Here is an 85,902-nt window from a genome sequence, read left to right on the forward strand (position 1 = left end):
GCGCCATCTCGCCTTCGGGGAAGCGCCGATCGGCATAGAGTTCGGCGGCGGTGAGGTCGGGTTCTTCCCACACCGCGAGCACCGGCAGGTCGGACGATTCGATGCCGATCTTGGTGCGCAGGCGATAGAGGGTCAGGCGCTTCTTCAGATCGGCGGCGGCACTGGCGGCGACGTCGATGCGCAGCCCGTCGGCCTGTTTGCCGATGAGGAATTCGAACAGGATCCTGCCCTGCGGCGTCAGCAGGGCGCAGGGGCGCATCTCGCCGTCGGCCAGACTGTCGAGGTCGGCGGTGACGAGGTTCTGCAGAAAATGATGGGCGGCCTCCCCGGTGACGGCAAGGAGGCTGCGCTCCGGCAGGCGGGCATAGGGCATGGACGGCTCGCTTGTGTGATCCTGCCTGTTTACGTAAGCCGGGCACTCCAGAGGGACAAGCACGGAACGACGCCATGGGAACGAGTGCCAGCAACGCCGCGACCTTCGACACGGTTCTCAAGGGCGGCATCGTCGTCAACCAGGACGGCGCCGGTGCGCGCGACGTCGGTATCGTCGACGGCCGCATCGCCGCGATCGGCACGCTGGACGCCGCATCGGCCGGCGAGGTGATCGACTGCACCGGGCTGCACATCCTGCCCGGCGTCATCGACAGCCAGGTGCATTTCCGCGAGCCGGGCGCCACCCACAAGGAAGACCTGGAGACCGGATCGCGCGCGGCGGTGCTGGGCGGCGTCACCTGCGTCTTCGAGATGCCGAACACCAATCCGCTGACCACCAGCGAGGAGGCGCTCGCCGACAAGGTGGCGCGCGGCCGTCACCGGATGCATTGCGACTTCGCCTTCTGGGTCGGCGGCACCCGCGAGAACGCCGCCGACGTCGCCGAACTGGAACGGCTGCCGGGCGCGGCCGGCATCAAGGTGTTCATGGGCTCTTCGACCGGCTCGCTGCTGGTCGAGGACGATGACGGCGTGCGCGAGATCCTGCGCCGCACCCGCCGCCGCGCCGCCTTCCATTCCGAGGACGAGTTCCGGCTGCGCGACCGCGCCGATCTGCGGGTCGAGGGCGATCCGGCCTCGCATCCGGTCTGGCGCGACGAGGTGGCGGCGATGCAATGCACCGAGCGCTTGGTCGGCATTGCCGAGGAGGTGGGTGCGCGCATCCACGTCCTGCACATCTCGACGGCCGAGGAGATCGTCTATCTCGCCTTGCACAAGCGCAACGTCACCTGCGAGGCGACGCCGCATCACCTGACCATGAGCGCCGAGGATTACGGCCGGCTCGGCACCAAGCTGCAGATGAACCCGCCGGTGCGCGAGGCGCGGCACCGCGACGGCATCTGGCACGGCATCGCGGCCGGCGTCGTTGACGTCCTCGGCTCCGACCATGCGCCGCACACGCTGGAAGAAAAGGCTGCAATCTATCCGAAGTCGCCTTCGGGCATGACCGGCGTGCAGACCCTCGTGCCGATCATGCTCGACCATGTCGCCAATGGCCGCCTGTCGCTTGCCCGTTTCGTCGACCTGACCTCGGCCGGCCCGCAGCGGATCTTCGGCCTGTCGCGCAAGGGACGCATCGCGCTCGGCTACGACGCCGACTTCACCATCGTCGATCTGAAGCGCGACGCCACCATCACCGACGACTGGATCGGCTCGCGCTCGCAATGGACGCCCTATGACGGCAAGGCGGTCACCGGCTGGCCGGTGGGCACGCTGGTGCGCGGCCGGCGGGCCATGTGGGAGGGCGAGCTCGTCGCGCCGTCGACCGGCGAGCCGGTGGAGTTCGTCGAGACCCTGGCGCCGCTCGGCCGCCAGGGCTGAGGCGGTCGGCGACCACCGGTCGTTCGATGGCTTGGCATCTGCCGGCGACTTCCTAAGTCCGCACGGTGCAGACGCCACGGATCAAGGAGACGGCCATGCAGGACGAGGCGAACGGCCCCGCCCCACAATTCGACGAGGAGACGCTGGCGCTGGCCGCCATGGTCTTCCAGGCGGCGCGCGGCGGCGACGCCGTCGCCATGGCCGATTTTCTCGACAAGGGCCTGCCGCCCAATCTGCGCAACGAGAAGGGCGACAGTCTGCTGATGCTGGCGAGCTATCACGGCCATGTCGAGCTGACCGAACTGCTGCTGAAACGCGGCGCCGATCCGTCGCTGGTCAACGACCGGGGCCAGACGCCGCTGGCCGGCGCCGCCTTCAAGGGCGAGGCGGGAATCGCGCGGCTGCTTCTCGACCATGGCGCCGCCATCAACGGCAGCGGGCCGGACGGGCGCACGCCGCTGATGATGGCGGCGATGTTCAACCGCACCGAGATGGTCGACTATTTCCTGGAGCGCGGCGCCGACCTGAACGCCCGCGCCGCGGACGGTGTCGACGCGCTGGGCGCGGCCCGGGCGATGGGGGCGCAGGAGACGGCGGCGCAGCTCGAACGGCTGATGGCGGCGAAGGCCGGTTGACCAGCCAGGAACGCTAAAGGCTCAGTCGCCGGCGACGAAGAATTCCAGCCGGCCCTCCGGCGAGATGCCGACCCGGTAGAAATTGTAGGCGCCGAATTCGCGCATGTTCTTGTAGTCGCCGGCGGTCACCAGTTCGAACAGCTCGACAAGCTGCGGCTTGGTCAGCGAATCCATCGGCTGCTGGGTGAAATAGGGCCAGACATAGATCTCGTTGTCGGTGTCCGGCTCCATCCGGGCATAGCCCGACTGCAGCACTTCCAGGAGGATGGCGAGGATCTCGATGCCTTCGCCGTCGCCGGAGGCTGATTTCAGGAAGGCGATCGGGTCCTCGCCGCCCTGGCCGAAGGACAGGACCGTGCCGTGGTCGCCGCGTTCGATATAGGGCGCGAGCTTCTCGATCTCGCCGCTTCTGGCGACGGCCATCAGCCGGGCCCGCAGGTCGCGGACCGGGCGCGGCAGCCCGGCATCGCCATAGGCAACGTCCGAGGCGAGGGCCGCGCTCGGCGACCGGTCGGCCTGGTAATTGGTGGTTGCCCCGTCCGGTCGTGCACGCGCCCCGTCCTGGCGGGGGGTGTCGGGACCGGGACGATCCGTCGCATCGGCCGGCGCCTCGCCGGCGGGCCTCGGTTCACGCCGGCGCTCGGGCCCTTCGGCGGGCGCCGGCCGGCTGTCGCCCGGTTCGACCTCGTCCTCCGGCGACAGCGGCATTTCGCCGGCATCGGTACCTTCGCCCGGTCCCTGCGGCCGGCCGGTCTCCGTCTCGCTGACCGGCGCATCCGTCAGCGGCGGCAGCGGCACCGCGATGATGCCTTCACGCGAGCCGGAGCGGCCCTCGACGGGATCGATCTGCGACAACGCCAGCGCGTCGCCCGCGACGAATGTCGCCAGCGCGAAGAGAGCAGTGCTGAGGGCAAGGGTCAGGCGCGTCGGCACGACGGACCTCCGCTGCGTTGGACGATGGGGTGCGGTGGAATATCCGGACCGCGGGGAGGGCAGAGACTACTGGATGATCCGGTCGGGACGGAATTCACCATATTCGATGCGCTGGCGCAGCGTCTCGACCATTTCGAGGACATCGTCCTCGCCATGGCGGCGCACCAGCTCGGTGAGGGCGGTCGCGATAGCGGTCTCGGCGAGGATCTCGGCCTCGATGCCGTCGGAAATGCCGTCGGCCCAGGCTTCGTTGTGATACTCGAATGCGACTTGCTTCTTTTCGGCCTGGATCATTTCGTCCAGTTCGGCGCTCTGCAAATCGATCATTCCGATTCCCTCAATTCCAGCCATGCGGCTTCACGTCCCGTTAAGGTCCTAGCACGATCCGGGCGCGAACAGTCTCGCCGTTTTTCCGAACCGTTAATCATCGGTTAATTCCCGTATCTGGCACTGATTTCGCGTGCCAGAGTGACCCCTTCGCCCTGATAGCGGTTCACCGCGACCCGTGCGGCGGGGGTGCATTCGCGATAGGTCGATTCGAACGCCCGGTAGCCGCTGTTGAAGCTGCCGATCAGATAGCGGCGGTCGGCGTCACCCGGCGCCTGCTCGGCCAGCAGCTCTTCCATCTTCTGGCGCCAGATCGCCGCGTCGGTGTCGCCGCACAGGGTCCGCAGGAAGTGGATGGAGCCGAGGATCGACGCCAGCCGTCCGAGCGGCTTCAGGAATGTTGCCTCGCCCCGCGGCGCTGCAGCTTCCGGCGCGGTCTCCGCCGGGGCGCTCTCCTGGGCCAGCGCCCGGTGATCGCCCGCCACGGAACCGGCGAAAGAGACCGCCAGTGCGGCCGTCGCGGCTATCATCATTCGACGCATGGCCGATGTTTCGTCCTTCGTTAAGACAATTGCAACGATCGGTCCGATGCCCGGCCGCTTATCTCCCGCGCCTGCGCCTTTCGGGCAACAGGAATCGCGCGCCGTTCGTTGCCCCGGTGTGTCAGTTTTCCGCGCAGGTGGCGAGGACCTTCCGTGCGACATCGTAAAGACCGGGCGTCGTGCAGCCCGCCGCGTCGGCGGCCTCGATGTCGGGCAGGGCCAGCCAGTGCAGGGCCGCCGCATCGTCGGCCGCCGCCAGTTCGCTGTCGGCCGTCAGCCGTCCGCCGAAGACCGCGATCACCGCGTGAAAATCCGGGTCGATCGCCTCGTGCAGCGTGACGAAGGCGAGATTGTCCGCCACCGCACCGGTTTCCTCGGCCAGTTCGCGTCGCGCGGCGGCCGCGACCACTTCGCCGAAGCGCAGCTTGCCGCCGGGCAGGCTGAGCTTGCCGGCAAAGGGCGACCGGCCGCGTTCGACGAGGAGCAGGCGGTCCCCGCCGACGAGGCCGCAGGAGACGCCGAGAAGCGGACGGGGGCTGGTCTCTGGCATGGGCAAGGTTCCTCTTCGGTCCACCTGCCGGATCGGCGGCGACCCGCTTGACAGGACGCCGGCGCTGCGGCTCAACAGCCGGCATGTGCGGACGTTTCACTCTCACGGCACCCCCGGACGACGTCGCCGCGCTGCTGGCGCTGGCGGAGCTCGATCCGTTTCCGCCACGCTACAACATCGCGCCGACCCAGCCGATCCTGATCGCCATCGGCGGCCAGCCCGAGCGGCCCGGCGCGAATCTGCCGAACCGCACCGCGCTGATCGTGCGATGGGGCCTGATCCCCTCCTGGGTCAAGGATGTGACGGCGTTTCCGCTGCTGATCAACGCCCGGGCCGAGACCGCCGCCGAGAAGAACGCCTTTCGCGGCGCCATGCGCTACCGGCGCTGCCTCGTGCCGGCGACGGGCTTCTACGAATGGCGTCGGCAGGGCAAGGCGAAGTCCGAGCCGTATTTCCTGCGTCCCGCGGATGGCCGGCCCTTCGCCTTTGCCGGGCTGATGGAGACCTATCTGGCGCCGGACGGCAGCGAGATCGACACCGCCGCCATCCTGACGACGGCCGCCAATCGGGGTATCGCGCCGATCCACGACCGGATGCCGGTCGTGGTGGCGCCGCAGGATCACGACCGCTGGCTGGACTGCCGGAGCCACGATCCTGCTTCGGTCGGCGACATACTCACCGCCGCGAACGACGATTTCTTCGAGCCGGTGCGGGTGTCGGACAAGGTCAACAAGGTTGCCAATACCGGCCCCGATATCCAGTTGCCGGTGGAGGCCGCGTCCGAACCGGACGACGGCTGGGCCGACGGCCTGATCCAGCCCTCGCTCTTCTGACATTTCCAACAGGACGATAGCCCCGTGAACACCGATCTTCTGAAGCGTCTGTGCGAAACCCCCGGCGTGCCCGGCCGCGAACACCGCGTGCGCGACCTGATCACCAAAGAGGCGGAGGGTCTGTTCGACGAGATCCGCGTCGATACGCTCGGCTCGCTGATCTGCACCCGCAAGGGCAAGGGCGACAAGCCGCAGAAGGTCATGCTGCTCTGCCACATGGACGAGATCGGCTTCCTCGTCAGCCACATCACCGACAAGGGCTTCATCCACGTCGACCCGGTCGGCGGCTTCGATCCGCGCAATCTGTTCTCGCGCCGCGTGCTCGTCTGCACCGACGACGGCGACTTCAAGGGCGTGATGAATGCCGAGGGCAAGCCGATCCACATCCAGTCGGCAGAAGAGCGCAAGAAGATGCCGGAGCCGAACGAGTTCTTCGTCGACATCGGCCATGGCGCGGCGACGAAGGACATGGTGCAGGTCGGCGACTTCGTGGTGATGAACGAGCCTTTCGAGGAGATGGGCGAGAAGATCGTCTCCAAGGCGCTGGACAACCGCATCGCCTGCTGGCTCGGCCTGGAAGCCGTGCGCAAGCTGGTCGAGGCGGGCGAGACCCATGATTGCGAACTGACGGTCGCCTTCACCGCCCAGGAAGAAGTCGGCCTGCGCGGCGCCAAGACGGCCGCCTTCGGCGTGCAGCCGGACATCGGCATCGGCGTCGACACGACGCTCGCCTGCGACACGCCGGGCGTGCCGGAGAAGGACCGCACCACGGTGCAGGGCAAGGGCTTCGGCCTGCATCTGAAGGATGGCTCCTTCATCGCCGACATCGACCTCGTGCGCGAGATCGAGGCGCTGGCCCGCTCCAAGGACATCGCCTTCCAGCGCACCATCCTGGCCCGGGGCGGGCAGGACGGCGCCGCCGTTCAGCAGGCGGCCTCGGGGGCGCGGGCGGTCGGCATCGCCGTCGGCACGCGCTACATCCACACGGTGGCCGAGATGATCGACAAGCGCGATCTGCTCGCGGCGCGCGAAATCCTGACCGCGTTCATCGCCGCCCATTGAGGCGGCTGTCCTGCTCTCGATCGGCGACGGATAGCTGAATGGAACTGCTTGCGGCCGGGGCGCGGGGCTTTGCACTGGGTCTTGGCCTGATCGTTGCGATCGGGGCGCAGAACGCCTTCGTGCTCGAGCGCGGGCTGGCGCGCAACCACGTGCTGGCGGTGGTGCTGGTCTGCACGCTGGCGGATGCGGCGCTGATCGCAGCCGGCGTTGCCGGGCTCGGCACGCTGATCACCGGTGCGCCGGAGATCGTGCGGCTGGTGACGCTGGGCGGCGCGGCCTTCCTCGCCGTCTATTCTGTGCTGGCGCTGCGGCGGGCGTTCCATCCGGACGCGATGGCAGTCCGTGGCGCACGGCTGATGAGCCGGCGAGCGGCGATCGGCGTGGTGCTCGGGCTGACCTTCCTCAACCCGCATGTCTATCTGGATACGGTGATGCTGCTCGGCAGCCTGTCGGCCCGCTATGGCGAGGCGAGCGAGCGCACGGCCTATGCCGGCGGGGCGATGATCGCCTCGGCGGTGTGGTTCGTGGCGCTGGGCTACGGTGCGCGGCTGCTTGCGCCCGTCTTCGTCAGACCCGCCGCATGGCGGATCCTGGACGTTTCGATCGCCGCCGTGATGGCACTCCTGTCCATCACGCTGCTGATGAGCGCGGACCTCTGAGGTCCGCGTCCGTCGCCTTAGTGGGCGGCGGCCAGGTCGGCGCCGGCGTAGCTGTCCCGGCGCGTCTCGACGGGCTTCTGCTTGCAGCAGGACTGGCTCGCCGCGGCAATCGCGCGGTTGCCGATTTCGCGGTAATTGCGCTCCAGGTGGATGTCGCGCTCGCGCTCGCTCTTGGAACGAAATTCGATACTGTTGCTGCTGCTCATTGCCATGTCTCGTCGGCTGGATGGGACCGCAACCAATGACCCCGATTGCGCCAGATTAGCGGCGAACTCTGAACCGAAACAAAAACCTCGGGGCGTCGCTTGCGTTTGGGTCTCACAGTGGCAATCGCGACACAATGGAAGGGTTCCAGGCGACCGGAAGATTTCCGGTTTGCTACGCCTGGCGAACGAAATTGCGCCGAGTGATTTCGATCGAGCCGCATGTCGGGCTGTCATGAACCGTGGGGTTCATCGGCGCGGCCCTACGCCGCGATTTGTCAGCCGGGCCGAATGGCGTTAGCGAGAGCCTCCGCAACCATGCAGACGACCGGGGACGAGTGATGGACGACGGCTTTCGGGGGCTGACGCTCTGGAACACCATGAAGCGCGCCAAGGAGGAGTTCCGGCCGCTCGACTGGCAGGATCCGGGGAAGGCCGAGGCCGGCCGGCATGTCCGCATGTATGTCTGCGGGCCGACTGTCTACGACTACGCCCATATCGGCAACGCCCGTCCGGTGATCGTCTTCGACGTGCTCTACCGGCTGCTGCGCCATCTCTATGGCGCCGACCACGTCACCTATGTGCGCAACATCACGGACGTCGACGACAAGATCAACCGGCGGGCGGCGCGGGACTATCCGGACCTGCCGCTGAACGCGGCGATCGCGAAGGTCACGCAGGCGACGGCCGACCAGTTCCACGCCGACGTCGCGGCGCTCGGCTGTCTGCCGCCCGATCACGAGCCGCGGGCGACCGATTTCGTCACCGGGCGCAGCGACGGCCACGACATGGTGTCGATGATCGCCACGCTGATCGAGAAGGGCCATGCCTACGAGGCGGGCGGCGAAGTGTTGTTCGACGTCACCTCGATGGCCGATTACGGCCAGCTGTCGAACCGCAAGCTGGACGAGCAGCGGGCCGGCGCGCGCATTGCGGTCGAAGGCCACAAGCGCAATCCGGGCGACTTCGTCCTGTGGAAGCTGTCGTCAGAGGGCGAGCCGGGCTGGGAAGCGCCCTGGGGCCGCGAGGCATGGGAGGCCTCGGGCCGCACCGGCATGCCGAAGGGCCGTCCCGGCTGGCATATCGAATGCTCGGCGATGAGCGAGGCCTATCTCGGCCAGACCTTCGACATCCATGGCGGCGGGCTCGACCTGATCTTTCCGCATCACGAGAACGAGATCGCCCAGTCCCGCTGCGCCCATGGCACCGCGGCGATGGCGCAGGTCTGGATGCACAATGGCTACCTCCAGCTGGAGGGCCGCAAGATGTCGAAGTCGGACGGCAATTTCGTCACCATCCACGACCTCCTGCACACGGACAGGTTCGGCCGGCGGTCCTGGGCCGGCGCCGTGCTGCGGCTGGCCATGCTGATGACCCAGTATCGCGAGCCGATCGATTTTTCGGTGAAGCGTCTGGAGGAGGCCGAGGAGGCGCTGGCCGGTTGGGCGCGGGCCGTGGCCGACGTGGCGCCCTCCGCGCCGAGCGAACGCTTTCTCGCCGCCCTGTCCGACGATCTGGCGAGTGCCGCCGCCATCGCCGAACTGCACGCGCTGCGCAAGGGCGACCCGGCCGCGCTGCGCGCAAGCCTCGACCTGATCGGGATCGACGTGGCCGGCTATCTCGCCGCGACGTCGGACCTGGCCGCGCCGGTTCCGGCGGACGCCATCGCCGCCCGGATCGCCGAGCGCCTCGATCTCCTGCGGGGGAAGAACTTCGCCGAGGCCGACCGCATCCGCGACGAGCTGCTCGCCGAGGGCATCCAGCTCAAGGACGGCAAGGACCCCGACACCGGCGAGCGCATCACCACGTGGGAGATGAAGCGCTAGCAGCGGCGACGGGGGGCGGGGACGGCGGGGTGTTCCGTCACTCGCGCGGTTGCTCATGCGCTGCCGGGCAGTCACGCCCGCCATCCATCCGCTGCACTCATCCCACCCACGGCGTCATCCTCCGGTCGGAGCCCGAGGATGACGCGGCGGGGAGGCTGGCGCCCTTTTTGGTGACAGCGGGCGTTGCACCGCCAGCGGGGTTGGCGAGCTGGCGGTGGCGGTTGGGCGTCGCGGAGCCGCTGGGCATGACGTGACGGCAGCGGGTGCCGCAGTCGGCTCGGCACTTGTTGCTTCCCCATCCCTCGTCGAGAATTCATCGGCGCGTCCCGATGCCAAGCGGTGTAGTCTGCCCTACAAGGCAGGGAATGAGTGAACCAACGCGCAAGCCCTATCCCGCCATCGATCCCTATGAAACCGGACGCCTTGCCGTCGGCGACGGGCACGAATTGTATTACGAGTTGTGCGGCAATCCGCGCGGCATCCCGGTGGTGTTCCTGCATGGCGGGCCCGGCAGCGGGGCGTCGCCCCAGCACCGGCGGCTGTTCGATCCGGAACGCTACCGCATCCTGCTGTTCGATCAGCGTGGCTGCGGACGCTCGACCCCGCTCGGCGAGCTGGAGGGCAACACCACCTGGCATCTGGTCGCCGATCTGGAGCGGCTGCGCAAACTGATCGGCGTCGAGCGCTGGCTGATGTTCGGCGGCTCCTGGGGCGCAACGCTGGCGCTCACCTATGCCGAGACCTATCCGGAGCGCGTTTCGGGGCTGATCCTGCGCGGCATCTTCTCGGGCCGGCGGGCCGAGCTCGACTGGTTCTACGACGGCGGCGCCAACCGGCTGTTCCCCGACCGCTGGGAAAATCTCCTGGGGCCGATCCCGGCGGCTGAGCAGGACGACATCATCGCCGCCTATCGCAAGCGCCTGACAGACCCGGACCGGGCGGTGCGGGCCGAGGCGGCGCGGGCGTGGACAGGCTGGGAATCGGCGACGGTCATGCTGCGGACCGCGCCGGGCGGCGAGCCGGCGTCCGGCGGCCCCGTCTCGGACGCGACGATCGCCTTCGCCCGGCTGGAGAACCATTATTTCTACCATGATCTGTGGCTAGAGGAGGGGCAGCTGATCCGCGATGCGGGCCGGCTCGCCGACATTCCGGGGGTCATCGTGCAGGGGCGCTACGACGTCGTGACGCCGGCGATCACCTCCTGGCAGCTGGCCCAGGCCTGGGTGCGGGCGGACTATCGCATGGTCGAGGGTGCCGGCCACGCCTTCGCCGAGCCGGGCATCCTGAACGAACTCCTGAAAGCGACGGAGCGCTTCGCAAAGGAATTGTGACCCTGGCGGCGGGGACGGTGTGCCTCAGCCGACCGAAAAGGTCATGAGCTGGCGCAGGCATGCGCCGTCCGCCTTCTTGCGGCGGCGCTTCGGCTTGGTGCTCTCCTCCAGGCGCAGCGCTTCGGGCACGCTGCGGTCCTCGGCCGTCGGCGCCCATTGCCGGCCGACGAGTTCCTGCATGAAATTGCGAGGCTGGGGCTTCGCCTGACGCGGCATGTCCATCGTCTGAGCCTCCCTGTCGAGGGGATCATGCGGGGGCGCGTTCGCAAACGGCGAAGCACGCGGCGGGTCTTGGACGGTGGTGTCCGTCCGGGCAACGCAAAGGGTGCGTTGCGGGGCGACCGCCGGCCCGGTCGGATGGGCCGGCGATCGCCGGTGTCGTCAGAAGCAATTCTTGCAGGTGTTGTAGGACGAGCCGAGACAGCTGATGCAGCCGGAACTCAGCGGGTTCGGAATGCACTGCGGGGCGCAGCGGGCGAGCTTGACGCCACACCTCAGCAGGCATCGCCAGCTGAAGGACTGGCCGACGCCGCCCGAATCCGTGACGAGGGTCGCTCCGCGCATGACCGGAGCCGCTTGCATGGGGGATCTCATGATGACTTCGGTCGTGTCCCCATAGGTGGTGTAGCTCGGCGATAGCGTCGCCAATCTCGTCCGCGCCTTTCATCGCGCTGTAGGACGAGATTGGCGGCGCGGTGGTCACCAGCGGTTTCCGGTTAGGCTTGGGTTGCGAGACCTAACTGCAACCGGAGATCCCCTGATGACCAATGACATGATGGGCCTGCGCAGCCTTCTGGAGAAGACCCCTGATGCCGATCTGCTGCGCGAGATGATCGGCTTTGCCGCCGAGCGGCTGATGGAACTGGAGGTCGGTGCCGCGACTGGCGCCGGCTATGGCGAGAAGAGTGCCGAGCGCCTCGCCCAGCGCAATGGCTACCGCGACAGGGACTGGCAGACGAGAGCCGGCACAGTCGAGTTGCGCATCCCAAAGCTGCGCAGGGGCAGCTACTTTCCCGGCTTTCTGGAGCCGCGGCGCATGGCCGAGAAGGCCCTGACGGCCGTCATTCAAGAGGCCTATGTCCAGGGCATCTCGACGCGCTCGGTCGACGACCTGGTCAAGGCGATGGGCATGACCGGCATCTCCAAGAGCCAGGTGTCGAGGCTGTGTGAAGAGATCGACGGCAAGGTAAAAGCCTTTCTGGAGCGGCCGATCGAAGGCGACTGGCCCTATCTCTGGATCGACGCCACCTACCTCAAGGTCCGCCGCGGCGGCCGCATCGTCTCGGTTGCCGTGATCATCGCCGTCGGCGTCAACGCCGATGGCCGGCGTGAGGTTCTCGGCATGGAGATCGGCACCTCGGAAGCCGAGCCGATCTGGACCGAGTTCCTGAGAAAGCTGACCCGACGCGGCCTTCGCGGCGTGAAGCTCGTCGTGTCCGACGCTCACGAGGGCATCAAAGCCGCGGTCACCAAGGTGCTAACGGCGACATGGCAGCGCTGCCGCGTGCACTTCATGCGCAACGTCCTGGCCCATGCTGGCAAGAGCGGCCGTCGTGTCGTCTCCGCCTTCATCGCCACCGCCTTTGCCCAAGAGACGCCAGAGGCCGCCAGCCAGCAATGGCGCTCCGTCGCCGACCAGATCCGGCCAAAGGTGCCGAAGCTCGCTGCCATCCTCGACGAGGCCGAGCCCGACGTGCTGGCCTACATGACCTTCCCTAGGGATCATCGGGCCAAATTGCACAGCACGAATCCGATCGAGCGGCTGAACGGCGAGATCAAGCGGCGCACCGACGTCGTCGGCATCTTTCCCAACGATGAGGCCATCCAGCGCCTCGTCGGCGCGCTGCTGCTCGAGCAAAATGATGAGTGGGCGGTTCAGCGGGCCAGGTACATGACACTGGAATCCGTCGCTCCCCTGAGCGATGATCCGTTCGTTAGCCTGCCAGCCGTGGCACGCTGATCAATCCGGCTTGGCCGGAACCGCACGGCCATCGCCGTCAGCTACACCACATGGTGGGACACTATCATGACTTCTCCTTTCGTTGCCGCAATCGGGGAATGCACAGGTCTCGTGACCTTGCTGGTTCGATCGTCTTGAGGCTGGTTGCGGGCTCCAGCCTGGACCGCTCGTGACTCCTTGCCGAGGAAACGCATCTGAAACACGCGTTGCAGATGTCTCTCGAGCGCATATCGGGATGCGTTCCGGGCCCGGCCTGAGCGACGGAGCCAACCGCCCCGGCGCCTGCTTTCAGAGGCAGTTCTTGCAGCGATCATACGCCGCGCCCATGCACAGTGCGCATGTGGCCGGGCCAGCCACGCAGGCTGGGGCGCAGGCGGCGACCGTGGCGCCGCAGACGACCCAGTCGAGGACATTGCAACCCGACTGGCGAACACCCTCGCTTCGCATGAAGAGAGGCTGGCCGCGCATGACGGGAGACGCTTGCATGGGCAATCTCATGGTGTCGTCCTCCCGATCATCGCTTCAGGGGCAGATGGGCAGTTCCAGAACGCATTTGCCCAGAACACGGACGCAGCAGGCCGACTGGCTGGCTGCCGCGGTTCCCGCAGAGCGGCCGCCGGGTGTGCGGTCGACCGGTGCAGCTTGTGTCGGGGATCTCATCATCATCTTCTCCTTCGAAAGTGCCTCGATGCGCTGCGCATCGGGCTGTGCGCTGTCACACCCGGCGGGCTGACAGATTCGATATGGCGAACTCACCGGGGCTCAGGCCCCGGATTCACGTCAACGCGCTGAGCGGGACGCTCCAGTTGCGGCCGGCGCCGACGGTGACGGGCAGCACCTCGCTGACATCCACCGTGAAGCGGTAGACGCGGGCAGCGCGCCGCTCGTTCTCGGCGTCGAACATCGTCATCTGCACATCCCAGCAATCGGAATCCGGGCGGCAGATCGGACTGCGTGCGACGGTGATGCTGTAGAGCTCGAGCCCGCGGTGCATGCCGTCGGCAAAGACGCTGGCGCCCTGATAGGCATTGGTGGCGGCAAAGTTGATCGCGCGGTCCTCGGGGCTGATGCCCAGATTGCGCAGCTCGTCATAGGTGCGCACGAGGAAGTTGAAGATGGAGTCGTCGCTGACGCTCTCGTCGCCGATCGCCGCCTTGGCAGCGTTGACCAGCTCTATCGGCTTCCATTTGCTCATGCCGCGCGGGTCGGGATAGATCACCGGCAGGATCTGGCCGTTCATCAGCCGCGTCGAACCGTGGACGAAGCCCGGGATCGCCACGCGCTGCAGGTCGCCGGTGTTGTCGAGGCTGGTCTGCATGGCGTCGAGCAGGTCGGCATAGACCTCCTGGGCGAAGGGGCCGGCCGGCGTGATGGCGTAGATCGGTATCTGTTCCTGCATCAGGATGAAGGTGATGCCGGTGGCGAAGGACAGATCGCTCTTCAGCATGTCGATCAGCGCCGCCGGCGTGTTGGCGGCAACGGGGTCGCCCATGCGCTGGACGATGGCGTCGTATCGCGGCTCGTTGCCGAAATCGAACCAGACCGAACCGATGGCGTAGACCTTCTGCGGCTCCTTCGCCGCGCCGCCGCAACCGCAGCCCTGCTGCGTCACGCTCGACTGCCGGACCTCGGCGGCCTGCGCCAGCGCGCCGCGCCGCCGCCGGACCGGACGGGCCGACTGCATGGCGCCCGCCACGTCCACATCATCGTCGCCGTCGTCGTCCCCGCCATCGTCGCCCGAAGCGAGCATGTCCTCGTCGAACTCGTCCTCGTCGGCCATCGCGCCGGCGGCCAGTTCCTGCTGCGCCGCCTGCTTCTTGCCGCCGCAGCCACAGCCGCAGTCGGACTGAAGGACGGCGCCGGCGATGCCGGATCGTCCGGGCGGGGACACGGTCGCCGCGGACGGGCTGACGGATAGGGTTTCCCTGATCATTGGCTCTCTCCCAGCTTGGTCGTTCCCGGATTGCGGGAGGAAAACCGCCCCCTCCAGCTCCGGCTCCAGTGTCTGACGAAGGCGTTCGATCGCTCCCCGAACGTCGAGCCGTCCGGCGAGAACCCGCGCACACTCGCCATCGGCCTGCGGATCGCAGGGGCGGGCGGTCTCGATGAGGATCCGGCGAATGTCGAGCGGGCCGAAAGGCCTGCCGGCGCGCAGGGCGGCCGACAGCAGCCGTGCGGCGACCCCGGTGACCACCGCGGTGGCGAAGCTCGAGCCGCTGCGCTGGACGCGTTCGCCGCGCAGGCTCGAGACGGTCAGGCCGTCGCCGGGCGCCAGGATGCCGTTGGCGCCGTAGCTCGCGCCATAATTGGAGCTCTGCAACGGCCGGCCCGCCGCATCCATCGCGCCGACCGCCAGAACGCTGGCAACGGCGGCCGGGACATGCAGGCAGGCACAGCCGTCATTGCCGGTGGCGGCCACGACGAGGATGCCCTTGCGCTCGCACAGATCCAGCGCGTCCTCCAGATGGCGCGAGGCTTCGGGCGTCGAGGACAATTGGCCGGCGCTGATGTTGACGATCGCCACACCGCGCTCGACCGCCATGTAGATCCCGCGGGCGATGTCGGTCTGGGTGGCGCGCGGCGCCATGTAGGCGGGGCGCGGATCGGGGAAGAACACCGGCAGGATGAGGCCGCTGCAGCCGCGGGCCAGGCCGCCCTCGCGGTCGAACAGCACGCTGCAGATTTCGGTGCCGTGGGCGTCCGGGCCGTGGGCCTCGGCAATACGCATCGTGGGCTCCAGATCGAGCCGCGCGTCGGCGAGGGCGGGGATGGCAAGGTCGGGGGTGCCGTCCACCACGCCGATGCGCAAGGTCGGGTCGCAGGCGCCCAGCGTGTCGAGGAGGGTCGATATGTCGGACATGCCGTTCCACCTCCCTTGCGCTGCAATCATTACGTGACGTAACATTGTATATACAACCTAAGAGGGCAACTCTGTTTTCCTCTATTGGTTGTAATTCGGGGGCGGGCCACATTTGGCGTCTGCCTGTTGGAGACGTGCGGGCGCGGGTCTATTCTTGCGGCAGCGCGTTCGGGCGCCGGACGGGGCATTGGGGGCAGGGCGGATGGGTCATTCGGGCGGATGTCAGTGCGGCGCGGTGCGGTTTCGCATCACCGGGACACTGGGGCAGGCGTCGATCTGCCATTGCCGCATGTGCCAGAAGGCGTTCGGCAATTTCTACGCGCCGCTGGTGTCGGTGCCGGAGGGCGGCTGCGTATGGACGAAGCGCGAGCCGGCGCGGTTCCGTTCGTCGAACCACGTGGTCCGCGGCTTCTGCGAGACCTGCGGGACGCCGCTGACCTACGAGGCGCCGGACGGAATGGCGCTGGCCATCGGCGCCTTCGACGACCCGGCTGCCATCGCGCCGACGATCCAGTTCGGGGTCGAGGCGCGTTTGCCCTATACGGCCCGGCTCAGCGATCTGCCCGTGCGATCGACCGACGCCGATATCGCCGCCAATCCGTTTCTGGCAGAGATCGTGTCGCACCAGCATCCCGATCGCCCGGATGCCGAGGAACAGGAACGACCATGAACGACCCGACCGGCCTCAAGGGCCTCTATTCGGAGATCGCGCCCTACGCCCATGGCATGCTGGATGTCGGCGATGGACACCGGGTCTACTGGGAGCGCTGCGGCACGCCGGGCGGCCGGCCGGCGGTGTTCCTGCATGGCGGGCCGGGAGGCGGCTGCTCGCCGGCCCATCGCCGCCTGTTCGACCCGGCGATCTACGACGTTCTGCTCTTCGACCAGCGCGGCTGCGGCCGCTCGACGCCCCATGCCGAGCTCGAGGCCAACACCACCTGGCATCTCGTCGCCGACATCGAGCGGCTGCGCGCCATGGTCGGGGCCGAGGCCTGGCTGGTCTTCGGCGGCTCCTGGGGCTCGACCCTGGCGCTCGCCTATGCCGAGACCCATCCGGCGCGGGTCGACGCGCTGGTGCTGCGCGGCATCTACACGCTGACGAAGGCGGAGCTGTCCTGGTACTACCAGTTCGGCGTCTCGGAGATGTTCCCGGACAAGTGGGAGCGCTTCCTCGCGCCGATCTCGCCTGCCGAGCGGGGCGACATGATGATGGCCTATCGCCGCCGCCTCGTCAGCGACGATCCGGCCGAGCAGCTTGCGGCGGCACAGGCCTGGAGCCTGTGGGAGGGCGAGACCATCACGCTGATGCCCTCGGCGGAACTGACGGCCGACTTCTCCGATCCGCATTTCGCCATCGCCTTTGCGCGGATCGAGAATCACTTCTTCGTTCACGCCGGCTGGCTGGAGGAGGGGCAGCTGCTGCGCGATGCGCATCGTCTGAAGGGCATTCCGGGCGAGATCATCCACGGGCGCTACGACATGCCGTGTCCGGCCCGCATCGCCTGGGAACTCCACAAGGGCTGGCCGGACGCGGATCTGCATCTGGTCGAGGGCGCCGGGCACGCCTTCAACGAGCCGGGCATTCTCGACCGGCTGATCCGGGCAACGGACCGCTTCGGCCGGCAGGGCTGACCCCGCCGGGCCCATGTCGATCAGCATTCGCGATCGGTCCGATCACCAGAAAGCGGGTGTCGAGACGAGGGCGGCTCTGATACAGGAAGCCGTCACTCACCCTTAGTATCGAGCACATCCATGCAAGCCGCCGGCAGCGCGAACAAGGGCTTTTTCTATGCCTTTGGCGCTTACGCGATCTGGGGTCTGGTCCTCCCGATCTACATGAAGCTCCTGAGCCACGTCTCGCCCCTGGAGATCGTGGCGCATCGGGTGATCTGGGCGATCCCCTTCGCGGTGCTCGTCCTGTGGTGGCAGGGGCTGCTGGGCGGCGTCTGGCGGTATTTCACCCAGTGGCGGACCTTGGCGCTGGCGGCGGTGACGGCCTCGCTGATCTCGTTCAACTGGGGCACGTATGTCTACGCCATCGCCTCCGGCCATGCGCTGGACGCGGCGCTCGGCTATTACATCAATCCGCTGGTCAACGTGCTGCTGGGCGCGGTGATCCTGGGAGAGCGGCCGAACCGCCTGCAGGCGGCCGCCATTGCTTTGGCCGGCATCGCCGTGGTGATCCTGACGATCAAGGCGGGCGGGCTGCCGTGGATCTCGCTGGTCCTGGCCTTCTCCTTCGGCACCTACGGGCTGCTCCGCAAGATGGTGCCGGTCGGCTCCACCGAGGGCTTCTTCCTGGAGGTGGCGCTGCTGGCCGTTCCGAGCGTGCTGCTCCTGGCCTTCCTGCCCGGCGACAACCACGTGATGACGGGCGGCTACGTGGCCGGCATGCTGATCTTCGCCGGGCCGCTGACGGCGATCCCGCTGATGCTGTTCGCCGCCGGCGCGCGGCTCCTGCATTACTCGACCATCGGCATCCTGCAATACATGGTGCCGACGCTGCTGTTCCTGACCGCCGTCTTCGTCTTCGGCGAGCCGTTTACGAACTGGCAGCTGGTCGCCTTCTGCCTGATCTGGAGCGCGGTGGTGCTCTACACCGTGGCGCTGTTCCGCAACGGGCGGGCGCGGCGGCGGGCCGCCGCACTCACCCCGCAGACGGCGTGAGCCGGACGGCTCAGCCGCCGTCCGACCAGCGCACTTTGTAGAGGTCGAGCCGGCGGTCGCGCAGATTGCGCACCGAGCCCTCGTAGCGGGCCCAGTTGAGCGTCGCGAGGTTGAGATCGGCGACGGTGACCATCTCGACATTCTCCGACGCCTCGGCGGCGATGCCGTCGCGGGCGAAGGGGAAGTCGCAGGGGGTGAAGATCGCCGACTGGGCGTATTCGATGTCGAGATTGTCGACATTCGACAGATTGCCGGTCATGCCGGACGTCACGACATAGCACTGATTCTCGATCGCCCGCGCCTGGCAGCAATAGCGCACGCGCAGATAGCCGTGGCGGGTGTCGGTGTTGAACGGCACGAACAGGATGCGGGCGCCCTGGTCGGTGAGCCGGCGCGCCACTTCCGGAAACTCGGAATCGTAGCAGATCATGATGCCGATCGGGCCGCAGTCGGTCTCGATCGTGTCGGTGGGATCGCCGCCCTTGATCTGCCAGTACTGGCGCTCGTTGGGTGTCGGGTGGGTCTTCTCGCGCTCGTGCACCGAGCCGTCGCGCAGGAACACATAGCCGACATTCTGGATGTCGCCGTCGTCCGTCTTGGTGGCGTGGCTGCCGCCGATGATGTTGATGTTGCGGCGGATCGACATCTCGCTCAGCCGCTCGACGAAGTCCGGCGTGTGCTCGGTCAGCCGCTGGATGGCCGCGTCGGGCTTCAGCTCCTCCGGCTCGCAGGACAGCAGCATCAGCGTGAAGAGCTCGGGGAAGACGACGAAGTCGCCGCCGTATTCCGACGCGACCTCGACGAAATATTCGACCGCGTCGTAGAAATCCTGGGGCTGGGCGATCTTGCGCGCCTTCATCTGCACGGTGACGATGCGCACCATGTCGGGATTGCCGCGATTGACCGGCTGCTCCTCGCGGGCCGGATCGTAATAGGGATTGCGCCACAGCATCAGGACGCCGTAGCCGCCGGACGCCTTGTCGCCGGGATAATAGTTCTTCAGGAGGCCCTGCGGCTCGAAGCCGGCATTCAGGTGGAACGAGACGATCGGGTCCTTGACGTCGTTGGCCTTCACCGCCTCCAGATAGGCCTCGGGCGAGCCGAACTTCTTGGCATGGCGCTGATAGCCCGGCATGCGGCCGCCGAAGGCGATGCCCTTGAGGTCGAGATCCTGGCACAGGCGCCGGCGGGCGTCGTAGAGCCGCTTGCCGATGCGCAGGCGCCGGCGGTCGGGATCGACGCAGACCTCGGTGCCGTAGAGCCATTCGCCCTTGCGGTCGTGCATGGCGGCATAGCCGCCGCCGGTGACCTCGCCCCAGCTGTGCTGGCCGAGCGCCTTTTCCTCGGCCAGGATCATGGTCGCGGCATAACCGACGATCTCGCCCTCGTAGACCACGACGAACTGGCCCTCGGGAAAGGCCGAGAGCTGGCCGAGGATCATGCCGCGCGTGTAGGGCGCGTCGTCCTTGAAGACCTTGGAGGAGAGGGCGATGATGTCGGTGACGTCGCTCTTCTCGGCGGTACGCACCTCGATCTTCGGGGTCGAGCGCTTCTCGGCCATGCGGCGTGTCCTTGTCGTTCTCGGGTCGTGTGACGGGGAGGAATGGGGTGCGGCCGGGCGCCGCCTTGCGTTCGATGTAGGACGCAGGCGCCGCGACGCAAGCAAAGGCGCCCGCCGCCGGCGGTCCGGGGGCGGGCGCATGGTCCTGTGAACGGGCTGATAAGCCGTAAGTCCGTGGGGCCGCGGCGGCCGGCGTCAGAGCTTCTCGACGATCTCCGCCCGGCCGCGGCGATGCGTGTCGTCGCCGGCCAGAGCCGCCACCAGTTCCGGAACGATGGCATCGACGTCGTCGATCACCATCGGCCGCACCTGATGGGCCGTATGGAGGAAGCCTTCGGCGCTCATATGGTCCATCAGCCGGGACAGCGGGTCCCAGAAGCCGCCGACATTGGCGACGATGACCGGCTTGGCATGGCGGCCGAGCTGGCTCCAGGTGAGGATCTCGATCAGCTCCTCCAGCGTGCCGATGCCGCCGGGCAGGGCCACGAAGGCGTCCGAGCGCTCGAACATCTGGTGTTTGCGGGCGTGCATGTCCTCGGTGACGATCAGCTCGTCGAGCCGGGTCAGCTCGCTCTCGGTCGCCTCCATGTCGATGAGGAAGCGCGGGATGATGCCGGTCACGGCGCCGCCCTTGGCGATCACGCCTTCGGCGACCGCACCCATGATGCCGCGCGTGCCGCCGCCATAGACAAGGCGCATGCCGGCGGCGCCGATCGCCTCGCCAAGGCGTCGGCCGCTCTCGAGATATCGGGGATCGCGGCCGGCGGAGGAGCCGCAATAGACGCAGACGGATCGAATCGTGTTCATGGGATCGAAAGTCCGACGCAGGCGCGAAGAGGTCAAGCGGCAAGCGGGGTCTCGGGCGACACCGCGCGATCCGTCGCCACGATCCCGGATCGCGGCTGCGCTGGGGAATGCCCCTGAACAGTCTGTCGCGGCGGTGGCGTCTTTTTGCAGTGCAGAAAATCCGTAGTGTACCGCCAGCCCCAGAGGCTTTCTGTCCCAGAGGAGTTTCCATGCGTTTCTTGCTGACCACCGTTGCCGCACTGTGCCTTGCCGGATCCGTTCATGCGCAGAGCATCGACGTGCCCGCCGGAACCTATGTCGCGGATCCGCTGCACACCAATGTTCTTTGGAAGGTGAAGCATTTCGGCCTGTCGACCTATATCGGCCGGTTCTCGACGATTTCGGCCACGCTGGAGCTGAATTCCGAGGATCCGGCCCAGTCGAGCCTGACCGCGACGATCGACCCGGCCTCGGTGGATACGAACTATCCGGCCGACGACAAGGATTTCGACGCCGAGATCGCCAGCGACATGTTCCTGAACGCGGCGAAGTTCCCCGAGATCACCTTCGTGTCCAAGTCGATCGAGCTGACCGGCGAGAACACCGGCACGGTGACCGGCGACCTGACGCTGAACGGCCAGACCCGTGAAGAGACGCTGGACGTCACCTTCAACACCGCCCTCAACCCGCATCCGATGTCGCAGAAGCCGGTCGTCGGCTTTTCCGGTGCGATGACCGTCGACCGGACCGAATACGGCATCGAGGCGCTGGCCGGGCCGGTCGCTGCCGAGGTGCTGCTGGAGATCGAGGCGGAATTCGTTCCCCAGTCCTGATCGCCTGAAGGCGGGGCGCTTTCGCGTCCCGCCACCCGCGGCCGCACGATCCCCTACGTCAGACGCCGCCCGCGAGCCGGGCGGTCGTGCGGTCGTTCGCCGGTCCTCCCGTCATTCCCCATTTCCCGCCACGGAGCGTCAGATGAGCGTGTCCCCGACAGCCGGCTGGTCTGCGGCCTATACGCGCTACACCAGCGGTGCGATCCTGCTGCATTGGACGATCGCCCTGGCGATCCTGTTCCAGCTCGCCGTCGGCCTTGCCATGGTGCATCTCGACGCCATGCCGGACGCGCTGCGCTTCGCGCTCTTCCAGTGGCACAAGACCATCGGCATCCTGGTGCTCTGCCTGACGCTGGCGCGGATCGCCTGGCGACTGGTGAACCCGCCGCCGGCGCTGGCGCCGACCACCTCGCGCGCCGAACGGGCGGCGTCCGGCCTGGTCCATCTGGCCTTCTACGCCCTGATGCTGTTCGTGCCTCTGTCGGGCTGGCTGCTGGTCTCGGCGGCTGCGGCCGGCATCCCGACCTATCTCTTCCTCATCGACAGCCTCGAATGGCCGCATCTGCCGGTGGCCGCGCTTCTCCCCAGCATGGACGCCGCCGCGCTCGAGGATGTTCTCGGCTTTGCGCACAAATGGCTGGCGCTGTCGTTTCTCGGGCTTCTGGTCCTGCATGTGGCCGGGGCGCTGAAGCATTCGCTGGTCGACGCGGTCCCATCCTTCTCGCGCATGCTGCCGCATCACGGCATGGCGCGACCGCAGACCCGGCTGATCGCAATCCCGATCGCGCTGGCCGTCGTGCTGTCGGCGCTCGGCGGCGGGCTTGTGGCCGGCCAGTCCGACGCTCTCGTCGCGGCAGAGGCGACGCGCGCCGACCGCGCGATGGTAGCGCCCGACGCCGGCCCAGCCGGCGGCGACTGGATCGTCGATCCGGCGCAAAGCCAGCTCGGCTTCGAGACGCAGTTTTCGGGCAAGACGCTGACCGGCACCATCGGCACGTGGCAGGCGGATGTGCGCTTTTCCCCGGAGGCGCTGGATCTGGCCGAGGCCAGCATCGCCATCGATGCGGCGTCAATCGCCGTCGACAACAGTTTCGTTGCGCCGCAGGTGCAGGGCGCGGACGGTTTTGCCAGCGCGACGCACCCGACCGTGACGCTGCAACTCGGCGACTTCCGCGCGGTGGAAGCTGGCTATGAAGCGGGCGGCACGCTGACGATCAAGGAAAAGAGCCTGCCGGTGACGGTCCACTTCCGCTTCGAGCGAAACAATAACGGCACGGCGCATGTGACCGGGAGCGCGACGGTCGACCGGACGGCCTTCGATCTCGGCGTCGCCAACGATCCGACCGGGCAGTATCTGGACAAGGCCGTGACGATCCGCTTCGAGTTGGTCGCCGTTCCGGCCGGAGCGGCGGCCGCCGGCAGCTAGGCGTGTGGCGCCCTTTGCGGCCTTAGAGAACGCCCGGAAAGCGGGCGTCGATCGCCCGGATCGCCGCGTCGCGCCAGACGGCATCGCGCTCGGATCGCGGCGTGTCGATGTCGTAAATGCCCCGGACCCGTGCCGGCCGCTCGGTCAGGAAGATGATGCGGTCGGAGAGTTCCACCGCCTCGCGCAGATTGTGGGTGACCATCAGCGCCGTCGTCGGGCGGGCCGACCACACCTCCACGAGCAGGGCGCGCAGCCGGTTGGCCGTCGCCTCGTCGAGCGAGACGAAGGGCTCGTCGAGCAGCAGCAGCGCCGGCTCGGTGGCGAAGGCGCGGGCCAGCGCCGCCCGGCGGGCAAGTCCCAGCGAGAGTTCGCCGGGATAGCGGCCGCGCATGGCGGCAAGGCCCAACGTCTCGAACAGGGCGTCGAGATCGGCCCCCGCCAGCGCTTCGGGCAGCGCAAGGCGGACGTTCTGTTCGACCGTGCGCCAGGGCAGCAGACGCGGTTCCTGGAACACGGCGGCGATGCGACCGTCGGCGGTGGGCAGGCGCACATGACCCGTATAATCGCGGTCGAGCCCGAGGATGACCCGCAGCGTCGTCGTCTTGCCGCAGCCGGAGGGGCCGATCAGCGTCGTGAAGCTGCCCGGCGGTGCGGTGAAGGCGACCGCGTCGATCGCGGCCAGCCGGACGCCGTCGATCGTCGTGAACACCTTGTCGCGGATGGCGACGTCAAGCGGGCCGGGCGCGCCAGCGGGTGGCATGGGCTTCGAGGGGTTGGACAAGCAGGAACTCGATCAGGAGCATGATGGCGACGAAGGCCAGGGTGTAGGCGAGGATCGCCGCGACATCGAAGAGCTGGAAATAGAGGTGGATCTGGAAGCCGACGCCATTGGAACGGCCGAGAAGCTCGACGACCAGGGCGATCTTCCAGATCAGCGCGATCCCGGAGCGGGAGGCCGCGGCGAAATAGGGCTGGAGCTGCGGCAGCACCACGTCGCGCAGGGTCCGCCAGCGTCCGAAGCGGTAGACCGAGGCCATCTCCGAAAGGCCGCGATCCAGCGAGCGGGCGCCCTCGCGCATGGTGACGACGACATTGGGGATCTTGTTGATCGCGATCGCCCCGACCGCCGCGGCCTCGTTCAGCCCGAACCAGATATAGGCGAGGGCGATTACCACCAGCGCCGGGATGTTGAGGAACAGGATCAGCCACGGATCGAAGAAGCGATCGGCGCGGGCGTCCATGCCGAGGCCGACGCCGATGGCCGAGCCGATGATCATGGCGATGGCGAAGGCCGCGGCGACGCGCATCAGCGTCATGGCGAGATGGTAGAAGAGCTCGCCGGTGACGGCATCGCGCCAGAAGGCGTCGAAGACCGCGGGCGGCGTCGGCAGGACGCGGCTGTCGGCGATGACCGCTGCGATCCACCAGGCGGCCAGAAGCCCGAGGAGCGACAGCGTCGTCACCAGCGCCGGGGCGATGCCGGCCGAGGGCTTGCCGCGACCGCCGGTGGTTGCGTCAGGAGCCATTCCCGTCGCCGGTCCAGTAGGTGCCCTCCACGAGCGTGTCCGATGGCCCGACCAGCTTCGATCCGCCGATCTCGGCCAGGACCTCGTAGAGCCTGGCGGTGTCGACGGCCTCGTCGGCGCCGCTGCGGCCCGGGATGCCCTCGCGGTAGCGATCGCGCAGGATCCGGAAGGTCGCGTCGTCCTCGGCCTTCATCAGCGGCTTGAGCGCGTCCCAGGCGTCGTCGGAGGTCGCCAGCAATTGCTTGGTTGCCTTGTCGGCGGCAACGAAGCCCTCGACGGCCCTCTGATGGTCCTTCGCAAAGGCCTCGCTGAACACCCAGCCGATCGACGCGACCGGACCGGCGGTGCCCATGGCGATCGCCGCGTCGGTGCCGGAGATCAGCGTGCGGAAGCCCTGCGCCTCCAGCCGGGCGGCGTAGTGCCAGTAATTGAGGACGGCATCGAGCTCGCCGGTGCGGGCCTTTTCGGCCAGGAGCGGCGGCGCGCCATAGGCGATGTCGTTCTCGGCCGCGAGATCGGTGCCGTGGTCCTTTTTCGCGAGCGCCTGAATCAGCAGCCAGTTCTTGTCCAGCGGTCCGCCGGCGACGCCGATGGTCTTGCCGGTCAGGTCGCCCAGATCGGTGATGACGCTGTCGCCGGGCATCATCAGCGAACCGACCGAGGTGGAGTAGGGCACGAAGGTGAAGTCGGCGCCGGTCGCCCGTTGGCGCGACACCCACAGCCAGTCGGAGACGATCATGTCGACCGAGCCGGCCTGCAGCGCCACGGTCGAGGCGTCCTCGCCGGCGAAGGCCACGATCTCGACATCGACGCCGTTGGCGGCGTCGAGCCCGGCGCGCTTCATGGCATCGAGTTCCCAGTTGACGGTGCCGTATTTCAGAACGCCGATCCGAACCGGTGCATGCGCCGCGTCGTTCTCGGCTGCCGCGAAACCGGTCCACAGCGCCAGAGCCAGTGCGGCGCAGAGCGTCGCCCGAATCCATCGCATGAACGATCCTCCCATGATCCTTCGCGTGCCCCGCTTCATCTAGCGCGTCCGGATGCGGCCCGTCACGCCCTATCGCATAACGGGAATTTCTCCCGTCAGGAGCGGGCGTCGATCGCCTCGGCGATCTCGTCGGCCATCTTCAGGAGACGAATGATCACCGGCACCGCCAGCGCGATCATGCTGCGGTCCTGGCCACGGGCGCGCTGGGCCTCGCGGACCTCCTCGACGATCGCCGCGACGGCGGGGATGAAGCGGATGGCGAGCGAAATGGCGAGCCCGACCTTGGCCACATCGACGCCCAGCCTCGCCAGTGGCGACAGCGCCCATTCGATGACCGCCACGAGGTCGGCGGTGCGGGTGGTCAGGGTGACGAGCGAGGCGGCGAGGATCAGCGTCGCGAAGCGCAGGACCAGCAAAAGGGCGGCGTCGAGGCCGACCAGCCAGAGCTGGACCGCGAAGAGAATGCCGAGGATCCACAGGGCCGGGCGGATCTGGGCAAAGGCAACGCGGGCCGGAATGCGCGCCAGGCCGTGGGCGGCCATCGTGACGACGAGAGCAACGGCCGCAAGCCGGGGATCGGCGATGGCGAAGAGCAGCGTGCCGAGGCCGAGCAGCGCCGCGAGCTTGTCGCCGGCGCGGGCGCGATGGACCGGACTGGTCCCGGGCCGGTAAAGCCCGGCGATCATCCTGCGATGGCCCGGTAGGCGGCCACCGCCTCGGCCGGCGCCGCGTCGGCGACGAGGCAGCCGGCCTCGAAGACGAGGACCCGGTCGAAGCCGGCGATCAGGTCGAGATCGTGGGTGACGAAGACGACATGCTGATCCAGCGCCGCGACCGCGTCCATGACACGGCGGGTGTTGCGCAGGTCGAGCAGCGTCGTCGGCTCGTCCATGACCAGCCAGCGCGGCGCCGTCGCCATGACGCCGGCCAGCGCCAGCATCTGGCGTTCGCCGCCGGACAGTTCATGGGCGAGGCGGTCGTCCATGCCGGTCAGGCCGAAGCGGTCGAGCGTCGCGGCGACCCGCGCGGCGATCGCCGGCTTGTCCAGCCCGCGCCCCTTCAGGCCGAAGCCGATATCCTCGGCAACGGTCGGATAGACGATCTGGTTGTCCGGGTTCTGGAAGACGAAGCCGACCAGCCGGCGCACCTCCTTGCCGCTCGACTTCGTGTCGAAGCCGTCGACGGTGACGCTGCCTTCGCTGGGCACGACCAGCCCGTTGAGCAGGCGGGCGAAGGTGCTCTTGCCGGAACCATTGGCGCCGACGATGGCGATCCGGCGTTCGGTGAGGGTCAGGTCCAGATCCGACAGGACGCGGCGGCCGCCGCGTTCGGCGGCGACGCCGGTCAGGGCGATCACGAGGCGGCCATCCGCATGTTGCCGGTCAGGCCGAGCGGGCGGAGGCCCGGGGCGCGATCAGCGGATAGGCGCGGCGCACGGCGATGATCACCGCAGCGGCGACGCCGGCCTTGACCAGGTCGCCCGGAATGAAGGCGACAGCCGAGCCGACGAAGGCTTCGACAAGGCCCATGCCCGACATCGCCGCATACCAGGGAATGCCGACCAGATAGATGATGCCGATGCCCCCGATGACCGCGATGACGAAGGCGAGCGGGAAGGACAGGCGGTTCCAGAACCGCTCGGTCAGCCAGCCGATGACGAAGGTTGCGGCGAGCCAGCCATAGATGAAGCCCGACCACGGTCCGACGAAGGGCGCAAGCCCGCCGCGGCCGCCGGACAGCAGCGGCAGGCCAACCGCGACAAGGGCGAGGAAGAGCAGCATCGACAGGGTGCCGCGCCGGGCGCCGAGAATGCCGCCCATCAGCATCGGGCCCATGGACTGGGCGGTGATCGGAATGCCGAGCGCCGGGATCATCAGGGGCGGAAACACGCCCAGCACCGCCATCAGGGCGGCGAACAGGGCGATATAGACGATGTCCTTGGTGGCCATGGCGAATCTCTTGCGGGATGTTGTGAGTGGCAGCCGGGTGTGGCGCCGTTTCGGCTGACGACAGACCGGATCGCGGGGCAAAGGTCAACGGGTGAGGCGCATCGCATTGCCTGGCTGCACGGCGGACGGGCGCTCAGGCGGCGCCGATGTCGGTCCGCGCGAAGTCGTTGCCCTTGTAGAGCAGCGGCACGTCGAAATGGCGGGCGCAGGCATAGGCGAAGCAATCGCCGAAATTCAGCGCCGCCGGATGCCGGCCCTTGCCGTAGCGGGCATAGGCGTCGATGGCAATCGCGGCGGTTCCCGGCTCGATTGCGACGATCCGGACCGACTGATCGCCGAGGAATTCGTCGACCATCCGCCGGGCAATCTGTGGATCGACGCCGCGGATACGCGACAACGCGACCGATGCTTCCCAGATGGCCAAAGCGGACGTCAGGCGGCGGTTGTGCCGATCCATGCGCGCACTCAGTTGCACGGCATCGGCTTCGCCCGCCAGAATCGCGCAGATTGCCGAGGCATCGATGAACATCAGTCTTCGTAGAGACTGTCGATCCATTCCTGGGTGACGGGCAGCCCGTGACCTCCAGATGGATATTTCTCGCGCAATGCGGCGGCCTGATCGAGGATCCGCCGTGCTCCGGGCGTCACATGCTCCGTATCCGAACCGGGACCCGGTTCCGGCTTGTGGCGTTCAAGTGCGGCGGCGAGGGCGCGCCGGACGGCTTCGGTCTTCGTCGTCTGGGTCAGCGCGGCGAGCTTTTCGGCGAGTTCGCCGACTTCCGGGTCTTTCACGTAGAGCGCCATGGTCGTGCTCCGATCCGCGAGGATATCCTGTAATCTAATATCGGGATATCCGCGTGTCCAGCGGCGCGCCGAACGCCTCAGCTCAGGGTCCGCTTTACCGCGTCGGCCCAGCCGGCGAGCTTGCGGCCGCGGGTGACGGCATCCATGCGCGGCTCGAAGCGGCGTTCGAGGTTCCAGCGTTCGGCAAAGCCGGCCATGTCGGGCCACACGCCGGCCTTTTGTCCGGCGACCCACGCGGCGCCGAGGGCCGTGGTCTCCAGGACGACCGGACGGTCGACGGGGGCGTCGAGAATGTCGGCGAGGCGCTGCATGGTCCAGTCGGAGGCGACCATACCGCCGTCGACGCGCAGGATGGTGTCGGAGGCGCCGGTCCAGTCCTTCTTCATCGCCGACAGCAGGTCCGCGGTCTGGAAGCAGACGGATTCGAGGGCGGCGCGGGCGAGTTCGTTGGGGCCGGTCTTGCGGGTCAGGCCGTAGATCGCGCCGCGCGCCTCCGCGTCCCACCAGGGCGCGCCGAGGCCGGTGAAGGCCGGCACCATGTAGACCTCCTGGGCGTCGTCGGCGGCCCCGGCCATCGGGCCGGTGCGGTCGGCCCGCTCGACGAGGCCGAGGCCGTCGCGCAGCCATTGCACAGCGGCGCCGGCCACGAAGATCGAGCCCTCGAGGCCGAAGGTCGTGCGGCCGGCCAGCCGATAGGCGATCGTCGTCAGGAGCCGGTTGGAGGAGGGCACCCTGGTGTCGCCGGTATTGAGGACCGCGAAGCAGCCGGTGCCGTAGGTCGATTTCAGCATGCCCGGCTGAAAGCAGGCCTGACCGAGGGTCGCGGCATGCTGGTCGCCGGCCATGCCGCAAATCGGGATCGCGGCGCCGAAGAGGCCGGGATCGGTGGTGCCGAAGGCGGCGTCGCAATCCTTGACCTCGGGCAGCAGCGAGCGCGGCACCCTGAGGAGCCGCAGGAGGTCGTCGTCCCAATCATGCGCCTCGATGTCGAAGAGCATGGTGCGGCAGGCATTGGTGGCGTCGCTGGCATGGACCCGGCCGCCGGTCAGGCGCCACAGGAGAAAGCTGTCGACGGTGCCGAAGGCGAGCTTGCCGGCCTCGGCCCGGGTTCTGGCGCCGTCCACATTGTCGAGCAGCCAGGCGATCTTGGTGCCGGCGAAATAGGGGTCGATCAAAAGCCCGGTCTTGCGGGTGATCTCCGGCTCGTGGCCGTCGGCGACCAGCTTGCGGCAGAATTCGGCCGTGCGGCGGTCCTGCCAGACGATGGCGTTGTGGATCGGCTTGCCGGTGTCGCGATCCCAGATCAGCGTGGTCTCGCGCTGGTTAGTGATGCCGATGGTGGCAATGTCGGAGGCCGACAGCGAGGCGTCGGCGAGCGCCGTGCGGATGGTGGCGAGCGTCGAGGACCAGATATCCTCGGGATCGTGCTCGACCCAGCCCGAATGAGGGAAATGCTGCGGGAATTCCTGCTGGCCGAGGCCGCGGATATGGAAGCCATCGTCGAAGACGATCGCACGGGTCGACGTCGTGCCCTGGTCGATGGCGAGAACGTATCCGGACATGCCGTCCCCTTCTGGATGCTGGTGTTCACGATGGCAGAAGGCCGGGGCTGACCCCGGCCTTCGTTTCTCAGATGTCAGACGGTTACTTGGACGCGTTGGCGTCGGCCCAGCTCTTCACCAGCTCGTCGTAATTGACGGTGATCGGCTGTTCCTTCTCGTCTTCCTTCTTGGGCTGAGGCGCCAGCGTGCCGTTAGCCTTGGCCTGCTCCACCCAGTACTCCATGTCCTGCTCTTCGTTGAGCTTGGGACCGATGTCGCCCTGGATGCCGGCGCGCTCGATGCGCTCCATCACCTTTTCCTGCTCGGCGCAGAGGGAGTCCATCGCTTCCTGGGCCGACTTGGCGCCCGAGGACGCGTCGCCGATCGCCTGCCACCAGAGCTGTGCCAGCTTCGGGTAGTCCGGCACGTTGGTGCCGGTCGGCGACCACTGCTTGCGGGCCGGCGAGCGGTAGAACTCGACGAGACCGCCGAGTTCGGGAGCCCGCTCGGTGAAGCTCTCGTCGCGGATGGTGGATTCGCGCACGAAGGTCAGTCCCTCATGGGCCTTCTTCACGTCAACGGTCTTGGAGCCGACGAACTGGGCGTAGAGCCAGGCGGCCTGGGCGCGGTCGACCGGGGTCGACTTCATCAGGGTCCACGAGCCCACGTCCTGGTAGCCGAGCTTCATGCCGTCGACCCAGTAGACGCCGTGCGGCGAGGGGGCCATGCGCCATTTCGGCGTACCGTCCTCGTTGACCACCGGCAGGCCTTCCTTGACCGCATCGGCGGTGAAGGCGGTATACCAGAAGATCTGCTGGGCAATGGCACCCTGGGCCGGGACCGGACCGGACTCGGAGAAGGTCATGCCTTGGGCCTCCGGCGGGGCGTAGGCCTTCAGCCAGTCGAGATACTTCTCGATGGCGTAGACCGAGGCCGGGCCGTTGGTGTCGCCGCCGCGCGCGACGCAGGAGCCGGTCGGCTGGCTCTGCTCATTGACGCGGATGCCCCATTCGTCGACCGGCACGCCGTTCGGGATGCCCTTGTCGCCATTGCCGGCCATGGACAGCCAGGCGTCGGTGAAGCGCCAGCCGAGCGACGGGTCCTTCTTGCCGTAGTCCATGTGGCCATAGACCTTCTTCCCGTCGATCTCGCGACCGGTGAAGAATTCGGCGATGTCCTCATAGGCCGACCAGTTGACCGGCACGCCGAGCTCGTAGCCGTACTTCTCCTGGAAGTCGGCCTTGTTCTTCTCGTCGTTGAACCAATCGTAGCGGAACCAGTAGAGGTTGGCGAACTGCTGGTCGGGAAGCTGGTAGAGCTTGCCGTCCGGCGCGGTGGTGAAGGACGTGCCGATATAGTCGTCGAGGTCGAGGCCCGGATTGGTGACCTCCTTGCCTTCGCCTTCCATCCAGTCGGTCAGGTTGCGCACCTGCTGGTAGCGCCAATGGGTGCCGATCAGGTCGGAATCGTTGATGTAGGCGTCGTAGATGTTCTCGCCCGACTGCATCTGCGTCTGCAGCTTCTCGACGACGTCGCCCTCGCCGATCAGGTCGTGGCTGACCTTGATGCCGGTGATGGCGGTGAAGGCCGGGGCCAGCACCTTGGACTCGTATTCATGGGTGGTGATGGTCTCAGAGACGACCTTGATCTCCATGCCCTGATACGGCTCGGCGGCGTCGACGAACCACTGCAGCTCCTTCTCCTGCTCCTCCCGGGACAGGGTCGAGAGATCGCCGATCTCGGCGTCGAGGAACTTCTTGGCCGCCTCCATGTCGGCCATGGCCGGACCTGCGGCCAGGGCGATCGCCATCGTGGCGGCCGTTCCCATCAGATATCGTTTCATCATGTCGAATGTCCTCCCAGTGTGTGCCGGTGCGAGCGATGGGCATGTCCGCGTCGACCGGCGACGACGCGGTGTGGCCCGGTTCCGGCCCGTCAGACGAGCCGGAAAACCAGAACGAAGAAGACGGCGCACAGGCCGAGGGCGTACCAGAGCGGCAGGTCGACGCCCCACAGCCAGCCGAGGCAGATGAAGGCCGAGCCGAGCAGCGAGACGAACAGCCGGTCGCCGCGGGTGGTCTCGAAGCGCAGGATGCCGACGCGGGGATTGCCACCGGGCGACACCTTCTCCCAGACGCCCATCAGGGCGATGATGGCGAAGATCGCGATGAAGAAGGTGGCGGTCGGCCAGGTCCAGGCCATCCAGCTGAGGTCGATCATCGGCGGGCCTCCGTCTTGGCTGTCGGTGCGGTGATGCGCATCACACCCTCCCCAGGGCGAAGCCCTTGGCGATGTAGTTGCGCACGAACCAGATCACGATCGCGCCGGGAATGATGGTCAGGGCGCCGGCCGCGGCGAGCACGCCCCAGTCGAGGCCGGAGGCGGAGACCGTACGCGTCATGATCGCCGAGATCGGCTTGGCGTCGGTCACCGTCAGGGTGCGGGCGATCAGCAGCTCGACCCAGGAGAACATGAAGCAGAAGAAGGCGGCGACCCCGATGCCGCTGGCGATCAGCGGGGTGAAGATCTTGAAGAAGAAGCGCGGGAAGGAATAGCCGTCGATATAGGCGGTCTCGTCGATCTCCTTCGGCACGCCCGACATGAAGCCTTCCAGGATCCACACCGCCAGGGGCACGTTGAACAGGCAGTGGGCGAGCGCCACGGCGATATGCGTGTCGATCAGGCCGAAGGCCGAATAGAGCTGGAAGAAGGGCAGGGCGAACACCGCCGGCGGCGCCATGCGGTTGGTCAGCAGCCAGAAGAACAGGTGCTTGTCGCCCAGGAAGCGGAAGCGCGAGAAGGCGTAGGCCGCCGGCAGCGCCACCGAGACCGAGATCACCATGTTCAGAACGACATAGATGATCGAGTTGATGTAGCCGTTGTACCAGGACGGGTCGGTCAGGATGACCGTGTAATTGCGCAGGGTCGGGTTTTCCGGGAGCAGAGTCAGCCCGCTCAGGATCTCCTGATTGGTCTTGAAGCTCATATTGACGAGCCAGTAGATCGGCAGCAGCAGGAAGACGATGTAGAGGATCGGGATCAGCGCCTTCCAGCGGAAGCCGCCGGATGCCTTGCGGCTGCGCCGGGCGATGGCCTCGCCGGACCGGCCGGTGGGCGGCATGGCGCCGGCGCCCGGTGCCTCGACGACGTCGCGGTTTGCCGTGGTGTCAGTCATTGTCGCCTCCCTTCATCGGGCGCTCGGTGCCGACATTGGTCATGATGGTGTAGAAGACCCAGGACAGCGCCAGGATGATCAGGAAGTAGATCAGGCTCATCGCCGCCGCCTCGCCGAGGTTGAACTGGCCCAGCGCCAGCTTCACCAGGTCGATGGACAGGAAGGTCGTGGCGTTGCCCGGTCCGCCGCCGGTGACGACGAAGGGCTCGGTGTAGATCATGAATGAATCCATGAACCGCAGCAGCACGGCGATCAGCAGCACGCGGCCCATCTTGGGCAGCTGGATGAAGCGGAACACCGCCCAGCGCGAGGCGCCGTCGATCTTGGCGGCCTGGTAATAGGCGTCAGGGATCGAGACGAGGCCGGCGTAGCACAGCAGGACGACGAGGCTCGTCCAGTGCCAGACATCCATGATGATGACCGTGACCCAGGCGTCGAACGGGTCCTGCACGTAATTGTAGTCGAGGCCGAGCGAGGCGAGCGTGTAGCCGAACAGGCCGATGTCGGTCCGCGCGAAGACCTGCCAGATGGTGCCGACGACGTTCCACGGGATCAGCAGCGGCAGCGCCATCAGGACGAGGCAGACCGGCACCCAGATGCCCTTGCGGGGCATGGCCAGCGCCACGAGGATGCCGAGCGGCACCTCGATGGCCAGGATGATGGCCGAGAAGGCGAGGTTGCGGATCAGGGCGTCGTGGAAGCGCGCCGAGGTCAGCACCTCCTCGAACCAGTCGGTGCCGTACCAGAAGAACTGGTTGTTCCCGAATGTGTCCTGCACCGCGTAATTGACCACGGTCATCAGCGGGATCACGGCGGAGAAGGCGACCAGCACCAGCACCGGCATGACCATGAACCAGGCTTTGTTGTTCCAGGTCTTGTCCATGTGCGTTCTCCTAGACCCGTCCGACCAGCCGGGAATCGGCATAGAGATTGAGCGCGTCGGGCGCGAAGCGCATGGCCGCGTCGGTGGGGATCGCGACGCCTTCGCGCACGATGGCGCTGAGCGGATGCTCCCCGAGCCGGGCCCGCACGATGCGCTCCGATCCCACGTCCTCGACCTTGTCGATGGTCACCGGCACGGCGTCGCCGTCGCCGCGGTCGACGATGGTGACGAATTCCGGCCGGATGCCGAGTTCGGTCTTCGCCCCCACGGCGTAAGCCGCGCGACCGCCGGGCAGGGCGATGCGCATGTCGGAGACCATCGCGTCGCTGCCGTCGATCCGGCAGGGCAGGACGTTCATGCCCGGCGAGCCGATGAAATAGCCGACGAAGGTGTGCTGGGGCCGCTCGAACAGTTCCTCGGGCGTGCCGATCTGGACGACCTCGCCCTCGTACATGACGACGACCTTGTCGGCGAAGGTGAGCGCCTCGGTCTGGTCGTGGGTGACGTAGACCATGGTCATCGCGAATTCGCGGTGGAGCTGCTTCAGTTCCGAACGCAGCTGCCACTTCATGTGCGGGTCGATGACGGTCAGCGGCTCGTCGAAGAGGATGGCGTTGACGTCGGAGCGCACCAGGCCGCGGCCGAGCGAGATCTTCTGCTTCTCGTCGGCGGTCAGGCCGCGCGCCTTGCGGTCGGCCTTGGCCTCGAGCCCGATGCGACCGATCATGTCCTCGACGCGGGTCCTGATCGCGGCGGCCGGCACCTTCCGGTTCTTCAGCGGGAAGGCGAGGTTCTCGCGTACGGTCATGGTGTCGTAGATGACCGGGAACTGGAACACCTGGGCGATGTTGCGCGCCTCGGGCGTCAGCATGGTCACGTCGTCGTCGCCGAACAGGACGCTGCCCTCGGACGGGGTCAGCAGGCCGGAGATGATGTTGAGCAGGGTGGTCTTGCCGCAGCCCGACGGGCCGAGCAGCGCATAGGCGCCGCCGTCGTCGAAGGTGTGGTGCACCTCGCGCAGGGCGTAGATGTCGGCCGCGGCGAGGGCCGGCGAATAGGCGTGGCGGATATGGTCGAGGCGGATGCGGGCCATGGCGTTCTCCTCAGGCCGCGTGTCGGGCGGGCGCCGCGACGGCGTTGCCCGCTTCGTCGAAGACGAGAAGGCTGGCGGGATCGAAGGACAGGCGGATGGTCTCGCCGGTCTCGTGGCGGCGCACGCCGTGGACGAGGGCGATGATCCGGTCCTCGCCGACCTCGGCGTGGATGTAGGTCTCCGAGCCGGTGACCTCGGTCAGGCTGATCATTGCGGGAAAGACGGTCCCCGTGGTGTCGCCGGTCTCGACGGTGAGGTGATGGGGCCGGATGCCGCCGAGATAACGACCGTCGGGCAGGCCGGCCTGGCTCGGCGCGGCCTCGAAGACGACGCCGTTGGACGAGGTGAAGCGGCCGCCGGCCTTGGTGAAGGCCATGACGTTGAGCGGCGGATCGGAGAAGGTGCGCGCGGTCAGGAGATCATGGGGCTGGCGATAGACGTCCGGCGTCTCGCCGAACTGGGTAACGCGGCCCTTCGACAGGGTGGCGGTGCGCCCGCCCAGAAGCAGGGCCTCGTGGGGCTCGGTGGTGGCGTAGACGAAGATCGCGCCGGTCTCGGCAAAGATCTTCGGCAGTTCCTCGCGCAGTTCCTCGCGGAGCTTGTAGTCGAGATTGGCCAGCGGTTCGTCGAGCAGCACCAGTTCGGCATTCTTGACGAGGGCGCGGGCGAGCGCCGTGCGCTGCTGCTGGCCGCCGGACAGGTTGAGCGGCGTGCGGTCGAGGAAGGGCGTCAGCTTCATCAGCGCCGCGGCCTTCTGGACGGCGGCCTCGATCTCTGCCGCCGACTTGCCGGCGATGCGCATCGGCGAGGCGATGTTCTCGTAGACCGTCAGGGTCGGGTAGTTGATGAACTGCTGGTAGACCATCGCCACGTTGCGCTTGCGCACGGGCACGCCGGTCACGTCCTTGCCGTCCATGACGACGCGGCCCGACGTCGGCGCGTCGAGGCCGGCCATCAGCCGCATCAGGCTGGTCTTGCCGGCCAGCGTCGGCCCGAGCAGCACGTTGAGCGAGCCGCGGTCGAGGGTCAGCGAGACGTCTATGATGTGCTTTTCGCCGCCGACGCTGCGGCTGACGTTCTGCAATTCGAGCAATGTGTCCTCCCAGACGCGCCGGTTCTATTCGGCGGCCGTCCTCCGTTCATTCTGTCGCTGCGTCACATATTGCGCCAGTGCATCCGTCTCGTCGGCCCTGAAGCGCAGGCCGAGCTTGGTGCGGCGCCACAGGATATCCTCTGCCGTGCGGGCCCATTCCTCCGCGATCAGCCAGTCGATCTCGGCCTGGTAGAGACCGTGCCCGAAATCCCGGCCGAGTGCACCGGTCCTGGCGAATGTCGCCGCGTCGGTGCCGTAGGAGCGGACGAGCCGGTGGATCGTCGCCGCGTCGAGCTCGGGCGCCGCCTGGCGCAGCGCCGTCTCCAGCGCGCCGACCCCGTCGACGGCGAAGTCGCCGCCCGGCAGCGGCTCGTCGCCGGTCCAGCTCCTGCCCTTGGCGCCGAGATGATGGGCGATCTTGCCGAGTACTTCTTCCGACAGGACGCGGTAGGTGGTGATCTTGCCGCCGAAGCAGTTGAGGACCGGCGCTTCGCCATTGTCGCCCTCGACCTTCAGGACGTAGTCGCGGGTGGCTTCCTGCGCCTTGGAGGCGCCGTCGTCGAAGAGCGGGCGCACGCCGGAATAGGTCCAGACGATGTCCTCGGCGACGACCGGTTTGGCGAAATACTCGCTGGCGGCCGACAGGAGATAGTCGATCTCGCTTTGGCTGATCGTCACCTGCGACGGGTCGCCCTCGTAATCCTGGTCGGTGGTGCCGACCAGGGTGAAGTCGTCCTCGTAGGGGATGGTGAAGATGATCCGCCCGTCGGCGTTCTGGAAGATGTAGGCGCGGTCGTGGTCGTAGAGCTTGCGCGTGACGATGTGCGAGCCCTGGACGAGGCGGATGTGGTTGGCGCCGTTGCGGCCCATGGCGTTCTGGATGATGGCGTCGACCCACGGGCCGCCGACATTGACCAGGAAACGCGCGGTGACGGAGCGGACCGCGCCGGTCTCCTGATCGTGGAGGGCGATGACCCAGCCGTCCTTGTCGCGCCGCGCCTCGGTCACCTTGGTGCGGACCATGATGTCGGCGCCGCGCGCCGCCGCATCGCGGGCGTTGAGGACCACGAGGCGGGCGTCGTCGACGCGGGCGTCGGAATATTCGAAGCCCTTCTGGAAATCGTCCTTCAGCGGCGCGCCCAGCGGCCCGTCGAGATCGACGGTGGTCGTCGCCTTCAGCTTCCGCCGGCCGCCGATATGGTCGTAGAGGAACAGGCCGAGGCGCAGGAGCCAGGCCGGGCGCAGGCCGTCGTGATGGGGCAGGACGAAGCGCAGCGGCCGGATGATGTGCGGCGCGATGCTCCACAGCACCTCGCGCTCCATCAGGGCGTGGCGCACGAGACTGAATTCGTAATGTTCGAGATAGCGCAGGCCGCCATGCACCAGCTTGGTCGACCAGGAGGACGTGCCGGAGGCGAGATCGTTCATCTCGGCGAGCCCGACCCGGTAGCCGCGGCCGACGGCGTCGCGGGCGATGCCGCAGCCGTTGATTCCACCACCGATGATGAAAACGTCGTAATCCAGAAGAGCCTCCCCAGGCTTCGCACCGCAACATTCGAGGTTGCGATTGCGAATATCAGGAGGCTATTACGAAACCAAACCGAACGTCAAACGAAAACTACGCGGCGGCGTCGGCCTTGGCCGGATCGCGCCGGCCGGCCTCGATCAGACGGACCTCGCGCTCCTGGCAGATCTGGCGGATTCCGTCGGGCGCGACGTCGGTGACGAAGGTGTGGACCTGGTCGAGATGGCCGATCCGCACCGGGGCGCTGCGCTCGAACTTGGACGAATCTGCCGCCAGGATGACGTGGCGCGCATTGGAGATGATCGCCTGGGCGACGCGCACCTCGCGGTAGTCGAAATCCAGGAGCGAGCCGTCGGGATCGATGGCCGACACGCCGATGACGGCGAAATCGACCCGGAACTGGCGGATGAAATCCACCGCCGCCTCGCCGACGATGCCGCCGTCGGAGCGACGCACGACGCCGCCGGCGATCACCACCTCGATCTCCGGATAGGGCCGCATGACGGTGGCGACGTTGATGTTGTTGGTGATGACCATCAGCCCGGCATGGCGCAGCAGGGCGCGGGCGACGGCCTCGGTCGTGGTGCCGATATTGACGAAGAGCGAGGCGCGGTCCGGCACGAGATCGGCAACCGCCCGGCCGATCGCGCCCTTCTCGTCCGCCGCGATGGTGCGGCGGGCGTCATAGCCGACATTCTCGACCCCGGAGGACAGCACCGCGCCGCCATGGACGCGGGCGAGAAGCCGCTGATCGCAAAGGTCGTTCAGGTCCTTGCGGATGGTCTGGACCGACACGTCGTAGCGTGCCGCCAGTTCCTCCACCGAGACGCGGCCGCTGCGCTTGGCACTTTCGAGTATCTGCGTCTGCCGGTCCGACAGCATGGTTCACTCCTCCCGTGACGGAGCGATCATGGGCAAAACGAAACCGAAGCGCAAGAAACGAAAGCGAAGCTGATCATCGGCGTCGCTGGCGGTCGCGGCACCGACCGGCGACGTGCCGAGCGGCCCGCGTCCCGAGGCCGTCAGATGGCGGAGCGGTCGGCCTCGGCGAGATAGATCTCGCGCAGGCGCCTGGCGATCGGGCCGGGCGTACCGGTGCCGACGGGCTGGCCGTCGATCTCGACCACCGGCATGACGAATGTGGAGGCGGAAGTGACGAAGGCCTCGCTGGCGTTCTTCGCCTCTTCGAGGGTGAAGCTGCGCTCCTCGACCTTGACGCCGTCGTCGGCCGCCAGCTTCAGCACCGCGGCGCGGGTGATGCCGTGCAGGATCGAATGCGACAGATCGCGGGTGATCAGCGTGCCGTCGGCGGTCACGATATGGGCGTTGTTGGACGAGCCTTCGGTGACGATGCCGTCCTCGACCAGCCAGGCGTCGTCGGCGCCCCTCGACTTGGCCTCCATCTTGGCCATGGACGGGTAGAGCAGCTGCACCGTCTTGATGTCGCGGCGGGCCCAGCGCAGGTCGGGCACCGAGGCAATGCGGATGCCGGTGCGCGCCGCCGGCTTGTCGCGCAGAACCATGGCCTGTGTGAACAGGACGAGGGACGGCGCGGTGTCCTTCGGCGGGAACATGAAGTCGCGATCGGCGGCGCCGCGGGTCACCTGCATGTAGATCAGGCCCTCGTTGAGGCCGTTGCGGGTGACCAACCCACGGTGGATCGTCAGCAATTCCTCCTCGCTGGCCGGCGAGGGCATGTCGAGTTCGCCGAGCGAGCGCGCCAGCCGCTTCATGTGCGGGCCGAAATCGATCAGCTTGCCAGACAGGACAGTGGTGACCTCGTAGACGCCGTCGGCGAACAGGAAGCCGCGGTCGAAGACCGAGATCGTCGCCTCTTCCTCGGGGACGTAGGCGCCATTGACGTAAACGGTACGGGACATGCCGGACTCCTGTGACAGATCGCTGCCGTGCATACGACGTGGCGCGGCCGGGTGGAAGCCAAGCGGGAAAGATCGCGCGCCGGCGACATTTCCGGCTTTCGCCGCGGAACGCGCGGGGCTACGGCAATAGATCACATCCCAAGAGGCGAGGCGCCGCATCTGAGCGGCCTCGTCCCGCAACGCATGGAGGAATGCTTGGATATCGGAACGACGACACCGGCGATCGTGACAGGCGCAGGCTCGGGTCTCGGGCGCGGCACGGCCCGCGCACTGGCCGCCAAGGGGGCCAAGGTCGCGGTGCTGGACCTCAACGAGGAGGCCGGGCAGGCGGTCGCGGACGAGATCGACGGCGTCTTCGTGCGCTGTGACGTGTCCGATTCCGAATCGGTCCGGCAGGCACTGGGGCTGGCCGTCGAGGCGATCGGCACGCCGCGCATTCTGGTCAATTGCGCGGGCATCGTGGCGGGCCGCAAGACGATCTCGCGGGGCGCGGCGCATGATCCGGCGCTGTTCCAGAAGGTGATCGCGGTCAATCTGATCGGCTCCTTCAACATGGCGTCGCAGGTGGCGCAGCTGATGTCCGAGGGCGACCCGCTCAACGCCGACGGCGAGCGCGGCCTGATCGTCTCGACCTCGTCGGTCGCCGCCTTCGACGGCCAGATCGGCCAGCTCGCCTATTCGGCCTCCAAGGCGGCGATTGCCGGCATGACGCTGCCGATGGCCCGCGACCTGGCGCAGACCGGTATCCGGGTGATGACCATCGCGCCGGGCATCTTCGAGACGCCGATGCTGGCCGGCATGCCGGAAGAGGTGCAGGCCTCGCTGGCGGCCGCGGTGCCATTCCCGTCGCGCCTGGGAACCGCCGACGAATACGCCAAGCTAGTCGTCCACATCGCCGAGAACGCGATGCTCAACGGCGAGACGATCCGCCTCGACGGCGCCATCCGGATGGCCCCGAAATAGGACCGCGACCGCGGCGGCCGGGTTGCCAAGGACGGCAGCCCGGACCGTCGCCCCATATCGCAGAGCCGAGAGCGGGCAGGGCCCGCAAGAGGAGGACAGATGGGCGAAGACAAGGTCGTACTCACCAGCCGGGAGGGCCGCGTCGCGATCCTCACCCTGAACCGGCCGAAGGCGCTGAATGCGCTGAATTCCGAGGTCATGCGCGAGATCGTCCGGCTGACCGCCGAGCTCGACCGCGACCCCGGTGTCGGCGCGATCCTGATCACCGGTTCGGAAAAGGCCTTCGCCGCCGGCGCCGACATCAAGGAGATGGAAGACCGCACGGTCATGGAGATGATGCTCGCCGACTGGTTCTCCGACTGGGAGATGCTGGAGCGGGTGCGCACGCCGATGGTCGCGGCGGTGTCCGGCTTCGCGCTGGGCGGCGGCTGCGAACTGGCGATGATGTGCGACCTGATCATCGCGTCCGACACGGCAAAGTTCGGTCAGCCGGAGATCAAGCTCGGGGTCATTCCGGGCATGGGCGGCTCGCAGCGCCTGACCCGCGCGGTCGGCAAGTACAAGGCGATGGACATGATCCTCACCGGCCGGATGGTCGAGGCCGAGGAGGCCGAGCGGATGGGCCTCGTGTCGCGGCTGGTGCCGGCGGCCTCGCTGATGGACGAGGCAATGGCCGCCGCCCGCACCATTGCGGAGTTCTCCAAGCCGGCGACGATCACCGCCAAGGAAGCCACCAACCGGTCGTTCGAGGTGGGCCTGCGCGAGGGGCTGCTGCATGAGCGCCGCACCTTCCACGCGCTGTTTTCCGGCTCCGACCAGAAAGAGGGCATGTCCGCCTTCCGCGAGAAGCGCGCCGCCGTGTTCAAGCACGGGCAGGACTGACGGCGGAATGCCGGCTGGCCATGCCCAGGCGCATGGCCGGCAGGTGCAGGGACGGCAGGGCGCTATCGGCAGGCCAAGCCCCGCGCCGCCGCAACGAAAAAGGCCCCGGCGCAATGCACCGGGGCCTTCGTCATGCCGGGATGCGGCGTGTGCCGCGTCCCTGATGCTTACTGGGCGGCGCCGTCGACGTAGTCGTACTTGCCGTCCTTCCACTCGTAGACGACGTAGCCGGGCAGCGTAACGTCGCCCTTGTCGTCGAAGGACAGGTCGCCGATGACCGTGGTGTAGTCGCCGTCATTGAGGGCGGCCACGACCGGGTCGAAGTCGGTCGAGCCGGCCTTGTTGACCGCATCGGCCCAGGCCTGAATCGCCGCGTAGGTGTAGAGCACGTAGCCCTCGGCGGTCTTGCCGGCCTTTTCGAGCTCGGCGACGACCGGTGCTGCGGCCTCGTTCTTGCGCGGATCCGGCGAGAAGGTCATGAGCGTGCCCTGGCCGGCGTCGCCGGTGATCGCCCAGTATTCCTCGGCGACGAGCGCGTCACCCGACATCAGCACGGTGTCCATGCCCTGCTCGCGCATCTGGCGCGCCATCAGGCCGGCTTCGGTGTGATAGCCGCCGATGTAGAGCAGGTTGATGCCGGCTTCCTTCATCTTGGTGACGAGGGCGGTGTAGTCCTTTTCGCCGGCCGTGTAGGCCTCGACGAGGGCCGGCTTCTTGCCGGACGCTTCCTCGTAGAACTTCTGGGTCTGGTCGGCGAGGCCCTTACCGTAGGCGGTCTTGTCGTTGATGATCGCGACGTTGGCATCCGGGAAATTGTCCGAGATGTACTTGCCGGCGACTTCGCCCTGCTGGTCGTCACGACCGCAGACGCGGAACACGCCGTCGCCCGGGCGCTTGTCGGTGAAGTCCGGGTTGGTCGAGGCCGGGGAGATCTGGACGATCTGCTCGTCGGCATAGACCTGGCTGGCCGGGATCGAGGAGCCCGAGCAGAAATGGCCGGCCACGAACGGCACGCCCTGCGAGGCGAACTGGTTGGCCACGGCCACGGCCTGCTTCGGATCGCAGGCATCGTCGCCGACCGAAAGCTTGAGCATCTCGCCATTCACGCCGCCGGCGGCGTTGATGTCGGCGACAGCCTGCTCGGCGCCCGTGCGCAACTGCTCACCGAAGCTGGCGTACTGGCCGGTCATGGGGCCGGCGACGCCGATCGTGATGTCGGCGAACGCTGCGCCAGCGAATACCAGGTTGAGCGCTGCGCCGGCTAGGAGTGCTTTCTTCATGGGAACCTTCCTGTTGATTCTGGCGGCCGGTGGGCCACGAGGCGGTGTTGACCGTCCTCTACCGAGGGGGATTTAAGACCGGATTCGCTGCCGTTGGAATAGCCCCGGCACAGTTTTTCGCCGGCGCTCATTAATGCGGCAGAGTCAGCGATGGTTACCGTGCAATATACCGTACTGCCGAGACATCTGACGGCTGCGGACATAGCTGCGGCCAGCGGCGGCAATGCCCAACAATACGACGAAGTCGATCATGCCATAGTACAACGCGGTGCCGAATGTCGCCGGCGGCAGAAAGAACGAGCCGCCGAACAGACTGAAGTGAATGAAACGGACAGCAGCCGTCAGCAACAGCACGTAGAAGGTCATCAGACCCCAGCCGTTCCACGTCAGCGCGGTGGAGCGGCCGATCATCCAGGCACCGCCGCCGCCAAGAACGACGGTGACGAGCAGGAATTCGGGCAGGGCGACTTCCCAGAGCAGGCCCATTTCGGATTCCATCAGTGGGCTCCCCCTTCCAGATAGGCGCTGCGCACTTCCTCGCGGGCCAGAAGCTCCTTGCCTGTGCCCGACATGGTGACGGTGCCGTTGACCATGACGTAGCCGCGATGGGCGAGGCGCAGGGCGTGGAAGGCGTTCTGCTCGACGAGGAACACGGTGAGCCCCTCATTGGCGTTCAACTCGCGGATGACGTCGAAGATCTGCTTGACGATCAGCGGGGCAAGGCCGAGGGACGGCTCGTCCAGAAGCAGAAGCTTGGGCCGGCTCATCAGGGCGCGACCGATGGCCAGCATCTGCTGCTCACCGCCCGACAGGGTGCCGCCGCGCTGGCCGCGCCGTTCCTTGAGGCGCGGGAACAGCTCGAAGACCTTGCGCAGATCGTCGTCGAAATATTTCTCGTCCTCCATGATGGCCCCCATCTGGAGGTTCTCCATCACGGTCATCCGGCCGAAGACGCGGCGTCCTTCCGGCGACTGGGCGATCGACCGGGACATGATGTCGTGGGTCGGCATGTGGGTGATGTCCTCGCCGCGATAGAGGATCTGCCCCTCGCGGGCCTGCGGATTGCCGCAGATGGTCATCATCAGGGTCGACTTGCCGGCCCCGTTGGCGCCGATCATGGTGACGATCTCGCCGGCGAAGACGTCGACGTCGACGCCCCGCAGCGCCTGGATCTTGCCGTAGAAGGTATGCACGCCGCGGACCGCCAGCATCGGCTCCCCCGCGGGCGTCGGCGCGACCGCGCTCATGCCATGTCTCCCTGCCTGCCGTCGGCGGCGTGCGTCGACGCGCCGGCCTTCTTGACGCCGAGATCCTGCTCGACCTGCTCCACCTCCTCGTCGTCGACGCCGAGATAGGCGGCGATGACCTTGGGATCGTCGCGCACCTCGGCGGCCGAACCGTCGGAGATCTTCTTGCCGTAGTCGAGCACGATGATGTGGTCGGAAATTTCCATCACCACGCCCATGTCGTGCTCGATCAGCAGCACCGAGACGTCATGCTCGTCGCGGATGTAGCGCAAGAGCGTGTTCAGCTCGGCCGATTCCCGCGGGTTGAGGCCGGCGGCCGGCTCGTCGAGGCACAGCAGCGCCGGATCGGTGCACATGGCCCGGGCGATCTCCAGCCGGCGCTGGGCGCCGTAGGGCAGGTCGGACGCCGGGTCGTCGGCGCGGTCGAGAAGGCGGGTGTGCCCCAGCCATTCGATCGCCTTGCGCTTGGCTTCGGCGGCGGCGCGTCGGTAGCCGGGCAGGCCGAACAGGCCGCCGATGGTCATGCCCGAGGCGCGCATCAGCTTGTTGTGCTGTGCGACCAGGAGGTTCTCCAGCACCGTCATGCCGCCAAACAGGCGGATGTTCTGGAAGGTGCGGGCGACGCCGGCGACCTCGGTGATCCGGAAGTCGGTCATCCGTTCCAGCAGGAACACCGCATGTTCGTCGTCGCGGTCGTACTGGTTGCCGCTGCGGGTGAGGGCAGCGATCTTGGCGTCCGGGACATTGCGGCCCCGGCGCATGGCGATGCGGCCCTCGGTCGGCTTGTAGAAGCCGGTGACGCAGTTGAAGACCGTGGTCTTGCCGGCGCCGTTCGGACCGATCAGGGCGGTGATGTCGCCGCGCCCGACATTGAAGGAGAGGTCGTCCACTGCGGTCAGGCCGCCGAAGCGCATCGTCAGATGCTCGACGGTGAGAACCGGGTCGAGCGACCAGCGGTGAGAGGTGTTCGACATTAGTGACCCTCGCCCTGGGAGACCTGATCGGCGCCGATCTTCTTCTTCTCCTTGTAGACATCGGATGGGGAGCGCGACGAGATCAGGCCGCGCGGCTTCCACACCATGATCGCCACCATGGCGAGGCCGAAGATCAGCATGCGGTACTGGGTCGGATCGAAGTCCGAACCGAACACCGCCTGCAGGATGGTGAGGTTCCGCAAGAGTTCGATGCCGCCGATCATCACCACCGAGGCGATGACCACGCCGAGCTGCGAGCCCAGCCCGCCGAGCACCACGATGGCGAGGATGATCGCAGATTCGATGAAGGTGAAGCTCTCCGGCGAGATGAAGCCCTGCCGGGTGGCGAAGAAGGCGCCGGCGAAACCGCCGAACATCGCGCCCGTGGCGAAGGCCGTGAGCTTGACGTTGGTGGTGTTGATGCCGAGCGAGCGACAGGCGATCTCGTCCTCGCGCAGCGCTTCCCAGGCCCGGCCCACCGGCAGCTTGCGCAGCCGCAGGGTGACGAAGTTGGTGATCAGGGCGAGCGCCAGGATGATGTAGTAGAGGAACACGAACCGCTGCACGGTGTCGTATTCGAGGTTGAAATACTCCGCGAAGGAATTGTCGCCGCGGTTGAACTCCAGGCCGAACAGCGTCGGCTTGGGAATGCCCAGGAGGCCGTTCGGGCCGCCGGTGAACTCGTACCAGTTCAACAGGACGATGCGGATGATCTCGCCGAAGGCGAGGGTGACGATGGCCAGATAGTCACCGCGCAGGCGCAGCACCGGGAAGCCCAGCATGACGCCCCACATCGCCGCGAACAGGCCGGCCATGGGCAGGCAGACCCAGAAGCCGAGACCGAAATTCGTCGACAGCAGCGCGAAGGAATAGGCACCGACCGCGTAGAAGGCGACGTAGCCGAGATCCAGCAGGCCGGCGAGGCCGACGACGATGTTCAGTCCCCAGCCGAGCATCACATAGGTGAGGATCAGGATCGCCAGGTCGAGGAGATAGCGGTTCTGGCTGGGAACCAGCGTCGCCAGGAGATAGGGCAGCGTCAGTGCGACCAGCAGGAGCAGGATGCCGACGACCTTGCCGATCGGCAGGCCGCGGGCGGTGGGTGCGAAGGTCTTCTTCAGAAAGCCGGTGATCGGCTGTTCGGAGCGGAAGACGAAGTAGGACAGGAGGAAGCGGACGCCGAAGGCGATCGCCACCCAGACCAGCCAGAGCTCCGGCCGCAGCGTCAGGGACAGGCCGCCCGATGCGATGTCGGATCGGAAGGCCAGGAAGAACAGGGTGATGACCGCGATGATCGCCGCGGTGATGCCGGCCTCCTTCAGGGAGGCAACGAGGCGGCTGTCGCCGGACGGCGCTTCGGTGAAGGGCGGCTCGCCCCGTGCCGCGTCGCGCCGCTCTTCCGACAGGATCTCCGCGCCCTCGGGGCGGTTCGCCGCGGTGGCTGATGTCGTGCTGGCCATCGCGATCAGACCTTCTCGACTTCAGGCCGGCCGAGCAGGCCGGAGGGCATGAAGATCAGAACGATCGCCAGGATGGAGAAGGCGGCGACGTCCTTGTACTCGACCGAGAAATAGCCGGACCAGAAGGTCTCGATCAGGCCGATGGCGAGGCCGCCCAGCATGGCGCCCGGCAGCGACCCGATGCCGCCCAGAACCGCCGCGGTGAACGCCTTCACCCCGGCGATGAAGCCGATGTAGAAGTCGATGACGCCGTAATAGAGCAGGTACATCATGCCGGCGACCGCGGCGAGCGAGGCGCCGAGCACGAAGGTCAGCGAGATCGTGCGGTCGACATTGACGCCGAGCAGGGAGGCCATCTTGCGGTCCTGCTCGCAGGCGCGCTGCTGGCGGCCGAGCGAGGTGCGCGAGATCAGCAGCGAGAAGCCGGCCATCAGGACGATGGTCATGCCGATGATGATCATCTGCATGTAGCTGAGCTGCACGACGATGCCGGAGGGCGAATCCATCAGCGTGATGCCGCCCTGGATCTGCGGCGGCAGCGGCTTGACGCGGGCACCCTGGGTGACCTGCACGAAGTTCTGCAGGAAGATCGACATGCCGATGGCGGTGATCAGCGGGGCGAGCCGGAAGGAGCCGCGCAGCGGCCGGTAGGCGACCCGCTCGACCGTCCAGCCCCAGAGCGAGGTGCAGAGCATGGCGACCAGCACCATGATCAGCAGCACCAGCGGCAGGAACGTGATGCCGAGGGCGGCGAGCGCCAAGAAGACCGTAAGCGAGACGAACGATCCGATCATGAAAATCTCGCCATGGGCGAAATTGATCATGCCGATGATGCCGTACACCATCGTGTATCCGATGGCGATCAGCCCGTAGATCGAGCCGAGCGTGATACCGTTGATCAATTGCTGAAGAAAATATTCCATTGCCCGCCCGTTTTCCGGTGCTTCTGGGATGCCGATCTGTTTGGCGCGCGCGAAAGTGTCAGGAACGCCGCGTCCGAAGGCATGATCATTTCCATAGCAATGGCGGCTCCGCAAGCCGATTGCGTCAATTTCGCGGCGCGATGGTGTTAACGCCTTGGCGAATCAGGACTTACGGGCATGCAAGCGCGACGAAAGGCGCATAGAGATCGCCTATGGCCGCCCGGTCGGGCGGCCATAGGAGCGGTCGCAGTCAGCCTCAGGTCGTGGCGGAATCGCCTGGGGCGTCGATCGTCTGGGCTTCCGGCTCGACCGCGCCGCGTTCCTCCAGCCAGCGGGCCAGCATCCACCAGCCGACCGCCCAGGCGGCGCCCGCGGTCCAGCCGGCGAGAACGTCGGTCGGCCAGTGCACGCCGAGATAGACGCGACTGACGCCGACCAGCACCGTGAGGAAACAGGCGATGGTGATGAGGTAGATGCGGACCCGGCGGCGCTCCTGAACGCGGGCGACGAGGATCGCCAGCGTCAGATAGGTGACGGCCGACATCATCGAGTGACCGCTCGGAAAGCTGGCCGTGTAGACAATGGAGCCGTGCGGCACGAGGTCGGGACGCGGCCGGTCGAAGCCGAACTTGAGAAGCTGGCTCATGGCGAAGCCGCCGCCGACCGCGGCGAAGATCATGACCATCGAGCGGCGCTTGCCCTGCATCCACAGGAAACCGCCGGCAAACAGCGTCAGCATGACCAGGACACCGGTACCGCCGAGCGCAGTCATGTCGCGGCCGAACTCTTCCATCCAGCCGGGGCCGAGCGGATCCTGCGCATCGGTCGCGCTGCGGAACCAGAGCAGGATCTCGGTGTCGAGCCCCTTGGTGTCGCCTTCCACCACCTCGCCGGCGAGCGAGACGAACCCCCAGATCGCGGCTGCTGCGACCAGTGCGGCCACGAGCGTCGTGATCTCGATCCGCTGGCGGACCCAATGATGGATGGTGTGGAAATGCATCGGCGACTTTCGGGGGCAGTGGTAGGGGGCTGAACGTCACAGGCTAGCGCGCAAGGCCCCCGGGGCCAGTGGGAGGCCGGCAGAAAGGGCCCGGTCGCGGCGTTTTCGCGCGCCGGCAGCACGACGCGGCGCGCTTGTCCGGCGACGCGATTGCACCCGGCCGGGCCGCGCGCTACCAGACCCTGATGCAATGCTGGCAAGGTGACACGCGATGAAGCTGACCGAACCGCGCGGCGGAACCTGGCGCGTCGGCCATGGCCGCAGTATCGACCTCAACGGTCCGGCCTGCATCATGGGCATCCTGAACGCGACGCCCGACAGCTTTTCCGACGGTGGCCGCTATGCCAGCGTCGACGCTGCGGTGGCGGAATCGCTGCGGATGGTCGAAGCTGGCGCGACGATCGTCGACATCGGCGGCGAATCGACCCGGCCCGGCGCGACCCCGGTGGACGCCGCCGAGGAGCAGCGGCGGATCATGCCGGTGATCGAAGCGCTGGCGGCGTGCTCCGACTGCGTGATCTCGGTCGATACCTATCGCTCACAGACGGCTCGCATGGCGGTCGAGGCGGGGGCCCATATCGTCAACGACATCTGGGGCGCGCAGAAGGACCCGGGCATCGCCACGGTCGCGGCCGAGACCGGCGCCGGGCTCTGCCTGATGCACAATGGCCGCGAGCGCGAGACGCTCGAGGACATGATCGCCGACCAGTATCTGTTCCTCAACCGGTCGCTGGATATCGCGCGCGGGGCCGGGGTGCCGGCCGAGGCGATCGTGGTCGATCCGGGCTTCGGATTTGCCAAGGACGGACCGCAGAACCTGATGCTCCTGACCCGGCTCGACGAATTGCAGGCGCTGGGACATCCGCTGCTGGTCGGCACGTCGCGCAAGCGCTTCGTGCGCGGCGCAGTCGGGCGCGAGGATCCCGAGCCGGACATCGCCACGGCCGCGACCAGCGCCCTGATGCGCGAACGCGGCGCCGACATCTTCCGCGTCCACAACGTGGCGGCCAATCGCGACGCGCTGCGGGTGACCGACGCCATGTTCCGCGCCATGCGGGGCGAACGCTGGTGAGCGCACGGGCATATCTCGGGCTCGGCGGCAATATCGGCGATCCGGTTGCGAAGATGGCGGCGGCGCTGCGCCGGCTCGACGGGCGCGACGACACGGCGGTGGTCAAAGTCTCGCGGCTCTACCGCACGCCGCCCTGGGGTAAGACCGACCAGCCGGATTTCGTCAACGCCTGCGCGGCGGTCGTGACCGATCTGGCGCCGCGCGATCTCCTGGAACTGTGCCTGGCGACGGAGAGGGTCTTCGGCCGCGAGCGGCGCGAGCGCTGGGGGCCCCGCACGCTCGATCTCGACGTTCTGGATTATGCGGCAAGCCCCTATGAGGACGACGCGCTGACATTGCCGCACCCCCGGGTGACCGAGCGCGCCTTCGTGCTGGTGCCGCTCGCCGACATCGCGCCGGACCTCGCCTTCGGCGGCCGGACGGTGGCCGACTGGATCGCGGCGATCGACCCTGAGGGGATCAAGCCGGCCAGCGCCGACGGCGAATGGTGGCGGGAGGAGCGCGCCGACACCTGAGAGCGGCGGCGTCGGGCAGCGGAAGTGGGCGCTGGCACGGTGGGGTGTTCCGGGGCCGGGCGGTCAATCGACGGGACGGGCCGGGCAGGTCCGAGTGGATGTCAGGCGAAGGCGAGACCGACCGGCATGACCCAGCTCTATCTCTTCCTCTGCGACGAGCGGTGGCAAGGCACCGACATCGATCTCCACGGAGACGGCTTCAGGCTGGGCGACGGCATCTATCTCATCGACAGCGCGCTGACGCGCTCGAAGCTCTACCATCGGCTGAAATGGCAGCTCGTGGACGATGCCTGGCTCCTCGTCGCGCCGCTGGACGACGCGCCGAAATTCAAGGGAATGGCGCCGGGCGCCCTGGCATGGCTGCGTGCGCGCAGCTGATGCCGGCGTCGTGCGCTGGGCTTTAGTCGGTCAGCGCGCTCTGGCGGGTGGCGCCGGTCCGCTTCAGATTCATGCCGATGACCGGCACGAGTTCGGAGGCGACAGTGACCGAGACGGTGATCGCCAGCGTCTCGGCGTCGGCGAGGCGGGCGACCATGGCGCCCTTGAGCTGCTTGCGGTCGAGGCCGACGATGATGCGGTCACGATCGACATTGCCGGAGACGATGTCGAGGCCCTTGCCCTTGGCGCCGTCCTGGAAGGCGCCGCGATAGCTGGTGCCCGAACGCAGGACTTCGGCGTGCATGGGCTGCGAGAACAGGCCGACGCGGCAGGAGCCGTCCAGCGCCACGCCGGTGGCCTTGGGATGCTCGGAGCCGGCGAAGTCGCAGACGAACTTGGTGCCCTTGTACTTGCCGGCGACGATTTCGCCCGGGCCGGACCACTGGCCGACGACCTGGCGGAAGAACGCCTTGTCGGGATCGGCGAGAGCAGGCGTCGCGATGGCCGAACCGGCCGCGATGGCGAGAGCGAGACCGGCGTTCAGCATGCGGGACATGAGCGGACCTTCCTGACGGCGCAAGTGGCTGTTTCCTAGCCCCCTTTATGATCCGTAAGGGTTAACACAGCCTTGCGACGGAACGCTCAACCGGGCGTCCGTGGCTCGGTCGATCCCGCCTGTGGCGTTCGGGCCGCACCGATGACGGTCAGGTCGCCGAGGACATCGGAGATCGACGGCCGGCGCAGCCGGAGGAACGGCAGCGGCCGGCAGAGGTCCATGGCGGCGAGGCCGACGCGGGCGGTGAGCAGGCCGTTGACGACACCCTCGCCGAGGCGGGCGGAGAGTTTGGCGGCGACGCCATGGCCGAGCAATTGCTGGGCGAGCCCGTCGCCGATGCCGATCGTGCCGGTGACGGCGAGATGACCGACCACGTCGCGGGTCAGGCGGATCAGGCCGAGCGTGCCGGGCCGGGCGCCATAGAGCTCCGACATGCGGCGGATCAGCTTGACCGTCTCGAACAGGACATAGGCGACGTCGACCAGCGCCTTGGGGCTGACGGCTGTGACCACGGATACACGCTTGGAGGAGGCGAGGACGAGCGCGCGCGCCTTCATGTCAAGCGGCCCGAGCAGTTCGCGCTCGGCCAGGGCCACCAGATCGGCCCCGTCGATCACCTCGTCCTTCAGTTCCGCCATCTTCGCGCGGCCCTTGGCGGTCTCCGGCCGGCCGGAGAGGAGGGTGGAGAGGCCGCGCACCACGTTGCGGGCGTCCTCGGTCGAGTTGGCTTCATAGGCGGCGCGGCCGGCCTGGCGTTCGCGGTCGACGGCGGCCAGCCGCATCAGGCCGATCACTTCCCGCAGGGCGACGCCCAGCGCGCCGACGACGAGGAGCCCGGCGAGCGCCACGGCCCCCCAGCCCAGCCATTCCCAGCGGGCGAAGAGGTCGCGGACGAGGGCATCGACGGCCAGGCCGATGCCAAGCGAGACCAGCAGGCCGAGCGCGGCGAGGAACAGCTTGCCGAAGGAAAAGCGCCGCTTGCGCCTCGCCGCCGGCTCGTCGTCCAGAACCGCGATCGCCTCGCGCTCAATGGCGTCTTCGGGGTCGAGGCGGATCTTCGCGACGTTCTCGATGGCCCGCGGCGTGCGGCTGGGCGTTACGGTTTCGGCCTCCGGTAAGCGCTCGGGCTGCATCCCGGCCTCGTCGAGGCGGAAGGCGCCGGGCCGGCGGCGCGGCCGGCGGCCGTCCTGCGTGTCGTCGCTCGTCATGACAGCCGGTCTCCCACGAGGAACTGCAGGGCGCGGTCGAGGCGGATATGCGGCAGCGACAGGGTCAGCCCCGCCGCATCGCGCTCCAGCCGCGGCGGCTTGAACCGCACGAAACGCATCGGGTCGGGTTCGGCCCCGTCGACGAACAGCCGGGCCGGGTCGGCGGGCAGGTCGCCGGGGAAGATCGCCGTTTCGGTGCGGCCGTCGAAGGTTTCCTCGCCGATGGTCTCGCCCTCGGCCGGCGTGCCGACGATGACCGGCAGGGTCTCGCCGCCATCCTGGACGCTGGCCTCGCGGGTGGCGCGCACGGCGGCAAGGGCGAGGACGTCGGTGCGGGCGCCGGAGAACTTCGCCCGGGCGATGGCGTCGTCGAGCAGCCGGCGCACGATGCCCTCCAGCCGCCGGTGGCTGTCGCGGTGAAGGTGGTCGGCCTTGGTGGCGGCGACCAGGATGCGGTCGATCCGCCGCGTCAGGAAGGAACCGAGCCATGTGGAACGACCCGGCCGGAAGCAGCCGAGAATGTCGGCGAGGGCGGTTTCGAGATCACGGACGGCCTCGGGGCCGGCATTGATCGCCTGCATCACGTCGACCAGCAGGATCTGCCGGTCGAGCCGGGCGAAATGATCGCGGAAGAAGGGTTTGACGACGACGGTCTTGTAGGCCTCGTAGCGGCGCGCGAGATGGGCTGCGAGCGAGCCCTTGGGATAGGTCCGGCCGGGCTCGACCGGCAGCGGCGCGAAGGTGAGGGCCGGCGAGCCTTCGAGGTCGCCGGGCATCAGGAAACGCCCCGGCGGCAGCGTCGAAAGGGCGGCGCTGTCGGTGCGGCAGGATTGCAGATAGGCGGCAAAGGCGCGGCTGAGCGCCACGGCCGTCGTCTCGTCGGCCGGCGCCTCCAGGTCGACGCTGTCGACGAGGTCGAGATACTCCCGCGCGAGATGGCGGCGCGAGGGCAGGCGCGCGCGCTCCAGCGATTCGGCCGAGAAGATCGCGAAGTCCTTTTCCAGGAGCGGCAGGTCGAGCAGCCATTCGCCGGGATAGTCGACGATGTCGATGGACAGCCGGCCGCCGGAGAACATCCGGCCCCAGCCGGAGCCCGATTCATACTCGATGGTCAGGCGCAGCTCGGAGATCGCCCGCGTCGAGTTCGGCCAGAGCCGGTCTTCGAGGATGGTGCGGATGTGCTCCTCGTACTGGAAGCGCGGCACCGCATCGTCCGGCTGCTCCTCGAGGAAGGAGCGCAGGATGCGTCCGCCCGCCTGCGCCTCGAACAGCGGCAACCGCCCGCCATGCAGGAGATTGTGGACGAGCGCGGTGATGAAGACCGTCTTGCCGGCGCGCGACAGGCCGGTGACCCCCAGCCGCAGCGTGGGGTGGAACAGGCCGGTGGTGCGGTCGGTGAACGTATCGAAGACCAACCGGGCTTCGTCGGCAAGGGAGGTCATGGGCGGGGCGGGGGTCCTCTCTGGGCTCCGGGTCGGTCGTCAGGGGCGATATAGGTCCGCCGGGGTCGCCTCGAAAGGCGCGCCGGCCCGCGGCCTGCCGCTCAGCCGGCCTCGTCGGGATCGAACAGGCGACACAACCGGCCGGCGCCGGGCGCGATCCGGGACAGGGGACCCTCGAACTCCACGATTGCCAGACCACCGGTGGGGAAGCCCTGGCTCGCCGTGGCGAGCGCCGCGCGATCGCCGCTGCCGGCGAGCGACAGGGTGAATTCCTCGATCATCGGATTGTGCCCGATGACGAGAAGCGAGGCCGCATCGGCCTGTCCGCGCACCGCCTCGTAATAGGCCGCGATCTCGCCGCCATAGAGCGAGGACAGCTTCGCTTCGGCAAGGCCGGACGGCAGGGCCGGTCGAATCAGTTCGAGGGTCTCGCGGGTGCGCGCCGCCGTCGAGCAGAGGATGGTGTCGAAAACGAACGCCTCGCGGCGCAGGAAGGCGACCAGCCGCTCGCATTCGGTGCGGCCGCGGGCGTCCAGCCTGCGATCATGGTCGCTTTCGCCCGGACGGGCCCAGCCCGCATGGGCATGGCGGAGAATGTAGAGGCGGGACGTCGGGGCGGAGGACATGGCGAGGGACTATGCCGATAAATGCGGTCCGGGCAATCGGCGGGCCCGCCGCCGTGTCGGCATGTCGGCCGGGGGCGCGGTTCGGAGCGGAACCGGCGGCCGGTTCGGCGCGGGACGGCATTCATCGCCGCGGCGTCATCGCCACGTCATCCAGACGCGGGATAGAGCGCTCGGAAATCCTTGCGAAATCCGTCTCTTAGAAACGTCTTCATATTCTGGATGTAGGATGCCGGAGTTAACTTGTTCCCGGAGACAAGCGTCGCTATAAGCCCGAATTACGGAAACGGAGGTGCGTGATGAGCCAGTTACTCAATATCGATGCGACCTTGTCCGAAGACGGGCAGTTCATGAACGACCGTCAAAAGGACTACTTCCGTAAGAAGCTGTTGGCGTGGAAAGCGGAGATCCTGCGGGAATCGCGCGAGACCCTTCTGGGGCTGGCCAGCGACAACAGCAATCAGGCCGATGCCGCCGACCGCGCCTCCTCCGAGACCGACCGCGCCATCGAACTGCGGGCCCGCGATCGCCAGCGCAAGCTGATCGCCAAGATCGACTCGGCGCTGGAGCGCATCGAGGACGGCACCTACGGTTATTGCGAGGAGACCGGCGAGCCGATCAGCCTGAAACGGCTCGATGCCCGCCCGATCGCCACCATGTCGCTGGAAGCGCAGGAGCGGCACGAGCGCCGCGAGAAGGTCTATCGCGACGAATAGCCGACCGGTCGTCCCCTGACGGGGCCGCCCTTCGAACGTTTAGCTTCCCGTTCCAGGCCGCATCGTTCCGGTTCGGCGTTCCAATCCCGACAATTTCAGCATGCCGGCCGTCCACCCTTCAGGGTGGCGGAATGCCCGCCTGCGCGTGATCGGCGCCAAGCGGGCATTCCGGCATCAATTGGGTTTGCGCTCTCCCTTGGCGTCGAAGCTGAAGTCGCCCAGCAGACGCTCCATCTCCTCTTCCAGCGTCAGCCGCCGCCCGGGGGCCTGATCGCCCGCGGGCGCATCCGGCGCCAAATCGTCCGGGGTCTCGCGGTCGGCGCGCGTCTCCGGTTCCACCTGCACCGGTTCCGGCATCGGGCGCGGGGAAGCCGCCGGCTCGCGGCTGGGCGCGTCGATCGACGGGGCCGGGGCCGGTGACGGCTTCGCATCCTCGGACCTGGCGACGACCGGGGTCGGCGCCTGCGGCCAGGCCGATGCGCCCAGGGAAGGCGAGGTGGCGTCGACCTTCGGCACGTCGCGGGATTCGGGTGCGCGCTCCGGTCGGCCCGTCACGGGTACATCGACCTCGGGAGCCGGGGCATCGTCGCGCGGCGGAGCGACTTCCTCGTCGCCGTCATCATCACCGAAATCGGTGTCGAGTTCGGCCGACAGGAAATCCTCTAGGCTCGGGTCGGTGCGTTCGGCCTCGATGGCAGGGGCCTTGGCGGGCGCAGATGCGGGGGCAGCCGGCGCCTCCGGTTTTGCGGCCGGAGTCGCCTCCGGCTTCGGCGCGTCCGGCTCGGGGGCCGGCGGCGCTGATGATGTGGCCGCGGAGGCAGCAGACGCGGTGGCGGCGGTCGCAGCGCCACGGCCTAGGGCCGAAGCCGGGGCGGCAGAAGCCGAGGCCGCCGGAGCGGGAGCCGCCGCAGCCGGCCGCGGCGTCGGCGCAGGCGTGGCAGGCGTTGCCGGCGGCGGCATTTCGGCCGGCGCCTTGCGCTGCTGGATGGCGCTCGCGAAGCTGCGGACCGACAGGGGCTGGCGGGCGGCCACAGGGGCATCGGCGGGCTCGACGGCGATCGCCGGCGCGGTCGCGTCCTGAACCCGCGAGAATTCCGGCGACTGCGAGCGGTTCATCTGGGCGCGCAATTGCGTGCGAGCGGTCTCGGAATCGGCCGTCGATGGCTCCGACTGGCTTCTGGCCGCGGCAAAGCGCGGCTCGACGCGGCTGGCCGGCGCCGGGCCGGCGGCCGTGTCCTGTTGCGCGGTCGCAGGGCCGCTGTCGGGCGCACGCGTGGCCGTCGGCGTCGCCATGGAGCGCGGCTGGGTCACCGGGCGCGCTGCAACGGGTGCCCTGGGCGGAGCCGGCGGCGCCACCGGTTCCGGCATGGCGGCGGCTGTGGGACGCCTGGCATCCGGCGACGGGCTGTCGACCGGAACGGACGCGGCGGGACCATTTGCGGCGGCACCCGTTGCAGCTGTGGCCAGACCGGCGGCGGCCAGCGGCGACGGCGTTGCGACCGGCGGGGGCGAGCGACGGTCGGTCGCCCCGGCGGACGGAGCTTCGGCGGAGGGGCCACCGGCGCGCTCGGGCGGCGTCGGCTTCGTCTCACGCGGGGCCGGGGCGTCGATTCGCGGCTCGGGCGCCCGGGCCCGTTCGGCGACGGCGGGCAGCTCCGGCTCGTGGCGATGGTTCCTGGCGAAGCGCTCCTCCTCGATCTCGTCGGACCGCGAGGTGTTCCAGTCGCCATGCGGACGCGCGGCGGCCGGCACCCGCAGGATGTTGCCCTCCAGCAGCACGTCGTTCTGGCCGCCGATGAGGATCAGGTGCTCGATCTCGTCGCGGCGCACCAGCACCAGCTTGCGCTTCTCGTCGATGCGGGTGACGTCCATCACCGCCAGACGTGGCGCGCGGCCCTTGAACTGGGTGCCGATCCGTCCGCCGAAGGCCTTCTTGGCGAGAACGATCATCGCCATCGCGAGACCACAGACGATGACGGCGACGATGGCCACCCAGACGATCGGCGCGAGGCCTTCCCCGACGAGATCGACGATCCACTGCGGCATGGGGCGGGCTTCCTTCTACTCTGGGCGGAGGAGCACGCCCGATTTCACATGTGGGGCAACCTTCCGCGGGATGAACCCTATGGGCAAGGGCAACGCCAGCTTGGACGTTCATAAAGCGTTGGACGGCGCGCGCGAAGGCGTAGCAGGGATTTTCCGCGGCCGCAGGCCGAATAAAAGCACCCTGGGGCACTCTCGCGTCGAATCTGCTTTTGATTCATAGTCATGGCGGCGCGGACAAGGAGCGAATCACGATGGATGGAGGGGCGACGACGGGGTCTGCAGACCGGCCGCTGATCGACAGGGCCACGGCAGCCTCGGGCGTCAGGCGCCTTCTGATGCTGGGCGGCTCGCTGATGGTGCTGGCGGCGCTGCTGGCGCTTCTGGGCAACGCCTATGGCGGCATCGCGCTGCTGGTGATCTTCGGTGGCCTCGCCATGGCCGGTCTTGCGGCGATCTTCGCGACAGCACTGGGCTTCGTGCAGTTCACCGGCCGGATCGCCGAAGCCTCCATCGCCAAGGATTTTCTCGACACCGCCCGCACCGGCATGCTGATCCTCGATCGCAAGGGCCGGATCATCTACGCCAACAAGGCCTATGGCGAGATCACCGGCGCCACCAGCGCCGCCGGCGTGAAGACGCTGGAGCGGCTTTTGGCGCGCGAGACCGAAGCGTCCGAGGCGATCTACCACCTGGCCAATCTGGCCCGCGAAAACCGCACCGGGCAGCGCGAGTTCCGCCTGCCGCGCAGCCTCTATGACAGCACCGACCCGACGCCGCACTGGTACCGCGCCTCGGTGCGCCCGCTGAACACCTCCAACGGCACGCTGCACGCCTGGCAGATCCTCGACATCACCTCCGAGCGCAAGCACCAGGAGAGTTCGTTCCAGGACCTGCAGCACGCCATCGACTATCTCGACCGCGCGCCGGCCGGCTTCTTCGCCACCGACGGCAATCTGAAGATCGCCTATCTCAACGCCACGCTGGCCGACTGGCTTGGCGTCGATCTGGTCGAGTTCCGGCCGTTCAGCCGCTCGATCCTGGAATTCGTGCCCGAGGCGTCGCATCCGCTCCTGGCCCTGCCGCAGGACGGCGCCAATGCGCTGGACACCACCGCCATCGACCTCGACCTGATCACCAAGTCGGGGCGCAGCCTGCCGGTGCGGCTCCTGCGCAAGCCGGTTGCCGACGACGTGGCCGCGCCGGGCACGGTGCGCACGCTGGTTCTCAACCGCAGCGGCGACAATCATGCCGCCAGCCCCGTCGAGGTCGCCGAGGCCCGCTTCACCCGCTTCTTCAATTCCTCGCCCATGGCGATCGCCGTCCTCGACCGGCAGGGCCGCGCGGTGCGCTCGAATGCGGTGTTCCGGCAGATCTTCGGCAACGAGTCGGCGAACGGCACCGCGGCGATCGAATCGAGCATTCTGGCGGCTGGTCGCGACGGCTTCCAGCAGGCGCTCGGCTCGGCCATGGAAGGGCAGGCGGGCGTGCCGCCGATCGACGCCGAGATCGAGGGCGAGCGGACCCGCGCCGTGCGGTTCTATGTCAGCCCGATCCCGAATTCGGGAGCGGACACCGAGGAGGTCGTCATCCTCTACGGCGTCGACATCACCGAGCAGCGGGCCCTCGAGGAGCAGTTCGCCAAGAGCCAGAAGATGCAGGCCATCGGCAATCTGGCCGGCGGCATCGCCCATGACTTCAACAACGTGCTGACGATCATCACCGCCTCGGTCGACTTCCTGCTGCTCAACCACCGCACCGGCGATCCCTCGTTCCAGGACCTGTTGCTGATCAAGCAGAGCGCCAACCGCGCCGCCTCGCTGGTGCGCCAGCTGCTGGCCTATTCGCGCCGCCAGACCATGCGGCCGAAGATGCTGAACCTGACCGACGTGGTCGCGGACATGCATCTCCTCTTGAAGCGGGTCAGCGGCGACCATGCCAAGCTGGAGCGCCACCATGCGCGCGACCTGTGGCCGGTCATGGCCGATATCGGCCAGTTCGAGCAGGTGATCACCAACCTGGTGCAGAACGCCCGCGACGCGATGCCGGACGGCGGCACCATCACCATCTCGACCCGCAACGTCGAGGCGGCGGAGGCCGCGGCCTTCGGCTACGCCGAGATGACCGAGGGCGACTATGTGCTCGCCGAGATCTCCGACACCGGCACGGGCATGCCGGTCGAGGTCGCCGAGCGCATCTTTGAGCCGTTCTTCACCACCAAGGACATCGGCAAGGGCACAGGCCTTGGCCTCTCCATGGTCTACGGCATCGTCAAGCAGTCGGGCGGTTTCATCTTCGTCGACACCAAGCCCGGCGAGGGCACGACCTTCCGCATCTTCCTGCCGCGCCATATCCCGGCGCAGGTGACGGCGACCAAGAGCGATGCGGTGGCCGCGCCGGTCAACGCCAAGGTCGATCTGTCGGGCACCGCCTCGATCCTGCTCGTCGAGGACGAGGACCATGTGCGGGCCGGCAATGTGCGCGCCTTGAAGATGCGTGGCTACGACGTCCACGAGGCGGCGTCCGGCATCGAGGCGCTGGAGGTGATGGAAGAACTCGATGGCAAGATCGAGCTCGTCGTCTCCGACGTGGTGATGCCCGAGATGGACGGCCCGACGCTCCTGCGCGAAATGCGCAAGACGCGGCCGGAGCTGAAGTTCATCTTCGTCTCCGGCTATGCCGAGGACGCCTTTGCCAAGAACCTGCCCGAGGGCGAGAAGTTCGGCTTCCTCGCCAAGCCGTTCTCGCTGCGCGAGCTGGCCGTGGCGGTCAAGAACATGCTCGACGAATAGGCTTGCAGCCGCCCCGGCGGCTCAGCCCTGCCGGGCGACCGCGATGCGGGCCGCGAGCCGGGCATTCGCCTCGACCAGCGCGATATTGGCCTCCAGCGAGCGTCCGCCGCTGAGGGTGAAGATGCGGGCGAGGAGGAAGGGCGTCACGGCCTTCCCGGTGATCCCCTCCGCCTCGGCATCGGCAAGCGCCTGGGCGATCCAGCCATCGACCTCGTCGCGATCGATCGCCGACGCTTCGTCGAGCGGATTGGTCACCAGCATGCCGCCATCGATGCCGAGACTGTCGCGGGCGGCCTGGAAGCCGGCGATTTCCGCAGCACTGTCGAGGCGCAGCGGCACCGGCAGGCCGGAGCTCCGCGACCAGAAGGCCGGCAGATCGTCGGTGCCGTAGCCGACCACCGGAACGCCTTTGGTTTCCAGCACTTCCAGCGTCTTCTGCAGATCGAGAATCGCTTTCGCCCCGGCGCAGACGACGATCACCGGCGTGCGCGCCAGTTCTTCGAGATCGGCGGAGATGTCGAAGCTCGTCTCGGCGCCGCGATGGACGCCGCCAATGCCGCCCGTGGCGAAGACGCCGATGCCGGCCAGCGCACTGGCGATCATCGTGGCGGCGACCGTGGTCGCGCCGGTGCGGCCGGTGGCCAGCGCATAGGCGAGATCGGCGCGCGACACCTTCAGAACGTCTTTCGCGGTCGCAAGGGCCGTGAGTTCGGCGGGTTCGAGGCCGATCCGCAGGCGGCCGTCGAGGACGGCGACCGTCGCCGGGACGGCGCCTTCCTCGCGGACGATCGCCTCGACCCGCTCGGCCATGGCGAGATTGCGCGGATAGGGCATGCCATGGGTGATGATGGTCGATTCCAGCGCGACGATCGGCGCCTGCGAAGCAAGCGCGGCGGCAACGTCGGCGGAAGCCGTATAGGGCAGGGCAGTGGTCAAGACGCAGGCTCCGGTGCGCGGGGGGCATGCAGCGCGGCGACACCCTCGGCGATCCTCCGCGACAATGCGTCCGGGGATAACGGATCGGACGAAATCCGCAACGAGGCGGCGACGATGCCGGCACGCACGGTGTCGAGCCAGGGCGTGCCGGCGCACAGCGCGGCGAAGGCGGTGCCGGCCAGATTGTCGCCGGCGCCGGTGATGTCCTTCGGAACGACGGTCGGCGGCTGCTGCAGGAGGACGGTTTCGCCGTCGATGATCATCACCTCGCGCGGCCCATCGGTCACCACGGCACGGTGGACGCCGAGTTCTCCAAGCAGTTCGGCGATGAGTTGCGGGCTGGTGCCCGTGGTCGCCTCGACGAGGCTGGCGGCCTCTGCGTAGGAGAGGAACAGCGCCGAGATGTTGGCGAGCGATTCCTGCAGGCGGCCGATCTTGGCGGGCGAGACGCCGATGGCGCCGACCGGTTTGCCCGCCGCCTCCCGGGTGATCGTCGCGATCGCGCCGGACGGCAGATTGGCGTCGACGAGAACGCCGTCGGCCTTGCCGATCGCCGCGCGCACGGCGCTCTTGGTGAACAGCCGCGGCACCAGGAGGTCGTAGAGCGCCATGTCGGCGATGCCGGCGACGAGTTCGCCCTTGTCGTCGAGAACGGCGGTGTAGGTGGGGGTCATGCGGTCGAGCCAGGTGACCGACAGGTCGGTGACGCCGAGGGCGCGGATCGCGTCGGTGACGCGGCGCCCGTCCGGATCGCCGCCGCGGGCGCTGTGCAGGCTTATCGTCGCTCCGGCCTGGACCATGGCCTGAACCGCGTTGAAGGCTGCGCCGCCGGGACAATCCACCAGCCGCCCGGGATTGGAGGCATGCGGGATGAAGGGCGCGTCCGAGATCGCGCGCCGGTCGATATGGGCCGCACCGGCGACATAGATCAGGGGGGCGGTCGGCATGGGCGGGCTCTTCATCAAAACTTCAGAAACTCGTCGCCGGAAAGCGATTCGCGGCAGCGCGCGAAAACGGAACAAACCGGGATCGGAGACTTGCGGAACGGGAACAAAAAGAGTACATGGTGATGGTGCGGCTCGTCATTGCACCCCCGTCCAACGCGTGGAATAAGGTCTCGTCTCTCATGGCACAGAATTCACTCAGGCTTGTCGAGGATAATTCGTTGGACAAGAACAAGGCGCTCGACGCCGCGCTGTCGCAGATCGAGAGAGCCTTCGGCAAGGGCTCTATCATGCGGCTCGGCGAGAACGAAAAGATCGTCGAGATCGAGACCGTTTCCACCGGCTCGCTGGGCCTCGACATCGCGCTCGGCATCGGCGGCCTGCCGAAGGGCCGCGTCGTCGAAGTCTATGGTCCGGAAAGCTCGGGCAAGACGACGTTGGCGCTGCACACCATCGCCGAAGCCCAGAAGAAGGGCGGCGTCTGCGCCTTCGTGGACGCCGAGCACGCGCTCGATCCGGTCTATGCCCGCAAGCTGGGCGTCGATCTGGAGAACCTCCTGATCTCGCAGCCGGACACCGGCGAGCAGGCGCTGGAGATCACCGACACGCTGGTGCGCTCGGGCGCGATCGACGTGCTGGTGGTCGATTCGGTCGCCGCGCTGACGCCGCGCGCCGAGATCGAGGGCGAGATGGGCGATTCGCTGCCCGGCATGCAGGCCCGGCTGATGAGCCAGGCACTGCGCAAGCTCACCGGTTCGATCTCGCGCTCCAAGTGCATGGTCATCTTCATCAACCAGATCCGCATGAAGATCGGCGTCATGTTCGGCTCGCCCGAGACGACGACGGGCGGCAACGCGCTGAAGTTCTACGCCTCGGTCCGCCTCGACATCCGCCGCATCGGGGCGATCAAGGACCGCGACGAGGTCACCGGCAACCAGACCAAGGTCAAGGTGGTCAAGAACAAGCTGGCGCCGCCGTTCAAGCAGGTCGAGTTCGACATCATGTATGGCGAGGGCGTCTCCAAGACCGGCGAACTGGTCGATCTGGGCGTGAAGTCCGGCATCGTCGAAAAGTCGGGCGCATGGTTCTCCTACAACAGCCAGCGGCTGGGGCAGGGACGCGAGAACGCCAAGTCGTTCCTGCGCGACAATCCGGCCGTCGCCGACGAGATCGAGACGCTGATCCGCCAGAATGCCGGTCTTCTCGCCGAGCAGCTTCTGGACGACACCGGCCCGGGCGACGATTCCGACGCCTGATCGGCAACGGCAGCAAGACATGCGCGACGGCCTGCCCTTCCGGGCGGGCCGTTTCGCGTTGGGTGGTCTGATGGACAGGCGGAGCGGGCCTCTGTACAACGCGCCTTTGCTCGAGGCTGACGGCGTGCGCGCCGCGGCGACGGGCTCTTCCCCGCAGGTATTCCGAAGGTCGCATTCATGAGTGGCGTCAACGAAATCCGGTCCGCGTTCCTCGACTATTTCGCGAAGAACGATCACGAGCGGGTGGCCTCGTCGCCGCTCGTGCCGCGCAACGACCCGACATTGATGTTCACCAATGCGGGCATGGTACAGTTCAAGAACGTCTTCACCGGCGTCGAGACGCGGCCCTACCAGCGTGCCGCGACCTCGCAGAAATGCGTGCGCGCCGGCGGCAAGCACAACGATCTCGACAATGTCGGCTACACCGCCCGGCACCACACCTTTTTCGAGATGCTGGGGAATTTCTCCTTCGGCGACTATTTCAAGGACCGGGCGATCGAGCTCGCCTGGAACCTGATCACCAAGGAATTCGCGCTGCCGGCCGACCGGCTGCTGGTCACGGTGTATTCCGAGGACGAGGAAGCGGCTGCTTTGTGGCGCAAGATCGCCGGCCTGTCCGACGACCGCATCATCCGCATCTCGACCTCCGACAATTTCTGGGCGATGGGCGAGACCGGCCCGTGCGGCCCGTGCTCGGAGATCTTCTTCGACCATGGCGAGGGCATCCCTGGCGGTCCTCCGGGCAGCCCGGACGAGGATGGCGACCGCTTCATCGAGATCTGGAATCTCGTCTTCATGCAGTTCGAGCAGCTCAGCGCCGACAATCGCGTCGAGCTGCCGCGCCCGTCGATCGACACCGGCATGGGGCTGGAGCGCATCGCGGCGATCCTGCAGGGCGTCCACGACAATTACGACATCGACCTGTTCAAGGCGCTGATCGCCAGTGTCGAGGCGACCATCGGTTCGCGCGCCGAGGGCGACAGCGTCGCCAGCCACCGGGTCATCGCAGACCACCTGCGCTCGACCGCCTTCCTCATCGCCGACGGCGTGCTGCCGTCGAACGAGGGCCGCGGCTATGTCCTGCGGCGGATCATGCGGCGGGCCATGCGCCACGCCAAGATGCTCGGCGCACGCGAGCCGGTGCTCTACAAGATGCTGCCGACGCTGGTCGCCGAGATGGGCCGCGCCTATCCCGAGCTGGTGCGGGCCGAGGCGCTGATCTCCGAGACGCTGAAGCTGGAGGAGCGGCGCTTCCTGCAGACGCTCGACCGCGGCCTGTCGCTGCTGACCGACGCGACCGAGGGCATGGATGCGGGTGCCAAGCTGTCCGGCGAGACCGCCTTCAAGCTCTACGACACCTACGGCTTTCCGCTGGATCTGACCCAGGATGCGCTGCGCCAGCGCGGCATCGAGGTCGATCTCGACGCCTTCAACACCGCCATGGAGCGGCAGAAGGCCGAGGCGCGCAAGAGCTGGACAGGGTCCGGCGAGGCGGCGTCCGAGACGGTCTGGTTCCCGATCCGCGAACGCGTCGGCGCGACGGAGTTCCTCGGCTACGACACCGAGCGGGCCGAGGGCTCGGTCATGGCGGTGGTGCGCAACGGCACCGAGGTGCCGGCAGCGGGCGCCGGCGACGAGGTGGCCATCGTCCTCAACCAGACGCCGTTCTACGGCGAATCGGGCGGCCAGCTCGGCGACACCGGCATCATGCGCGGCGACGGCGTCGAGATCGTCATCGCCGACACGCAGAAATTCGCCGAGGGGCTGTTCGTCCATCGCGGCAAGGTGAAGTCGGGCACCGTCAAGGCGGGCATGCCGCTGGACCTGATCGTCGATCATGGCCGGCGCACCAAGATCCGCGCCAACCATTCGGCGACGCATCTCCTGCATGAGGGCCTGCGCGAGATCCTCGGCAGCCACGTCGCCCAGAAGGGCTCGATGGTCGCGCCGGAGCGGCTGCGCTTCGACTTTTCGCATCCCAAGCCGATCGAGCCCGGCGAACTCGCCGAGGTCGAGCGGCTTGCCAACGGCATCGTCCTGCAGAACGCCCCGGTCGAGACGCGGCTGATGGCGGTGGACGACGCCATCGCGTCGGGCGCCATGGCGCTGTTCGGCGAGAAATACGGCGACGAGGTCCGGGTCGTATCCATGGGCACGGGCGAGGAAGGCGAGAAGGCTGGCAAGACCTTCTCCATCGAACTGTGCGGCGGCACTCATGTAAACGCCACCGGCGACATCGGCCTCGTCCATATCCTCGGCGAGAGCGCGGTCGGCGCCGGTGTGCGCCGCGTCGAGGCGCTGACCGGCCAGGCGGCGCGGGATCATCTCCTCGCGCAGGACGCGCGCGTCCGGCAGATGGCGTCAATCCTCAAGGTCTCGCCGGCCGATGCGCCGGCGCGTCTGGAAGCGGTGGTCGAAGAGCGGCGCCGGCTCGAACGCGAACTGGCGGAAGCCCGCAAGCGGTTGGCGCTGGCCGGCGACGGGGCGAGCGGCGAGGGCGGCTCGGCATCGAAGGTCGTGGCCGGGGTCGGCTTCCTCGGCCGTGTGCTCAACGGCGTTGCCGGCAAGGATCTGAAGGGCTTGGTGGACGAGGCCAAGACGCAGCTGGGCTCGGGCGTCGTCGCCTTTGTCAGCGTCGATGCCGGCAAGGCCAGCGTCGTCGTCGGCGTCACGGCGGACCTGACCGACCGTTTCGATGCGGTGGCGCTGGTGCGTGATGCGAGCGTCGCGATCGGCGGCAAGGGCGGCGGTGGCCGGCCCGACATGGCGCAGGCCGGCGGTCCCGACGCCGACAAGGCCGATGCGGCGGTTGCCGCCGTCGAAGCGGCGATCGAGGCCGCGGCGGGCTGAGGCCGACCGCACACGGTTTTGGAAGGATCAAGGGGCGCCGCGGGCGCCCCTTTTGCGTTCCGGCCAGTCGGCCAGCGCTGGTCTGCGTCTGTCTGGGGACCGTGAGCGGTTCCGCGTTCGTGCCAGCGCGCCCGGCTGACTCTGCGCCCGGCGGACGTGCCGCCGTATCCTCTCCCATACGAAAACGCCCGGCGGTGACGCCGGGCGTTTCGTCATTCAGCTGTCGGGCTGGCGATCAGGCCATGGCCTTCTGCAGGTTCTCGTCGACCTTGTCGAGGAAGCCGGTGGTCGACAGCCACGGCTGGTCCGGGCCGATCAGCAGCGCCAGGTCCTTGGTCATGTGGCCGCTCTCCACGGTCGACACGCAGACCTTTTCCAGCGTCGCGGCGAAGTCGGCCAGGGCCGTGTTGCCGTCGAGCTTGGCACGGTGGGCGAGGCCACGGGTCCAGGCGAAGATCGAGGCGATCGAGTTGGTCGAGGTCTGCTCGCCGCGCTCGTGCTGGCGGTAGTGGCGGGTGACGGTGCCGTGGGCGGCTTCCGCTTCCACGGTCTTGCCGTCCGGCGTCATCAGCACCGAGGTCATCAGGCCGAGCGAGCCGAAGCCCTGCGCCACCGTGTCGGACTGCACGTCGCCGTCGTAGTTCTTGCACGCCCAGACGTAGCCGCCCGACCATTTCAGGTTGGAGGCCACCATGTCGTCGATCAGGCGGTGCTCGTAGGTGATCTTGGCGGCCTTGAACTTGTCCTCGAACTCGGCCTCGTACACCTCCTGGAAGATGTCCTTGAAGCGGCCGTCATAGACCTTGAGGATGGTGTTCTTGGTCGACAGATAGACCGGGTAGCCGCGCTGCAGGCCGTAGTTCAGCGAGGCGCGGGCGAAGTCGCGGATCGACTCGTCGAGATTGTACATGGCCATGGCGATGCCGGCGGCCGGGGCGTCGAACACCTCGTGCTCGATAGTCTCGCCGTCTTCGCCGACGAACTTGATCGACAGCTTGCCCTTGCCCGGGAACTTGAAGTCGGTGGCGCGGTACTGGTCGCCATAGGCATGGCGGCCGACGATCACCGGCTTGGTCCAGCCGGGCACCAGGCGCGGCACGTTCTTGGCGATGATCGGCTCGCGGAAGATGACGCCGCCGAGGATGTTGCGGATCGTGCCGTTGGGCGACCGCCACATCTTCTTTAGGCCGAATTCGGCGACACGGTCCTCGTCCGGGGTGATCGTCGCACATTTGACGCCGACGCCGTGCTTCTTGATGGCGTTGGCGGCATCCACCGTCACCTGGTCGTCGGTGGCGTCGCGGTTTTCCATGCCGAGGTCGTAATATTCAAGGTCGATGTCGAGATAGGGATGGATCAGCTTGTCCTTGATGAACTGCCAGATGATCCGGGTCATCTCGTCGCCATCGAGTTCCACGACCGGATTGTCGACCTTGATCTTCGCCATCTCTGTCTTCCCCCTGAAGCAATGAAAACGCGGCCCTGAGCGGCCGCATGGATGCAGGACGCGGTGCCACGCCCGAAACTCACGGCGCCCTATAACACCCGCATCGGTGGACGCAAAGCATGGGCGGCGCCGCTCGCCGCCGGTGGGCCGGTGCGGCCCGCCACCAACCGCACAGGAGTTTGCGCATGTCAGCATCGGTGGTGGCGGAGGCGCCCTGCGGCCGGGTGCGGGGCAACCGCATCGGCGGCATCGCCAGCTTTCTCGGCATTCCCTATGCCGCGCCGCCGGTGGGAAGCCTGCGCTTTGCCGCACCAAGGCCCGCCGCGCCGTTCCGGGGGACCTTCGACGCCGATGCCTACGGGCCGGCAGCGCCCCAGCGCCGCGCCTTGGCCGAACCCTTCGCGACCTTTGCCGGGCTGAAGCGGACCTTCAGCGAGGACTGCCTCAACCTGCATGTCTGGACGCCGGACACGCGCGGGTCGCGGCCGGTCCTCGTCTTCATCCATGGTGGCGGCTTCATCATCGGCTCGGGCTCGCAATATCCGGGCGCCGATCTCGCCCGGCGCGGCGACGCCGTGGTGGTGACGCTGAACTACCGGCTGGGCGTCTTCGGCTTCAACGGCTTTGCCGAACTGTTTCCCGGCGACGCGCGCTTTGCCGCCAATGCGGGGCTGCTCGACCAGCGGCTGGCGCTCGCCTGGGTGCGCGACAACATCGCGGCCTTCGGCGGCGACCCGGGACGGGTGACGATCGCCGGCGAATCCGCCGGGGCGGCCTCCGTCGCCTTCCACATGGCGGCGCCGGGATCGCATGGGCTGTTCTCGCGGGCGATCATGCAGTCGGGCGGGCTCAACCTGTTCTATCCGCGGCAGCAGGCGATGGAGATCGGCGCGCGCACGCTGGCGGTTCTCGGGGCAGAGGCCGATCGCGAGCGCCTGTTCCGGCTGGCGCCGCGGGCCTTCGGCCTTGCCGCGCGCAAGGTCACGGCGGAATTTCCCGGCATTCCCTCGCGGCCGCATTTCGACTGCGGCGAACTGCCGGACGGCCCGCTGCCCGCGCTCTACCGCGCCGTGAAGCCCGTGCCGCTCCTGATCGGCACCAATCGCGACGAGTTCTCATTCTTCAGTGAATTACCGATCTTCAAGATCGACAGCGACAAGCCGTCCCTGACCCGGTGGGTGGCCGAGACGGCGGGGGAGGCGGCGGCCGAGAGGATCGCCGCGCTCTATCCCGCCGGCCGGGCCGGGCGCATCGCCTTCGGCACGGATCTCCTCTTCCGCATGGCGGCGATCCACATGGCCGACAGCCAGTCGCAGCGTGCGCCCACCTACATGTACCGGCTGGACTGGGAGGCGAAGGGGCTCCTGTCGCGGCTCGGGGCCACCCATTCGGTCGATCTGCCGCTGCTGTTCGAGGATTTCCTGAAGCCGTTCCGCAGCGTCTATCTCGGCGTCCTGCCCGATCCGGCGCGCCAGCAGCTGGCGACACGGATGCGCGATCGCTGGATGGCCTTCGTCAATGGCAGGCCGCCCGGCGACGACTGGCCGGCCTACCGGACCGAAACCCGCGAGACGCTGGTCCTGTCCGGGCGGCGGGATCGCGTTGAGGCCGATCCCGATCCGTTGCGCCGCATCGCCTGGGAGGGTGTCGACGGCGCAACGCCGTGAGGAACCAGCGCAGCTGCGCGGCTGGGGATGCTCTTGCGCCCCGCTTGGCGTGGCGGGCGTGGCGCGGTATCAGCGAGCCGAACAGAGGATGTCGCCAGCGTGCCCGAGAACCAGTCGCCCAACAAGACGCCCGAGGCCGGGCCCGCCATCGTGCTCGTGGAGCCTCAGCTCGGCGAGAATATCGGCATGGTGGCGCGGGCGATGGCCAATTTCGGCCTGTCCGACCTGCGCCTCGTCAGCCCGCGCGACGGCTGGCCGAACGAGCGGGCGGTGGCGGCTGCCTCGCGCGCCGACCATGTGATCGAGGCCGCCCGGCTCTATGACAGCGTCGAGGCGGCGGTGGCCGATCTCACCTTCGTCTATGCGACGACGGCGCGGGCCCGCGACAGCTTCAAGCCCGTGCGCGAGCCCGAGACGGCCGCCGCCAATCTGCGGGCGCGGATCGGCGCCGGCCAGTCGGCCGGTATTCTGTTCGGCCGCGAGCGCTTCGGCCTGTCCAACGAGGAAGTGGGCCTTGCCGACGAGATCGTGACGTTTCCGGTCGATCCGGATTTCGCCTCGCTGAACATCGCCCAGGCCGTGCTCCTGGTGAGCTATGCCTGGCGCATGGCGGGCTCGGCGGATGTCACCAAGCCGCGCTTCTCGGCGCCCGAGGTGCCGCCGGCGCGCAAGGAGGACCTGCACCGGCTGCTGGAGCATCTGGAGACCTCGCTCGACCGCAACGGCTATTTCTATCCCGAGCACAAGCGCGAGGCGCTGGCCCAGAAGCTGCGCACCATGCTCACCAAGGCCGGCTTCTCCGAGCCGGAGGTGCGCACCATGCGCGGCGTCATCCGCTCCTTCGACTATGTCATCGCCAAGGGCGGCCTCGCGCCGGCGGACAAGGCCGAGGGCGGCCACGCCAGCGACGCACCGGAGGGGGCCAATACGGCACCGGACGTGAGCGGAAAGCCGGCCCTGTGAACGCCCCGATCCTCGTTTTCGATTCGGGCATTGGCGGGCTGACCGTGCTGCGCGAATTGCGGACGGCGATGCCCGACCGGCGCTTCATCTATGTGGCCGACGATGCGGGCTTTCCCTATGGCGACTGGGAGGAGGAGCCGCTGGTGGCGCGCATTCTCGACCTCTTCGCCGAGCTCATCGACACCTACGAACCCAGCCTTGCGGTCATCGCCTGCAACACCGCCTCGACGCTGGTGCTGCCGCAATTGCGCGCCCGTTTCGCCATTCCCTTCGTCGGCACGGTGCCGGCCATCAAGCCGGCCACCGAGCGCACCCGGTCGGGCCTCGTCAGCGTGCTGGCAACGCCCGGCACGGTGCGCCGCGTCTATACGCGCGATCTCGTGGAGGCCTTTGCCACCCATTGCGAGGTGCGGCTGGTGGGATCGCCGGAACTGGCCCGGCTGGCCGAACGCTCGCTCCTCGACAGCGAGGCGAGCGGCGACCAGGAGCTCGACGACGCAATGGCGGCGGAGATCGCCCCGTGCTTCGTCGAGGCCGGCGGCCAGCGGACCGACATCGTCGTTCTCGCCTGCACCCATTATCCGTTGATCGCCAACCATTTCCGCCGTCTGGCGCCATGGCCGGTGGACTGGCTCGACCCGGCCGAGGCGATCGCCCGGCGGGCGCGCTCGCTGTGCAAGCCGGGCTCGGGCGAACTGCCCGAAGGCTTCGACAGCGCCCATTTCACCGGCGGCGCACCCGGCTACCAGATGCGCCGGCTGGTGCGGGGCTTCGGTCTCGAAGTGGCCGACGGCGCCCGCTAGCCCGCCGCCCGCTCGGCGAAGCGTGCCAGCAGCAGATCCTCTTCAACCCGGCGCAGATCGTCCTCGGCGTCCCACAGATCGTCGCGCAGCCGCCGCAGCTCGCGCCGCTTGCCGCGCTCCGCCTTCTCGTCGTCCAGCGTGTCGATCTCGTCGCGCAGGCGGTCGATGCGCCCTCGCAAATCGTCGACCCGCCGATCGGCATCATAGACGCGCTTGTGGGCGCGGTAGGGTTCCTCGAAGCCGGCCTTGAGGTCGAGCGGGCAGGAACTCTGGTAGCTGCCGCCCCGCGCCCCGATCCTGGCGCCGTTCTCCGGCGTGCAGAAGCTGGAAATGCCGGCGTCCCAGCCGCTGCGCCAGGCGGACAGGTCGGGTTCGATCCCGTGCTCGCTGCAGGCGGCCTGGTGCTGCGCGACGAAATTGACCGGCCGGCCATTGGCCCCGTCCGATTCGCCGAGGGTGCGCCAGTCGCTGGTGACGCACTCCTCTTTCGACAATGTGGCGCAGGCGCTCAGCAGCACCCCCGCGCCCAGCACCAGCGGCAAGACCCTCATCCGTCGCCCCATCCCGGCCCCCTTCCGTATCGGCAGGTGGCAACGGGTGGCATCGCCGGGCGCAAAGATCAAGCTGCGCTATCCGATCAAAACGGACTGCGGGGAACGAGGCGGGACAAGCGGCGTTGCAGTCACCGACACCCGTACAAGAGGACCAGACCCATGGACATCATCCGCATCATTCTCGCGATCATCCTGCCGCCGGTCGGCGTGTTCATGCAGGTCGGCTTCGGCAAGCACTTCTGGATCAACATCGTCCTGACGCTGTTCGGCTACATTCCCGGCATCATCCATGCGATCTGGGTGATCGCCAAATACTGATCCGGCGGGCGGCCCGGTTGACAGTTTCCGGCCGCCCCCGTATGGAACAGCCCAGCCGGTTGGACCCGTTCCAGCCGGTTTTTGACGTGTCCCGTGGACGGCTCGCCTCGTGCCAATGTCGTCCTGTCAGTCCGCAACAGTGGGCAGAGGAGGGCGCGTTTCCTCGAAAAGGTCCTCGGATTGTCCGCGGGGCCTCGTTTTGTTGAAGGAAATGCGATGAGCAAGCGCGCATCAGCGAAGTACAAAATCGATCGCCGCATGGGCGAGAACATCTGGGGCCGTCCCAAGTCCCCGGTGAACCGGCGCCAGTACGGCCCGGGCCAGCATGGCCAGCGCCGCAAGGGCAAGGTTTCCGACTTCGGCGTGCAGCTGCGCGCCAAGCAGAAGCTCAAGGGCTATTACGGCGACGTCTCCGAGAAGCAGTTCCGCAAAATCTACGAAGAGGCCGCGCGCCGTAAGGGCGACACCTCGGAGAACCTGATCGGTCTGCTCGAGAGCCGCCTCGACGCCGTCGTGTATCGTGCGAAATTCGTGCCGACGATCTTCGCGGCCCGTCAGTTCGTCAATCACGGCCATGTCAACGTCAACGGCGTGCGCACGAACATCCAGTCCTACGTCTGCAAGCCGGGCGATGTGATCGAGGTTCGTCAGAAGTCCAAGCAGCTGACGATCATCCTCGAGTCGGTTCAGCTCGCCGAGCGCGACGTGCCGGAATACATCGAGGTCGATCACCAGAAGATGGTCGCGACCTACCAGCGCGTTCCGGGCCTGCACGACGTGCCGTACCCGGTGCAGATGGAACCGAACCTCGTGGTCGAGTTCTATTCGCGCTGATTTCTCGGTGCATGCGAGTTCTGCGAAAGGCCGTCCTCTGGGCGGCCTTTTGTTTTGGGCGGTCTGCGGCTAGACGAGGCCCGTGACGACGGAGGCGGGGATGCTCGATCTGGAGACCGCGCGCGCAGCGGACGCGCAGGACGACGACGCGGCGACGCCGGCCGCCGAGGATGGCGCCGGCTCGGCGCATCCGCTGTTTCGCGACTGCCCGTCCTCGGTGACCTTCAAGAAGCTGCGCAAGCGGCTTCTGCGCGAGATGCGCGAGACCATCGAGGCGCATGCCATGGCCCGGCCGGGTGCGCGCTGGCTGGTCGGCCTGTCCGGCGGCAAGGATTCCTACGCGCTGCTGGCGCTCCTGTCGGACCTGAAATATCGCGGCCTGCTGCCGGTCGATATCCTCGCCTGCAATCTCGACCAGGGGCAGCCGAACTTCCCCAAGCACGTGCTGCCGGATTTCCTGAGCCGCTACGACATTCCGCACCGGATCGAATATCGCGACACCTATTCGGTCGTCACCGAGAAGGTGCCGTCGAACGCCACCTATTGCGCGCTGTGCTCGCGCCTGCGGCGGGGCAATCTCTACCGCATTGCCCGCGAGGAGGGCTGCGAGGCGCTGGTTCTCGGCCACCATGCCGACGACTGCCTCGAGACCTTCTTCATGAACCTCTTCCATGGCGGCCGGCTGTCGGCGATGCCGGCCAAGCTCATCAACGACGAGGGCGACCTGATGGTGCTGCGGCCGCTGATCCGGTCGGTGGAGGAGGACATCGCCAAATTCTCGGCCGCCATGAAATTTCCGATCATCCCCTGCGATCTCTGCGGCAGCCAGGACGGCCTGCAGCGCAACGTGACAAAGCAGATGATCGCCGACCTCGAGCGTCGCTTCCCGGGCCGCAAGCAGGTGATGCTGCGGGCGCTGGCCAATGTGCGGCCCGGCCATCTGCTCGATCCGTCGCTGTTCGACTTCGCCGGACTGGCGCCCGCTTCCCCCACGACCTGACCCCTCAGCCGAAGGCCTTCCGTCATGACCGCACCCATCGATATCGACCGTCTGGCCCATATCCTGCGGGAGGCGGCGATCGCGGAGATCATGCCGCGCTTCCGCAATCTATCGGAGGCCGACATCCGGCAGAAGACCTCGGCGACGGATCTCGTCACCGAGGCCGACGAGGCGGCCGAACGGTGGATCGCCCGCGAATGCCGGTCGCTGGCGCCCGACGCCCTGTTCCTCGGCGAGGAATCGGTAGCCGCCGACCCGGCGCTGCTGGATCGCCTCGACGACGCGGAACTGGCGATCGTGGTGGACCCGGTCGACGGCACGGCGAATTTCGCCGCCGGCCTGCCGCTGTTCGCGGTGATGGCGGCGGTGGTGCTGCGCGGCGAGACCGTCGGCGGCATCATCTACGATCCGGTGGGCGACGATGTCATGATCGCCGAGAAGGGCGCCGGCGCGATCCAGCGCACGCGTTCGGGCGAGACGCGGCGGCTGACGACGGCAGCCGCCCTGCCGCTGGCCGAGACCATCGGCTGCATCAGCACCAGCTATTTTCCGCCCAACGACAAGGCCGCGCTGCTACCGCGCCTGGCGGGGGTGAAGATCACCGGAAACTATCGCTGCGCCGGCCACGAATACCGGCTGCTCGCCTCCGGCGGCTCGCATTTCAGCGTCTATTCCAAGCTGATGCCCTGGGACCATCTGGCCGGCTGCCTGCTGGTCGCAGAGGCCGGCGGTCATGTCGGCAAGCCCGACGGCTCGCCCTATACGCCGCGCGACAAGGAAGGCGTGGTCATCGCGGCCTGCGACGCCAGCGTCTGGACCGCCGCGCGGGACGGCCTGCTGCCGCGATAGGCGACGGCGACGGCAGGGCCCGGCGTTCGCCAGTGGCGCGCGGCGGGGCTGCTATTCGGCGCCGGTGCTCGCGGGGGCGGACCCAGCGGCCGGCGTGTCGTATTTGGCGTCGAACAGCCGCCCTTCTGCCAGCACCACGCAGATCAGCGACGAGACCGACAGGATGATGAAGCCGACCAGCATCGGCAGCACCGTGCCGTCGTAGAAATAGCCGATCGCCGCGCCGAACAGGCCGCCGCCGAAGGTCTGCATGAAGCCCAGCACCGAGGATGCGGTGCCGGCGACATGGCCGAGCGGGTCCATGGCCAGGGCGTTGAAGTTCGTGCCGATGAAGCCGAACAGGCAGAAATTCAGCGTCATGATCGGCACGAAGAACCACAGCGGCGCGGCGCCGCCCATGGCGTAGGCGACGACGAGGTGCAGGGCGGCCAGCGACAGGAAGCCGATCAGCGCGCCATGGGAGAGGCGCCGCATGCCGAGCTTCTCGACCAGCTTAGAGTTCAGGAACGAGGCCGCCGACATGAAGACGGCAGTCGCCGAGAAGACGACGGTGAAGATCGGCCCGAGGCCGTAGAGGCCGGTATAGATCTGCTCGGCCTGATTGATGAAGCCGAACAGGACGCCGAAGATCAGTGCCGTGGAGACGGTGTAGCCGAAGGCGACCCGGTTGGTCAGGACGATGCGGAAGGCCTCGACGATGCGCTTGCCGGTCAGCTCGCGCCGGTCGTTCGGATGCAGGGTTTCCGGCAGGCGGAGGGCGGCCCAGACCGTGACGAAGGCGCCAAAGATGGCGATCGCCACGAAGATCTCGCGCCATGAGCCGAACAGCATGATCGCCTGGCCGATATTCGGCGCGATCACCGGGATCGCCATGAACACCATCATCACCAGCGACATGACGCTGGCCATGCGGCGGCCGCCGAAGCAGTCGCGCACCACCGAGATGGCGATGACCCGAGTCGCCGCCGCGCCGATGCCCTGCAGGGCGCGCAGCGCCAGGAGGATGCCGAAGGTGGGCGAGAAGATCGCCGCGATCGAGGCGAGGATGTAGACGGCGAGGCCGAAGAACAGGATCGGACGGCGGCCAAACCGGTCCGACAGCGTGCCGTAGAGGATCTGCGCTCCGCCGAAGCCGAGGATGTAGGCGGTGATCACGAACTGGCGCTGGTTGGCGTCGTCGACGCCGAGGGCCGCGCCCATTTCCTGCAGCGAGGGAATGAAGATGTCGATCGCCGCCGCGTTGAGCGCCATCAGGCAGGCGACCATGGTGACGAGTTCCCAATAGGGAAGCCCGCGCGTTTCGGCGTTGGGGGACGCGTTGGACATCATCAGCCTCGTGGGATCGATCCGCGCAGATGTATTTCGCACTGCACAAAACCGCAAGCATGGCTTAGCAATCTGGCAGCCTGAAGCGGGCGACGCTGTGTCAACCGAAAGCGGCCCGCACGCTCAAGAACGCACGGGCCGCGGATCGGGATATGGGGCAGGCGCGCGGGATGTCCCGCGGCGCGCCGAAAGGTCAGCCGGCGGCGGGCGCCGGCGCGGTGGTGGCGATGCCCTTGTCGACCAGGAAGGTCTGCAGCTCGCCGGCCTGGAACATCTCGCGGATGATGTCGCAGCCGCCGACGAACTCGCCCTTCACGTAGAGCTGCGGGATCGTCGGCCATTCGCTGTAGGCCTTGATGCCCTGGCGCAGATCGTCGGTCGAGAGGACGTTCACGCCTTTGTACTCGAGACCGAGATAGTCGAGAATTTGCACGACCTGGCCGGAAAAGCCGCACTGCGGGAAGGCCGGCGTGCCCTTCATGAAGACCACGACGTCGTTGGTCTTCACTTCGTTGTCGATCCATTCGTTGATGGCGGTCATGGATGCGGTCCTTTGCTCAGGGTTCGCGGACACTGGTGCAGCGGCCTTCAGCGCTTCTGCCGTGCGTCCATTTCAATCGCCTCGCTCGTCGAAAGCAAGGTGTCTGTCAGGCGGCCGGTCGGACCGGCACGCAAGCGCGCGGGCAATCCGCGCAGGGTTTGTCCTGCATCACGCGGCCATGTCGTCCGTCGTTCGGACGGCTAGGGCGGCGCGATGCGAAAACGTCGGCGACGGGAACCTCGTCCTCGTCACCCCGACATATTACTTCGGCGCGCTGGTTTGTAGGGCCAGGGCGTGCAGTTCGCCGCCCATGTTGCCCCGCAGCGCCTGGTAGACCATCTGATGCTGCTGGACGCGCGACTTGCCGCGAAAGCTCTCCGAGACGATCTCGGCGGCATAATGGTCGCCGTCGCCCGCCAGATCGCGGATCGTCACGTCGGCATCGGGGATGGCGTCCTTGATCATCGTCTCGATGTCGCGGGCGTTCATGGGCATGTGCTGGATCTCCTTCGGCCGGGTCCGGAATCGCGGCCGGGCCTGATGATAGGTATCGCCCGGTCCGCGATCAATCGGGCGGACCGGGGAGGGGCCTTCGCTCAGGCGACGGCGGCCGGCTCGACGATCTCACCGGACATATAGGCCGGGAACCAGGTCTCATGGGCGATCGTCAGCTCTTCCACCGTCACGTCGAGGCGCCCGGCGACGACCAGCCGCTCGCCCTCGACGGTGCCGAGGCGGCGGACCGGCACGCCCGCCACAGCCGCTTCCGCTTCCACCGCGGCGACGTCCCCGGCCTTCAGTGCGACGACGTAGCGGGCCTGATCCTCGCCGAACAGGCGGGCATGGCCGGAGCCGTCGCCGGCATCGACGCTGGCGCCGCGACCGGAGGCCATGCACATCTCGGCCAGCGCGATGGCGAGGCCGCCGTCGGAGAGGTCGTGGCAGGCGGCGACACGGCCGTCGCGGATCAGGCCGCGCACGAAGTCGCCATGGCGCTTCTCGGCGGCCAGATCGACCGGCGGTGGGGAGCCAGCCTCGCGGCCGTCGATCTCGCGCAGATAGACCGTTGCGCCCAGATGCGTGCCGTCGGCACCGATCAGCACCAGCGTCTCGCCGTCCTGCATGCCGCCGATCGTGGCGGTGCGGCTGCGATCCTCGATCAGGCCGACGCCGCCGATGGTTGGGGTCGGCAGGATCGCTTGGCCGTGGGTCTCGTTGTAGAGCGAGACATTGCCCGAGACGATCGGGAAGGCGAGGGCCTCGCAGGCCGCGCCGATGCCCTCGACCGCCTTGACGAACTGGCCCATCAGTTCCGGCTTCTCGGGATTGCCGAAGTTCAGATTGTCGGTGGAGGCGAGCGGCTCGGCGCCGACGGCGGTCAGGTTGCGCCAGCATTCGGCGACCGCCTGCATGCCGCCCTGCAGCGGGTCGGCCTCGCAATAGCGTGGCGTGACGTCGGAGGAGAAGGCCAGCGCCTTGGTCGGATGCCCGTCGACGCGCACGACGCCGGCGTCGCCGCCCGGCCGCTGCAGCGAATTGCCCTGGATCAGCGTGTCGTACTGCTCGAACACCCAGCGGCGCGAGCACAGGTCCGGCGAGCCGAGCAGCTTGATGAGCGCGGCGCCGTAATCGGCGGGCTCGGCGATGTCGGCGGCGGCGATCGGTGCCGCCGGCACCGGCTCGATCCACGGCCGGTCGTATTCCGGCGCTTCGTCGCCCAGTTCCTTGATCGGCAGATTGCCGACCTCGCGGCCCTCCCACATGATGCGGAAGCGCAGATCGTCGGTGGTGCGGCCGACCACCGCGAAGTCGAGGCCCCATTTGACGAAGATCGCCTCGGCCTCGTCGCGCTTGTCCGGGCGCAGCACCATGAGCATGCGCTCCTGGCTCTCCGACAGCATCATCTCGTAGGCGCTCATCTTGGCTTCGCGGACCGGCACCTGGTCGAGGTCCAGCTCGATGCCGAGGTCGCCCTTGGCGCCCATCTCGACGGCCGAGCAGGTCAGGCCCGCCGCGCCCATGTCCTGGATGGCGATGACGGCGCCGGTCTGCATGAGCTCGAGGCAGGCTTCCAGCAGGCACTTCTCGGTGAAGGGGTCGCCGACCTGCACGGTCGGGCGCTTCTCCTCGATGGTGTCGTCGAACTCGGCCGAGGCCATGGTCGCGCCCCCGACACCATCGCGGCCGGTCTTGGCGCCGAGATAGACCACCGGCAGGCCAACGCCCTCGGCCTTGGAGTAGAAGATCGCGTCGGTCTTCGCGAGGCCGGCGGCGAAGGCGTTGACGAGGCAATTGCCGTTGTAGCGCGGGTGGAAATTGACCTCGCCGCCGACGGTCGGCACGCCGAAGGAATTGCCGTAGCCGCCGACGCCGGCGACGACGCCGGCCACGACGTGGCGGGTGCGCGGATGGTCGGGCGCGCCGAAGCGCAGGGCGTTCATCGCCGCGATCGGCCGGGCGCCCATGGTGAAGACGTCGCGCAGGATGCCGCCGACGCCGGTCGCCGCGCCCTGATAGGGCTCGATGTAGGAGGGGTGGTTGTGGCTCTCCATCTTGAAGACCACGCAGAGGCCGTCACCGATATCGACGACGCCGGCATTCTCGCCGGGCCCCTGGATGACGCGCTCGCCCTTGGTCGGCAGGGTGCGCAGCCAGCGCTTGGAGGATTTGTACGAGCAATGCTCGTTCCACATGGCCGAGAAGATGCCGAGCTCGGTCAGGGTCGGCTCGCGGCCGATCAGCGCCAGGACGCGGTCGTACTCGTCCGGCTTCAGCCCGTGCGCGGCGATCAGTTCCGGGGTGATGGGGGTCTCGGCGTTCATGGCGTGTCCTGGGGCGACGTTCCGGCAAGGTCCTGCGCGCCTGTTACCATCTGGCGCGGCGCACACAAAGGGGCTTGGCCGGTGTTCCCCCGTTGGTCGCCGACATCCGGCCCGGCGAGCGGCCGGGCGGCGAGACGCTCTGCCGCACCCGATGCCGGTTTCGCGCCGGTCCGATCGATGGTCTCATCGCATACGGGGACCGGCACAGGCAGGGAGAACCCGATGGCGACCATGGCGAGACGAGCGGCGTTGCAGCTTGCCGGAAGCGCGGGTCGAGCCGGTCAAGCAGCGCTGGTAGGATCGGCTGGCGGTTAGACCGCCACCGTGGGTGCCTCGCGCCTAGCGCTGGCCCGCCGGCACATAGGCGATGTCGCCGGCCCGGCAGGGTGCCGTATCGGCCGGGCGGCGCAGCACCAGCGTGTCGTCGTCCACCTGCGAGATCGCATCGCCGTCGAGGCGGCGGGTGAACAGGATCAGCGCGTGGTCCATGCCGCCGCTGGCGGCCGGCGAGCGCAGGCAGAGACCATAGCCGCCGAGATCGCGGTCGGTCAGGAAGGTCGCGGACCGCTCGGCGCTGCGGCGGCGATAGATGCCGGCGGCGGTGGCGTTCGCATAGTCGATTTCGGCCGGGGCGGGGCCGGCAAAGGCCGGCGCGGCGACCGGGGTGGCGAGCTCGGCCAGCGACGCGGATTCGCCCGACAGGCAGGCGCTCAGGCCGAAGCCTGCCAGCATCGCGGCAAGGGTCCGCAGGCGTCGCATGTCAGGCCGAGCAGCCATCCGCGCCGGCGCGCCAGCGGGACAGGTCGGCAGAAATGCGGGCGGCGACGGGCTCGCCCATCAGCGGACCGTAGGTGTCGATGGCGGTCGAGCCCTTGCGGCCTTCGACGACCAGCAAGGGCTTGGATTCCGGCTTGCCGCGCGGCACCAGCAGGAAGCGCGGCCGGCCGGAGAAGGACGAGAGCTCCGGCGCGAGGCTGTAGGGCGCGAAGGCGGCATCGCCGGATTTGAACCAGCAGCGATTGGCCGTCAGCGTCAGACGTTCCATCCGGTCGAGGCCGGTGTCGTCGCCCGCGGCGGCGTCGCCGGTCGCGACGCCGGGCTTGGCCGCGCAGGCGCCCAGCAGCGCGGTCAGGGCGAGGGCAGCCAGAAGCGCGGCGGGCCGCAGGACGGGCTGGCTCACGCGGCGAGACGCGAGGTGATGCCGAGCGCGCTCTCGAAGATCGCACGGCCGTCGGTGCCGCCATGCTCGGGTTCGATGAGGTTCTCGGGATGCGGCATCATGCCGAGGATGTTGCCGTCGGCGTTGACGATGCCGGCGATGTCGCGGATCGCGCCGTTCGGATTGGTGCCCTCGGCGTAGCGGAAGACGACGCGGTTCTCGCCGTCGAGGCGGGCCAGCGTCTCGTCGTCGGCGAAGTAGTTGCCGTCGTGATGGGCGACCGGGCAGCGGATGATCTGGCCGTCGGTGTAGTTGCCGGTGAAGCGGGTGGCGGCGGTCACCACTTCGAGCTTCACCTCGCGGCAGACGAAGCGCAGCGTGTTGTTGCGCATCAGCGCGCCCGGCAGGAGGCCGGCCTCGCACAGGATCTGGAAGCCGTTGCAGACGCCCAGCACCGGCACGCCGCGAGCGGCGGCCTCGGCAACCGCCCGCATCGCCGGCGCACGCGCTGCGATGGCGCCGCAACGCAGGTAATCGCCGAAGGAGAAGCCGCCCGGGATGACGATCAGGTCGACATCGGGGATCGTCGTCTCCGTCTGCCAGACCGTCTGCGGCGCCTTTCCGGTGATGTCGGTCAGGGCGGCGATCATGTCGCGATCGCGATTGAGGCCGGGGAGGAGGACGACGGCTGTTTTCATGGGTGCGGCTCGAAAGATGAGGACGATCCGGCGGCTGGCTCAGGCGTCAGCCACCGCTCTGAGCGGTCGAACGAGGCCGTCGACGCCTTCAGGCGATCTCGACGGTGTAGTTCTCGATCACCGGATTGGCGAGCAGCTTGTCGCACATGGCGTCAAGCTGGGCCTGTGCGGTCTCGCCAACGGTGCCGTGGAGCTCCACGTCGAAGACCTTGCCCTGGCGGACCGATCCGACGCCGTCGAAGCCGAGATGGCCCAACGCGCCCTCGATGGCCTTGCCCTGGGGGTCCAGAACGCCGTTCTTCAGCGTGACGACAATGCGTGCCTTCATCACGATATCCGCCTGTCTCTCGAATAGACCAGTTTCAGCGCCGGTACCGGCTGCTTGACGGCACGGCGCCGCCTCACTTGACCAGTACCGGCCCCGAGGGGCGGGGTGGCTCGTTTTCATTCATGATGCCGAGACGACGCGCGACTTCCTGGTAGGCCTCAACGAGGCCGCCCATGTCCCGGCGGAACCGGTCCTTGTCGAGCTTCTCCTGGGTCTGCACGTCCCACAGGCGGCAGGAATCGGGCGAGATCTCGTCGGCGACGATGATCCGCATCATGTCGCCCTCGAACAGGCGCCCCATCTCGATCTTGAAGTCGACGAGTTGGATGCCGACGCCGAGGAAGAGACCGGAGAGGAAGTCGTTGACCCGGATGGCCAGCGCCATGATGTCGTCGATCTCCTGCGGGCTCGCCCAGCCGAAGGCCGTGATGTGCTCCTCGGAGACCAGCGGATCGTCGAGCGCGTCGGCCTTGTAGTAAAACTCGATGATCGAGCGCGGCAGCACCGTGCCTTCCTCGATGCCGAGGCGCTTGGCCAGCGAGCCGGCCGCGACGTTGCGCACCACCACTTCCAGCGGAATGATCTCGACTTCCTTGATCAACTGCTCACGCATATTGAGCCGCTTAATGAAGTGAGTCGGGATGCCCATCTTGTTCAGGTGGGAGAAGATGTATTCGGAGATGCGGTTGTTGAGGACGCCCTTGCCGTCGACAACCTCGTGCTTCTTCTTGTTGAAGGCGGTGGCATCGTCCTTGAAGAACTGGACCAGGGTGCCGGGTTCCGGGCCCTCGTAGAGGATCTTGCCCTTGCCTTCGTAGATACGGCGGCGACGTGTCATTATGCAGCTCTATCGTGGTGGAGGCGCCGGCCCTGGCCCGGCGCGAAGACGTCTGACGACTATGCCGCTCATTAGCCCAAACGGCGGACCTTAACAATCGTCGAGGGGTGGCTTGCTCGGGAAGTCGTGCGGTTGTGCGCACAAATCAAGGGCGCAAGCGCCTGTTCGCGGCCGAATGCGGCTTCAAAACATCCGCCGCAGCCGGTAAGGGTCAGCTAGGCCGAAGGGTTTCGTCCGGCCGATTGTTCTAGGAGGATACGATGTCGCTGAACGACCGCGAGCGGGACTTCGAGTCGCGCTACGCCCATGACCAGGAGCTTCGCTTCCGCATCGAGGCCCGGCGCAACAAGCTGCTCGGCCTTTGGGCGGCAGAGCTTCTGGGCAAGACCGGCGACGACGCGAAGGCCTATGCACAGGAGGTCATCAAGGCGGACTTCATCGAGCCCGGCGACAACGACGTCTTCCAGAAGATCCGCAAGGATTTCGACGCCGCCGGCGTGGACCAGTCGGACCACCAGATCCGGCGGCACATGGCCCAGTTCCTCGGCGAGGCCGAGACGCAAGTCCGCACCGAATAGAATGGCTCTTCCCAAACTTCGCAGCCGCCTCGGCGAAGGCAGCTTCGTGCTGTCGTGCTGGCTCGGCATACCCGAACCGCTCGTACACGAGGCGTTCCTGCGCGCCGATTTCGACGTGGCGACCTTCGACGTCCAGCATGGTCTCTTCGATGTCGGCTCCCTGCGGGTGGCGATCGAGCGCGCCGTCCTTCTGAACAAGCCGGCGCTGGTGCGCCTGCCGATCGAGGACCGGTCGCTGGGCGCACGGTGCCTGGATTTCGGCGCCACGGGCCTGATCATGCCGATGATCGAGACCGCCGAGGATGCCCGCGCCTTCGTTTCGGCGGTGAAATATCCGCCGGTGGGCCTGCGCTCCTACGGCCCGACCCGTGCGGCCCAGCTGCACAATTACGGGAACCGCGGCGGCTACGTGCCCGAGGCCCGCATCGAGACGCTGGCCTTTGCGATGATCGAGACGGCTGCCGCCCTCGACAATCTGCCGGAGATCCTCGCCATCGAGGGGCTCGACGGCATTTTCGTCGGCCCGTCGGACCTGTCGATCGCCCTGTCCGGGGACGGCACGCTCGATCCGGGCAGCGAGAAGACGGAAGCCACGATCCGCGATCTCGCGGCATCGGCTGCCGCGGCCGGCAAGATCGCGGCGATCTATGCGATGACGGCCGAGGACGCCAAGCGCTATCGCGGCTACGGCTACCGGATGGCCTGCGTCGGATCGGATTTCGGCGTGCTGGGGGCCGGGGCGGCCGCCCTGGCGAAGGCGGCGTCCGCCTGAGCCTGACCTGAAGTGCCTGGCGCCGTTCGCGGCGTCAGGCGGGCACGGTCAGCCGCGACATGAACTTGCCGAAGGTCAGGAGACCTTCCGGCCACGGCCCATGCCCGCTGTCGGCATTGATATGGCCTGCCTCGCCGGCATCGATGAACAGCGATCCCCACGCGCCGGCAATGTCCTCGGCGCTTTCCAGCGACGAGAACGCATCGTCGCGGCTGGCGACGACGACGCTCGGAAAGGGCAGCGGGTCGCGGGGATAGGGGCCGAAGGTCATCAGATGGCGCGGCCGGATCGCATCGTTCTCGACATCCGGAGGCGCGACCAGGAACGCGCCCGAGATCCGGTTGCGGAACTGCGGGATCGCCTGCACCGTGGCCGCGACGCCGAGCGAATGGGCGACCAGCACGATCGGCCGCGTCGATTCGTTGACGGCGTCGGCGATGGTCCGGGTCCAGTCGTCGCGCACCGGTTTGGTCCATTCGGCCTGCTGGACGCGGCGCGCGGTCGACAGCTTCCGCTCCCACCGGCTTTGCCAGTGGTCTTCGGGTGAGCCCTTGTATCCGGGCACGATGAGAATATCGGCATCTGCAACTCGCATCGGACCCAGATGCGGTCGGTCGTCAGGCGTGTCAAGGCGCGGCTTGCGAAACCCGCCCCGGTAGCTAACCAGTTGCTACCTTGAGAAGTTGTCGCGCGAGGGCAGGGGACAGGCCGACGAGGCGGCGCAGCAGTGCCGTCTGCCCGACCCAGATCTCTGCCTCGGCGCGGGCCAGACCGCGTATGATCCGGTCCGCCGCCTTGTCGACGGGCATGCGGCCGCGCGGGACGCTCGCGGTCATCGGCGTCTCCACCACGGGCAGCAGGATCTCGGTGATCGCGAGCCGGCCGCCGGCTTTCTCGGCCTGGTAGCGCATCGACTGGGTAAAGCTGCGCAGGCCCGCCTTCGTGGCGCAATAGACCGGGTGGGGAACGGTCGGGGCGACGGCCAGCCCGCTGGTGTTGTTGACGATCATCGCGCTGTCCAGCCGGCCGAGCGGCGCGAAGAGACGCTGGCAGATGCGGATCGGCGCCCGCAGATTGACGGCGATCTGGGCCTCGGCGCGCGCGTCCAGTGTCGCGGGGTCGCTGCGGGCGAGGTCGCCGCGCTCGGATATGCCGGCATTGTTGATGACGACGGAGAGGTCCGGATGGCGCGCGAGGAGGCCGTCGAGGGCGCCGTCCAGCGCACTCATGTCGGCCAGATCGACCGGCTTGTGAATGAGCGACGGGTGAATGCGTTCGGGCGGGCGCCGCGACCAGACCTCGACCTTGCAGTCCAGTGCCAACAGCCGCTCCGCGAGCGCGGCGCCGACGCCGCTCGACCCGCCGGTCAGGAGGATCGTCCGGCCCGAAAGGGCAAAGCGCCGCGCCATTCGGGCCGTCAGTCGGCCGGAAGGGTGACGGGCGCCTCGTCCGGGGGCGTCTCGCCGGTCTCGGTCGAGACGCCGGCCGCGTCGCGAGTGCCCTCGTCAGGGGTGGCGGTGAAGAACAGGAAATAGGCGATCGCGGCGACGACGATGACGGTCAGTGCGATCCAGAGCGTGTGATGGCGCCGGTTCGGGCGCGAGGGGCCGCGGGGCGTGGACATGGCTCTTCCTCCCGGTTGATCGGCTGCGACCGGCGGTTGCCGGATGCCGGGCGCAGCCCTCATCCTGCCAACCGCCGGTGACGTCGATTGTTCCGGATGCGGCGCGTCAGCCGGCGCGGCCGAAGACCCGTTCGAAGATCGTGCCGACATGCTTGGTGTGGTAGCCGAGGTCGAATTTCTCGCGGATCGTCGCCTCGGGCAGCGCCTTGGTCACCTCCGGATCGGCCAGGAGCTCGGTCAGGAAGTCCTTGTCCTCCTCCCAGACCCGCATGGCGTTGCGCTGGACCAGACGATAGGAATCCTCGCGCGACACGCCGGCCTGGGTGAGCGCCAGCAGCACCCGCTGGGAATGGACCAGGCCCTTGAACTTGTTGAGATTGGCCAGCATCCGGTCGGGATAGACCAGCAGCTTGTCGACGACACCGGTGAGGCGGGCAAGGGCGAAGTCCAGCGTGATCGTCGCGTCCGGGCCGATGTAGCGCTCGACCGAGGAGTGGGAGATGTCCCGCTCGTGCCAGAGCGCGACGTTCTCCATGGCCGGCATGGCGTAGGAGCGCACCATGCGGGCGAGGCCCGTGAGGTTCTCGGTCAGCACCGGGTTGCGCTTGTGCGGCATGGCCGACGAGCCCTTCTGGCCGGGCGAGAAATACTCCTCGGCTTCCAGGACCTCGGTGCGCTGCAGATGGCGGACTTCCGTTGCGAGCCGCTCGATCGACGAGGCGACGACGCCGAGGGTGGCGAAGAACATCGCGTGGCGATCGCGCGGAATGATCTGGGTGGAGACCGGCTCGACGGTCAGGCCCATGGCCTTGGCGACATGCTCCTCGACCCGCGGATCGATATTGGCGAAAGTGCCCACGGCGCCGGAAATGGCGCAGGTGGCGATCTCGGCGCGGGCCGCGACCAGCCGCTCGCGGCACCGCTCGAACTCGGCGTAGGCGAGGGCCAGCTTGACGCCGAAGGTGGTCGGCTCGGCATGGATGCCGTGAGAGCGGCCGATGGTGATGGTGTCGCGATGCTCGAAGGCGCGGCGCTCCAGCGCCGCCAGCAGCGCGTCCATGTCGGCGAGCAGGATGTCGGCCGCCTTGGTCAGCTGCACGTTGAAGCAGGTGTCGAGCACGTCGGACGAGGTCATGCCCTGGTGCACGAAACGGGCGTCGGGGCCGACGATCTCGGACAGATGGGTCAGGAAGGCGATGACGTCGTGCTTGGTCTCGGCCTCGATCGCGTCGATCCGGTCGATGTCGAAGGTCGCGGCGCCGCCCTTTTCCCAGATCGTCCTCGCGGCACTTTCGGGAATCACGCCCAGCTTGGCCAGCGCATCGCAGGCATGGGCCTCGATCTCGAACCAGATCCGGAATTTCGTCTCCTGCGACCAGACGGCGACCATGTCGGGGCGGGAATAGCGAGGGATCATCGGCTGATATCTTTCGAAGACGAGCAGGAGAAGGGATGCGC

The 85,902-nt window shown here is 67.8% G+C and carries 89 protein-coding genes (1 of these 89 only partly in view); 31 read left to right on the top strand and 58 right to left on the bottom strand.

The window, feature by feature from the left end; translation table 11 throughout:
- Positions 1 to 373 carry the 5' portion of a CAF17-like 4Fe-4S cluster assembly/insertion protein YgfZ gene (ygfZ, locus tag SI859A1_RS06115; RefSeq protein WP_009208963.1) on the bottom strand. The gene continues 494 nt to the left of window position 1, outside the view, so only the first 373 of its 867 coding nucleotides appear in the window; the start codon lies at positions 371 to 373; its stop codon lies beyond the left edge, outside the window.
- 74 nt (positions 374 to 447) lie between these two features.
- On the opposite strand from ygfZ, the gene SI859A1_RS06120 reads away from it, so the two are divergent.
- Together SI859A1_RS06120 and SI859A1_RS06125 are read left to right on the top strand one after the other, a co-directional pair.
- On the top strand, positions 448 to 1,812 hold the full coding sequence (locus SI859A1_RS06120) for a dihydroorotase (protein WP_040325424.1): 1,365 nt from the start codon (positions 448 to 450) through the stop codon (positions 1,810 to 1,812).
- 95 nt (positions 1,813 to 1,907) lie between these two features.
- Positions 1,908 to 2,447, top strand: coding sequence for an ankyrin repeat domain-containing protein (locus tag SI859A1_RS06125; protein WP_009208965.1), 540 nt, complete (start codon positions 1,908 to 1,910; stop codon positions 2,445 to 2,447).
- Between the two features lie 21 nt (positions 2,448 to 2,468).
- On the opposite strand, the gene SI859A1_RS20225 is transcribed toward SI859A1_RS06125, so the two are convergent.
- The 4 genes from SI859A1_RS20225 to SI859A1_RS06145 form a co-directional block, all read right to left on the bottom strand.
- Entirely contained in the window at positions 2,469 to 3,380 is a 912-nt protein-coding gene (locus SI859A1_RS20225; protein ID WP_009208966.1) for a hypothetical protein, read from the bottom strand.
- A gap of 66 nt (positions 3,381 to 3,446) precedes the next feature.
- Positions 3,447 to 3,707, bottom strand: a complete 261-nt coding sequence (locus SI859A1_RS06135) for a hypothetical protein (protein WP_035694394.1) — start codon at positions 3,705 to 3,707, stop codon at positions 3,447 to 3,449.
- A 104-nt stretch (positions 3,708 to 3,811) separates the two neighbouring features.
- The gene (locus tag SI859A1_RS21735; protein WP_161600110.1) at positions 3,812 to 4,249 is read right to left on the bottom strand and encodes a TIGR02301 family protein; all 438 of its coding nucleotides are present in this window, start codon (positions 4,247 to 4,249) and stop codon (positions 3,812 to 3,814) included.
- Between the two features lie 121 nt (positions 4,250 to 4,370).
- Entirely contained in the window at positions 4,371 to 4,799 is a 429-nt protein-coding gene (locus SI859A1_RS06145) for an NUDIX domain-containing protein (RefSeq protein WP_040325427.1), read from the bottom strand.
- 83 nt (positions 4,800 to 4,882) lie between these two features.
- Between SI859A1_RS06145 and SI859A1_RS06150 the strand changes: the two genes are divergently transcribed.
- Genes SI859A1_RS06150 through SI859A1_RS06160 form a run of 3 tightly spaced genes read left to right on the top strand, consistent with a single transcriptional unit; the run spans position 4,883 to position 7,353 of the window.
- Positions 4,883 to 5,632, top strand: a complete 750-nt coding sequence (locus SI859A1_RS06150; RefSeq protein WP_050767455.1) for an SOS response-associated peptidase — start codon at positions 4,883 to 4,885, stop codon at positions 5,630 to 5,632.
- 24 nt (positions 5,633 to 5,656) lie between these two features.
- Complete coding sequence (locus SI859A1_RS06155) at positions 5,657 to 6,694, top strand: M42 family metallopeptidase (protein WP_009208970.1); 1,038 nt, start codon at positions 5,657 to 5,659, stop codon at positions 6,692 to 6,694.
- Positions 6,695 to 6,738: 44 nt separating this feature from the next.
- Positions 6,739 to 7,353 (top strand): LysE/ArgO family amino acid transporter, encoded by a 615-nt coding sequence (locus SI859A1_RS06160; RefSeq protein WP_420804765.1) that lies wholly within the window; start codon positions 6,739 to 6,741, stop codon positions 7,351 to 7,353.
- A 17-nt stretch (positions 7,354 to 7,370) separates the two neighbouring features.
- Here the strand turns inward: SI859A1_RS06160 and SI859A1_RS06165 are convergent, their stop codons facing one another.
- Positions 7,371 to 7,559, bottom strand: a complete 189-nt coding sequence (locus SI859A1_RS06165) for a hypothetical protein (protein WP_040325429.1) — start codon at positions 7,557 to 7,559, stop codon at positions 7,371 to 7,373.
- A gap of 338 nt (positions 7,560 to 7,897) precedes the next feature.
- Between SI859A1_RS06165 and cysS the strand changes: the two genes are divergently transcribed.
- On the top strand, positions 7,898 to 9,382 hold the full coding sequence (gene cysS / locus SI859A1_RS06170; protein ID WP_009208972.1) for a cysteine--tRNA ligase: 1,485 nt from the start codon (positions 7,898 to 7,900) through the stop codon (positions 9,380 to 9,382).
- Between the two features lie 365 nt (positions 9,383 to 9,747).
- The gene (pip, locus tag SI859A1_RS06175) at positions 9,748 to 10,713 is read left to right on the top strand and encodes a prolyl aminopeptidase (protein ID WP_040325431.1); all 966 of its coding nucleotides are present in this window, start codon (positions 9,748 to 9,750) and stop codon (positions 10,711 to 10,713) included.
- Positions 10,714 to 10,737: 24 nt separating this feature from the next.
- Here pip (SI859A1_RS06175) and SI859A1_RS06180 read toward each other — a convergent pair whose 3' ends face one another.
- Together SI859A1_RS06180 and SI859A1_RS21740 are read right to left on the bottom strand one after the other, a co-directional pair.
- The gene (locus SI859A1_RS06180; protein ID WP_040325432.1) at positions 10,738 to 10,935 is read right to left on the bottom strand and encodes a hypothetical protein; all 198 of its coding nucleotides are present in this window, start codon (positions 10,933 to 10,935) and stop codon (positions 10,738 to 10,740) included.
- 159 nt (positions 10,936 to 11,094) lie between these two features.
- Complete coding sequence (locus SI859A1_RS21740) at positions 11,095 to 11,277, bottom strand: hypothetical protein (protein ID WP_161600111.1); 183 nt, start codon at positions 11,275 to 11,277, stop codon at positions 11,095 to 11,097.
- A 196-nt stretch (positions 11,278 to 11,473) separates the two neighbouring features.
- Between SI859A1_RS21740 and SI859A1_RS06190 the strand changes: the two genes are divergently transcribed.
- Positions 11,474 to 12,673 carry an IS256 family transposase gene (locus SI859A1_RS06190; protein WP_040325436.1) on the top strand — a complete coding sequence of 400 codons (1,200 nt, stop codon included), beginning with the start codon at positions 11,474 to 11,476 and terminating at the stop codon, positions 12,671 to 12,673.
- Positions 12,674 to 13,448: 775 nt separating this feature from the next.
- Here the strand turns inward: SI859A1_RS06190 and SI859A1_RS20230 are convergent.
- Positions 13,449 to 15,533, bottom strand: coding sequence for a PatA/PatG family cyanobactin maturation protease (locus tag SI859A1_RS20230; protein WP_050767456.1), 2,085 nt, complete (start codon positions 15,531 to 15,533; stop codon positions 13,449 to 13,451).
- Between the two features lie 202 nt (positions 15,534 to 15,735).
- On the opposite strand from SI859A1_RS20230, the gene SI859A1_RS21350 reads away from it, so the two are divergent.
- From SI859A1_RS21350 to rarD, 3 genes are all read left to right on the top strand, one after another.
- The gene (locus SI859A1_RS21350; protein ID WP_040325437.1) at positions 15,736 to 16,203 is read left to right on the top strand and encodes a GFA family protein; all 468 of its coding nucleotides are present in this window, start codon (positions 15,736 to 15,738) and stop codon (positions 16,201 to 16,203) included.
- A complete protein-coding gene (gene pip, locus SI859A1_RS06210; RefSeq protein ID WP_040325439.1) occupies positions 16,200 to 17,165 on the top strand; it encodes a prolyl aminopeptidase in 966 nt (321 codons plus the stop codon). Before SI859A1_RS21350 ends, pip (SI859A1_RS06210) begins: the two co-directional genes overlap by 4 nt.
- Positions 17,166 to 17,285: 120 nt before the next feature.
- Entirely contained in the window at positions 17,286 to 18,200 is a 915-nt protein-coding gene (gene rarD, locus SI859A1_RS06215) for an EamA family transporter RarD (protein WP_009208979.1), read from the top strand.
- Positions 18,201 to 18,210: 10 nt separating this feature from the next.
- On the opposite strand, the gene SI859A1_RS06220 is transcribed toward rarD, so the two are convergent.
- Positions 18,211 to 19,761, bottom strand: a complete 1,551-nt coding sequence (locus tag SI859A1_RS06220; RefSeq protein WP_040325442.1) for a GNAT family N-acetyltransferase — start codon at positions 19,759 to 19,761, stop codon at positions 18,211 to 18,213.
- A gap of 195 nt (positions 19,762 to 19,956) precedes the next feature.
- Complete coding sequence (locus tag SI859A1_RS06225; protein WP_009208981.1) at positions 19,957 to 20,568, bottom strand: LOG family protein; 612 nt, start codon at positions 20,566 to 20,568, stop codon at positions 19,957 to 19,959.
- 209 nt (positions 20,569 to 20,777) lie between these two features.
- On the opposite strand from SI859A1_RS06225, the gene SI859A1_RS06230 reads away from it, so the two are divergent.
- Positions 20,778 to 21,380 carry a YceI family protein gene (locus tag SI859A1_RS06230; protein WP_040325444.1) on the top strand — a complete coding sequence of 201 codons (603 nt, stop codon included), beginning with the start codon at positions 20,778 to 20,780 and terminating at the stop codon, positions 21,378 to 21,380.
- Positions 21,381 to 21,522: 142 nt separating this feature from the next.
- The gene (locus tag SI859A1_RS06235; RefSeq protein ID WP_009208983.1) at positions 21,523 to 22,806 is read left to right on the top strand and encodes a bifunctional cytochrome b/YceI family protein; all 1,284 of its coding nucleotides are present in this window, start codon (positions 21,523 to 21,525) and stop codon (positions 22,804 to 22,806) included.
- A 22-nt stretch (positions 22,807 to 22,828) separates the two neighbouring features.
- Here the strand turns inward: SI859A1_RS06235 and SI859A1_RS06240 are convergent, their stop codons facing one another.
- The 18 genes from SI859A1_RS06240 to SI859A1_RS06325 form a co-directional block, all read right to left on the bottom strand.
- A complete protein-coding gene (locus SI859A1_RS06240; protein ID WP_009208984.1) occupies positions 22,829 to 23,566 on the bottom strand; it encodes an ABC transporter ATP-binding protein in 738 nt (245 codons plus the stop codon).
- Complete coding sequence (locus tag SI859A1_RS06245) at positions 23,535 to 24,332, bottom strand: ABC transporter permease (RefSeq protein WP_081451341.1); 798 nt, start codon at positions 24,330 to 24,332, stop codon at positions 23,535 to 23,537. Before SI859A1_RS06245 ends, SI859A1_RS06240 begins: the two co-directional genes overlap by 32 nt.
- Positions 24,322 to 25,320 (bottom strand): ABC transporter substrate-binding protein, encoded by a 999-nt coding sequence (locus tag SI859A1_RS06250; protein ID WP_244400927.1) that lies wholly within the window; start codon positions 25,318 to 25,320, stop codon positions 24,322 to 24,324. The genes SI859A1_RS06245 and SI859A1_RS06250 overlap by 11 nt, the downstream gene beginning before the upstream one ends.
- Before the next feature lie 95 nt (positions 25,321 to 25,415).
- A complete protein-coding gene (locus SI859A1_RS06255) occupies positions 25,416 to 26,006 on the bottom strand; it encodes an energy-coupling factor transporter transmembrane component T family protein (RefSeq protein WP_009208987.1) in 591 nt (196 codons plus the stop codon).
- Positions 26,003 to 26,677, bottom strand: a complete 675-nt coding sequence (locus SI859A1_RS06260) for an energy-coupling factor ABC transporter ATP-binding protein (RefSeq protein WP_009208988.1) — start codon at positions 26,675 to 26,677, stop codon at positions 26,003 to 26,005. Before SI859A1_RS06260 ends, SI859A1_RS06255 begins: the two co-directional genes overlap by 4 nt.
- A gap of 25 nt (positions 26,678 to 26,702) precedes the next feature.
- Positions 26,703 to 27,269, bottom strand: a complete 567-nt coding sequence (locus SI859A1_RS06265; RefSeq protein WP_009208989.1) for a biotin transporter BioY — start codon at positions 27,267 to 27,269, stop codon at positions 26,703 to 26,705.
- 133 nt (positions 27,270 to 27,402) lie between these two features.
- Entirely contained in the window at positions 27,403 to 27,798 is a 396-nt protein-coding gene (locus SI859A1_RS06270) for a type II toxin-antitoxin system VapC family toxin (protein WP_040325447.1), read from the bottom strand.
- Complete coding sequence (locus SI859A1_RS06275) at positions 27,798 to 28,073, bottom strand: type II toxin-antitoxin system VapB family antitoxin (protein ID WP_040325449.1); 276 nt, start codon at positions 28,071 to 28,073, stop codon at positions 27,798 to 27,800. Before SI859A1_RS06275 ends, SI859A1_RS06270 begins: the two co-directional genes overlap by 1 nt.
- A 77-nt stretch (positions 28,074 to 28,150) precedes the next feature.
- Positions 28,151 to 29,635 (bottom strand): glycerol kinase GlpK, encoded by a 1,485-nt coding sequence (glpK, locus tag SI859A1_RS06280; RefSeq protein ID WP_009208991.1) that lies wholly within the window; start codon positions 29,633 to 29,635, stop codon positions 28,151 to 28,153.
- Between the two features lie 82 nt (positions 29,636 to 29,717).
- The gene (locus tag SI859A1_RS06285; protein WP_009208992.1) at positions 29,718 to 31,457 is read right to left on the bottom strand and encodes an ABC transporter substrate-binding protein; all 1,740 of its coding nucleotides are present in this window, start codon (positions 31,455 to 31,457) and stop codon (positions 29,718 to 29,720) included.
- Positions 31,458 to 31,549: 92 nt separating this feature from the next.
- The gene (locus tag SI859A1_RS06290) at positions 31,550 to 31,834 is read right to left on the bottom strand and encodes a DUF2160 domain-containing protein (RefSeq protein ID WP_040325451.1); all 285 of its coding nucleotides are present in this window, start codon (positions 31,832 to 31,834) and stop codon (positions 31,550 to 31,552) included.
- A gap of 40 nt (positions 31,835 to 31,874) precedes the next feature.
- Positions 31,875 to 32,789 carry a carbohydrate ABC transporter permease gene (locus tag SI859A1_RS06295; RefSeq protein ID WP_009208993.1) on the bottom strand — a complete coding sequence of 305 codons (915 nt, stop codon included), beginning with the start codon at positions 32,787 to 32,789 and terminating at the stop codon, positions 31,875 to 31,877.
- Positions 32,782 to 33,672, bottom strand: coding sequence for a carbohydrate ABC transporter permease (locus tag SI859A1_RS06300; RefSeq protein WP_009208994.1), 891 nt, complete (start codon positions 33,670 to 33,672; stop codon positions 32,782 to 32,784). Before SI859A1_RS06300 ends, SI859A1_RS06295 begins: the two co-directional genes overlap by 8 nt.
- A 10-nt stretch (positions 33,673 to 33,682) precedes the next feature.
- Positions 33,683 to 34,765, bottom strand: coding sequence for an ABC transporter ATP-binding protein (locus SI859A1_RS06305; protein WP_009208995.1), 1,083 nt, complete (start codon positions 34,763 to 34,765; stop codon positions 33,683 to 33,685).
- Positions 34,766 to 34,775: 10 nt separating this feature from the next.
- On the bottom strand, positions 34,776 to 35,858 hold the full coding sequence (locus SI859A1_RS06310) for an ABC transporter ATP-binding protein (protein WP_009208996.1): 1,083 nt from the start codon (positions 35,856 to 35,858) through the stop codon (positions 34,776 to 34,778).
- Between the two features lie 24 nt (positions 35,859 to 35,882).
- A complete protein-coding gene (gene glpD / locus SI859A1_RS06315) occupies positions 35,883 to 37,382 on the bottom strand; it encodes a glycerol-3-phosphate dehydrogenase (protein ID WP_040325453.1) in 1,500 nt (499 codons plus the stop codon).
- Between the two features lie 94 nt (positions 37,383 to 37,476).
- Complete coding sequence (locus SI859A1_RS06320) at positions 37,477 to 38,265, bottom strand: DeoR/GlpR family DNA-binding transcription regulator (RefSeq protein WP_009208998.1); 789 nt, start codon at positions 38,263 to 38,265, stop codon at positions 37,477 to 37,479.
- 140 nt (positions 38,266 to 38,405) lie between these two features.
- The gene (locus SI859A1_RS06325; protein WP_009208999.1) at positions 38,406 to 39,263 is read right to left on the bottom strand and encodes a D-amino-acid transaminase; all 858 of its coding nucleotides are present in this window, start codon (positions 39,261 to 39,263) and stop codon (positions 38,406 to 38,408) included.
- 183 nt (positions 39,264 to 39,446) lie between these two features.
- On the opposite strand from SI859A1_RS06325, the gene SI859A1_RS06330 reads away from it, so the two are divergent.
- Both SI859A1_RS06330 and SI859A1_RS06335 read left to right on the top strand, forming a co-directional pair.
- On the top strand, positions 39,447 to 40,226 hold the full coding sequence (locus SI859A1_RS06330) for an SDR family NAD(P)-dependent oxidoreductase (RefSeq protein WP_050767458.1): 780 nt from the start codon (positions 39,447 to 39,449) through the stop codon (positions 40,224 to 40,226).
- Between the two features lie 99 nt (positions 40,227 to 40,325).
- On the top strand, positions 40,326 to 41,108 hold the full coding sequence (locus SI859A1_RS06335; RefSeq protein WP_009209001.1) for an enoyl-CoA hydratase: 783 nt from the start codon (positions 40,326 to 40,328) through the stop codon (positions 41,106 to 41,108).
- Between the two features lie 167 nt (positions 41,109 to 41,275).
- On the opposite strand, the gene SI859A1_RS06340 is transcribed toward SI859A1_RS06335, so the two are convergent.
- The 7 genes from SI859A1_RS06340 to SI859A1_RS06370 all read right to left on the bottom strand — a co-directional run bounded on the left by SI859A1_RS06340 (position 41,276) and on the right by SI859A1_RS06370 (position 47,992).
- On the bottom strand, positions 41,276 to 42,388 hold the full coding sequence (locus tag SI859A1_RS06340; RefSeq protein ID WP_009209002.1) for a branched-chain amino acid ABC transporter substrate-binding protein: 1,113 nt from the start codon (positions 42,386 to 42,388) through the stop codon (positions 41,276 to 41,278).
- Between the two features lie 144 nt (positions 42,389 to 42,532).
- Positions 42,533 to 42,886, bottom strand: a complete 354-nt coding sequence (locus SI859A1_RS06345; protein ID WP_040325455.1) for a DUF6867 family protein — start codon at positions 42,884 to 42,886, stop codon at positions 42,533 to 42,535.
- Complete coding sequence (locus SI859A1_RS06350) at positions 42,886 to 43,635, bottom strand: ABC transporter ATP-binding protein (protein ID WP_009209003.1); 750 nt, start codon at positions 43,633 to 43,635, stop codon at positions 42,886 to 42,888. Before SI859A1_RS06350 ends, SI859A1_RS06345 begins: the two co-directional genes overlap by 1 nt.
- Positions 43,632 to 44,609: an ABC transporter ATP-binding protein gene (locus tag SI859A1_RS06355; protein ID WP_009209004.1), complete on the bottom strand. Its 978-nt coding sequence runs from the start codon at positions 44,607 to 44,609 to the stop codon at positions 43,632 to 43,634. The genes SI859A1_RS06350 and SI859A1_RS06355 overlap by 4 nt, the downstream gene beginning before the upstream one ends.
- On the bottom strand, positions 44,609 to 46,069 hold the full coding sequence (gene livM, locus SI859A1_RS06360) for a high-affinity branched-chain amino acid ABC transporter permease LivM (protein ID WP_009209005.1): 1,461 nt from the start codon (positions 46,067 to 46,069) through the stop codon (positions 44,609 to 44,611). Before livM ends, SI859A1_RS06355 begins: the two co-directional genes overlap by 1 nt.
- A gap of 5 nt (positions 46,070 to 46,074) precedes the next feature.
- A complete protein-coding gene (locus SI859A1_RS06365; RefSeq protein ID WP_009209006.1) occupies positions 46,075 to 46,992 on the bottom strand; it encodes an ABC transporter permease subunit in 918 nt (305 codons plus the stop codon).
- A 256-nt stretch (positions 46,993 to 47,248) separates the two neighbouring features.
- A complete protein-coding gene (locus tag SI859A1_RS06370; protein ID WP_009209007.1) occupies positions 47,249 to 47,992 on the bottom strand; it encodes a phosphatase PAP2 family protein in 744 nt (247 codons plus the stop codon).
- A gap of 211 nt (positions 47,993 to 48,203) precedes the next feature.
- Between SI859A1_RS06370 and folP the strand changes: the two genes are divergently transcribed.
- The 3 genes from folP (at position 48,204) to SI859A1_RS06385 (ending at position 49,957) form a co-directional block, all read left to right on the top strand.
- Positions 48,204 to 49,064 carry a dihydropteroate synthase gene (gene folP, locus SI859A1_RS06375; protein ID WP_009209008.1) on the top strand — a complete coding sequence of 287 codons (861 nt, stop codon included), beginning with the start codon at positions 48,204 to 48,206 and terminating at the stop codon, positions 49,062 to 49,064.
- The gene (gene folK / locus SI859A1_RS06380) at positions 49,061 to 49,579 is read left to right on the top strand and encodes a 2-amino-4-hydroxy-6-hydroxymethyldihydropteridine diphosphokinase (RefSeq protein ID WP_009209009.1); all 519 of its coding nucleotides are present in this window, start codon (positions 49,061 to 49,063) and stop codon (positions 49,577 to 49,579) included. The genes folP and folK overlap by 4 nt, the downstream gene beginning before the upstream one ends.
- Before the next feature lie 126 nt (positions 49,580 to 49,705).
- The gene (locus SI859A1_RS06385) at positions 49,706 to 49,957 is read left to right on the top strand and encodes a hypothetical protein (RefSeq protein ID WP_040325458.1); all 252 of its coding nucleotides are present in this window, start codon (positions 49,706 to 49,708) and stop codon (positions 49,955 to 49,957) included.
- A 22-nt stretch (positions 49,958 to 49,979) separates the two neighbouring features.
- On the opposite strand, the gene SI859A1_RS06390 is transcribed toward SI859A1_RS06385, so the two are convergent.
- From SI859A1_RS06390 to SI859A1_RS06405, 4 genes are all read right to left on the bottom strand, one after another.
- Complete coding sequence (locus SI859A1_RS06390) at positions 49,980 to 50,513, bottom strand: hypothetical protein (RefSeq protein WP_024348618.1); 534 nt, start codon at positions 50,511 to 50,513, stop codon at positions 49,980 to 49,982.
- 86 nt (positions 50,514 to 50,599) lie between these two features.
- The gene (locus SI859A1_RS06395; RefSeq protein WP_050767459.1) at positions 50,600 to 51,721 is read right to left on the bottom strand and encodes a YcjF family protein; all 1,122 of its coding nucleotides are present in this window, start codon (positions 51,719 to 51,721) and stop codon (positions 50,600 to 50,602) included.
- Positions 51,718 to 53,163 (bottom strand): YcjX family GTP-binding protein, encoded by a 1,446-nt coding sequence (locus SI859A1_RS06400; RefSeq protein WP_009209013.1) that lies wholly within the window; start codon positions 53,161 to 53,163, stop codon positions 51,718 to 51,720. Before SI859A1_RS06400 ends, SI859A1_RS06395 begins: the two co-directional genes overlap by 4 nt.
- 101 nt (positions 53,164 to 53,264) lie before the next feature.
- A complete protein-coding gene (locus SI859A1_RS06405) occupies positions 53,265 to 53,789 on the bottom strand; it encodes a SixA phosphatase family protein (protein ID WP_009209014.1) in 525 nt (174 codons plus the stop codon).
- Positions 53,790 to 54,085: 296 nt separating this feature from the next.
- On the opposite strand from SI859A1_RS06405, the gene dksA reads away from it, so the two are divergent.
- The gene (dksA, locus tag SI859A1_RS06410) at positions 54,086 to 54,502 is read left to right on the top strand and encodes an RNA polymerase-binding protein DksA (RefSeq protein WP_024348614.1); all 417 of its coding nucleotides are present in this window, start codon (positions 54,086 to 54,088) and stop codon (positions 54,500 to 54,502) included.
- A gap of 174 nt (positions 54,503 to 54,676) precedes the next feature.
- Here dksA and SI859A1_RS06415 read toward each other — a convergent pair whose 3' ends face one another.
- Entirely contained in the window at positions 54,677 to 56,548 is a 1,872-nt protein-coding gene (locus tag SI859A1_RS06415; protein WP_040325460.1) for a flagellar biosynthetic protein FliO, read from the bottom strand.
- 251 nt (positions 56,549 to 56,799) lie between these two features.
- Here SI859A1_RS06415 and cckA point away from each other — a divergent pair, with 251 nt between their 5' ends.
- The gene (gene cckA, locus SI859A1_RS06420; RefSeq protein WP_009209017.1) at positions 56,800 to 59,337 is read left to right on the top strand and encodes a cell cycle histidine kinase CckA; all 2,538 of its coding nucleotides are present in this window, start codon (positions 56,800 to 56,802) and stop codon (positions 59,335 to 59,337) included.
- A 21-nt stretch (positions 59,338 to 59,358) separates the two neighbouring features.
- Here the strand turns inward: cckA and SI859A1_RS06425 are convergent, their stop codons facing one another.
- Together SI859A1_RS06425 and SI859A1_RS06430 are read right to left on the bottom strand one after the other, a co-directional pair.
- Entirely contained in the window at positions 59,359 to 60,273 is a 915-nt protein-coding gene (locus tag SI859A1_RS06425) for a pseudouridine-5'-phosphate glycosidase (protein ID WP_040325461.1), read from the bottom strand.
- On the bottom strand, positions 60,270 to 61,220 hold the full coding sequence (locus tag SI859A1_RS06430; RefSeq protein WP_009209019.1) for a PfkB family carbohydrate kinase: 951 nt from the start codon (positions 61,218 to 61,220) through the stop codon (positions 60,270 to 60,272). The genes SI859A1_RS06425 and SI859A1_RS06430 overlap by 4 nt, the downstream gene beginning before the upstream one ends.
- Before the next feature lie 179 nt (positions 61,221 to 61,399).
- Between SI859A1_RS06430 and recA the strand changes: the two genes are divergently transcribed.
- On the top strand, positions 61,400 to 62,473 hold the full coding sequence (gene recA, locus SI859A1_RS06435; protein WP_009209020.1) for a recombinase RecA: 1,074 nt from the start codon (positions 61,400 to 61,402) through the stop codon (positions 62,471 to 62,473).
- A 177-nt stretch (positions 62,474 to 62,650) separates the two neighbouring features.
- Positions 62,651 to 65,323, top strand: a complete 2,673-nt coding sequence (gene alaS / locus SI859A1_RS06440; RefSeq protein WP_009209021.1) for an alanine--tRNA ligase — start codon at positions 62,651 to 62,653, stop codon at positions 65,321 to 65,323.
- Positions 65,324 to 65,558: 235 nt separating this feature from the next.
- On the opposite strand, the gene SI859A1_RS06445 is transcribed toward alaS, so the two are convergent.
- Positions 65,559 to 66,770, bottom strand: a complete 1,212-nt coding sequence (locus SI859A1_RS06445; RefSeq protein ID WP_009209022.1) for an NADP-dependent isocitrate dehydrogenase — start codon at positions 66,768 to 66,770, stop codon at positions 65,559 to 65,561.
- Between the two features lie 185 nt (positions 66,771 to 66,955).
- Between SI859A1_RS06445 and SI859A1_RS06450 the strand changes: the two genes are divergently transcribed.
- The 3 genes from SI859A1_RS06450 (at position 66,956) to murI (ending at position 70,203) form a co-directional block, all read left to right on the top strand.
- Positions 66,956 to 68,437 (top strand): carboxylesterase/lipase family protein, encoded by a 1,482-nt coding sequence (locus SI859A1_RS06450; protein WP_040325463.1) that lies wholly within the window; start codon positions 66,956 to 66,958, stop codon positions 68,435 to 68,437.
- A gap of 99 nt (positions 68,438 to 68,536) precedes the next feature.
- The gene (locus SI859A1_RS06455) at positions 68,537 to 69,400 is read left to right on the top strand and encodes an RNA methyltransferase (RefSeq protein ID WP_276324889.1); all 864 of its coding nucleotides are present in this window, start codon (positions 68,537 to 68,539) and stop codon (positions 69,398 to 69,400) included.
- Complete coding sequence (gene murI / locus SI859A1_RS06460) at positions 69,397 to 70,203, top strand: glutamate racemase (protein ID WP_009209025.1); 807 nt, start codon at positions 69,397 to 69,399, stop codon at positions 70,201 to 70,203. Before SI859A1_RS06455 ends, murI begins: the two co-directional genes overlap by 4 nt.
- Here murI and SI859A1_RS06465 read toward each other — a convergent pair.
- Entirely contained in the window at positions 70,200 to 70,754 is a 555-nt protein-coding gene (locus tag SI859A1_RS06465) for a DUF2799 domain-containing protein (RefSeq protein WP_050767461.1), read from the bottom strand. The genes murI and SI859A1_RS06465 overlap by 4 nt on opposite strands.
- 162 nt (positions 70,755 to 70,916) lie before the next feature.
- On the opposite strand from SI859A1_RS06465, the gene SI859A1_RS20800 reads away from it, so the two are divergent.
- From SI859A1_RS20800 to SI859A1_RS06485, 4 genes are all read left to right on the top strand, one after another.
- Positions 70,917 to 71,075 (top strand): YqaE/Pmp3 family membrane protein, encoded by a 159-nt coding sequence (locus SI859A1_RS20800; RefSeq protein WP_040325465.1) that lies wholly within the window; start codon positions 70,917 to 70,919, stop codon positions 71,073 to 71,075.
- 216 nt (positions 71,076 to 71,291) lie between these two features.
- Positions 71,292 to 71,909 (top strand): 30S ribosomal protein S4, encoded by a 618-nt coding sequence (gene rpsD, locus SI859A1_RS06475; RefSeq protein WP_009209026.1) that lies wholly within the window; start codon positions 71,292 to 71,294, stop codon positions 71,907 to 71,909.
- A gap of 100 nt (positions 71,910 to 72,009) precedes the next feature.
- Complete coding sequence (gene ttcA / locus SI859A1_RS06480) at positions 72,010 to 72,909, top strand: tRNA 2-thiocytidine(32) synthetase TtcA (RefSeq protein WP_040325467.1); 900 nt, start codon at positions 72,010 to 72,012, stop codon at positions 72,907 to 72,909.
- A 24-nt stretch (positions 72,910 to 72,933) separates the two neighbouring features.
- Positions 72,934 to 73,758: an inositol monophosphatase family protein gene (locus tag SI859A1_RS06485; protein WP_009209028.1), complete on the top strand. Its 825-nt coding sequence runs from the start codon at positions 72,934 to 72,936 to the stop codon at positions 73,756 to 73,758.
- Between the two features lie 51 nt (positions 73,759 to 73,809).
- Here the strand turns inward: SI859A1_RS06485 and SI859A1_RS06490 are convergent, their stop codons facing one another.
- The 9 genes from SI859A1_RS06490 to purC all read right to left on the bottom strand — a co-directional run bounded on the left by SI859A1_RS06490 (position 73,810) and on the right by purC (position 81,470).
- Entirely contained in the window at positions 73,810 to 75,084 is a 1,275-nt protein-coding gene (locus tag SI859A1_RS06490; protein WP_050767677.1) for a multidrug effflux MFS transporter, read from the bottom strand.
- Between the two features lie 193 nt (positions 75,085 to 75,277).
- Positions 75,278 to 75,625, bottom strand: coding sequence for a Grx4 family monothiol glutaredoxin (grxD, locus tag SI859A1_RS06495; protein ID WP_009209030.1), 348 nt, complete (start codon positions 75,623 to 75,625; stop codon positions 75,278 to 75,280).
- A gap of 261 nt (positions 75,626 to 75,886) precedes the next feature.
- Entirely contained in the window at positions 75,887 to 76,120 is a 234-nt protein-coding gene (locus tag SI859A1_RS06500) for a BolA family protein (RefSeq protein WP_024348598.1), read from the bottom strand.
- A 101-nt stretch (positions 76,121 to 76,221) separates the two neighbouring features.
- The gene (purL, locus tag SI859A1_RS06505; protein WP_040325470.1) at positions 76,222 to 78,447 is read right to left on the bottom strand and encodes a phosphoribosylformylglycinamidine synthase subunit PurL; all 2,226 of its coding nucleotides are present in this window, start codon (positions 78,445 to 78,447) and stop codon (positions 76,222 to 76,224) included.
- Between the two features lie 339 nt (positions 78,448 to 78,786).
- Entirely contained in the window at positions 78,787 to 79,206 is a 420-nt protein-coding gene (locus tag SI859A1_RS06510; protein WP_040325472.1) for a hypothetical protein, read from the bottom strand.
- A gap of 1 nt (position 79,207) precedes the next feature.
- Positions 79,208 to 79,627 carry a hypothetical protein gene (locus SI859A1_RS06515; protein ID WP_040325474.1) on the bottom strand — a complete coding sequence of 140 codons (420 nt, stop codon included), beginning with the start codon at positions 79,625 to 79,627 and terminating at the stop codon, positions 79,208 to 79,210.
- Entirely contained in the window at positions 79,624 to 80,304 is a 681-nt protein-coding gene (gene purQ, locus SI859A1_RS06520) for a phosphoribosylformylglycinamidine synthase subunit PurQ (RefSeq protein WP_009209034.1), read from the bottom strand. Before purQ ends, SI859A1_RS06515 begins: the two co-directional genes overlap by 4 nt.
- Positions 80,305 to 80,392: 88 nt before the next feature.
- Entirely contained in the window at positions 80,393 to 80,635 is a 243-nt protein-coding gene (gene purS, locus SI859A1_RS06525) for a phosphoribosylformylglycinamidine synthase subunit PurS (protein WP_040325476.1), read from the bottom strand.
- Between the two features lie 70 nt (positions 80,636 to 80,705).
- Positions 80,706 to 81,470 carry a phosphoribosylaminoimidazolesuccinocarboxamide synthase gene (purC, locus tag SI859A1_RS06530; protein WP_009209036.1) on the bottom strand — a complete coding sequence of 255 codons (765 nt, stop codon included), beginning with the start codon at positions 81,468 to 81,470 and terminating at the stop codon, positions 80,706 to 80,708.
- Positions 81,471 to 81,730: 260 nt separating this feature from the next.
- Between purC and SI859A1_RS06535 the strand changes: the two genes are divergently transcribed.
- Positions 81,731 to 82,048 carry a DUF1476 domain-containing protein gene (locus SI859A1_RS06535; protein WP_009209037.1) on the top strand — a complete coding sequence of 106 codons (318 nt, stop codon included), beginning with the start codon at positions 81,731 to 81,733 and terminating at the stop codon, positions 82,046 to 82,048.
- Between the two features lies 1 nt (position 82,049).
- A complete protein-coding gene (locus SI859A1_RS06540) occupies positions 82,050 to 82,820 on the top strand; it encodes an HpcH/HpaI aldolase family protein (RefSeq protein WP_009209038.1) in 771 nt (256 codons plus the stop codon).
- A 34-nt stretch (positions 82,821 to 82,854) separates the two neighbouring features.
- Here the strand turns inward: SI859A1_RS06540 and SI859A1_RS06545 are convergent, their stop codons facing one another.
- From SI859A1_RS06545 to purB, 4 genes are all read right to left on the bottom strand, one after another.
- The gene (locus SI859A1_RS06545; protein WP_009209039.1) at positions 82,855 to 83,415 is read right to left on the bottom strand and encodes an RBBP9/YdeN family alpha/beta hydrolase; all 561 of its coding nucleotides are present in this window, start codon (positions 83,413 to 83,415) and stop codon (positions 82,855 to 82,857) included.
- A gap of 64 nt (positions 83,416 to 83,479) precedes the next feature.
- Entirely contained in the window at positions 83,480 to 84,229 is a 750-nt protein-coding gene (locus SI859A1_RS06550) for an SDR family NAD(P)-dependent oxidoreductase (RefSeq protein ID WP_009209040.1), read from the bottom strand.
- Between the two features lie 8 nt (positions 84,230 to 84,237).
- The gene (locus SI859A1_RS06555; RefSeq protein WP_040325478.1) at positions 84,238 to 84,444 is read right to left on the bottom strand and encodes a hypothetical protein; all 207 of its coding nucleotides are present in this window, start codon (positions 84,442 to 84,444) and stop codon (positions 84,238 to 84,240) included.
- Between the two features lie 106 nt (positions 84,445 to 84,550).
- A complete protein-coding gene (gene purB / locus SI859A1_RS06560; RefSeq protein ID WP_009209041.1) occupies positions 84,551 to 85,861 on the bottom strand; it encodes an adenylosuccinate lyase in 1,311 nt (436 codons plus the stop codon).
- Positions 85,862 to 85,902 lie beyond the last annotated feature (41 nt).

Source organism: Aurantimonas manganoxydans SI85-9A1 (assembly GCF_000153465.1).
GTDB classification, from domain to species: Bacteria; Pseudomonadota; Alphaproteobacteria; order Rhizobiales; family Rhizobiaceae; genus Aurantimonas; species Aurantimonas manganoxydans.

Bases quoted from the DNA above. Each gene is read 5' to 3' on its own strand.
- SI859A1_RS06220 (WP_040325442.1), bottom strand. From the start codon at position 19,761: ATGGCCGAGAAGCGCTCGACCCCGAAGATCGAGGTGCGTACCGCCGAG.
- SI859A1_RS06550 (WP_009209040.1), bottom strand. From the start codon at position 84,229: ATGGCGCGGCGCTTTGCCCTTTCGGGCCGGACGATCCTCCTGACCGGC.
- pip (WP_040325431.1), top strand. From the start codon at position 9,748: ATGAGTGAACCAACGCGCAAGCCCTATCCCGCCATCGATCCCTATGAA.
- SI859A1_RS06245 (WP_081451341.1), bottom strand. From the start codon at position 24,332: ATGGCTCCTGACGCAACCACCGGCGGTCGCGGCAAGCCCTCGGCCGGC.
- SI859A1_RS06430 (WP_009209019.1), bottom strand. From the start codon at position 61,220: ATGCCGACCGCCCCCCTGATCTATGTCGCCGGTGCGGCCCATATCGAC.
- SI859A1_RS06390 (WP_024348618.1), bottom strand. From the start codon at position 50,513: ATGTCCCGCATGCTGAACGCCGGTCTCGCTCTCGCCATCGCGGCCGGT.
- SI859A1_RS06400 (WP_009209013.1), bottom strand. From the start codon at position 53,163: ATGACCTCCCTTGCCGACGAAGCCCGGTTGGTCTTCGATACGTTCACC.
- ttcA (WP_040325467.1), top strand. From the start codon at position 72,010: ATGCTCGATCTGGAGACCGCGCGCGCAGCGGACGCGCAGGACGACGAC.
- SI859A1_RS06240 (WP_009208984.1), bottom strand. From the start codon at position 23,566: ATGCCACCCGCTGGCGCGCCCGGCCCGCTTGACGTCGCCATCCGCGAC.
- SI859A1_RS06355 (WP_009209004.1), bottom strand. From the start codon at position 44,609: ATGTCGAACACCTCTCACCGCTGGTCGCTCGACCCGGTTCTCACCGTC.
- SI859A1_RS06270 (WP_040325447.1), bottom strand. From the start codon at position 27,798: ATGTTCATCGATGCCTCGGCAATCTGCGCGATTCTGGCGGGCGAAGCC.
- SI859A1_RS06285 (WP_009208992.1), bottom strand. From the start codon at position 31,457: ATGAAACGATATCTGATGGGAACGGCCGCCACGATGGCGATCGCCCTG.
- SI859A1_RS06190 (WP_040325436.1), top strand. From the start codon at position 11,474: ATGACCAATGACATGATGGGCCTGCGCAGCCTTCTGGAGAAGACCCCT.
- SI859A1_RS06415 (WP_040325460.1), bottom strand. From the start codon at position 56,548: ATGCCGCAGTGGATCGTCGATCTCGTCGGGGAAGGCCTCGCGCCGATC.
- SI859A1_RS06370 (WP_009209007.1), bottom strand. From the start codon at position 47,992: ATGCATTTCCACACCATCCATCATTGGGTCCGCCAGCGGATCGAGATC.
- livM (WP_009209005.1), bottom strand. From the start codon at position 46,069: ATGGCCAGCACGACATCAGCCACCGCGGCGAACCGCCCCGAGGGCGCG.
- rpsD (WP_009209026.1), top strand. From the start codon at position 71,292: ATGAGCAAGCGCGCATCAGCGAAGTACAAAATCGATCGCCGCATGGGC.
- dksA (WP_024348614.1), top strand. From the start codon at position 54,086: ATGAGCCAGTTACTCAATATCGATGCGACCTTGTCCGAAGACGGGCAG.
- SI859A1_RS06305 (WP_009208995.1), bottom strand. From the start codon at position 34,765: ATGGCCCGCATCCGCCTCGACCATATCCGCCACGCCTATTCGCCGGCC.
- SI859A1_RS21350 (WP_040325437.1), top strand. From the start codon at position 15,736: ATGGGTCATTCGGGCGGATGTCAGTGCGGCGCGGTGCGGTTTCGCATC.
- SI859A1_RS06335 (WP_009209001.1), top strand. From the start codon at position 40,326: ATGGGCGAAGACAAGGTCGTACTCACCAGCCGGGAGGGCCGCGTCGCG.
- SI859A1_RS06465 (WP_050767461.1), bottom strand. From the start codon at position 70,754: ATGAGGGTCTTGCCGCTGGTGCTGGGCGCGGGGGTGCTGCTGAGCGCC.
- SI859A1_RS06135 (WP_035694394.1), bottom strand. From the start codon at position 3,707: ATGATCGATTTGCAGAGCGCCGAACTGGACGAAATGATCCAGGCCGAA.
- SI859A1_RS06485 (WP_009209028.1), top strand. From the start codon at position 72,934: ATGACCGCACCCATCGATATCGACCGTCTGGCCCATATCCTGCGGGAG.
- purC (WP_009209036.1), bottom strand. From the start codon at position 81,470: ATGACACGTCGCCGCCGTATCTACGAAGGCAAGGGCAAGATCCTCTAC.
- SI859A1_RS06300 (WP_009208994.1), bottom strand. From the start codon at position 33,672: ATGGACAAGACCTGGAACAACAAAGCCTGGTTCATGGTCATGCCGGTG.
- SI859A1_RS06225 (WP_009208981.1), bottom strand. From the start codon at position 20,568: ATGAACACGATTCGATCCGTCTGCGTCTATTGCGGCTCCTCCGCCGGC.
- SI859A1_RS06255 (WP_009208987.1), bottom strand. From the start codon at position 26,006: ATGATCGCCGGGCTTTACCGGCCCGGGACCAGTCCGGTCCATCGCGCC.
- SI859A1_RS06320 (WP_009208998.1), bottom strand. From the start codon at position 38,265: ATGCTGTCGGACCGGCAGACGCAGATACTCGAAAGTGCCAAGCGCAGC.
- SI859A1_RS21735 (WP_161600110.1), bottom strand. From the start codon at position 4,249: ATGCGTCGAATGATGATAGCCGCGACGGCCGCACTGGCGGTCTCTTTC.
- folP (WP_009209008.1), top strand. From the start codon at position 48,204: ATGAAGCTGACCGAACCGCGCGGCGGAACCTGGCGCGTCGGCCATGGC.
- recA (WP_009209020.1), top strand. From the start codon at position 61,400: ATGGCACAGAATTCACTCAGGCTTGTCGAGGATAATTCGTTGGACAAG.
- SI859A1_RS06275 (WP_040325449.1), bottom strand. From the start codon at position 28,073: ATGGCGCTCTACGTGAAAGACCCGGAAGTCGGCGAACTCGCCGAAAAG.
- SI859A1_RS06250 (WP_244400927.1), bottom strand. From the start codon at position 25,320: ATGCGATGGATTCGGGCGACGCTCTGCGCCGCACTGGCTCTGGCGCTG.
- SI859A1_RS06295 (WP_009208993.1), bottom strand. From the start codon at position 32,789: ATGACTGACACCACGGCAAACCGCGACGTCGTCGAGGCACCGGGCGCC.
- cckA (WP_009209017.1), top strand. From the start codon at position 56,800: ATGGATGGAGGGGCGACGACGGGGTCTGCAGACCGGCCGCTGATCGAC.
- SI859A1_RS06235 (WP_009208983.1), top strand. From the start codon at position 21,523: ATGAGCGTGTCCCCGACAGCCGGCTGGTCTGCGGCCTATACGCGCTAC.
- purQ (WP_009209034.1), bottom strand. From the start codon at position 80,304: ATGAAAACAGCCGTCGTCCTCCTCCCCGGCCTCAATCGCGATCGCGAC.
- SI859A1_RS06405 (WP_009209014.1), bottom strand. From the start codon at position 53,789: ATGTCCTCCGCCCCGACGTCCCGCCTCTACATTCTCCGCCATGCCCAT.
- cysS (WP_009208972.1), top strand. From the start codon at position 7,898: ATGGACGACGGCTTTCGGGGGCTGACGCTCTGGAACACCATGAAGCGC.
- SI859A1_RS06555 (WP_040325478.1), bottom strand. From the start codon at position 84,444: ATGTCCACGCCCCGCGGCCCCTCGCGCCCGAACCGGCGCCATCACACG.
- SI859A1_RS06150 (WP_050767455.1), top strand. From the start codon at position 4,883: ATGTGCGGACGTTTCACTCTCACGGCACCCCCGGACGACGTCGCCGCG.
- SI859A1_RS06500 (WP_024348598.1), bottom strand. From the start codon at position 76,120: ATGCCCATGAACGCCCGCGACATCGAGACGATGATCAAGGACGCCATC.
- SI859A1_RS06540 (WP_009209038.1), top strand. From the start codon at position 82,050: ATGGCTCTTCCCAAACTTCGCAGCCGCCTCGGCGAAGGCAGCTTCGTG.
- SI859A1_RS06535 (WP_009209037.1), top strand. From the start codon at position 81,731: ATGTCGCTGAACGACCGCGAGCGGGACTTCGAGTCGCGCTACGCCCAT.
- SI859A1_RS06180 (WP_040325432.1), bottom strand. From the start codon at position 10,935: ATGGACATGCCGCGTCAGGCGAAGCCCCAGCCTCGCAATTTCATGCAG.
- SI859A1_RS06325 (WP_009208999.1), bottom strand. From the start codon at position 39,263: ATGTCCCGTACCGTTTACGTCAATGGCGCCTACGTCCCCGAGGAAGAG.
- SI859A1_RS06330 (WP_050767458.1), top strand. From the start codon at position 39,447: ATGGAGGAATGCTTGGATATCGGAACGACGACACCGGCGATCGTGACA.
- alaS (WP_009209021.1), top strand. From the start codon at position 62,651: ATGAGTGGCGTCAACGAAATCCGGTCCGCGTTCCTCGACTATTTCGCG.
- purB (WP_009209041.1), bottom strand. From the start codon at position 85,861: ATGATCCCTCGCTATTCCCGCCCCGACATGGTCGCCGTCTGGTCGCAG.
- grxD (WP_009209030.1), bottom strand. From the start codon at position 75,625: ATGACCGCCATCAACGAATGGATCGACAACGAAGTGAAGACCAACGAC.
- SI859A1_RS06545 (WP_009209039.1), bottom strand. From the start codon at position 83,415: ATGCGAGTTGCAGATGCCGATATTCTCATCGTGCCCGGATACAAGGGC.
- SI859A1_RS06365 (WP_009209006.1), bottom strand. From the start codon at position 46,992: ATGGAATATTTTCTTCAGCAATTGATCAACGGTATCACGCTCGGCTCG.
- SI859A1_RS06165 (WP_040325429.1), bottom strand. From the start codon at position 7,559: ATGAGCAGCAGCAACAGTATCGAATTTCGTTCCAAGAGCGAGCGCGAG.
- SI859A1_RS06395 (WP_050767459.1), bottom strand. From the start codon at position 51,721: ATGACGAGCGACGACACGCAGGACGGCCGCCGGCCGCGCCGCCGGCCC.
- SI859A1_RS06340 (WP_009209002.1), bottom strand. From the start codon at position 42,388: ATGAAGAAAGCACTCCTAGCCGGCGCAGCGCTCAACCTGGTATTCGCT.
- SI859A1_RS06385 (WP_040325458.1), top strand. From the start codon at position 49,706: ATGACCCAGCTCTATCTCTTCCTCTGCGACGAGCGGTGGCAAGGCACC.
- SI859A1_RS06445 (WP_009209022.1), bottom strand. From the start codon at position 66,770: ATGGCGAAGATCAAGGTCGACAATCCGGTCGTGGAACTCGATGGCGAC.
- glpK (WP_009208991.1), bottom strand. From the start codon at position 29,635: ATGTCCGGATACGTTCTCGCCATCGACCAGGGCACGACGTCGACCCGT.
- SI859A1_RS06350 (WP_009209003.1), bottom strand. From the start codon at position 43,635: ATGAGCGCGGTCGCGCCGACGCCCGCGGGGGAGCCGATGCTGGCGGTC.
- SI859A1_RS06265 (WP_009208989.1), bottom strand. From the start codon at position 27,269: ATGGCCACCAAGGACATCGTCTATATCGCCCTGTTCGCCGCCCTGATG.
- rarD (WP_009208979.1), top strand. From the start codon at position 17,286: ATGCAAGCCGCCGGCAGCGCGAACAAGGGCTTTTTCTATGCCTTTGGC.
- SI859A1_RS06145 (WP_040325427.1), bottom strand. From the start codon at position 4,799: ATGCCAGAGACCAGCCCCCGTCCGCTTCTCGGCGTCTCCTGCGGCCTC.
- SI859A1_RS20800 (WP_040325465.1), top strand. From the start codon at position 70,917: ATGGACATCATCCGCATCATTCTCGCGATCATCCTGCCGCCGGTCGGC.
- SI859A1_RS20230 (WP_050767456.1), bottom strand. From the start codon at position 15,533: ATGTCCGACATATCGACCCTCCTCGACACGCTGGGCGCCTGCGACCCG.
- pip (WP_040325439.1), top strand. From the start codon at position 16,200: ATGAACGACCCGACCGGCCTCAAGGGCCTCTATTCGGAGATCGCGCCC.
- SI859A1_RS06230 (WP_040325444.1), top strand. From the start codon at position 20,778: ATGCGTTTCTTGCTGACCACCGTTGCCGCACTGTGCCTTGCCGGATCC.
- SI859A1_RS06345 (WP_040325455.1), bottom strand. From the start codon at position 42,886: ATGGAATCCGAAATGGGCCTGCTCTGGGAAGTCGCCCTGCCCGAATTC.
- purL (WP_040325470.1), bottom strand. From the start codon at position 78,447: ATGAACGCCGAGACCCCCATCACCCCGGAACTGATCGCCGCGCACGGG.
- SI859A1_RS06450 (WP_040325463.1), top strand. From the start codon at position 66,956: ATGTCAGCATCGGTGGTGGCGGAGGCGCCCTGCGGCCGGGTGCGGGGC.
- SI859A1_RS06290 (WP_040325451.1), bottom strand. From the start codon at position 31,834: ATGATCGACCTCAGCTGGATGGCCTGGACCTGGCCGACCGCCACCTTC.
- SI859A1_RS06120 (WP_040325424.1), top strand. From the start codon at position 448: ATGGGAACGAGTGCCAGCAACGCCGCGACCTTCGACACGGTTCTCAAG.
- SI859A1_RS06125 (WP_009208965.1), top strand. From the start codon at position 1,908: ATGCAGGACGAGGCGAACGGCCCCGCCCCACAATTCGACGAGGAGACG.
- SI859A1_RS21740 (WP_161600111.1), bottom strand. From the start codon at position 11,277: ATGCGCGGAGCGACCCTCGTCACGGATTCGGGCGGCGTCGGCCAGTCC.
- SI859A1_RS06510 (WP_040325472.1), bottom strand. From the start codon at position 79,206: ATGCGACGCCTGCGGACCCTTGCCGCGATGCTGGCAGGCTTCGGCCTG.
- SI859A1_RS06490 (WP_050767677.1), bottom strand. From the start codon at position 75,084: ATGTCCAACGCGTCCCCCAACGCCGAAACGCGCGGGCTTCCCTATTGG.